This is a genomic window from Enterococcus sp. S53 (assembly GCF_016516865.1).
GTDB lineage: Bacteria > Bacillota > Bacilli > Lactobacillales > Enterococcaceae > Enterococcus_D > Enterococcus_D innesii.
Genome location: NZ_JACVUH010000001.1, coordinates 1 through 115,343 on the forward strand (window position 1 = coordinate 1; position 115,343 = coordinate 115,343).

At 42.0% G+C, this 115,343-nt stretch carries 112 protein-coding genes, 1 other RNA gene and 1 riboswitch (1 of these 114 running past the window's edge); of the genes, 88 read left to right on the plus strand and 25 right to left on the minus strand.

What is annotated here, in order from left to right; translation table 11 throughout:
• Positions 1-190: 190 nt before the first annotated feature.
• From IAE45_RS00005 to IAE45_RS00020, 4 genes are all read left to right on the plus strand, one after another.
• Positions 191-1,102: a hypothetical protein gene (locus IAE45_RS00005; protein WP_081118738.1), complete on the plus strand. Its 912-nt coding sequence runs from the start codon at positions 191-193 to the stop codon at positions 1,100-1,102.
• On the plus strand, positions 1,074-2,135 hold the full coding sequence (locus tag IAE45_RS00010; RefSeq protein ID WP_200124381.1) for a hypothetical protein: 1,062 nt from the start codon (positions 1,074-1,076) through the stop codon (positions 2,133-2,135). Before IAE45_RS00005 ends, IAE45_RS00010 begins: the two co-directional genes overlap by 29 nt.
• 71 nt (positions 2,136-2,206) lie before the next feature.
• Positions 2,207-3,214, plus strand: coding sequence for a zinc-binding alcohol dehydrogenase family protein (locus IAE45_RS00015; RefSeq protein WP_200124383.1), 1,008 nt, complete (start codon positions 2,207-2,209; stop codon positions 3,212-3,214).
• Positions 3,215-3,931, plus strand: a complete 717-nt coding sequence (locus IAE45_RS00020) for a class I SAM-dependent methyltransferase (protein ID WP_096742643.1) — start codon at positions 3,215-3,217, stop codon at positions 3,929-3,931. It abuts the gene before it with no gap.
• A 131-nt stretch (positions 3,932-4,062) separates the two neighbouring features.
• Here IAE45_RS00020 and IAE45_RS00025 read toward each other — a convergent pair whose 3' ends face one another.
• On the minus strand, positions 4,063-5,166 hold the full coding sequence (locus IAE45_RS00025) for an SLC13 family permease (protein WP_200124385.1): 1,104 nt from the start codon (positions 5,164-5,166) through the stop codon (positions 4,063-4,065).
• Between the two features lie 162 nt (positions 5,167-5,328).
• Between IAE45_RS00025 and IAE45_RS00030 the strand changes: the two genes are divergently transcribed.
• The 20 genes from IAE45_RS00030 to dat all read left to right on the plus strand — a co-directional run bounded on the left by IAE45_RS00030 (position 5,329) and on the right by dat (position 26,792).
• On the plus strand, positions 5,329-6,798 hold the full coding sequence (locus IAE45_RS00030; RefSeq protein ID WP_170920147.1) for a helix-turn-helix domain-containing protein: 1,470 nt from the start codon (positions 5,329-5,331) through the stop codon (positions 6,796-6,798).
• Complete coding sequence (locus IAE45_RS00035) at positions 6,795-8,159, plus strand: FAD-dependent oxidoreductase (RefSeq protein WP_081118732.1); 1,365 nt, start codon at positions 6,795-6,797, stop codon at positions 8,157-8,159. The genes IAE45_RS00030 and IAE45_RS00035 overlap by 4 nt, the downstream gene beginning before the upstream one ends.
• Positions 8,160-8,796: 637 nt before the next feature.
• Positions 8,797-9,747: an ABC transporter permease gene (locus IAE45_RS00040; protein ID WP_077453473.1), complete on the plus strand. Its 951-nt coding sequence runs from the start codon at positions 8,797-8,799 to the stop codon at positions 9,745-9,747.
• On the plus strand, positions 9,744-10,688 hold the full coding sequence (locus IAE45_RS00045; protein ID WP_140965567.1) for an iron chelate uptake ABC transporter family permease subunit: 945 nt from the start codon (positions 9,744-9,746) through the stop codon (positions 10,686-10,688). The genes IAE45_RS00040 and IAE45_RS00045 overlap by 4 nt, the downstream gene beginning before the upstream one ends.
• Positions 10,685-11,443, plus strand: a complete 759-nt coding sequence (locus IAE45_RS00050) for an iron ABC transporter ATP-binding protein (protein ID WP_081118730.1) — start codon at positions 10,685-10,687, stop codon at positions 11,441-11,443. Before IAE45_RS00045 ends, IAE45_RS00050 begins: the two co-directional genes overlap by 4 nt.
• 24 nt (positions 11,444-11,467) lie before the next feature.
• Positions 11,468-12,439 carry a siderophore ABC transporter substrate-binding protein gene (locus IAE45_RS00055; RefSeq protein WP_077453471.1) on the plus strand — a complete coding sequence of 324 codons (972 nt, stop codon included), beginning with the start codon at positions 11,468-11,470 and terminating at the stop codon, positions 12,437-12,439.
• 183 nt (positions 12,440-12,622) lie between these two features.
• A complete protein-coding gene (locus tag IAE45_RS00060) occupies positions 12,623-12,955 on the plus strand; it encodes a PadR family transcriptional regulator (protein ID WP_077453470.1) in 333 nt (110 codons plus the stop codon).
• Positions 12,952-13,908, plus strand: coding sequence for a permease prefix domain 1-containing protein (locus tag IAE45_RS00065; protein WP_200124387.1), 957 nt, complete (start codon positions 12,952-12,954; stop codon positions 13,906-13,908). The genes IAE45_RS00060 and IAE45_RS00065 overlap by 4 nt, the downstream gene beginning before the upstream one ends.
• A gap of 153 nt (positions 13,909-14,061) precedes the next feature.
• Complete coding sequence (locus tag IAE45_RS00070; RefSeq protein WP_034871989.1) at positions 14,062-14,265, plus strand: hypothetical protein; 204 nt, start codon at positions 14,062-14,064, stop codon at positions 14,263-14,265.
• 308 nt (positions 14,266-14,573) lie between these two features.
• Entirely contained in the window at positions 14,574-15,137 is a 564-nt protein-coding gene (gene ahpC, locus IAE45_RS00075; protein WP_005226227.1) for an alkyl hydroperoxide reductase subunit C, read from the plus strand.
• A gap of 9 nt (positions 15,138-15,146) precedes the next feature.
• Entirely contained in the window at positions 15,147-16,676 is a 1,530-nt protein-coding gene (gene ahpF, locus IAE45_RS00080) for an alkyl hydroperoxide reductase subunit F (protein WP_077453467.1), read from the plus strand.
• A gap of 356 nt (positions 16,677-17,032) precedes the next feature.
• Positions 17,033-18,928 (plus strand): endonuclease MutS2, encoded by a 1,896-nt coding sequence (locus IAE45_RS00085; RefSeq protein ID WP_200124389.1) that lies wholly within the window; start codon positions 17,033-17,035, stop codon positions 18,926-18,928.
• A gap of 288 nt (positions 18,929-19,216) precedes the next feature.
• Positions 19,217-19,392, plus strand: a riboswitch (M-box (ykoK) riboswitch).
• A gap of 125 nt (positions 19,393-19,517) precedes the next feature.
• The gene (locus IAE45_RS00090) at positions 19,518-20,672 is read left to right on the plus strand and encodes an FtsW/RodA/SpoVE family cell cycle protein (RefSeq protein WP_170920146.1); all 1,155 of its coding nucleotides are present in this window, start codon (positions 19,518-19,520) and stop codon (positions 20,670-20,672) included.
• A complete protein-coding gene (locus tag IAE45_RS00095) occupies positions 20,650-21,843 on the plus strand; it encodes an FtsW/RodA/SpoVE family cell cycle protein (protein ID WP_200124391.1) in 1,194 nt (397 codons plus the stop codon). Before IAE45_RS00090 ends, IAE45_RS00095 begins: the two co-directional genes overlap by 23 nt.
• Positions 21,840-22,493: a phosphatase PAP2 family protein gene (locus tag IAE45_RS00100; RefSeq protein WP_077453464.1), complete on the plus strand. Its 654-nt coding sequence runs from the start codon at positions 21,840-21,842 to the stop codon at positions 22,491-22,493. Before IAE45_RS00095 ends, IAE45_RS00100 begins: the two co-directional genes overlap by 4 nt.
• A gap of 1 nt (position 22,494) precedes the next feature.
• The gene (locus tag IAE45_RS00105; protein WP_081118723.1) at positions 22,495-23,418 is read left to right on the plus strand and encodes an LCP family glycopolymer transferase; all 924 of its coding nucleotides are present in this window, start codon (positions 22,495-22,497) and stop codon (positions 23,416-23,418) included.
• A 204-nt stretch (positions 23,419-23,622) separates the two neighbouring features.
• Entirely contained in the window at positions 23,623-24,039 is a 417-nt protein-coding gene (locus tag IAE45_RS00110) for a GNAT family N-acetyltransferase (RefSeq protein WP_077453463.1), read from the plus strand.
• A gap of 77 nt (positions 24,040-24,116) precedes the next feature.
• Positions 24,117-24,545 carry a hypothetical protein gene (locus IAE45_RS00115; RefSeq protein ID WP_200124393.1) on the plus strand — a complete coding sequence of 143 codons (429 nt, stop codon included), beginning with the start codon at positions 24,117-24,119 and terminating at the stop codon, positions 24,543-24,545.
• 162 nt (positions 24,546-24,707) lie between these two features.
• Complete coding sequence (locus tag IAE45_RS00120) at positions 24,708-25,808, plus strand: AI-2E family transporter (RefSeq protein ID WP_081118721.1); 1,101 nt, start codon at positions 24,708-24,710, stop codon at positions 25,806-25,808.
• A 129-nt stretch (positions 25,809-25,937) separates the two neighbouring features.
• On the plus strand, positions 25,938-26,792 hold the full coding sequence (gene dat, locus IAE45_RS00125) for a D-amino-acid transaminase (protein ID WP_077453462.1): 855 nt from the start codon (positions 25,938-25,940) through the stop codon (positions 26,790-26,792).
• Between the two features lie 98 nt (positions 26,793-26,890).
• Here the strand turns inward: dat and IAE45_RS00130 are convergent, their stop codons facing one another.
• Together IAE45_RS00130 and IAE45_RS00135 are read right to left on the minus strand one after the other, a co-directional pair.
• Positions 26,891-27,064 (minus strand): hypothetical protein, encoded by a 174-nt coding sequence (locus IAE45_RS00130; protein ID WP_175632036.1) that lies wholly within the window; start codon positions 27,062-27,064, stop codon positions 26,891-26,893.
• Positions 27,064-27,729, minus strand: coding sequence for an NAD(P)H-dependent oxidoreductase (locus IAE45_RS00135; protein WP_200124395.1), 666 nt, complete (start codon positions 27,727-27,729; stop codon positions 27,064-27,066). The genes IAE45_RS00130 and IAE45_RS00135 overlap by 1 nt, the downstream gene beginning before the upstream one ends.
• 163 nt (positions 27,730-27,892) lie before the next feature.
• Between IAE45_RS00135 and IAE45_RS00140 the strand changes: the two genes are divergently transcribed.
• The 4 genes from IAE45_RS00140 to IAE45_RS00155 all read left to right on the plus strand — a co-directional run bounded on the left by IAE45_RS00140 (position 27,893) and on the right by IAE45_RS00155 (position 31,885).
• Positions 27,893-28,075 carry a hypothetical protein gene (locus IAE45_RS00140; protein ID WP_077453460.1) on the plus strand — a complete coding sequence of 61 codons (183 nt, stop codon included), beginning with the start codon at positions 27,893-27,895 and terminating at the stop codon, positions 28,073-28,075.
• A 170-nt stretch (positions 28,076-28,245) separates the two neighbouring features.
• A complete protein-coding gene (locus IAE45_RS00145; protein ID WP_200124397.1) occupies positions 28,246-29,028 on the plus strand; it encodes a MurR/RpiR family transcriptional regulator in 783 nt (260 codons plus the stop codon).
• Positions 29,029-29,131: 103 nt separating this feature from the next.
• A complete protein-coding gene (gene malX, locus IAE45_RS00150) occupies positions 29,132-30,694 on the plus strand; it encodes a maltose/glucose-specific PTS transporter subunit IIBC (RefSeq protein WP_200124399.1) in 1,563 nt (520 codons plus the stop codon).
• Between the two features lie 30 nt (positions 30,695-30,724).
• Positions 30,725-31,885, plus strand: coding sequence for a MalY/PatB family protein (locus tag IAE45_RS00155; RefSeq protein ID WP_081118718.1), 1,161 nt, complete (start codon positions 30,725-30,727; stop codon positions 31,883-31,885).
• 62 nt (positions 31,886-31,947) lie between these two features.
• Here the strand turns inward: IAE45_RS00155 and IAE45_RS00160 are convergent, their stop codons facing one another.
• Both IAE45_RS00160 and IAE45_RS00165 read right to left on the minus strand, forming a co-directional pair.
• Positions 31,948-32,118, minus strand: coding sequence for an aldo/keto reductase (locus IAE45_RS00160; RefSeq protein ID WP_081118717.1), 171 nt, complete (start codon positions 32,116-32,118; stop codon positions 31,948-31,950).
• 185 nt (positions 32,119-32,303) lie between these two features.
• On the minus strand, positions 32,304-33,704 hold the full coding sequence (locus IAE45_RS00165) for a C69 family dipeptidase (RefSeq protein WP_086292436.1): 1,401 nt from the start codon (positions 33,702-33,704) through the stop codon (positions 32,304-32,306).
• A 165-nt stretch (positions 33,705-33,869) separates the two neighbouring features.
• Between IAE45_RS00165 and IAE45_RS00170 the strand changes: the two genes are divergently transcribed.
• The 3 genes from IAE45_RS00170 to IAE45_RS00180 all read left to right on the plus strand — a co-directional run bounded on the left by IAE45_RS00170 (position 33,870) and on the right by IAE45_RS00180 (position 35,358).
• Positions 33,870-34,289, plus strand: a complete 420-nt coding sequence (locus tag IAE45_RS00170; protein WP_086292435.1) for a DUF4430 domain-containing protein — start codon at positions 33,870-33,872, stop codon at positions 34,287-34,289.
• On the plus strand, positions 34,273-34,818 hold the full coding sequence (locus tag IAE45_RS00175; RefSeq protein ID WP_096742655.1) for an ECF transporter S component: 546 nt from the start codon (positions 34,273-34,275) through the stop codon (positions 34,816-34,818). Before IAE45_RS00170 ends, IAE45_RS00175 begins: the two co-directional genes overlap by 17 nt.
• Before the next feature lie 168 nt (positions 34,819-34,986).
• Positions 34,987-35,358, plus strand: a complete 372-nt coding sequence (locus IAE45_RS00180; RefSeq protein ID WP_200124401.1) for a hypothetical protein — start codon at positions 34,987-34,989, stop codon at positions 35,356-35,358.
• A gap of 89 nt (positions 35,359-35,447) precedes the next feature.
• Here the strand turns inward: IAE45_RS00180 and IAE45_RS00185 are convergent, their stop codons facing one another.
• On the minus strand, positions 35,448-35,720 hold the full coding sequence (locus IAE45_RS00185) for a hypothetical protein (RefSeq protein ID WP_005226206.1): 273 nt from the start codon (positions 35,718-35,720) through the stop codon (positions 35,448-35,450).
• Between the two features lie 135 nt (positions 35,721-35,855).
• Between IAE45_RS00185 and IAE45_RS00190 the strand changes: the two genes are divergently transcribed.
• On the plus strand, positions 35,856-36,053 hold the full coding sequence (locus tag IAE45_RS00190) for a hypothetical protein (protein ID WP_005236143.1): 198 nt from the start codon (positions 35,856-35,858) through the stop codon (positions 36,051-36,053).
• Between the two features lie 36 nt (positions 36,054-36,089).
• Here IAE45_RS00190 and IAE45_RS00195 read toward each other — a convergent pair whose 3' ends face one another.
• Genes IAE45_RS00195 through rsxC form a run of 3 tightly spaced genes read right to left on the minus strand, consistent with a single transcriptional unit; the run spans position 36,090 to position 39,086 of the window.
• Entirely contained in the window at positions 36,090-36,662 is a 573-nt protein-coding gene (locus IAE45_RS00195) for a hypothetical protein (RefSeq protein WP_081118713.1), read from the minus strand.
• Positions 36,663-36,685: 23 nt separating this feature from the next.
• On the minus strand, positions 36,686-37,756 hold the full coding sequence (locus IAE45_RS00200) for an RnfABCDGE type electron transport complex subunit D (RefSeq protein WP_200124403.1): 1,071 nt from the start codon (positions 37,754-37,756) through the stop codon (positions 36,686-36,688).
• Positions 37,749-39,086, minus strand: coding sequence for an electron transport complex subunit RsxC (rsxC, locus tag IAE45_RS00205; protein WP_081118711.1), 1,338 nt, complete (start codon positions 39,084-39,086; stop codon positions 37,749-37,751). The genes IAE45_RS00200 and rsxC overlap by 8 nt, the downstream gene beginning before the upstream one ends.
• A 184-nt stretch (positions 39,087-39,270) precedes the next feature.
• Here rsxC and IAE45_RS00210 point away from each other — a divergent pair, with 184 nt between their 5' ends.
• The gene (locus tag IAE45_RS00210; protein ID WP_081118710.1) at positions 39,271-41,205 is read left to right on the plus strand and encodes a heavy metal translocating P-type ATPase; all 1,935 of its coding nucleotides are present in this window, start codon (positions 39,271-39,273) and stop codon (positions 41,203-41,205) included.
• Between the two features lie 32 nt (positions 41,206-41,237).
• On the opposite strand, the gene IAE45_RS00215 is transcribed toward IAE45_RS00210, so the two are convergent.
• Both IAE45_RS00215 and IAE45_RS00220 read right to left on the minus strand, forming a co-directional pair.
• The gene (locus tag IAE45_RS00215) at positions 41,238-41,681 is read right to left on the minus strand and encodes a hypothetical protein (RefSeq protein WP_077453448.1); all 444 of its coding nucleotides are present in this window, start codon (positions 41,679-41,681) and stop codon (positions 41,238-41,240) included.
• 120 nt (positions 41,682-41,801) lie between these two features.
• A complete protein-coding gene (locus tag IAE45_RS00220; RefSeq protein WP_200124405.1) occupies positions 41,802-42,329 on the minus strand; it encodes an HdeD family acid-resistance protein in 528 nt (175 codons plus the stop codon).
• Positions 42,330-42,466: 137 nt separating this feature from the next.
• Here IAE45_RS00220 and IAE45_RS00225 point away from each other — a divergent pair, with 137 nt between their 5' ends.
• Positions 42,467-42,961, plus strand: a complete 495-nt coding sequence (locus IAE45_RS00225) for a hypothetical protein (RefSeq protein ID WP_077453446.1) — start codon at positions 42,467-42,469, stop codon at positions 42,959-42,961.
• A gap of 63 nt (positions 42,962-43,024) precedes the next feature.
• Here IAE45_RS00225 and IAE45_RS00230 read toward each other — a convergent pair whose 3' ends face one another.
• Together IAE45_RS00230 and IAE45_RS00235 are read right to left on the minus strand one after the other, a co-directional pair.
• A complete protein-coding gene (locus IAE45_RS00230) occupies positions 43,025-43,621 on the minus strand; it encodes a nitroreductase family protein (RefSeq protein ID WP_081118709.1) in 597 nt (198 codons plus the stop codon).
• A 113-nt stretch (positions 43,622-43,734) separates the two neighbouring features.
• A complete protein-coding gene (locus IAE45_RS00235; protein WP_081118708.1) occupies positions 43,735-45,186 on the minus strand; it encodes an NAD-dependent succinate-semialdehyde dehydrogenase in 1,452 nt (483 codons plus the stop codon).
• A gap of 215 nt (positions 45,187-45,401) precedes the next feature.
• On the opposite strand from IAE45_RS00235, the gene lepB reads away from it, so the two are divergent.
• The 6 genes from lepB (at position 45,402) to pheT (ending at position 57,578) form a co-directional block, all read left to right on the plus strand.
• A complete protein-coding gene (lepB, locus tag IAE45_RS00240; protein ID WP_077453443.1) occupies positions 45,402-45,950 on the plus strand; it encodes a signal peptidase I in 549 nt (182 codons plus the stop codon).
• Between the two features lie 127 nt (positions 45,951-46,077).
• Entirely contained in the window at positions 46,078-49,695 is a 3,618-nt protein-coding gene (locus IAE45_RS00245) for a PD-(D/E)XK nuclease family protein (RefSeq protein WP_200124407.1), read from the plus strand.
• Positions 49,688-53,365 (plus strand): helicase-exonuclease AddAB subunit AddA, encoded by a 3,678-nt coding sequence (gene addA / locus IAE45_RS00250; RefSeq protein WP_200124409.1) that lies wholly within the window; start codon positions 49,688-49,690, stop codon positions 53,363-53,365. Before IAE45_RS00245 ends, addA begins: the two co-directional genes overlap by 8 nt.
• Before the next feature lie 67 nt (positions 53,366-53,432).
• The gene (locus IAE45_RS00255) at positions 53,433-53,753 is read left to right on the plus strand and encodes a winged helix-turn-helix transcriptional regulator (RefSeq protein WP_005226192.1); all 321 of its coding nucleotides are present in this window, start codon (positions 53,433-53,435) and stop codon (positions 53,751-53,753) included.
• Positions 53,754-54,110: 357 nt separating this feature from the next.
• Complete coding sequence (pheS, locus tag IAE45_RS00260) at positions 54,111-55,157, plus strand: phenylalanine--tRNA ligase subunit alpha (protein WP_005236117.1); 1,047 nt, start codon at positions 54,111-54,113, stop codon at positions 55,155-55,157.
• Positions 55,158-57,578, plus strand: coding sequence for a phenylalanine--tRNA ligase subunit beta (gene pheT, locus IAE45_RS00265; RefSeq protein WP_081118704.1), 2,421 nt, complete (start codon positions 55,158-55,160; stop codon positions 57,576-57,578).
• A gap of 397 nt (positions 57,579-57,975) precedes the next feature.
• Here the strand turns inward: pheT and trpS are convergent, their stop codons facing one another.
• Positions 57,976-58,983, minus strand: a complete 1,008-nt coding sequence (gene trpS / locus IAE45_RS00270; RefSeq protein WP_081118703.1) for a tryptophan--tRNA ligase — start codon at positions 58,981-58,983, stop codon at positions 57,976-57,978.
• Between the two features lie 267 nt (positions 58,984-59,250).
• Between trpS and IAE45_RS00275 the strand changes: the two genes are divergently transcribed.
• The 8 genes from IAE45_RS00275 to cbpB all read left to right on the plus strand — a co-directional run bounded on the left by IAE45_RS00275 (position 59,251) and on the right by cbpB (position 65,667).
• Entirely contained in the window at positions 59,251-59,988 is a 738-nt protein-coding gene (locus tag IAE45_RS00275) for an amino acid ABC transporter ATP-binding protein (protein ID WP_077453439.1), read from the plus strand.
• Between the two features lie 18 nt (positions 59,989-60,006).
• Positions 60,007-60,816 (plus strand): transporter substrate-binding domain-containing protein, encoded by an 810-nt coding sequence (locus IAE45_RS00280; protein WP_077453438.1) that lies wholly within the window; start codon positions 60,007-60,009, stop codon positions 60,814-60,816.
• Between the two features lie 11 nt (positions 60,817-60,827).
• Positions 60,828-61,475 (plus strand): amino acid ABC transporter permease, encoded by a 648-nt coding sequence (locus tag IAE45_RS00285; RefSeq protein ID WP_077453437.1) that lies wholly within the window; start codon positions 60,828-60,830, stop codon positions 61,473-61,475.
• Between the two features lie 17 nt (positions 61,476-61,492).
• Positions 61,493-62,149, plus strand: coding sequence for an amino acid ABC transporter permease (locus tag IAE45_RS00290; RefSeq protein WP_005226185.1), 657 nt, complete (start codon positions 61,493-61,495; stop codon positions 62,147-62,149).
• A gap of 227 nt (positions 62,150-62,376) precedes the next feature.
• On the plus strand, positions 62,377-63,192 hold the full coding sequence (racE, locus tag IAE45_RS00295; RefSeq protein ID WP_081118702.1) for a glutamate racemase: 816 nt from the start codon (positions 62,377-62,379) through the stop codon (positions 63,190-63,192).
• On the plus strand, positions 63,193-64,545 hold the full coding sequence (gene rph / locus IAE45_RS00300; RefSeq protein WP_081118701.1) for a ribonuclease PH: 1,353 nt from the start codon (positions 63,193-63,195) through the stop codon (positions 64,543-64,545).
• On the plus strand, positions 64,542-65,054 hold the full coding sequence (locus tag IAE45_RS00305) for a metallophosphoesterase (RefSeq protein ID WP_081118700.1): 513 nt from the start codon (positions 64,542-64,544) through the stop codon (positions 65,052-65,054). The genes rph and IAE45_RS00305 overlap by 4 nt, the downstream gene beginning before the upstream one ends.
• Before the next feature lie 109 nt (positions 65,055-65,163).
• Entirely contained in the window at positions 65,164-65,667 is a 504-nt protein-coding gene (cbpB, locus tag IAE45_RS00310; RefSeq protein ID WP_005226181.1) for a cyclic-di-AMP-binding protein CbpB, read from the plus strand.
• A 34-nt stretch (positions 65,668-65,701) separates the two neighbouring features.
• On the opposite strand, the gene IAE45_RS00315 is transcribed toward cbpB, so the two are convergent.
• Both IAE45_RS00315 and fabI read right to left on the minus strand, forming a co-directional pair.
• A complete protein-coding gene (locus IAE45_RS00315; protein ID WP_005236101.1) occupies positions 65,702-66,619 on the minus strand; it encodes a mechanosensitive ion channel family protein in 918 nt (305 codons plus the stop codon).
• A gap of 147 nt (positions 66,620-66,766) precedes the next feature.
• A complete protein-coding gene (gene fabI, locus IAE45_RS00320; RefSeq protein WP_077453431.1) occupies positions 66,767-67,522 on the minus strand; it encodes an enoyl-ACP reductase FabI in 756 nt (251 codons plus the stop codon).
• A gap of 203 nt (positions 67,523-67,725) precedes the next feature.
• Here fabI and fabZ point away from each other — a divergent pair, with 203 nt between their 5' ends.
• Positions 67,726-68,166, plus strand: a complete 441-nt coding sequence (fabZ, locus tag IAE45_RS00325) for a 3-hydroxyacyl-ACP dehydratase FabZ (RefSeq protein ID WP_005226178.1) — start codon at positions 67,726-67,728, stop codon at positions 68,164-68,166.
• A gap of 50 nt (positions 68,167-68,216) precedes the next feature.
• Here fabZ and IAE45_RS00330 read toward each other — a convergent pair whose 3' ends face one another.
• Entirely contained in the window at positions 68,217-68,966 is a 750-nt protein-coding gene (locus tag IAE45_RS00330; RefSeq protein WP_200124410.1) for a peptidylprolyl isomerase, read from the minus strand.
• A gap of 182 nt (positions 68,967-69,148) precedes the next feature.
• Between IAE45_RS00330 and IAE45_RS00335 the strand changes: the two genes are divergently transcribed.
• The gene (locus IAE45_RS00335; protein WP_081118698.1) at positions 69,149-70,240 is read left to right on the plus strand and encodes a DUF871 domain-containing protein; all 1,092 of its coding nucleotides are present in this window, start codon (positions 69,149-69,151) and stop codon (positions 70,238-70,240) included.
• 180 nt (positions 70,241-70,420) lie between these two features.
• On the plus strand, positions 70,421-71,371 hold the full coding sequence (locus tag IAE45_RS00340) for an alpha/beta hydrolase (protein WP_200124883.1): 951 nt from the start codon (positions 70,421-70,423) through the stop codon (positions 71,369-71,371).
• A gap of 52 nt (positions 71,372-71,423) precedes the next feature.
• On the opposite strand, the gene gap is transcribed toward IAE45_RS00340, so the two are convergent.
• Positions 71,424-72,434 (minus strand): type I glyceraldehyde-3-phosphate dehydrogenase, encoded by a 1,011-nt coding sequence (gap, locus tag IAE45_RS00345; RefSeq protein ID WP_081118696.1) that lies wholly within the window; start codon positions 72,432-72,434, stop codon positions 71,424-71,426.
• A gap of 248 nt (positions 72,435-72,682) precedes the next feature.
• On the opposite strand from gap, the gene obgE reads away from it, so the two are divergent.
• From obgE to IAE45_RS00380, 7 genes are all read left to right on the plus strand, one after another.
• Positions 72,683-73,996, plus strand: a complete 1,314-nt coding sequence (gene obgE, locus IAE45_RS00350) for a GTPase ObgE (protein ID WP_077453427.1) — start codon at positions 72,683-72,685, stop codon at positions 73,994-73,996.
• 180 nt (positions 73,997-74,176) lie between these two features.
• Entirely contained in the window at positions 74,177-74,752 is a 576-nt protein-coding gene (locus IAE45_RS00355) for a DUF456 domain-containing protein (protein ID WP_010748409.1), read from the plus strand.
• Positions 74,753-74,824: 72 nt separating this feature from the next.
• A complete protein-coding gene (gene rnz / locus IAE45_RS00360) occupies positions 74,825-75,781 on the plus strand; it encodes a ribonuclease Z (RefSeq protein ID WP_081118695.1) in 957 nt (318 codons plus the stop codon).
• A complete protein-coding gene (locus tag IAE45_RS00365) occupies positions 75,765-76,553 on the plus strand; it encodes an SDR family NAD(P)-dependent oxidoreductase (RefSeq protein WP_081118694.1) in 789 nt (262 codons plus the stop codon). Before rnz ends, IAE45_RS00365 begins: the two co-directional genes overlap by 17 nt.
• Before the next feature lie 12 nt (positions 76,554-76,565).
• The gene (locus tag IAE45_RS00370) at positions 76,566-77,003 is read left to right on the plus strand and encodes a lipopolysaccharide assembly protein LapA domain-containing protein (RefSeq protein ID WP_005226169.1); all 438 of its coding nucleotides are present in this window, start codon (positions 76,566-76,568) and stop codon (positions 77,001-77,003) included.
• A gap of 147 nt (positions 77,004-77,150) precedes the next feature.
• Positions 77,151-79,451 (plus strand): single-stranded-DNA-specific exonuclease RecJ, encoded by a 2,301-nt coding sequence (recJ, locus tag IAE45_RS00375; RefSeq protein WP_081118693.1) that lies wholly within the window; start codon positions 77,151-77,153, stop codon positions 79,449-79,451.
• A gap of 11 nt (positions 79,452-79,462) precedes the next feature.
• Entirely contained in the window at positions 79,463-79,975 is a 513-nt protein-coding gene (locus tag IAE45_RS00380) for an adenine phosphoribosyltransferase (RefSeq protein WP_005226167.1), read from the plus strand.
• A 64-nt stretch (positions 79,976-80,039) separates the two neighbouring features.
• On the opposite strand, the gene IAE45_RS00385 is transcribed toward IAE45_RS00380, so the two are convergent.
• A complete protein-coding gene (locus tag IAE45_RS00385; protein WP_005236082.1) occupies positions 80,040-80,252 on the minus strand; it encodes a hypothetical protein in 213 nt (70 codons plus the stop codon).
• Between the two features lie 129 nt (positions 80,253-80,381).
• The gene (lexA, locus tag IAE45_RS00390) at positions 80,382-81,002 is read right to left on the minus strand and encodes a transcriptional repressor LexA (protein WP_005226165.1); all 621 of its coding nucleotides are present in this window, start codon (positions 81,000-81,002) and stop codon (positions 80,382-80,384) included.
• A 136-nt stretch (positions 81,003-81,138) separates the two neighbouring features.
• Between lexA and IAE45_RS00395 the strand changes: the two genes are divergently transcribed.
• From IAE45_RS00395 to nth, 8 genes are all read left to right on the plus strand, one after another.
• Positions 81,139-81,378 (plus strand): DUF896 family protein, encoded by a 240-nt coding sequence (locus IAE45_RS00395; protein ID WP_081118692.1) that lies wholly within the window; start codon positions 81,139-81,141, stop codon positions 81,376-81,378.
• 100 nt (positions 81,379-81,478) lie between these two features.
• A complete protein-coding gene (gene tkt, locus IAE45_RS00400; protein ID WP_081118691.1) occupies positions 81,479-83,476 on the plus strand; it encodes a transketolase in 1,998 nt (665 codons plus the stop codon).
• Between the two features lie 370 nt (positions 83,477-83,846).
• A complete protein-coding gene (locus tag IAE45_RS00405) occupies positions 83,847-84,716 on the plus strand; it encodes a glucosaminidase domain-containing protein (RefSeq protein WP_081118690.1) in 870 nt (289 codons plus the stop codon).
• Between the two features lie 200 nt (positions 84,717-84,916).
• Positions 84,917-85,846, plus strand: coding sequence for a cysteine synthase A (gene cysK / locus IAE45_RS00410; protein WP_081118689.1), 930 nt, complete (start codon positions 84,917-84,919; stop codon positions 85,844-85,846).
• Positions 85,847-86,012: 166 nt separating this feature from the next.
• On the plus strand, positions 86,013-86,453 hold the full coding sequence (locus tag IAE45_RS00415) for a Fur family transcriptional regulator (protein WP_077453419.1): 441 nt from the start codon (positions 86,013-86,015) through the stop codon (positions 86,451-86,453).
• A complete protein-coding gene (locus tag IAE45_RS00420; RefSeq protein WP_077453418.1) occupies positions 86,450-86,836 on the plus strand; it encodes a RidA family protein in 387 nt (128 codons plus the stop codon). The genes IAE45_RS00415 and IAE45_RS00420 overlap by 4 nt, the downstream gene beginning before the upstream one ends.
• Positions 86,837-86,947: 111 nt before the next feature.
• A complete protein-coding gene (locus IAE45_RS00425; RefSeq protein WP_077453417.1) occupies positions 86,948-87,649 on the plus strand; it encodes a DnaD domain protein in 702 nt (233 codons plus the stop codon).
• Positions 87,650-87,673: 24 nt separating this feature from the next.
• Complete coding sequence (gene nth, locus IAE45_RS00430) at positions 87,674-88,330, plus strand: endonuclease III (RefSeq protein ID WP_200124412.1); 657 nt, start codon at positions 87,674-87,676, stop codon at positions 88,328-88,330.
• A 409-nt stretch (positions 88,331-88,739) separates the two neighbouring features.
• Here the strand turns inward: nth and IAE45_RS00435 are convergent, their stop codons facing one another.
• The gene (locus IAE45_RS00435; protein WP_321205994.1) at positions 88,740-91,061 is read right to left on the minus strand and encodes a PBP1A family penicillin-binding protein; all 2,322 of its coding nucleotides are present in this window, start codon (positions 91,059-91,061) and stop codon (positions 88,740-88,742) included.
• Positions 91,051-91,689, minus strand: coding sequence for a Holliday junction resolvase RecU (recU, locus tag IAE45_RS00440; protein ID WP_077453414.1), 639 nt, complete (start codon positions 91,687-91,689; stop codon positions 91,051-91,053). Before recU ends, IAE45_RS00435 begins: the two co-directional genes overlap by 11 nt.
• Positions 91,690-91,759: 70 nt before the next feature.
• Between recU and IAE45_RS00445 the strand changes: the two genes are divergently transcribed.
• From IAE45_RS00445 to IAE45_RS00480, 8 genes are all read left to right on the plus strand, one after another.
• Complete coding sequence (locus tag IAE45_RS00445) at positions 91,760-92,305, plus strand: DUF1273 domain-containing protein (RefSeq protein ID WP_077453483.1); 546 nt, start codon at positions 91,760-91,762, stop codon at positions 92,303-92,305.
• A gap of 71 nt (positions 92,306-92,376) precedes the next feature.
• Entirely contained in the window at positions 92,377-92,787 is a 411-nt protein-coding gene (gene gpsB / locus IAE45_RS00450; protein WP_005226142.1) for a cell division regulator GpsB, read from the plus strand.
• 19 nt (positions 92,788-92,806) lie between these two features.
• Positions 92,807-93,172: RNase P RNA component class B (rnpB, locus tag IAE45_RS00455), an RNA gene on the plus strand.
• Positions 93,173-93,238: 66 nt separating this feature from the next.
• The gene (locus IAE45_RS00460) at positions 93,239-94,402 is read left to right on the plus strand and encodes a THUMP domain-containing class I SAM-dependent RNA methyltransferase (RefSeq protein WP_081118687.1); all 1,164 of its coding nucleotides are present in this window, start codon (positions 93,239-93,241) and stop codon (positions 94,400-94,402) included.
• Positions 94,399-95,913, plus strand: coding sequence for a carboxypeptidase M32 (locus tag IAE45_RS00465; RefSeq protein ID WP_081118686.1), 1,515 nt, complete (start codon positions 94,399-94,401; stop codon positions 95,911-95,913). The genes IAE45_RS00460 and IAE45_RS00465 overlap by 4 nt, the downstream gene beginning before the upstream one ends.
• Before the next feature lie 147 nt (positions 95,914-96,060).
• Entirely contained in the window at positions 96,061-96,720 is a 660-nt protein-coding gene (locus IAE45_RS00470) for an HD domain-containing protein (protein ID WP_081118685.1), read from the plus strand.
• An 83-nt stretch (positions 96,721-96,803) separates the two neighbouring features.
• Positions 96,804-97,184, plus strand: a complete 381-nt coding sequence (locus tag IAE45_RS00475) for a hypothetical protein (RefSeq protein WP_081118684.1) — start codon at positions 96,804-96,806, stop codon at positions 97,182-97,184.
• Positions 97,181-97,414, plus strand: coding sequence for a hypothetical protein (locus IAE45_RS00480; RefSeq protein ID WP_081118683.1), 234 nt, complete (start codon positions 97,181-97,183; stop codon positions 97,412-97,414). Before IAE45_RS00475 ends, IAE45_RS00480 begins: the two co-directional genes overlap by 4 nt.
• 157 nt (positions 97,415-97,571) lie before the next feature.
• On the opposite strand, the gene IAE45_RS00485 is transcribed toward IAE45_RS00480, so the two are convergent.
• Positions 97,572-97,898, minus strand: a complete 327-nt coding sequence (locus IAE45_RS00485; protein ID WP_081118682.1) for a hypothetical protein — start codon at positions 97,896-97,898, stop codon at positions 97,572-97,574.
• Positions 97,899-97,991: 93 nt separating this feature from the next.
• Between IAE45_RS00485 and IAE45_RS00490 the strand changes: the two genes are divergently transcribed.
• Positions 97,992-99,155, plus strand: coding sequence for a VanZ family protein (locus IAE45_RS00490; RefSeq protein ID WP_081118681.1), 1,164 nt, complete (start codon positions 97,992-97,994; stop codon positions 99,153-99,155).
• Between the two features lie 58 nt (positions 99,156-99,213).
• On the plus strand, positions 99,214-100,560 hold the full coding sequence (locus tag IAE45_RS00495; protein WP_005226134.1) for a DEAD/DEAH box helicase: 1,347 nt from the start codon (positions 99,214-99,216) through the stop codon (positions 100,558-100,560).
• 37 nt (positions 100,561-100,597) lie between these two features.
• Here the strand turns inward: IAE45_RS00495 and IAE45_RS00500 are convergent, their stop codons facing one another.
• Complete coding sequence (locus IAE45_RS00500) at positions 100,598-101,035, minus strand: GNAT family N-acetyltransferase (RefSeq protein WP_200124414.1); 438 nt, start codon at positions 101,033-101,035, stop codon at positions 100,598-100,600.
• A 70-nt stretch (positions 101,036-101,105) separates the two neighbouring features.
• On the opposite strand from IAE45_RS00500, the gene IAE45_RS00505 reads away from it, so the two are divergent.
• The 4 genes from IAE45_RS00505 to cls all read left to right on the plus strand — a co-directional run bounded on the left by IAE45_RS00505 (position 101,106) and on the right by cls (position 108,063).
• A complete protein-coding gene (locus tag IAE45_RS00505) occupies positions 101,106-102,158 on the plus strand; it encodes a DUF7278 family profilin-like fold-containing protein (protein ID WP_200124416.1) in 1,053 nt (350 codons plus the stop codon).
• Between the two features lie 351 nt (positions 102,159-102,509).
• Positions 102,510-105,152 carry an alanine--tRNA ligase gene (alaS, locus tag IAE45_RS00510; RefSeq protein WP_200124418.1) on the plus strand — a complete coding sequence of 881 codons (2,643 nt, stop codon included), beginning with the start codon at positions 102,510-102,512 and terminating at the stop codon, positions 105,150-105,152.
• A 277-nt stretch (positions 105,153-105,429) separates the two neighbouring features.
• Positions 105,430-106,572, plus strand: coding sequence for a cation diffusion facilitator family transporter (locus IAE45_RS00515; protein ID WP_200124420.1), 1,143 nt, complete (start codon positions 105,430-105,432; stop codon positions 106,570-106,572).
• A 24-nt stretch (positions 106,573-106,596) separates the two neighbouring features.
• Positions 106,597-108,063 carry a cardiolipin synthase gene (gene cls / locus IAE45_RS00520; protein ID WP_081118676.1) on the plus strand — a complete coding sequence of 489 codons (1,467 nt, stop codon included), beginning with the start codon at positions 106,597-106,599 and terminating at the stop codon, positions 108,061-108,063.
• Here cls and IAE45_RS00525 read toward each other — a convergent pair.
• Positions 108,043-108,459 (minus strand): ribonuclease HI family protein, encoded by a 417-nt coding sequence (locus IAE45_RS00525; protein ID WP_086292405.1) that lies wholly within the window; start codon positions 108,457-108,459, stop codon positions 108,043-108,045. The two genes, cls and IAE45_RS00525, sit on opposite strands and share 21 nt — an antisense overlap.
• 65 nt (positions 108,460-108,524) lie before the next feature.
• Between IAE45_RS00525 and IAE45_RS00530 the strand changes: the two genes are divergently transcribed.
• The 8 genes from IAE45_RS00530 to IAE45_RS00565 form a co-directional block, all read left to right on the plus strand.
• Complete coding sequence (locus tag IAE45_RS00530; protein ID WP_077453400.1) at positions 108,525-108,935, plus strand: EbsA family protein; 411 nt, start codon at positions 108,525-108,527, stop codon at positions 108,933-108,935.
• Positions 108,936-109,143: 208 nt separating this feature from the next.
• The gene (locus tag IAE45_RS00535; protein ID WP_200124422.1) at positions 109,144-110,814 is read left to right on the plus strand and encodes a formate--tetrahydrofolate ligase; all 1,671 of its coding nucleotides are present in this window, start codon (positions 109,144-109,146) and stop codon (positions 110,812-110,814) included.
• A 228-nt stretch (positions 110,815-111,042) separates the two neighbouring features.
• Positions 111,043-111,450, plus strand: coding sequence for a hypothetical protein (locus tag IAE45_RS00540; RefSeq protein ID WP_142424861.1), 408 nt, complete (start codon positions 111,043-111,045; stop codon positions 111,448-111,450).
• Positions 111,443-112,150, plus strand: coding sequence for a CBS domain-containing protein (locus IAE45_RS00545; protein ID WP_077453397.1), 708 nt, complete (start codon positions 111,443-111,445; stop codon positions 112,148-112,150). Before IAE45_RS00540 ends, IAE45_RS00545 begins: the two co-directional genes overlap by 8 nt.
• Positions 112,147-112,632 (plus strand): signal peptidase II, encoded by a 486-nt coding sequence (gene lspA / locus IAE45_RS00550; RefSeq protein ID WP_200124424.1) that lies wholly within the window; start codon positions 112,147-112,149, stop codon positions 112,630-112,632. The genes IAE45_RS00545 and lspA overlap by 4 nt, the downstream gene beginning before the upstream one ends.
• Positions 112,616-113,524, plus strand: coding sequence for an RluA family pseudouridine synthase (locus tag IAE45_RS00555; RefSeq protein WP_077453395.1), 909 nt, complete (start codon positions 112,616-112,618; stop codon positions 113,522-113,524). Before lspA ends, IAE45_RS00555 begins: the two co-directional genes overlap by 17 nt.
• Positions 113,525-113,767: 243 nt before the next feature.
• Positions 113,768-114,304 (plus strand): bifunctional pyr operon transcriptional regulator/uracil phosphoribosyltransferase PyrR, encoded by a 537-nt coding sequence (gene pyrR, locus IAE45_RS00560; protein WP_077453394.1) that lies wholly within the window; start codon positions 113,768-113,770, stop codon positions 114,302-114,304.
• Between the two features lie 19 nt (positions 114,305-114,323).
• Positions 114,324-115,343 carry the 5' portion of a solute carrier family 23 protein gene (locus tag IAE45_RS00565; protein ID WP_081118672.1) on the plus strand. 261 nt of this gene lie beyond the right edge of the window, so the window shows 1,020 of its 1,281 coding nt (coding positions 1-1,020); the start codon lies at positions 114,324-114,326; the stop codon falls past the right edge of the window.

Genomic DNA, 115,343 nt, shown 5'->3' on the forward strand with positions numbered 1-115,343 from the left:
CGCCGATTGTAGTGAAGGGTTTCCCTTTGTGAGAGTAGGACGTCGCCACGCAGCCAAACACATGTCTTAATTGACATGTGTTTTTTTGTTATTACAACGATGTATCATTTTTCTAAAAACAATCACTTAAAATAACTTTTTATGGAAAAAAATGATACACTAGTAGTGAAGTATTTTTAGGAGGGATCATATGACTGACGATGCCAAAAAAGAACAAAATGTTGTTCAAGATCAAGACGTTGTTTCAGTTTCAGCGAATGAAGAAATATCCTTTGGCGATATCAAACAAGTAGCCTCAAAAAATATCGGTCAAATGCTGCAAGACCTGCAAGATTTTGAAGTAGCGATCGAAAAAGAGGATATTCCTGAAATTTATCGTATATATAATGGTCGATTGCACAAACAGTTAAAAGAAACATCAAATCAAAATCATGAGATTGATGAATTGTTATCAAGGAAGTTCCACGATAACTTCACCCAAGCTTTCCCATTTATGATGCATTGTGCCAAAATATCTCCTACGGTGCATTACTATAAGTTAGGAACCTATTATCATGAGCGAGCGACGATTGGTATCGATGCGAGTATTCCCGAAATTTTTGTTATCCCTGAGATAGATGAAGAGTGGGAAAAGTTCCAACGAGGTAATCGTGAGATGCTGACAGCAATCGAACAGCAGATGGACAAACTAGAAGCCAAACGGATCACAGCGTTATCTGAGGTAAAGGAAATCCAAAATCAGATCGATCAACTTACGGAAGCCGAAAATGAATTAACTGAATCAAAGGGTTTTTTCAATCGGACAAAAATCGATGAAGAACTAGAACATTTAACTTCTGAGCGAAAAGCATTAGAAGCCAAACGTAGAGAATGGGAAAGATATTCAAATAATAATGAAGAGGTTTTTGCTGAAAAAGAACGCCTACAGCAGCAATATCAAACATTGCGCTTAAAGAAAGCGATCGTAGAAAAAGAATTTCGTCAAATTGATACTTTTTTTGGTTCTTTTGATGAATTTACGACAAAAATAATGGCTTTCTTAGCTCACTATACGGGAAAGGAGCTGACTGATATTGACGAAAGAAACGCAGACAAATCCTGATGAATCACAGCTGCTGGAGCAGGAACCGACGCTAGAGATTCAAACAGAAGGCGCTAATGAAGTTGAGGTAAACGTACCAACAAATGCGACGGACTTAGTGAATGACGGTCCTTTAGTAGAAGATAGTAGAAATGTAGCGGATGATTCGTTTGATTCAGCGGAAGAAGAATCTGACTACGAAGATGATTATTACGCTGTAAAAGCGCAAGATCACCAACGAATCGAATCGCTTATTGAGCAAGCCGAAAACGAACTAGCTGATTTAAAATTGCGAAAATCAATCATGGAAGCTGATTTTTCTGGATTGCTTGCTCATTACCGTCAGTTGATTTTAACAGATCAAGATATTTCGGTGATCGCCAAAAAGACATTGCTTGAATACTATGCCTATGAATTCTTGAAACCATTAAAAACGATTCATTTAACTGCTACCGATAACTATGATACATGGAAGACAAAGCATTTCAATGTCCGTTTTCGTTTAACAGAAACAAAGGAGCTCGAGTTTAGTTTTAAACTAAATCCAGTCAATTCTACGTATCAATCCAGTTATTTGCCATTGTTGACTATCAATTCAAACTCCCAGTCGGTGGTTGTCAATGATGAACAGATTTTGCATTTAATCAGTCAATGGCATGCGGAGAATATTTTCTCGGTCAATCAGCTTTCGCTTTTTAATTATGATGTCAACTTGGTATTGGCGCATTTAAAAGAATTAGGCTTTACGGTTTCACCAAGCTTGATCGACAATACCCAAACCTTAGCTGTCGATATGGAAACAGATTTTCCTGTTGCAGCAGAAGTTCTCGATCAAATTTTTATTATCACGATGGAGAATCAGCAATATGATTTTATCACAGAAAACAAAGGCGAAATTCTTATTTTACTTGATAAAAATCAACGATTGACGATCCATTTGTATACAGAGTCCACTTTACTAACGATTGACTCAGATCAATGGAAGCGATCCTTATTAGATTTCTTCACAAGCTATCCGTTTTTAGTTCCACTTGTGGTAAAAGGTGAAGAATAAATGTTCTAAATTGGTTAAGAGTGCTAGAATGGTTTTTATAACTATTCAGCACTTTTTTTGGAAGGAGCAGTATGATGAAAAATAAAGCACTAGGTTTTTATGAAGGACGATCTTTAGATGATCTAGAAGTATTTACTGAAAAGGAAATTCCTATACCGATTTGCCAAACACATGATTTACTGGTGGAAGTACAAGCAGTTTCGGTCAATCCAATCGATACGAAACGTCGGCAAATGACTGTTTTAAGTGAAGATTTCCAGATCCAAGGGTATGATGCCGTTGGGATCGTTAAAGAAATCGGCTCAGCAGTTAGTGGCTTTGCCGTTGGTGATCGGGTATTCTATGCCGGAACCACACAACGACCTGGTGCGAATCAAAGGTTTCAAGCTGTTGATTCTCGAATCGCAGCAAAGGCACCAGCCGGCTTTTCTGACGGTGATCTTGCAGCTTTACCATTAACGAGTTTAACCGCATGGGAATTGCTATTTGAAAAATTTGGATATATTCCTGAAGAAAACGCCAATCAAGGATCGATTTTGTTGATCAATGCCAGCGGCGGTGTGGGTTCGATCGCTGCACAATTAGCAAAATGGGCAGGTTTAACCGTTTATGGCACTGCTAGTCCTAGAAACAACGAGTGGCTAAAAAACAATCAAGTGGATCATGTTCTTAATCACCGTTTACCTTTAGCCGAACAAATAAACAAACCTTTTTCAGCCATTGCCATTTTTTATGATGCCTCCACCTATTTGCCACAATTAACGAAAGCAATCGTCCCATTTGGTAAAGTCGGAATGATCGTCAATACGAAAGAAGCGCTCGATTTAAACCCATTTAAAAACCTTAGCATCGATTTTTATTGGGAGTACATGTTTGCCAAAACAGATGCTCAACTGATGTTTGAAACCCAAGGAGCGATCTTAAAACGAATCGCTTCGCTGTTAGTTAATGGCAAAATTCACACCACTGCGGTCCAAACGATTGATGGAGGAATCACGATCGAAAACTTAAAACTCGGTACCGAAGCGGTTGAGCGGGGAAATAAAGGCAAGACTGTGATTACAGGGGGCGTCTTATAGATGGAAGAAGAGGAAGCAATCCTGTTTTGGGATGAGTTTGCTCAAGATTATGCACAAATCCAGCAGGAGTCTTCATTGCAGATTGCGAAAGAGGTAGTTGCTTACTTATTGGAGCAGCAAGTGTTCCCGATATCTATTTTTGTTGACTTTGCTGCTGGTGCGGGTCGCTATATCCCCGCATTTTATCCTTATGTAAATGAGTATTATGCGATTGATTTTTCAAAGGAAATGCTTAGAATAATTGAAGAAACGATTGATGATCCACAGAATAAACTACACCTGATCCAACAGAGCCAAAGCGACTTTTTAACGACGGACCAGCACTGGCCCTGTATTTTCATGGCCATGAATCCAGCACTAAGAGACAAAAAGACATTGCTGCAGTTGCGAAAGAAAACCGATCAATTGATTATTCTTAGAACAATCGCTGAAGTCGAAAATGTGTTTCAGCCCTTTGAAGAAGACCCCGTAGCTGAAAAAGAGTTACAGCTTAATACCTACTACAAGAAGTGGTTATCAGAAGAGGCAATTGAATGGCGGAGCTGCCAGTTTGAGTATATGGTGAAAGAAGAGATCGATCGGGATCTCTTTCATCTTTATTTTGAGGATGAGTATTCATTGGAACAGCGGAAACAAATGGTTCAACGTATCTTTGGTGAATCGCTGACTGTTGAAAGCCATACGAAAATAACCTTTGAACTTCTTTTATCTCGATAGTAATCCCTCAAAGAGATCAAAAAAAAACGAGATTCTGACATAAGAGCGAAAAACAGAAACAGTAGTTATGCCTCTTTTGACTACTGGCTGCAAATGTCCTTATGCTGGAATCTCGTTTTGCATCGCTTTTGTTATAAGAAAAGATAGACAGTCGTTCCTAAGATCAGTAAGAAAAGAAGATTGACGATTAAGAACCATTTTTGAAATGCTTTGGCTTCTTTGGCTCGAGCTTGTTTCAGTAACTTATAGCCAATCAAATTGGCTAGTGAAGCAATCAATGTACCCAATCCGCCGACATTGACCCCTAAAAGAACGGCTTTTTCCAAGTCGGTGAAGGGAGCGATCAAAATCGCTGCTGGAACGTTAGAGATTCCTTGAGAGAGTAAAATACTGCCTAAAAAAGCGCGATGTGTTTCTTGAAAATACGGTCGAATGCGATTGGTGATCCACGTTTGGTCTTGAATATTGCCAACGATCAAGAAGAAGCAAATGAAGGTAAGCAATAAACGATAATCAACTTTGGAAAATAACCGTTTATTGCTGAACCAAACCACGGCTACGACGATAAGAACGGCTATGGAGATGGGTAGAACACTAAAAATACCCAAAATCATGATAACAAACAAGCCTGCATGGCGCATCGCTGTTTTTTTTTCATAGGCGTCTTCTTGAATAGTGATTTCTAGAGGCGATTTTGAAATAAGCTGAACCGAAACAAGCAGTAATAGTAAGGAAAACCCCACGAAAGTACCGGTTGTCCACATGAACTGTCCTAGTGAGATGTGATAATAAGAAAATAAAAATAAGTTTTGCGGGTTTCCAAAGGGAAAAAGGCTACTTCCTAAATTGGCTGCTACGATTAAATAGACGGCGCCTAATATGACACTAGTTCGCTGTTGTTCTTGTCTCGTTAAAAGCAGATAGATGGGCAATAAGGTTAAAATAGCTACATCGTTCGTTAAGAACATCGAACTAAAAAAGCTTAGAAGAACGACTGCACGAATCAAATCCCGCAAACTGCGGCTCTTTTCCACCAATTTTTGCCCAAATACCCGTAATAAGCCAGCTTCTTCCAACCCATTGATCACTAGCATTAATCCAAACAGCGACAAGATCACTTTGAAGTCAATAAACGACCAACGGAAGGTGCCAAAACAACAAGCAATGAGTGCTAGTAGCAGGGAAATCGAAAATAATCGATCGGCTCGAAAAAATGCTAACATTCGTTTTCCCATAGTTCACCACCTTTCTTCTCAAGAATTTTACCATTCCCGCGCTTTAGGAACAATAAATAACGCTTTATCCGTCTAATTCAAAGTCATTCAGGCAAATTTTATAGTTGACAAATGAGTCATTAATTGGGAAATTAGTATGTGAAAGGTGAAGGAGGTTCAAAAATGAATGTTATGCAGCTGCTTGAAAAAAATCAGCAGGTTCATTTTCAGATTTTAGCTGTTTTTTTTCAGAATGGCTCAGAGATCTCTTATAAGAAACTTGCAAAAACATTATCCATTTCCGCCCCCACTTTGCAAAAAGAGCTTCAAAATCTTCATCAGAATTTAGTCGCTTTCCATGAGGATGCGACATTGACTTATTTAGAAAATGATCAAGTACAGTTAACACTTCCGCTTGATTTCTCACTAAAAAAATTCTTTTATTCGTATCTGTCAGAGGCGATCGATTTTCAGATTTTGTCTTATTTGTTTTTTCATCGAGATGAGTCAACGACGAAAATGATGTTAGAACTCATGTTGAGTGAAGCATCTTTGTTTCGTCGATTCAAAGCCATCAATCAATTATTGAAAGAGTTCGATATCCAATTAAAAAATAAAAAATTAATTGGGGATGAAAAGCAAATTCGTTTTTTCTATTATCAATTTTTTTCACAAAGTTATCCCAATGAAGAATTGATTACCCGCTTGAATGCTCCAGCCATCAATAATTTGATTCGAGTTATTGAAAAACAGTTACAGACAACGTTTAGTCAAGCTGAGCGTTGGAAAGTTGGGTTATGGCTAGGCATTATGGAAGCTCGTTTTGATTATCGTGGCTCACAGCAGCATGAAGCCTCGTATCACCTATTAAAGTCTCTAGAAAATGAAGCCATGTTCCAGATTCTGCGGAATATCTTAGGACGCTACCTCAGTCGTTTTGCGGTTTCCTGGAGCGATTATGAAACGGTTTATTTCTATTTGTTTTTACTAGCAGAAGGCTTGATTGGTCCTTCAGAGGAGGGATTAAGCCAGAAGTCACTTTTCTTCCGAGAAATCGAAGCATTAAATGAAGAGTTGTTGCAGGCGATCGGTGATAGTGAAAGAAAGTCCGCAGAAACTTCAGTGGAGTTGGGTGTCTTCTTAACCAGCGTAACGATCCAAGCGCTATACATTCATGGCGGCATTATTGCTTTTGCTGAATTTCAGCCGCAAAGTGTTGCGAATGAAAGCTTGATTGTAGTGGCACAACAAGCAATCGAACAGTTGGAGAAAAACGTAAACCAGTCTTTTTCTCTTGAGAAAAAGCAGCATTTAACCAATGAATTGCTTTTGATCCGTCAATGGATTCAAGTAAAACAGGAAAAAGCATTTACCGTAGGCATTTTGTTGACTCAATCACGATTACGCAGTGGCTTTTTGCGGCGTTTTTTGATCAAAGAATTGGCTGGCTATCCGAATATTCACTTCGATGGGACGAAGGAGAAGGACTATGATTTATTGATTGTTGATCATTCTGAGATCTCGGAAGGCTATCGTTATAAGAAGCGATTGATTTTAACAGGTGGTGCAACCCCATTTGAAGAAGAGCGACTTCATCAAATCGTGGATGAAATACGCAATGAGAACCTTGAAAGTGAGTTGGAAAAGATATGAGAATAGTGATTATTGGAGGCTCTCATGCAGGAATTGCTGCTGCCCGTCATTTAAAAAAAGTTGACCCCAAAGTCGATGTGATTATTATAGAAAAATCAGGTGTCCTTGGTTACGTTGCCAGCAGCTTGAATTTAGTTTTAGAAGGATATATCTCGCGTCTGGAAGACTCACGGACCACAACTGCTAGCGAGCTTCTTTCAGAAGGAATCAATGTGATGCTGAACAGTGAAGTCATAAACATTTTTCCGCAAGAAAAACTGGTTCAATTTGTGACGTCAACGGAATCATATCGACAAGAAGATGAAGTGAGTTATGATGGCTTAATTTTAGCGATGGGATCGAGTACTTTCCGCTCGGAGTTCGCCTCAGATGTTGAAGCACATATAACGACCTACAAAACGATTGGTCAATCAAAGCAAGCACTAGAAAAAATCGAAAAGGCGCAAACCGTGGCGATCGTCGGCGCTGGCCTGATTGGGTTTGAATTGGCGGAATCGTTAAGTGGACAGCAAAAAGCGATTCACTTAATCGATCGAATGGATACGCTGTTGTTCCGGTATTTTGATCATGAAGTTGCAGAAATTTTGATGGAACGTTTTCCAGAGAACTTACAAATTTATCTTAACAGCAACGTTGCCCATACGATCAAAGACGAGAAGGGCGAATATCAAGGAATTGAGCTTTCAAATGGAACCCAGATTCAAGCTGATGTAGTCGTTTATGCTGTAAATCCGCGACCGAATGTCGCCTTAGTAGAAGACTTTTTAAAACTAAATCTCGATGGCACGGTATTTACAAATGAATACTTGCAAACGTCTGATCCATCCATCTATGCGATCGGCGATCTCGTCTCGATTCCTTTCAATCATTCGGATAGCTCTTTGTATATCCCTTTAGTGACTAATGCTTATCGGACGGGGATCGTAGCTGCTACCAATGTATTGGCTAATGAGCAGGGAACGACGAAAATTCCTTTTCCCAAAATGCAGCGCACGGTTGTTAGTAAATTGTTTGGCTATTTTGTCAGCAGTTCAGGTATCAATGAGACTGAGGCACCGTATTACGGCTTTGAAGTAGATTCAGTGACGCAGACATTTCATTCTCGGACATTTTTCGCGACAGATGAGGATTTTGAAGTAACCTTAAAACTGATTTTTGATCAGCAAACGAAAATAATCATGGGAGGGCAAATCATCACGAGTGATCGTGGAAGTTTAGAGATCATCAACACGATTTCAACGTTAATCAATAGCAAAACGTCCTTGCACCAATTAGCAACAATGGATTACTTTTTTAATCCTACCATTTCTTTTCCGTTGCATTTTTTGAATCAATTGGCCCTGGATGGCTTGTTAAAGTAAAGTATGTAACCTTGGTAAACCTACGATCATCGTAGGTTTATTTTTTTTGCACGTAACGATAATCAAGGAAGACTATCGCTTTCCATCAGTGACTGGTTTCGGTAATTAAAAATCAGGTGGGCTGCTGTTGGAGGTCGATGTCAACTACTATCATGATTTTTTTTGATGAAGAATCTCGAAACGAAAACGATAAAGCTTGTTCGATGACTGAACTGCTTTTGCTTATAGATTTTTATTGATAGACGATGATTGTTTAGGTGGAGGGGACACACGTCATTTGCTTTTAACTGATAAAATACATCATCTTGGGTAAGTGGTGATTTTACATGGTTTTCAATAGATGAAAACAAGTGCAAATCTAAGTGATCTGTTATTGAATGATACTCAGAAAGTGAATGTATCATTCGTAAGTATTTTTATAATCCAAAGGATAAAATAGACATCCTTGAGATAAGAATACGCTTATCGGCAGGTTTATAAGAGAAAAACATCACATAATTTCCTTTCCTCGCATACTCATTTTCCAAAAATTGCGATGGGAAAGGGATTTTTTTAAAAAACTTCTTGTGATTTTAAGTGAAATACGTTACCCTATTAAAGAGAGTGAGAATCATTCTCAATAACGAGGGGGCGGGGCATGTTGAAAAAAATCGGATTACTGCTGATCTTTATTCTTCTAGTGGGTTGCTCTTTGTTGGCAGGTACCCATGAATTGTCTTTAACAGGTTTACAGCAGGGTGATCCGAATCATTGGCTTGTTTTGGTAAAAGTTAGACTTCCACGGACGATCAGTTTGATCATTGCAGGTGGGATCATTAGTATCTGTGGAAAAATCATGCAGCACATGATGCAAAATAAATTTGTGGCCTCTGAGTCGATTGGGCTGACGGATAGCGCTCGCTTAGGAATTTTGCTGGTTATGCTCTTTCTGCCAAATGCCTCAAATTTGATTCGTACGACTGCAGCATTTGTGTTTGCTTATGCAGGGGTGTTGTTCTTTTTATTTTTAAGCCAATTTCTACCAAAGAAAGATCCAATGATGCTGCCTTTAACAGGGGTGATGTTCGGTAATATCATCGGTGCTATTAGTAGCTTCTTAGCCTATCGTTTCCAATTGGTTCAAAACGTTTCTTCTTGGCTACAAGGAAATTTTGCCACCATTATGGTTGGACAGTATGAACTTTTGTATTTGACGATTCCGGTTTTCGGTTTGCTGTATTTCTTAGCTTATGAGATCACGATCGCCGGTTTAGGTGAAAGTGCGGCTAAGAGTCTGGGGATCAATTACTTGTTCCTGCGTTTTGCTGTATTTGCTCTGGTGGCGTTTGCCAGCAGTGTCGTTTTACTGACCGTTGGACAAATCCCTTTTTTAGGGATCGTTATCCCAAATATGATCGGCATGGTCTTCGGGGATCATTTGAAAAATAATCTGGTCTTGATCAGCTTTGCCGGAAGCGCGTTCTTGTTATTGTGTGATGTATTGGCGAGAGTCGTCATCGCGCCGTATGAAATGCCGGTCAGTGTTGTCGCCGGCGTACTGGGTGGGTGCTGTTTCTTGATTTTGCTTCTGGGGAGGAAATTTCGATGAAGAAAAAACTCTTTCTCTTGTTGTTTCTAATCCTTTGTGCATGTATGGCCTATCTAACCTATAACACCTATGGTAACTGGTCCTTTGCCTTTGCATTACGAGGGCGTCGTATCATGGCTTTTGCTTTAGTTGCCATTGCAATCTCCTTTAGTACAATCACGCTACAGACACTGACGAGCAATCGCTATCTAACCCCTGGGATTTTAGGCTTAGATCAATTGTATGTCCTTGTTCAAACCCTTTGTTTCTTTTTTATCGGTGGGATTCAGATGTTAAGCCAAGAAACAGCAGCGATGTTTTTGTTCTCTGTCGGTTTAACTGCCGTTCTAGGAAGTTTCTTGATTGGCTTTTTCTATCAAAAAGCAGTCGCCGGACTATTTTTGTTATTGATGGCAGGTATGGTCTGTGGCACGATGTTCGGTAGTCTCAGCACCTTTTTACAAGTATTGATGGATCCAAATGAATATGATTTGCTGCAAGGCCGCTTATTCGCCAGTTTTGGCAATATAAACACCCAACATCTTTTGATTGCTGCCGCGATCATTTTGGTAGGGAGTATCTGTCTGGTTCTGCTGATTCCAGAATTAAATTTGCTCCATTTAGGAAGCGGACAGGCCAAAAGTTTAGGCGTTTCTGTTCAATGGCTTCATAGAGGTGTTTTATTTTTGATTGCTTTACTGACAGGCACTGCCACTGCTTTAGTTGGTCCAGCAGTTTTTCTAGGATTTGTGGTGGCAACGATCACCTATCAGCTTTTCCCAACTTATCGTCACGGTTGGCTCTTTGCCGGTGGTAGTTTGATTGGCTTTCTCCTGTTGGTAGGAGGTCAATTCCTAGTGGAACAGGTCTTTCAATGGCAAACGACCATCGGCACCGTGATCCAATTATTAGGTGGTATCTTTTTTATAAGCAAATTGCTGCTGGAAAGGAAAAAATCATGATCGAAACCAAAAATGTATCCAAGAATTATGCAAAAACACAAGTTTTGACGAAATGTTCCTTAGCGTTGCCGGAGCAGAAAATGATTGCTTTCATTGGGCCCAATGGTGCCGGAAAAAGTACCTTGCTTTCTTTAGTCAGTCGGATGTTGGATCAGCGCACCGGTGATATTTATCTGGATGGAACGGAGATTCGTCAATGGAAATCCAAAGAGCTAGCAAAAAAAATGGCTTTTTTGCAGCAAAGCAATCGCTATGCTGTCAATCTGACCGTAAGAGAACTAGTGGCATTTGGTCGTTATCCATATAACCGGGGACGACAATCGGCAGCAGATGATGTGATCATTGATGATTCTTTGTCTAAGTTATCTCTCACCGAATATGCTGGTCAATCGATCCATGAACTTTCAGGTGGGCAACTGCAAAGAGTTTACTTGGCGATGATCTTAGCCCAAGATACCGATTATTTATTATTGGACGAACCGTTAAACAATCTAGATTTGAAACATGCCAACCAGCTGATGAAATTATTGACTACATTGGTGGAAGAGTATCAGAAAACCGTTGTGATCGTTTTGCACGACATTAATTTTGCAGCACGATATGCCGATCACATCGTCGCTATGAAAGATGGTCAGATTTTTAAAGCAGCTGGCACAGAGGCAGTGATTCGAGAAGAGGTATTAGAAGCACTATATGAGATTCCAATCAAACTGGTACAAGTGGATGGGCGGCAATTTTGCTACACCTTCCAATAAAATTTTGTTTCTAAGGAGGAAAAAATGAAAAAAATAGTAGTAAGTTTTATGAGTATTTTCGTACTAGCGGGGTTGACCGCTTGCGGATCAAATAATACAGGGACAACAGATTCAACGGGGACAGCCCAAACCCAAGTAGAAGAAAGTGCACAAACGCCGACAGAAGTCGAGATTACGGACAGCAATGGGACTGTCACTGTTCCTTATGCGCCGGAAAAAGTTGTTGTCTTTGACAACAGTGCATTAGACACAATGGATGCCCTTGGTCTTGGAGACCGAGTCGTTGCTGCAGCAACCAGCAATCTGCCAGATTATTTATCAGCGTATGCAGATGTTGAATCAGCAGGGGGAATCAAAGAACCGGATCTAGAGAAAATCAATCAATTACAGCCGGATCTAATCATTATTTCAGGTCGGCAACGTGATTTTCAAGAAGAATTATCTGCCATTGCGCCAACCGTTTTCTTAAGCGTCGACAATAGTAATACGTGGGGATCGATCGAAGCTAATATTACGGCTATCGGACAAATCTTCGGTGTGGAAGAAGAAGCGAAAGAACAGCTGAATTCGTTGCAAACACAGATCAACACCTTGAAAGAGCAAGCACAAAGCGCTGACGAAAAAGCTTTGGTAGTTATGGTGAATGAAGGCAATCTTTCCGCTTTCGGTCCAGGATCTCGTTACAGTATCCTATATGATACGTTTGGTTTTCCGGCAGTTGATGAAGAGCTAGAGGCGTCAACTCATGGACAAAGTATTTCTTATGAGTACTTGCTTGAAAAAAATCCTGACGTCATCTTCGTGATTGATCGGACAAAAGCGATCGGTGGTAATGAAAGCGAAAGTGAATTTGTTGCAAACGAAATCGTACAAGAAACAAATGCTGGGCAAAACGATCAAGTGATTGAATTGGATGCTGCAGTTTGGTATTTAGCTGGTTCCGGATTGGAGTCGATCCAATTAATGATGGATGATGTCAAACCAGCCGTTGAATAAGTATGTGAGAACAAGAATCAAGTAACAAGGGGCACGCGTATCAGTTTACTGAGAATGCGTGTCTTTTTTTCATTTTCTAGGACCTACGACTGATTTTTGAGAACTTTACCAGCTTTACTTTACCTGTCGTAGTAATTGTTTTATAATTAGTACGACAGATGAAGTAATTTAGGAGGCGATTGCGTGATCTCGAGTGACGGAATTCGCGGCTATAACGACGCAATCATTTTATCCATTCTTTCAAAAGAAGATTCTTATGGATATGAAATATCCAAGCGTATTCGCGAAGGAACGGATGCCGTATATGTGATCAAAGAAACGACGTTGTATTCCGCTTTTACTCGGCTAGAAAAACAAGGATTGATTCGTTCCTATCCTGGAGAAGTGACGCATGGCAAAAAGCGGACGTATTACCAGATAACTGCAGACGGAAAAGCGAGCCTTACACAGAAACGATTGGAGTGGCAACAGACAAAGATCGTCGTTGACCAGTTCTTACAAGGAGGAGAAAAATGAAAACCATTCATGACTATTTAGACAGCTTATTTTTATCAGTACCCATCACACCGGAAATGAAGAGGGCAAAAGAAGACCTCTTAGCCATTATGGAAGACCACTACTTGGAATTAATCCATCAAGGGAAAAGTGAACACGAAGCCATCGGTGCGGTGATCAGTGAGTTTGGTTCGGTGGATGAATTGCTGCAAGAATTAAATGTTTCTAAAGAAGAACCAATTGATGATTGGTCCGATGCTATCACAGAAGATGATGCATTTGATTATTGGGGAACTGTGCGCCACTTTGCTTTCTCGTTGTCTTTGGGAATCGGCTTTTGTATCGCAGCTTTTGCAGCTTTGATGCTTTTTGTTAGTTTCTATGCGGAATTATTTGGTGTAATGGTGATGATCCTTTTTATCGCCATCGGGGTTGGTTTTATCATCTCTAGCAGTTTGCACTTTTCCGGTGCTCGTAAACAGTTGGATGATCGTCCGATCAAAAGGGATGCTAAACGAGAAGCCGCTCAGCAACTCGCAAATTATGAAAAAAGTTTTCGAATTGGTCTCGTTTTAGGAATTGGCGCCTGCATTTTTTCGATTGCGCCTGTACTGTTAAGTGAGCTGATTTATTACTCTGTCGAATTCGGTATAGCGCTATTTTTCTTGACGGTTGCAGTAGGTGTGTTCTTTATTATTTATGTAAGTATTATTCGGGCAGGGTTTGCGAAATTGGCTTCGGAAACGTATTTTATTCGCGACGAAGATCATCCTGGTGATCGAGCAACACGTCATAAATATGGCGAATCCGCTGGTAGAGTTACCTTTTTTCGAACAGTCTATTGGCCAGTGATTTTGGTCGTTTACATGCTTTGGTCCTTCATGTTTCATGCATGGGCTTACTCTTGGGTCATTTTTGTTATCGGTGGGGTCTTAGAGGACTACTTTATTGGTCAGACAAAAGCCAAAAAATAAGAGACGTTTCAACCGAGAGTGCTTTCTTTACTTTTAAAAAAAGGAAGACTATAATACGCCTTGTAACTGAATTAAGTAAAAAAGAACGGCGAGAAGTGAGATGTTCTCATTGCTTTTTTAAAAGTTCAGAATACAAGAAAAGAGGCAATGGATATGTTAGAAATTCATTATCTGAAAAATGGCAGCAAAGAAGTAACAACAGTTGAATCCCCGGAGCGCTTTCTTGCGAGCCAATACTTGGAAGTCCCACCTTTTCAAGACCATTACCCAGTCGAAGAAGTTTTTCTAGACGGCAAGCGGATCACGTTGAGGGAGCGAACGATCGGTGGATTGTTCAATTATTTCAATACTAAATAAAAAAATTGTCTTTTTCTATGACTTACTTTACTTTGTGAGGAATCATAGGAAGAGGCAATCTTTTTTTGTTTAATTGAGAATAGGAGATGTAATTGAGAATCTAACAGGTAGGAACTTTGCTTAGATATGATTAACCAAACTTATTACTATACTCCATTTGCTTTGAATAGAAAATAAATATGCTCATTTCTGAGGAGGATAACATTTTTTTTGACTATTTCTGAATATACTATTGCTTTTTATAGTTAGATATACTAATAATTAATAGAGATTATTCTCAAATAATTATTCTAATTGGAGGAAATGATATGTCATTAATTGGAAAAGAGATTGGTTCATTCGAAGCGAAAGCTTACCACAATGGAAAATTTATCGATGTTTCATCAGAAGATTTTAAAGGAAAATGGAACGTTGTTTGTTTTTATCCTGCAGATTTCTCATTTGTTTGTCCGACAGAACTTGAAGATTTGCAAGACCAATATGCATCATTAAAAGAATTAGGCGCAGAAGTTTATTCTGTATCAACGGATACCCACTACACACATAAAGCGTGGCATGATCATTCTGATGCCATCAATAAAATCGAATATATCATGATTGCAGATCCTTCTCATGTGATCTCAGAAATCTTTGATGTCTTAGACGAAGCATCAGGTTTGTCTCAACGTGGTACATTTATCATCGATCCAGATGGTGTGGTACAAACGGTTGAAATCAATGCGGATGGTATCGGTCGTGATGCTAGTGGCTTGATTGATAAAATCCGTGCAGCACAATATGTTCGTACTCATCCAGGTGAAGTATGTCCTGCAAAATGGAAAGAAGGCGAAGAAACATTAACGCCAAGCTTAGACCTTGTAGGCAAGATTTAGGAGGCTCTCATGGCATTAGATAAGGCAATCAAAGACCAACTGACCCAGTATTTAGCGATGCTGGAATCAGAGGTTGTTTTTGCAGCAAGTTTAGGTGAGGATGATTCTTCCACAAAAGTACGTGAATTCTTAGAAGAAATCGCAGAAATGTCGCCAAAAATCACGATTCAAGCTGTAGCAAGTAAACGAACACCAAGCTTTTCGATCAATCGTCCCGGTGAAGAAAGCGGCATCGCTTTTGCTGGTTTACCGTTAGGACATGAGTTCACTTCATTTATTTTAGCATTGCTTCAAGTAAGCGGTCGTCCGCCGAAAATTGATGAAGCACTACAAAAGCGCATCAAAGCGATCGATAAGCCATTACATTTTGAAACCTATGTCAGTTTGACCTGCCATAACTGTCCGGATGTTGTTCAAGCGTTAAACATTATGGCAGTGCTAAATCCTTCCATCAGTCACACCATGATTGAAGGTGGGATGTTCAAAGAAGAAATTGACAAGAAAAAAATTATGGCTGTGCCAACAGTCTTTCTAGATGGCGAAGAATTTGCAAGCGGCCGTCAAACGATCGAACAATTATTGGAAAAAGCAGCTGGTCCAACGAGTAAAGATGACTTTGCTGAAAAAGAGCTTTTCGATGTTTTGGTCGTCGGTGGCGGACCTGCAGGTGGAAGTGCAGCGATTTATGCGGCGCGTAAAGGTATCAATACCGGGATGGTCGTAGAAACGATGGGTGGCCAAGTGATGGAAACCCTTGGTATCGAAAACATGATCGGTACTCCTTATACCGAAGGACCAAAATTAATGCGTCAGGTAGAAGAGCACATCAACGAATACAAAGTCGATGTCATGAAAGGGCAGCGTGCCAAGGATATTCGTCGCAATGATGTCATCGAAGTTGAATTAGAAAATGGCGCAGTATTAAAAACCAAAACGGCTATTTTAGCAACCGGTGCTCGCTGGCGCAACATCAATGTTCCGGGAGAAAAAGAATTCAAAAATAAAGGTGTTGCCTATTGTCCACATTGTGACGGCCCGTTATTTGCTGGGAAAGAGGTTGCTGTCATTGGCGGCGGAAACTCTGGGATCGAAGCAGCGATCGATTTAGCTGGCATGGCAAAACATGTCTACGTTCTTGAATTTTTACCAGAACTAAAAGCGGACCTTGTGCTACAAAACCGTTTGAACACGTTAGAAAATGTGACTGTTATTACGAATGCCGCAACGAAGGAAATTGCTGGATCCGATCATGTCGAACAATTGACCTACGTTGATCGCGAAACGAATGGCGAATTCACATTAGCTGTGGAGGGTGTCTTCATTTTGATTGGCTTAATGCCGAATACTGAATGGTTAAAAGACCGCATCGTTTTAAACGAGCGTAATGAGATCGTGGTAGACAAACATGGCGCAACCAACATTGAAGGCGTCTTTGCAGCGGGAGATTGTACCGATAGTGTATACAAACAGATCATCACTTCAATGGGTTCAGGTGCTACTGCTGCGTTAGGTGCGTTTGATCATCTGATTCGCTCGTAAGCAGTCAACAGCTACTCATATATGATTTAAATCAGAAACGTCTCAGGAACTTCTAGGAGCTCCTGAACGTTTTTTTGTGGATGAGGGAATTTTAAGGCTGTTGACAGCAGGACAGTTTCTATATTACAATGAAAAAAACTCGTTCAAAAAAGAAAGAGGTATATTGATGAGTGTCATAGGTATCTAACCAGCCAATTAAAACAAATAAGCAAAAACAGACTGTTTATTTGTTGTGCCTGTAGATACCGATAAAAATCGTTATTGATGAATCAGGTGATGGGAGACTGTCGCTTTTTTTGTACACTTTTTTGGACGGGGATATTATCGGGATCCTCAGGCACAAGAAAGGATCACACATGAATATACCAAAAGCAACTGAATTTGAACAAATCAAAGAACAAGTAAGTAAAAAAATAATCAGCGATTACGGCAAAGCGCGCTTTGCGAATGAAAAACCAGCAGCTACGATCCACTCTGCACAAAAACGAGTGACAGAGACCACTGAAGCGATGGCGCTATTAGCCGCCGGTCGTCAAGTGCCTTTTATGGGGCTGCAGCATGTCTTACACCATACGGAGAAAATTGAAAAAGGGTTTGTTTTAGAACCACAGGAGCTTATCGAATATGGAGACTTTTTACGGTCTTTTCGAATCATCCGTCAATTGTTCGAAAAGAATCAATCGATCGCCCCAAAATTGCATCAATATGCGCAAGGTTTAGAAGACTTTTCTGAAATCGCCGAAATGATTTTCCAAAAGATTCGCAATGGTCAGGTTGATAGTAATGCCAGCCGAGAATTGCGGAAAATTCGCGGTACGATCGAAAAATATGAAGCTGATCTGAAAAAAGTTTTTGCAAAGTTTTTTAAAGAAAGTCGTTATTTACAAGAAAATCGTGTCATCAAAAAGAATGATCGATACACGTTACCCGTGCGCGCTGAATTCCAACAGCAATTTAAAGGAACGATCATCGAACGTTCCAATAAGCGTGCGACTGTCTTTATTGAACCGGAAGCAGCTGCCCGTCTGAATGATCGATTGATCTTGGCACAGGCGGAAGAAACGGCCGCTCAATACCAAGTTTTATCAGAATTGACCGGGGCGATCGCCGAACAAATGAATGCAGTATTTGCCTGTCTTGATATTTTAGTGGTACTAGATATTATTTTTGCTCGCGGAAAGTATTGTCGGGAAATCAATGGGCAACCGATAGCGATCACTGAAGAAGAAGTTTTGCTTCTTGATCAAGTCCGGCATCCTTTACTGGGCACTGATGCTGTTCCTCTATCTTTAAAACTAGGAGAAGAGAACCGATGTATGGTCATCACAGGGCCGAATGCTGGTGGTAAAACGGTTGTCTTAAAAACCGTCGGACTCGTTTGTGCGATGGCACATTACGGCTTATTTCCAGCGCATAATGGCAACAGCAGTGTACCGTTTTTAAAAAGTCTTTGGATGGATATTGGGGATCAGCAAAGTCTAGAAAATTCTTTAAGTACCTTTTCTGGACACATGTCGAATATTGCACAGATCATGACGAATGCCGGCCGGAACAGTATCGTTTTGTTGGATGAAATTGGCAGCGGGACTGAACCAAATGAAGGGGCGGCTTTAGCAATCGCCATTATGGAATCGATCTATCGTTCAGGGGCATTAATGATCGCCACGACTCATTATGGTGAAATCAAGCAATTTGCCCTTGACCATCAAGACTTTGAAACGGCAGCGATGGCGTTTGATGCCAAAACACTGACGCCCAAATACCGCTTGTTGACCAATGCGGTCGGTGAAAGTAATGCGTTTTGGATCGCCGAAAAAATGGCGATTCCAGCTGAGGTCGTACAAACGGCTAAGGAGTATTTAAAGGATAAATCCTATTCTTTTGAAAAGCAGCCTTTTGTGTCGACCAGAAAACGAACCGATCCGCAGGAAGTAAAGCCTGAGCACATTTTCCAAAAGGGAGACCAAGTCTTTTCAGCAGAACATGAAAAACGGGGACTCTTTTATGAATATTTAGAACAGGGGCAAGCGAAAATTTCGATTGAGAAACAATTTTTCGTTGTTGCTGCTCGACGATTGCAACTTCTCACAAAACGAGAAGCACTCTATCCAGACGGCTATGATCTAGATCAATTATTTTTCGATTTTGCTCAACGTAAATTTACCCGAGATATTGAACGTGGGTCTAAAAAAGCGCAAAAGCAGTTAAGAAAAGCAGCACAAGAGCGTCAAGCCAAACGATCATTTGATTGATCGGCACGGATATATTTATTCAGACAGTGCAAATCAAGAAAGCAGTTCTTTTTCAATCTTTAGAAAAAGAACTGTCTTTTTTTTGGAATGACCGTTTTTTAATAACGTATATTATTGAAGGGGATCCGGTGTTGATTGAATGATTTTCATTGTTTTTTCTTTAAAGGTCGGAAAATATTCGAAATATCTAATTTCTTTAAGAAAAGTTAAAGAAAAATAAAAATAACAAAGAATAGGTTGTATCTTTATTCGAGGAAGGGTACCATTCATATTGGATTGAAAAATAACATATAACCTTGTTAGGTGAGGCTCCTATACAAACATAAGCTATTGCGCAGAAACGTCGAAAGACGCCAATGTGTAGAACAGGAATTGTCGGATTAAGGCTTTTCATAAAATAGCTAAGAAAGGAAAGAACTTTCTTTACGTTGTATAGTGCTAAAACTCGGACGATGAGATTGCTGCGAAAGTCTGACGTCCTAAGAGAAGTGAGACTTTTTTGCTTTTCTTTTGATGGATGAATCAGCTCAAAAGGCAAAATAACTGGTACCGTCTGAACACCTACTCCAAGGCAAGAGGAGTGGAAGCAATGATAGAAAAAAAGAAGATCGATTGGCTGCTGATCATAGCTTATTTGCTATTGAGCCTTATCGGTCTTTTAATGATTTATAGTGCAAGTTCTTACCGTTTGTTAACGAGGGATCAGCCACCAGCGAGTTTATTCTTGCGTCAGCTTGTTTTTCTACTACTTAGCTGGGTGCTCCTTTTCATTATTCAAAGAACACGTCGAGAGATACTGCTTAGTAAGTACTTAGCGATCGGTTTGCTGGCATTTGGGATCTTTACATTGCTCTTAGCACGTGTGCCTTTTTTCGGCGTCTCTGTTAATGGTGCCCAACGCTGGGTCTCAATCGTAGGGATTCAATTTCAACCTTCAGAAATCGTGAATGTCGGTATGGTTTTGTATCTGGCTCATTACTTTCAAACAGCAAAAACCACCCTGCAGGAAATGAAGCGTCCCCTTTTGGTTTTGTTTTTGTGCTGTGTGTTGATCTTGATTCAACCAAAAGTAGCTGGGGTAATGATTTTACTTTTTTTAGCATTTGTCATGATTACTACGGTACAAGTGCCCGTGAAACTAACAGCTCTTTTATTTGGTGGCTTATTGATCAGTCTGTTCTTGATTGCCATGCTGATTATTTTTTTAGGAAACAATGATTTACTGCCCCACATGTTTATGCACGTTTATAACCGCATACGGTTAGTGGGGGATCCATTTTCCGATCCGTATAATCAGGGGTTTCAAATGATCCATTCCTACTACGCTTTGTTTAATGGTGGTCTTACTGGTCTTGGCTTAGGAAACAGCATCACTAAAAAAGGCTTTTTACCAGTAGCAGAAACAGATTTTATTTTCTCAGTTTTAGTAGAAGAACTAGGCTTGATTTTTGGTATTTTTGTTATCGGCTTATTATTCGTGATCATCTTGCGTTTATTTATGCGATCTGCTGCAATTGAAAACCCTCAAATAGGCTTGATTTTATTAGGGACGAGTACGTTGCTTTTGTTGCAAACAAGTATTAATATTGCCAGTATTTTAGGTTTGATGCCGATGACGGGGGTGCCGCTACCATTCATTAGTTATGGTGGTTCTAGTTACTTTATTCTTTCATTTGCCTTTAGTTTATGCCTGAAACTAGAACGAGAGGAGGGCATCCTTAATGAAGTTCCTCAAACGTCATGAAGCAAACTATGCTTTACTGCTGCCGGTTTTCCTGCTGTTTTTGTTAAGTATCTGGGTACAACATCAAGCATCTGTGATGGATGGCAATGATCCTTCAAGGATTGTTTTGCGGCAGATCCTCTTTTGTATTCTTTCGGCGATTGCTCTTTTTGTGACGAGTTTGATTCCTACGAATTTACTCCTCCGCTTTTCTGGTCTTTTGTACTTACTATCCCTTAGTTTGATGGCTTCTCTTCATTGGTTTTATGATCAAACGATGTTCGAACAAACGAACACCAAACGGTGGATCAGATTTGGTGCGTTCACGATTCAGCCTTCCGAGTTTATGAAAGTGGCCTTTATGCTCTTTATGGTCTATCTCACCTTAGTTTATGAAAAACGAAAAGCCGAACGAACGATCAAATCCGATTTGATCTATGTCACTAAGATCCTGCTATACAGCTTACCCACGTTTTTATTGATGTTTATGCAGCGGGACTTTGGAACGAGCTTGGTGTTTATCGTGATGTTAGGTGCCTTATTCATCATTTCTGGTGTTCATTGGAAAATACTGACTGTCGTGATCGGGTTGATTGCCGCTCTTGGTGCTATTTTGTTGCTGCTCGTATTCACGGAATGGGGCAATCGTGTGTTGTTTCGACTGCACTTCTCACAATACCAATTGGATCGTGTGAGAGCTTGGGCAGATCCTTTCGCTTATCAAGATTCCATCGCTTTTCAACAAGTCCGCAGTATGTGGGCGATCGGTTCCGGAGGCTTATTGGGAGCGCCAGCTACCCATACAACGGTGTATGTTCCGGTTCGTGAGTCAGATATGATCTTTACAGTCATTGGAGAAACGTATGGTTTTTTAGGAAGTACTTTAGTCATCTTCCTTTATTTTTATCTGATCTATCAAATCATTTTTGCTGCTTTAAAAACAAATAACAAAGCATCGGTCTATATTGCGATCACTTATGTGTTTGGTTTAGTTTTTCAAATTTTTGAAAACATCGGAGCGGCGATCGGTTTGCTGCCTTTAACCGGCATTCCTTTACCATTCTTAAGTCAAGGAGGCACCTCACTGATTGCGATCAGCATTGCTATGGGAATTATCTTTGGGTTAGATAAATTTCCGGCAAAAGCCAAAAATAGGTCGTATACATTAAAAGAAAGTAGGAGCTTAACATGAGTAAAACAGCAAAAAAAGGAGTGATAGGTGGAGTACTCTGCAGCTGTTTTGCATGGCTGTTTTTCCTCGTTGCATTAGAACCACACTGGTTCCAAAGCATCGACAACCTGTTTTCCCAATTGCCTCAAGGGCGGACACCTGCTGTGGAATCGATTTTTCTTCCGCTTGCCAGTACGGCCACGATCATTCCCATAGCGGCCATTCATTTTCTGTTAGCAAGTATTTTATTTATGCGCAAGCAGTATTTAGAAAGTTTATGGTTGATGGCGAACATGATTGTGATCAGTGGGGTCGGTCAAGTGATCAAGAAAGTAGTTGATCGCCCGAGACCGGATTTTGCTGACAGCATGGAGCGGGCATCAGCAAGTTTTCCAAGTGGACATACATTATTAGCGACCACTTTGATTATTTCTCTCCTCTTTTTCTTAGGGCAAACAGTTCCCGCTAAAAGAGGCAAGCGTCACTTTATCCAAAACCTGGCACTATTTCTTGGAATGATCTATTTGTTGCTGATCATGATGAGTCGGTTGCTATTCGGGGTTCATTATCCCAGTGACTTGCTAGCAAGTATTTTATTGGCAAGTGGGATCAGTTATATCACCTATGCTTTCGTCTTTTCAATCAAAAAACGTGTACTTAGGGGGAAATAAAATGAGTACAGCAAAAAAACTAATAATCATTTTCCTAGTATTGCTGACGGGAATTATTTCAGCAGGAACCGTCTATGCCATTAGGGTGTATTTTCAAGTAGAGGATGTTGCTCACTCGATCCATCGTCCGATCGAAGGACGAGAAGAGGCGGAGGTCATCGAAAATGCTGAACCTTTGAGCCTTCTTTTGTTGGGGATCGCCAATGATTCCCGGCGCAAAACCGATTTTCGTGCAAACACCATCATGGTGGCAACGTTGAATCCTGCCACGCGAAAAACCACCCTCACGAGTATTCCTAGAGATGCCTATGTGGAGATCGTGGGACAAGGATACCATGATAAAATCAATCATGCTCATTCTTTCGGTGGAGCAAAAATGATGATTGAAACCGTTGAACAATACCTTGATATACCGATCCATCATTATTTCTCCTTAAACATGGATGGGATGGCAGATCTTGTCGATGCAATTGGTGGCATCACGGTTGAAAATGAATTTGCTTTTACTGCCGAGAAGATCGATTACCCAGAGGGTACCCTTGAGTTAGATGGCTGGGAGGCACTCCAGTATACCCGTATGCGAAAAGATGATCCAGAAGGCGACTATGGACGTCAGCGTCGTCAAAGAGAAGTGACTGAAATTTTGGCCAATGAGTTAGTTTCACTTTCAAGCGTGATGCGGATTCAGGATCTGCTAACGATTATTGGAGATAATGGCGAAACGGATTTAACTTTTTCACAAATGAGTCGCCTATTCACTCAATATCAATCCGCATTAGGGACCGTCGAGTCTTACCAAATGGCTGGCAGTGGGTTCACGGGTGATGGCTTTAGAGGAGAATATGGGATTTCTTATCAAGAAGTAACGCCTGAAGAACAACAGACGACGAGCCAACGTTTAAAAAATGAGTTGTTGATTGATTAAGCTTTTGGTTTAGAAACAGAGCTAGTATATTTTTGTTCATCCAGTAAGTTAGTAATTAGAGTTGACAGCCGCTTTTCCTCAGGATACTCTTTAGTCAAGCAAGCATTACGGCTTGACGGATAGCAAGAGTTTGTCTGGAAAAGAGCTGTCAGCTCTATTTCTATTGTGCCACTTTTTCGCTATGCTGTCACAAGGAGGAGAAGTATGAAAATCGTCTTTCAAGACCACTTACCATCTGATTCAAATCAAGTACTCGCCTTGTACGAGGGGGTTGGTTGGAGCGCCTACACCAAAGAACCTGAGCGTCTTCTAAAAGGGCTAGCTCAATCACAGGTGATAACGGCCTATGTTGAAGAGCAACTAGTGGGGCTCATCCGTTGTATAACCGATGGACAAACCATTCTTTATATTCAAGATCTATTAGTTGCACCCGAGTTCCAACGTCAAAAAATCGGTCAGCGATTACTCAAAAAAATGCTGGCGAATCATCCATCGATACGGCAAAAGGTTCTGATTACGGACAACACAGAAAAAACGCGTCGTTTTTATGAAACGTGTGGCTTTTCTTCTGTGGAAGAGCAACAAATTGCCGCATTTATCTATTTACCAAAAAGCGAATAAGGGACAAGAAAATCAATGTGTCACTGAGAATGGCTTTATTTTTAGTTGGTTTGGGTTTGAAGAAGGAGTGGAGAAAAATGAAGATGCGCTTTGCGTTGCTTTTTTTGTGCCTCTTTATCGGTGTTGGCGCCTGTGGGGGAAGTCTGTTGGCGTTTAAAAGCATTGAGCCGTTAAGTCAAGGACAGACATATGCTGGTTTGGAGGCGGCCATGCTGCAAGGAACCCCCTTCACGACCTTCTTAATTCCCGGCTTGTTTTTGTTCGTTATCTTAGGCTTGGGGAATCTGGTTGTCGCTATCCTGTTGTGGCATAACAAAGGATACTACGGGGCAATGCTTTTAGGCATGAGTTTAGTAGTCTGGATCATCGTGCAAGTCATCTTATTGCGAGGATGGCATGTCTTGCATCTGATTTTCTTTTTATTAGGTTTATTCCAGTTTGCTTCAGCAGTCTACTTTGTCAGAAGCATGCATCTCCCGTTGCCGTTTTCAGCTCATCAAAATTGATTAGACTTGAGAAATAAAGATGAAAAAAATTAAATTAATTGAAAGTTTGCTATGGAAAACGTGGATTTTTGAAAAAAATCTTCTTGAAATCATCCTTCGTTTTTAAAATTATGCTAAACTGAAAGAAGTTGAATTATTTTCTAGAATCAGGAGGATTTATTATTGGAGTTTCTTAAAAAATCAAAAATTTTTGCAGGTCTAGTGATTGTCTGTCTCTTAGGGATCGCGGTCTGGATCTATTCAAATATACTGTTTGTCTTTCGACCACTGGAAGCCATCTTTTCTAGTGTCTTTTTACCAGTATTGATTTCGATTTTTATTTTTTACATCTTTTTACCTTTCTTTAATTGGGTAAAAAAAAGAACGAAAAAGAAAAGCATTGCGCTATATTCGACATTGCTGCTGATCGTTTTTGCAGCGTATTTGATCGTTCAGGTGATTGGACCAGCATTAGCCTATGAGATGGGGCGTTTTATCAATCAAATTCCCATCATTATCAATTTGGTGATCGATACTATTGATCATTCTTATTTAGAAGAATTATTTGGTCCTTTTATTGATTCGATTGATATTTCCCAAGCTAGCAACTTTGCCTTACAGTTTATTACCGGGGCAACCAATAGTCTGACGAGTTTGATCTCCATCGTTTCTCATTCAGCGATCGTCTTGTTTACGATCCCACTGTTATTAGTGTATATGTTTAAAGACGGTGAGAAAGTTCCTGATTTTTTGGCAAGTAAGACACCGAAAAACTATCAAGGCTTAATGCGACAACTTTGCAGTGATTTCCATCAAGCAGCGTCAGCGTACATTGGTGGGAAATTGTTGGTTTGTTCTTACGTTGCAGTTTCTAGCTATTTGATTTTTTCTTTGCTAGGTTTGCAGAATGCGTTGCTTTTAGGCCTGATTTGTGGTGTTCTGGACATTATTCCTTATTTTGGTCCCTTTATCGGAGCGGCACCAGCCTTTTTATTTGCGTTAAGTCAAGACATTCGAACAGCTATTTTTCTGATTGTCGGAATCACGATCATTCAGTTAGGTGAATCGTATCTTGTTTCACCATTAGTAATGAAAAAAGTATTGCATATCCATCCAATCATTGCGGTGTTTTTATTATTGATCGCTGGCAACTTGCTTGGATTTGTGGGCATGATCGTGGCACTGCCAGTGTATTCGATCGTGATGGCGATGTCTGGTACATTGTTGCGCTTTTTTCAAGAGCGAAAATTAGAACGATCTGTAATTGATAAGGATTCATTATAACGAAAATGTTCTACCTTGCTGTTGGAGTGATCTCCATCAGCAGGTTTTTTTGTTTTTAAGCACTACGTAGCATGGCTTCAAGACAAATGCTATACTTATTGAAACGAGAAGGACGATAGGAGTGAGAAAATGAAGGTTTTATGGAATGATCAAATCGTTGATCGAGAAGCGGTGAAAATTGACATTGAAGATCGCGGTTATCAGTATGGTGACGGAATCTATGAAGTGATTCGAATCTATAATGGTCGCTGCTTTATGTTAGGGGAACATATGATTCGCTTAGAAAGTAGTGCGCAAAAAATTAAGCTGACGTTGCCTTATACGATTTCCCAATTAACTGAAAACCTTAAGTTACTGGTTAAAACCGAAGGAATCACAGAAGGAGAGATCTATCTTCAAATCACCAGAGGAATCGCCTCTCCCCGCAATCACGAGTTTCCGTCTGCTGGAGCAGTCAAAGGAGTCGTAACCGCAAATGTGATCCCCTTTGAACGACCTTTGGAAATGCAGCATGCAGGGCTATCTGCGACTGTTCTTCCAGATGAGCGGTGGTTGCATTGTGATATCAAATCATTGAGCTTGTTAGGGAATCTGTTAGCGTTAGATCAAGCGATCGAAGCGGGGTTCGATGATGCACTCCTTCAACGAGATGGCTTTTTCACGGAAGCTTCGGCATCAAATCTCTGGTTTGTCATTGATGGTATCGTCTATACGCATCCCGATGGACGCTTAGTACTACCAGGTATCACGAAAATGAAGGTGCTACAGTTGTGTCAGCAATTAGAAATTGCTTATCGAGAAGAACCTGTCCCTGTTGAGGCACTAAGCAACGTGCAAGAGTGTTTTTTGACCAATTCTGTCTGGGAAATTGTTCCTATCGTCAATGTAGATGGGAAATCAGTTGGCAATGGCACTTTGGGTTCGATCACGAAACGTTTGCAAGCCGCCTATATCGCTGCTACAAAGAGTACGTGCGAATCCTAGTTAACAAGCAAAAGAAACGATGCAAAAAACTTTGGCCCACCCAGCATGTTTTATGGCTAGGTGGACCAAAGTTTTTTTCTTGGATACAAGTGCAGATTTTACCATTCACTAGGATTCCACAATTTTCCATCAAGTTCTCCTTGTGTCAATTCGATTCGAATTTCTTGCTGATGAAGCAACTTCTCTAGTTCTTGCAAAAATGCTTTTTCGTGATAGTCAGCTGTTTCTTTTATTGACTGCTCTATCAGTGGCTTTAGCCATTCGTGATCCATCACAGCACCTCCAATTCAGTTAAAGCGTCTTCTAATTCGGTCAACGTTTCATGGTTTTCCTGCAGCAGTGATAGCAAAGGAGCAAGCTGCGGTTTTTCAGAAACCAAATGCGCCAGTTTCTCGCTAAACCATTGTTGCTTTTGATCAAATGTAAAGGGAGCCGGCATTGATAACAATTGTTGATAGGCAATGACAAAGGCTCGTTTCTCTTGCTCTGTTTTATACATCAGTTGATCGAGGACAATGATGGGGAGTACCGTCATTTGGTGTTTTTTTGCCATAAGTACCAGTGGGTGTAAAATTTCATTGAAGGTCGTATTTTCGCGACCACCTAGCTGAAATTCTTTGGCGGCAACGCCAGTAGAAACGGCGAAACTGATTTCCTTGCCCGCCAATGCAGGGGCACATTTTTCCCAAACCGTATCAATCCAATCTTTCATTTTTGCTGGAACGCTGTACCAATATAAGGGGAATTGTAAAACCAAACGATCGCATGTTTGCAACAGCATCCGTTCATCGGCAAGAGAAAAATCAGAAAGACCATCAAGAAAATGCATGGTGACGTTAGGAAGCTTGGCACTTTCACTAAAGAATCGTTGGGAAAGCGAATTGTGGAAATCCGGATGGCTGGGTACCACTAAAGTTTTTATCATGAGACTGATCATCCTTTCCTATTACATGTACCATATTTTACCAAAAAGAGAAACTAGTCTGCTTTTCTTTTTGTCGAAGTTCTTCACTTTTAGTTTCGTTTAAGGTACTTCTTTTATACTGGTGTATAAGAAAAGTCAGTACCGGCTTAAGCGTGATAGAAATGGGGGAATAGAGATGGAATCAAATGATCCCTTGATGAAAGGTCTAGCAACTATAATAAGGATCGTTGCAAATACAGTGAACTATGTCGAAAATGGACTTGCCAGTTGCAAACAACGAATTGATGGAAAGCGTCATACGCAAGAAAATGATTACGGCAACGGGCAAGAGTTTACTGAAGTGACTGTCTACAGATGACCGATGCAGAGACAATAACAAAGATGGCTCACTCATCAAAGGGTGAGTCCTTTTTTTTATTTCAAGCCATTCATCATCAGTTTGTACTTTTGTTGAGGGAAGGTATAATGAGTAAATGAAGCATAGTGGAGACGGAAGAATGAAGCAATAGTAGAGAGGAGAAGCAGGTGATGAATCATTTATATAAACGAATCCAATACAAAATTCCAGAGCTGAACCGAGTAGAAAGAACGGTCCTTAACTATTGTTTAAGGGCACCCGAGAAAGTTTCAGAAATGACGGCCGATGAGTTAGCTTCCCAAACGTACACCAGTCAAGCGACGATCAGCCGAATGGCAAAAAAGCTTGGCTTTACCGGTTTTCAAGAATTCAAATTTTCACTGAAGAATTATCAAACTCTTGAAAGAAAATCATCTACTCAAGCTTCTCTTGGTTTATCCCCACTGATCAAGCAAATGATTGACCAGCTGACGACATCCTTATCAATGATCGAAGAAGCCGACTTTCAGCGTGCCCTGGAAATGCTTCAGCAAGCACAACGAATCGAATTTTTTGCTTTAGGGCAAAGTGCGCCGGTTGCATTATCTGCGAGTCGAAAGTTGCGGTTTTTAGGAAAAACGGTTGGCGCTTCAACGGATTGGGATGAATTGACAACCATCGCTAATCAACTATCAAAAAAAGATATCGCTATTTTTATTAGTCATAGTGGGGAAACGATCGGGATGCTAAATTATGCTAACCGGTTGAAACAAAGAGGTGTGCCAATTTTAGCCTGTATTGGTCAACCAAAAAGCACGTTGGAGAAGCTTGCCACCTTCTCTTTTCCTGTTGAAATGACAGCGATTTATCATCATGAAGTCGATTTGAGCCCACGGATCTCTTTAGCAGCGTTACTGGATATTTTAATTATTCAATACGCCAATCAAATCGAAGAAGTACTTGATCCTGAATGACCATTCCATTTTGTGAATGGTCATTCTTGTTTTGGTAACTGTATTGTAAGCCTTCTTGATATCGTTTACATTTTAAGAGACAAAAGTGTTAGGAGGAAATGATATGCAAAAAGGGAAGAAAGCAAGCTGGATGGAAATTTTTCAAGGACTTGGGAAAACATTTATGTTGCCAGTCGCTTTACTCGCATTCATGGGTTTATTTTTAGGGATTGGTAGTTCATTTTCATCTTCTTCAACGATCGATGTTTTCCCGTTTTTAGGTGCCCCTTGGCTCCAAGTGGTTTTTCGTTTCATGTCAACGATCGGTGGGTTTGCCTTTAGTTACTTACCCGTCATGTTTGCGATGGCGATTCCTTTAGGTCTAGCAAGAAAAGAGAAGGGAGTTGCGGCATTTTCAGGCTTTGTGGGCTATGTCGTGATGCATTTATCCATCAATTTTTATTTACAAGAAACGAATCAATTAGCTACTGCAGATCAACTACGAGAAGCAGGACAAGAGATCGTTTTTGGCATTCAAACATTATCAATGGGAGTTCTAGGTGGTATTATCGCAGGATTGATCGTTTATAAATTGCATATGCGCTTTTACCATTTTCAATTGCCAGATAGTTTTGCATTCTTTTCAGGAGCACGTTTTGTTCCAATCATCACCTCGCTTACTTTAGCTGTGGTTGGGGTGATCATTCCGATGATTTGGCCGTTGTTTGCTATGATCATCACAGGAATCGGACATTTAATTCAACAAGCTGGTCCATTCGGTCCGTTCTTATTTGGTTCAGGTGAACGCTTATTACTGCCATTTGGGTTACACCATATTTTGGTTTCCATGATTCGTTTTACCGAAGCAGGGGGAAGTCAGCTGATCGATAGTCAGCAAGTCTTTGGGGCGTTGAATATTTTTTATGCGGAATTACAAAACGGCTTAAGTATCTCACCAAGTGCAACGGCGTTCTTGTCTCAAGGGAAGATGCCAACCTTTATGTTTGGTTTGCCGGCAGCAGCATTAGCTATGTACCAGACGGCAAAACCTGAGAATCGTTCAAAAATAAAAGGCTTATTGATTTCAGGCGTCATTGCAACTTTTGTGACAGGAATTACTGAACCAATCGAATTTTTATTCTTATTCATCAGCCCTTTATTATGGATTTTTCATGTCATCATGACAGGTGCTGGATTTATGGTAATGAGTCTATTAGGTGTCACGATTGGAAATACCGATGGGGGCGTGCTTGATTTTCTTATCTTTGGCGTGATGCAAGGCGCATATACAAAATGGTGGCTCGTTCTGATTGTAGGAGCTTGCTGGTTTGCCCTTTATTACTTTGTTTTTAAAACAGTAATCCTTCGCAAGAACTTGAAGACACCTGGTAGAGAAGAGAACAGTGATCAAACGAATGAGTTGGAAGAGGAAATGACCTATTCTGGAAAGAGTGGCTATGATGCCCATGGTATTTTGGCAGCTTTAGGGGGAGCAAGCAATATTGATTCTTTGGACAATTGCATTACACGGCTACGCCTGGTGTTAACTGATGGTTCACTGGTTGATGATGAACGGTTAAAAAAACTAGGTGCGCTTGGAGTCGTTCACTTAGATGATACTAACGTTCAAGTAATCATTGGAACGAAAGTAACAACAGTCAGAAATCAACTTGATGCGATTCTTTAGCAAAATTGTCAAGTAGTAGGAGTGAAGAAAATGTTTTTTGATGAACCAATCAATCGTAAAGGAACCCAGTGTACTCAGTGGGATTATGTTGAAGACCGTTTTGGTGAAAAAAACTTGTTGCCATTTACGATTTCCGATACGGATTTCAAGGTGCCAGCTGCAGTTGAAGCGGCACTTATCAAGCGAATGCAACACCCGGTTTTTGGGTATACACGTTGGAATCATAATGAATTCAAGCAAGCGGTCTGCAAATGGTATTCTGAACGTTTTAACAGCATGATCAAAAGCGATTGGCTGGTCTATAGTCCTTCCGTTATGTATAGTGTTAAACAGCTCGTCACCCTACTCAGTGAACCAGGAGATGGGATCATTATTCAGACGCCAGCGTATGATGCGTTTTATAAAATGATCAAAGAGAACAAAAGAAAAATCGTACCTAATGCACTCATCTATGATGCTAACTCGTATCGCATTGATTTTGAAGAGCTAACAAGATTGATGGCACAGCCTGAAAACAAAGTTCTTCTCTTATGTAGTCCTCATAACCCAACTGGGAGAGTCTGGCAAAAAGATGAGTTGCAACGAATGATCGAATTGGCGAGAACCCATGAAGTATTTATCATCTCTGATGAGATCCATATGGACATTGTAAGAAAAGGACAAAGGCATCAACCAATCATTGATTTGTTGCAAAAAAATGTAGCCCTTGTTACTTCGGGAAGCAAAACGTTTAATTTTCCAGGGTTGATTTATTCTTATGGAATCATTCCTGATTCCAAGTTGCGTGATCGCTTCTTAACTCAGTTAAAAGAAGCCGATGGGTTGAGCTCCACCAGTATTTTTGGCATGACCGCAACGATTGCTGCCTACGATAATGAAAGTAAGTGGGTGGATCAGCTCAATGACTATCTGGATGGTAACATTGCTTATGTGATCGCTTATTTACAGGAACATCACCCAGAACTCGTGGTCACGAAAAGTGAAGCCACGTATCTTATGTGGATTGATTGTACAGCAATGGGTTTAACGATGGCAGAATTGCAGCAACGAATGATTCGTAAGGGAAAAGTTGCGATTATGTCAGGGGAAATCTATGGGAAAGAGGGGAGAAATTTTTTGCGCCTAAACATTGGCTGTTCGCGAGAAAAACTCATTGATGGCTTGAAACGATTCACATTGAGTTTGACCTAACAAAAAGAACCCACTGAGCAATCAGAAAGATCCTGTATTCTTTCTGATCGCCAGTGGTTTTTTTAGTCTTTCGTCGTGCGGGGAGTCATTGCAGTAGTAACGGGGAGTGGTTCAACGACATGGAAATAACCTTCTTTGTCTTGAATGATCAGCATATCTTGCTGACTCTTGCTCTTGATGATCTCACCTTTAACAATTTCGTTGGTGACAGTCCGATAAATGCTTGTAGTCATGTTCATTCCTCCCAACGGTTTTTACCAATTGGTCTTCCATAGGGGGACCAGTACAAATCAATTGCTTGATTTGTACCAGCAAGGAAAAAGAAAACGAATTGGTATCTTTAGTATAGGAGAGCAATGTTTAGATTGCTGCAATTCCATGTAAAGTTTTTGTTAATCCTTTTATTTTCAGCGATTGACTAATCGGCTAAAGAAAAACGCAAGGCCATTTTATTACTGCCAGACTCCACCATTTTTCCTAGTAACGTTGTTGCATTTTTTAAATACAGTTCAGCCATCTCAGCGTTGGCTTCTTCAAGCAGACGAGTAGGCTCCTTTTCAGCGGAAGCTTTACAATCAGTTTCTTGTTGGATGCGGCGACAAGCCGCCATCGTTTCCATTTCAAAACGGTTGGCAAGATCACTATAGCGATCGTAGTCGCTGTCCCCAATCAACGCCAAGGTGCGTCCTAACCAATAGCTATTTGTTGGATCGTAGGTCTTTGTCGTATCGCAATAGCCAAGTGGGGTCTTAGTGATAGCTGCATAAAATGGCACAACGCCGTTGAAGGTATTGGGACCAAAGGCGAGCCAATGAATGCCAGCGATTGCTGCAGGCACGTGGTTGCGGATCTGCAAAATGTGGACTTGCTGGTTGCGATTGAGAGCAATCGATCGGAATTGTGTTTTTTGTGTCTCGGTTCCTGTACCGTAAGGGTCAAAAGGCGTATTTTGGAAGTGGGAGCTCAATGCCCATTTTACATCTTCCACGGATAGCTTTTGTTTTGGGTAGCATACAAACGGGAGCTCTTGATTGATCGGTTCAGCAGCTGTTCCGCTAAAGTGTTTTTGAATGTACCATGCCCGCGGGTTATTGTAACGGGTATCTTTTTCTGATGAGCTGCCAAAAATATGGCGTAGATTGATACCTTCAAAATCAGGATTTAATTGATAGTCTTCAATCAACTGTTCGAGATCCTGCGAACACAACGTCATTTCTGAGGCGAAATCGAAGTGATCAATGTTTAAGCGATTGGGTGCCACGACATAGGCATCATCGGGTAGGCGAACAGCTGCCCAGTGATGTCCACCGATGGTTTCCATATACCAAATTTCCTCGGCATCAGAAAACGCGATCCCGTTGGCTTCATAGGTACCATAGGTTTCTAAGAGTTCCCCTAAGCGCAAAACACCTTCTTTAGCGGAATGGATGTAAGGCAGTACGATGCTGACGAAATCAGCTTCCCCGATACCATCTTCCACATATGGATCAATAGCCAAAACGCGTGAATTGGTTGTGATCGTTTCTGTCGCAGTCATGGCGATATTTTCTTCATTGATTCCTGAAGCTGCCCAGACTCCTTGGGATTCATCTGCTTCAGGTGTCGAAGTATAACGTAAGGGATCCTTAGGTAAACGAATTCGACAGCCGCTTAAAACGGCGTAAAATTCATTTCCTTGCTGTTCTGGAGTGATAACGACGAATTTTTGCGGTTCCGAACCGCTTCCAGAATCTTCATTACGGGCAATCATGGTCGAGCCGTCGATCGATGCTTTTTTTCCTACTAGTAAAGTGGTACAGGACGCTTTTTTTCTATCCATCTTTCCAACACTCCTTCATTTCTTCTTACGAATGATTGAAGCTAGTATACCCATAGTCTCATGGTTTTACAATGCTTTCTATAGAGAGGAACAAAAATATTTCGCCTTTTTTATTTATTTTTAGTACAATAAGGTGTTGTAAAAATAATCAAAGGAGCCATTATTATGAAGAAAACAGTTATCTTTAGTTATATTTTTTTACTTAGTCTGGTTTTTGCCGGCTGTGCCAAACCATCGATGGATGCGGGAAACTCCTCCAGTGACTCTTCGTCAGTTCAACAAAATGCCGAAGAGCGCACTGCCCAAATCAGCTTCAATAATAAAAGTGAAGAGCAAGACCGGGAGATTGATACCAAAACGGTCACTTTTAAAGAAGGGGTTTCTTTGATGACCATCATGAAAGACAACTTTGACTTGGAAGAAAATCAAGGGATGATCACCAGCATCGACGGTTTAGCGCAAGATGAAAAAGCTGGCTATTATTGGACGTATACAATCAATGATGAAATGATTACAACTGGGGCGGATGATACCTTTTTAGGAAACAACGATAAAGTGGTTTTCACCTATGAAAAATTCGAATAAACTACTTTCATTTGCTGGAAAAGAAATTGCTTATTTAGGGCTGCTTGTGGCAGCGGCCGTCGTCGGCAGGACACTTTTTCAACCCTTACCCAATGTTCAACCAATGACGGTGATCTTTTTATTAGTAACCATCCATTTAGGTCTTCGTCGTGGATTGATCGTTTGTCTGCTCTCGATGCTGATTACAAATTTTTACATGGGAATGGGAATATGGACGATCGCTCAATTAGTTAGTTATGCAATCATTATTTTGGGGATGTATCTGTTGTCAAAAAGCAAGCTGTTTATGAAACGGTTGCTTTTACAAGTCAGCTACAGTGTGTTTGCAGGGTTTGCTTATGGCTTTGTGATATCTTGGATCAGTGTCAAACTTTACGGGTTTCCTAGTTTTTGGGCTTACTATTTTCAAGGATTGAGCTTTGATGCCCTGCACGCAGTAGGCAATGGCATTTTTTATTTGTTACTAGCACCGATCTTTCTACGGCTTTTCCAACACTACTATCCAAAGAAAAAAAGCGAAGGGCACTAAGCGCTTCGCTTTTTTGTTGCGTTTGCTAGTGTCAGGCAAAAACGTCCATGACTAGAGGAAAAGTCTTTGACGATCAAATGAGATAAAAGGGGCTATGTGAGGAAACAAGCAGGCATATTGTTGTGCAAAAGCGGTTTCTGCAGGTATCCTTAAGGTATCTAAGGAAGGATGTGGCTTTTGATGAAATGGATCGTGAAAAAAGATGATTTAGAAAGCTACCGCGCGAAGTTCCATGGAAAACTGGCTGGTTATGCCGAGGAAGCCAAAGTGATTGCCCTGCCAACCCCAAAGTATTTTATCGTGGTGGTTGAAGAAGAAAAAATCCACTTGATTCAGTTAGATCTGCAATTTCATGAAAAAGGGATGCAGACAATTATGATCCATGAGATCACAAAATTACAACTAGGCGGTGTGGTAAATAAAAAAGTCCAGATTCAGACACCTTCGACCACTGTCAAATTAATGATCAAACCGTTGGCGATCGGTATCAAAGAGGAGCAAAAAGCCTTGATCGATCGGTTTACCAGAATGTCGCGATAGACTTCGGAGGAATAGTGAGGAAAATCAGCTGGATTTTTTTCAGAAAAAAAGCAAGGGCAGTTGCCTGCACTTGCTTTTCGTGAGTCCTCTTATTCTGGCGTACCGACGATTTTAATAAACTCATCGATATTCTTGATTTTCATATGCTTGATCACTAACTGTTCCCGCTTGTTCCATTTCCCTTCGACTTCTAATTGGTATTTATTTAATGGAAGGCGTAAGACATAGCTGGCTAAGTAGCGATCCTTAATAATACAATTTACGATTTTGTGGTCTTCTAAAAGTTGGATACCTGTCAGCATCATTGGCGTTTCTTGAAAAACACGGCTATTGACTAACAATCCAGTGTGGGTTTCGTTCATGGAATCTTCCTTTCTGACAAACCTAGGGTAAATCATCTTTCTGTCTGTTATGTTACCTGATTTGCATCAGAAAGGCAATTCCTATAGTAAATCCTCGTTATTAAGTACCATGTAAAAAGAAAGGGGGCAAAAGGAATGGTTGGGTATAATCGTTTCTCAAATGAGTTTCAAAAGGCTTCGAAAGAACTCCGTGAAGGGAAGAAGTCCAAAAATGCCAATAAAGGGCTGCGAACCCGACAAAAAATCGCTGCTGAAAAAGAACAAAAAGCACAAAATGCTTTTTCAACTGGTTTTTTGATCGGTTCCTTCAGAGAGTTATTCCGCAAAAAATAAGCAAGTTCCGCTGCCAAGGCGGGACTTGCTTTTTGTTTAGAATAAATAGTTGAAGAAGACACCGTTGAGAAAGGAAAAGCTCAGATAAAATAGAAAAAGTGTTACGATATCCAGTGGGAGACCTTTTAGAATTGGCGGAATTGCGGCAATTTGATTCCGTGTATGAACCCCTGACAAAGCACAAGAAAAGAGGAAATACATGCCTACAGCAACAAATAAATTGGTTAAATAATCGGTATAGGGAAATTGGGTCACAGTGGCGACCGTCAGCAAGAGCACACTGACTAGGATCGTTTTTTTTAGATCAGTCGTCAAGAAATGCTTTTTTGCAGGAACGATCAGTAAACACAAGCCCGCCGCGATCAAGGCGATGATGGCAGCACTTACCAAGTTGGTGACCACTTGATTGCCATAGACGAAACGATTTTGAAGTAAAAGATAAAAGCTTAACCCACTGAACAAGTAAGCGACCGCAATGATCCCTGAGAGGAAAACCACCCGTGTCGTCACGTTCGGTTTTTTCTCTTTGACGGTCGGCGCCAAATTTTGACAGGCGTAATTTGTGAGTAGAATGACTAGAAAGACCACTAGCCGATTGGCGATCATCATAAGGAACCCTCCTTTTTTGCGATTTAGCTCATAATTTTAAGGTTGAACGGGGTCTTTTTTTCTTCCCCTAATATGCGAAGGCGTAAGAAGCGATCAATAAGTGGGGTGAAACAATTCATGATCAAGATGGCATAGCTCATGCCTTCATTCGTAAAACCAAAGAAACGGAAGAGCACAACGAGGAGGCCAACGCCTAAGGCAAAAAGATTTTCTCCTGCTTTTGTTACTGGGGTCGAAGAATAATCAGTCGCCATATAGATGGCACCCAACATGGCACCACCACTGATGATATGACCGATGATCGTTTGCCAACTGCCAGTAAAAAGTCCTTCTGGACCAAGGATAAAAGCAAAGAGCCCGATCGTCGCAAAGATAATCAATGGGATACGAGGGGAGATGATTTTCTTGTAAACCAGAAAAATTCCACCCAACAGTAAAAGTAAGGCACTGGTTTCACCGATTCGCCCCCCGGTAAATCCTAAAAAGGCATCCACTAGTTCAGAACCGCTTAAGGTGTCCCCGGCCTTCATGACAGCTAACGGTGTAGCACCGGAAACAACATCGTTCGCTGTAGCCTGCGAAACGACATCTGGTGCGATGCTACCGAATGGTGGATCAGGCCAACTGATTAGAAACATTTGGTTATAAAACAAGCCAATCAACAGGGCTCGACCGCCGAGGGCTGGATTTAGGAAATTATAACCGATTCCGCCAAAAAATTCTTTGACGATGATTACGGCAAACGCCACCCCGATCACTGGGAAATACCAAGGTGCGGTCGGTGGAAGATTCATCGTTAAAAGCAAGGCCGTCACGACGATGCTTAAATCGAAGCGAAACGGCCGTTTGACAAGATAGGACCAAAGACCGTCGGCAGCAAACGCCGTAGCTAGCGCAATGAAAAACAAACCGTATACCTTGAGCCCAAAAAGATAGCCAGAGAATAAAACTGCTGGTAATAGGGCTAGTACCACACACCCCATGATCTTAATGGTCTCGTCATTGCTACGAATATGGGGGCTGGGGGGCGTTTCTTGACTTTTCCGCTGTTGAAAGAGGCGCTCACTATCAGAATCCTTGTAGTAATCAGGCACTTTCCTTCGCCTCCTTTTGCAGCTGGGCAACTTTGCCTTTTGCGGCAGTGATATTGGCAGCTAAGGAACGTTTGGCTGGGCAGACGAAGGTACAGGCACCACAATTGATACATGCTTCTGCCAACAGTTCTTCACATTTTTGATAATCCCCCGCTCGATAAAACTGATCGATCTCCATCGGCATCAGGCGCATCGGACAAGCTTCGACACATTTATTGCAACGAATGCAGGGGTTTTCGGCATAGAGCCAATCGGTTTCTTCATTAAAAACAACGATGCCGTTGCTGCCTTTGGTGACCGGAACTTTCAAGGTTTTGACGGATTTTCCCATCATTGGTCCACCAAGAATCAATTTGCTGGGGGCGCCTTGAAAGCCGCCGGCAAAGTCGATCAATTCTCCTGCGAGTGTTCCTAACGGATTTTTGACGATGCAGGGATTTTGAACATCGCCGGTAACGGTTGTATAGCGTTCAATCAACGGTTTGTCATAACAGACCGCTTCGGCGATGGCAAAGCTGGTGGCAACATTGATCAAGACGATGCCAATATCGGCAGTCAAACCACCTAATGGCACCTCTTGATCGGTCAATAACTCTACTAACTGCTTTTCACCACCGGTTGGATAAACAGTTGGGACAGTAACGACTTCTATCGTGTCATCCTCTGCACTTGCGGCTTGCATGGCTGAAATGGCTCTTGGTTTGTCATCTTCGATGCCTATTATAATTTTTGGACCAGCTAATAATTTTTGGGCGATCTTTGCGCCGTGAATGATTTTTTTGGCTTCTTTTTGCATTAAGAAAGCATCACTGCGTAGGAACGGTTCACATTCAGATCCATTTAAGATCAAAGTATGGATTTTTTTTGTTTCATCAATACTGAATTTGACATGGGTGGGAAACGTTGCACCGCCTTTGCCGGCGATGCCGCCTTGACGGATTTTGTTGAGGATGGTTTCGTTAGCAGCAGATTGCCAGTCGAAGGGGACAGACAAAAAATCATTTTGGTAAGCATAATCGTTTTCAATGATGATGGTTTTTCCTTCTTCATTGTTTTGATTCGGCCAATCGACCATGTCGACGATTTTACCCGAAACAGATGCATGAATTTTGGCAGATACAAACGCATCAGTCTCAGCGATCACTTCCCCTTGTTTGACATAATCGCCAACGGAAACGATCGGTTCCACCGGGGCACCGATATGTTGTGCTAAAGGGATAAAAACCATCGTGGGTGAAAAGGTAAGAATTTCATCTTGTTCGATCATTAATTTTTCTTTTAACATTTTTAATGGGGGACTTAGTGAAATACCGCCAGTAAATGTTCTCATAACCAACACTCCTTTCTCTCCTAAGTTTATTCTAGCATGCCGTAAAGAATCACAAAACCCAAAACGCTTACATTTCACAAGAAAAACTTCTTTCGGTTGACATATGATTGTTTATTCATATATAATAAGTGTATAAATATGATTGATTGTTCATATGTTAGATGGACTAGAGGAGGTTTTGATGATGGCTGAACATACTTGTCAACATAATCACACAAAAACGGAGGGACATTCTCATACTCACGATCATGGGACTCTTCCGCGTAACGTTTATTTTGCAGGCTTACTGCTCTTTATACTGGCACTTTTTGTTCCGAACCAATGGGTAAAAGATGGTTTTTATTTTGCAGCGGTTTTATTAGCGGGCTATCACATTTCTTGGGAAGGGATCGAAGATACCATAAAAAGTACCAGAGCCAATCGGCGCTTCACACCGAATGTACATCTTTTGATGTTGTTGGCAGCGATTGGTTCCATGGTCATAGGAAATTTTAATGAAGCCGCTTTGTTGATTTTGATTTTTGCAGGCGCTCACTTCTTAGAAGAATACGCCGAGGGACAAAGTCGAAGAGAAATCACCAATCTTCTCAAACTGAATCCCACGGAAGCCCGTTTGATGGGTCCAGATGGAAAAACCAAAAAAATTGCCGCTTCAGAGATAAAAAAAGGAGATATTTTGCAAGTGCTGCCTGGTGATCAGTTAGCAACAGATGGCGTAATTCTTTCTGGAACGAGTGCCATCAATGAAGCCTCGATCAATGGGGAAAGTATTCCTCGAGAAAAGACTACAGGAGACGAAGTCTATGGGAGTACGATTAATGGAAACGGCACATTTTTGATGGAAGTCACGAAAGACAGCTCTGAAACAGTCTTCGCAAAAATTCTTTCAGTGGTGGAAGCGGCGCAATCAAATCAATCACCGACCGAAACACGAATCAAAAAAATCGAACCAATCTATGTAACAGTTGTTTTCATTGCAGTCCCTTTGTTCATTTTGACTGCACCGTTTCTATTTGGTTGGGATTGGTATACAAGTTTTTATCGTGGGATCGTAATGATGATTGCCGCTTCTCCTTGTGCTTTAGCGGCAAGCGCTGTCCCTGCTAGTTTGTCGGCGATCTCAAATTTAGCAAAAAAAGGGATTCTTTTTAAAGGGAGCAATTACTTGACTAATTTTGCTCAGATCAAAGCGGTGGCTTTTGACAAAACGGGAACATTGACTGTCGGAAAACCTACAGTCACGGAAGCCGTTTTCGCTGATACGATCGATCGAGCAGAGGCAGCAGCAGTCATCGTTTCGATGGAAAAGCAAGCCAACCACCCATTAGCAGATGCGATCGTTACTTATTTCGAGAAAACAGAGAAAATACGAGAAATCGAACAGTTGACTGTCACAAACGAGATTGGTTCCGGGTTAGGTGCCGTCGCAGGAACAAAAACCTATCGATTAGGAAAAAGAACCGAAAACACCCAGTTTACAGGTTTGATGGAGCAACAGTACCGTCAATTGGAAGTGCAAGGAAAAACAATGGTCGTGTTTTCCATCAACGAAGAGGTTACGGCGATCATCGCATTGATGGATGAGCCGAACGAACAGGCAGCTTCTGTGATTCATTATTTGAAAAATGAAGGTATCCATACTGTTATGATCACCGGAGACAGTGCCTCTGCTGGTGAAGCAATCGGTCAGCGCTTAAAGGTTGACCAAGTGGCTGCCAATGTTTTGCCTGAGAACAAAGCGGAAGCGGTACGAGCACTCCAAGAAGCATACGGACAAACCGCCATGGTGGGTGATGGTATCAATGATGCTCCTGCACTCGTTCAAGCAGACATCGGCTTTGCGATGGGGGAAGGGTCAGATGTTGCGATTGAAGTAGGAGACGCAGTGATCATGAAGAATGACCTTTCACGTTTTGCATATGCCTATCGCTTAGCGAAGAAGATGGATCGGATCATTTGGCAAAATATTTTCTTCTCCATGTTTATCGTCGCGTTATTAGTCGGCTTGAATCTATTCGGCATGATGAACATTGGTTTGGGGGTATTTGCCCATGAAGGCAGTACATTGATTGTATTGTTCAACGGGTTGCGCCTTTTGCGTAAACTGCCAGAAGCATAAAAAAAGCGGCTATCGAAAGATAGCTGCTTTTTTTAATGACTGAATTGTGTCGAAGTTGGAAAATCAAAGGCATCGATTTTTTGTAATCGATTTTCGATCCTTCTTAGAATTCCTTCAGAGGATTCTAACGGTTTGATTGCATGATAAGCAGTCAGCAATAGGACTTTTTCTTTAGCAGGACGATTTTCGATGCGATAGATATTTGCTAACCGCTCAACATATTCGTAATGACTATAGTCCGTTTTATTGATCAAGAAATGCAAGAGATCTTTTGCTTTCGCATAGTCTTCTTGAAGATAGAAACTGATCGCTTCACGATACAATTTGATATCAAGTTCTTCGATTTGGTCTGGATTCGCTTTTAACGCACGCCACTCATTGATCGAGATTTTTCGTACGACTTTGCCAGTTGCATCGGTCAAAAAAATTACCGGCACATCATTTGGATGTTTTGCTTCTTGCTTGATTTTCTTCATGTCGCACCTCCCGCCTCTCAATGGACTGACTGTTTGATATCTCCTATTTTAAAAGGAATAGCGGGAAAAGTCTACATGTAGATGTTAGATTCAAAGGAAATTTTAAAACATTCTCATTTATTAAGCTCTTTTTCGTTGAAAATGGTTAACAGCGTCGGATGCCCCCATGAAAATCAAGATACCACCAAAAATTTGGAAGAACAGGAGCCAAGTCGCAAATGGATTTAATACAAGAACGAGTCCAGCAGCAATAATCAAGAGACTGATGATTAAGCTCGTGATGTAAGGTAAGCCAATGCGTTTTTGGTTAAAGCTTGCCATTAAGCGGGTGCACCCGCTGAGGGTGATCATGATTCCCAAGAAAAATGGTACGATAGCAAGTAACCCTTTAGCAAAAACTAAAATCGCAGCTGCAGCGATCAATAGTAAGATACCAGAGACCGATTGCACATTGTAATAGCCCTTTTGTTTTTCTTTGTAGCTCGTATACAAGCTGATGATCCCTAGACATGCGATGTATCCGGCAACAAGATAAACGATCGTGTTAAAGACAGATCGTGGTGCGATCAAGATAATGAAGCCGAAGACGATATATACGACGGCACGAAGCAAGTCATAGCGTTGTAATTTATCAAAAAATGCATTCATGATAATTCCTCCTTTTTTTCTTATTGTACCGAATTCTGGTGAAAATAGATATCAAAAAACCTAGGAAATAGGCTAAGCCTTTTGTAACAGATCATTTTTTGGTAAAATAGGGAAAAGAAAACAGAACGGAGAGTATTATGAGTGGGTTAACGCTAATGATGTGTGCCTTTACGATTGTTTTGTACCTCTATTTATTGGTGGTACGCAAAGAGATTCACTTTCTTGCTGTTGAGCGCAAACTAAGCAAAATCGCTATTACGATCTTTTCAGTAATGATCATCGGGTCCATGTTGATGATGGATGACCAATTGGATAATCAGGTGCGAGGAATCGTTTCAGGTTTTGTCTTTTTAAGCTTTGTGCTAGACAGCCGCGGGTTAGCCCTTGATCGAATTATTGTCCATCCAATGAGTATTAAAGGGGTACTGTACCAAGAGATCGATCGGGTCGTTTTATTTCAAGAAAAGGAAGGGCAGCCTATTAAGATGAACTATTTTCGAAAAGGGATGCGGGGACCATTAATGAAATTCAAACAGCCGTTAGCTGAATTAGTGGTTTTTTTGTCGGAGCACTTGAATGAAGGAACGCCGATCGATATTCTGGTCGACCATGATCAAGGAACCAACGACTAAAAGACCCTTGATTGCTGCCGTATGTGGCCGTAATCAAGGGTCTTTTTTAGGTCGCGCGTTGGATTAATGGAACACGCGGAAGCGCTCATCATCACTTAGAAATTCTTTTTCGTTCGGTTCGCTTTCTTTTGAACCAAAGACTAGTTGCGCCCGCAATTGCCAATTTTCAGGAATTGACCATTCAGCTGCAACAGCGTCATCGATGACAGGGTTGTAATGCTGTAAGTTGGCACCTAATCCAGCTTCTTCTAAAGCGGTCCAAGCGTTCGCTTGAGCGATCCCATTCGATTGTTCCGCCCAAACCGGGAAGTTTTCTGCATAAAGGGCAAATTGGTCCTGCAAGTTTTTAACGGTATCTGTGTGAATAAAGAATAAAACGGTTCCGTAACCTGCTTTAAAGCCAGCAAGTTTTTGTTTTGTCGCTTCAAAAGCCTCGGGTGGTGTCAATGGTTCTAACGCAGCCTCTGTTAATGTCCACAGTTTTTCGTGGGCTTCGCCAAATAAAATTACAGCTCTTGGCGATTGTGCGTTAAACGCAGTTGGACTATTTTTCACTGCTTCTTTCACAATGTCTTCGATTTCTGTGTCGGAAAGAGCAACATTTTTACCTAACCCATAGATTGAACGGCGTTGTTTGATCGTATCAAGAAATTTTGTCATCGTATTCCCACCTTTTCTATTGTCATAGAGTGAAGTATACATTCTTACTTAATGTTAGTAAAACAAAATGCTTTGTAAGAAAAAAAGTCAGGCAAACGCGCCTGACTTTTTTTTTACTGGGCATCAATGGCGATAAATTTGACAGTCACATATTCTTCGGGACCATATTTGCCATTTTCACGACCAAAGCCAGAATGCTTGACGCCGCCGAATGGAGCCGCCGGGTTTGAGATCGCGATGTCATTGACTCCAACCATCCCATATTGGAGGTTTTGGGCTACATCCGAGATTGTTTGCAGATTCGTTGAAAAGAAGTAGGAGGCTAGTCCAAATTCCGTATCATTTGCCGCAGCGATGACTGCTTGTCGATCGGTAAATGAGATCAATGGAATCACGGGTCCAAAGGTTTCTTCATAGTAAATAGTCATGTCAGGAGTGATGCCATCAATGACTGTCGGTGCAAAGAAATTGCCTTTCTCATATTCGCCTTCAGTAAGTTTTGTACCGCCACATAAGACTTCAGCCCCTTTGTTTACCGCATCTTCCAGCTGTTCGATAACTTTTTCAACGCCAGCTTGATTGATCAAAGGACCAACGGTGGGGTTATCAAGACCATTACCGACCGTTACGGTTTCCATTTTCGCTAATAGTTTTTTAGTAAAAGCGTCTTTGACGGATTCTTCGACAAAAATACGATTTGGTGACGTACAAACTTGACCGTTGTTGCGGAATTTAGCTGTAACTAATTTTTCAGCAGCTAAATCTAAATCAGCATCGGCAAAAACGAGAAACGGGGCATGGCCGCCTAACTCCAATGAAACTTTTTTCAGAGTTGGTGCAGCTTGTTCATATAATTTCATCCCAACTTTCGTGGAGCCGGTAAAGGTGATTTTTTTGACTTGTTCATTTTCGGTCAATTCTTTCCCGATTTCAGAAGAATCTCCTAAGACGATATTGACGACCCCGTCAGGAAGTCCTGCTTGTTGAAAAAGCTCGCCTAGAGCTAGTGCGGATAGTGGGGTTTCTTTTGATGGTTTCATAACCAGGGTACAGCCAACTGCCATAGCAGGCGCAATTTTTCTAGCAATCATATTGGACGGAAAGTTCCAAGGTGTGATCGCACCAACAACGCCGATGGCTTCTTTGCGTACCAGCCAATGATTGTGTGCAGGAGCTGGAATCACTTCACCATAGACTCGTTGTGCTTCAGCAGCATTCCAACGGAAATTATCCACGTTGGATTGGATTTCTGCCTCCGCTTCCTTTAATGGTTTTCCTTGTTCCATACTCATAATCTTTGCCAGTCGGTCGCTTTCTTGCTCCATTAAATCTGCAATCTTGTTCATCAAATCGGCTCGTTCTCGAGGCGAACGTTTTGACCAGTCTGTGAAGGCTTTCGCGGCGGCATTGATCGCTTGCTTCGTTTCTTCGATCCCTCCTTGGCTGACTTTTACCAGTTCTTCATTCGTGGCAGGATTGGTAACTGAAACCGACTCTTTTGTTCCTTCAAGCCATTTTCCGTCAATCAATAACTTCGTGGGCACTTGTGGTAACTGTGGGTTCATTTTGGCACTTCCTTTCATCAATGGGTGCTATTTCAACCGTAGCACGGATCAGAATAGATGACAATTCATATGCAAGTCTAATGATTCCCCAAATTTTCATAAAGAACCAGAGAGGAGATGTTCTGCTTCTATCATTTTATGGTAGAATAGAAAATAAGAATGTTTGTTCGATTCTTTTAAAAAAATAGTAAAAACATTCAAGGAGTGAAGGACACGTGCAACAGATAAAAGAGCTTTTAAAAACAGTGGGATTTGTCGTGATCTTCGCCTTATTCCTTTTGTTATTAAGACAATATGTCTTTACCCCCGTTATTGTAAAAGGAGATTCGATGGATCCAACCTTACATGATGGTGAGCGAGTGATTGCTTTAAAGAACACGGAAATCGAGCGTTTTGATATCATTACATTCGAAGCGCCGGATGAAGAGGGGAAAAATTATATCAAACGAGTGATCGGTTTGCCGGGGGATCGGGTTGCTTATCAAAACGATACCCTTTACATTAATGGACAAGCGTATGATGAACCCTATTTGGATGAATTCAAAGCGGCTGTCACCGATGGCTTTCCCTTGACCAGTGACTTTGACATGAGTCTATTTGGTGTGGAAGTCATTCCTGAAGGCCAAGTATTGGTTTTAGGTGATAATCGCCGAATCTCTAAAGATAGCCGTCAATTAGGCTTGATCGATGAATCAACGATTTTGGGGGATGTAAAATTTGTTTTTTGGCCCATTGCCGATTTTGGCATGTTAGGAAAAGATTGAACGAGTATTACCGATTTTGTAACGTGTTTCTGAAAATGACCACTAGACAAAAACGTCGCTTTCGAAGAAAAGCTGCTCATTGTTTTTTGGGGATTTTTTTAAAACTATGTAGAGAAGGAGTCCTTTCATGAGTTTACGATTTATCCTTGGTGATGGCCGTTGTCGTCATGATCAAGCTGTGATAGAGCAGGCAAAAAGCTGGTTAGAAAAAGACCATCAAGAAGTGTTTTTCCTCGTTCCTAACTACAATAAATTTGAACGAGAGCGTGAGATCCTTCAATTACTTAAAAATGATCAATCAGGGGATTTCGCTTCCATTCGGGCCCAAGTGTATAGTTTTCACCGTTTGGCTTGGTTTTATTTGCAGCAAACAGGATTGCTTTCGCAAAATGCCATCACTGAAAATGGTGCCTCCATGATCATGCGCAAGCTGCTTTTGGATTTAGAAGAAGAACTTGTCTTGTATCGCGGCGAAATTAATAAAGCGGGTTTTATCCAACAATTGTTGGCTTTTTATCAAGAAATGCATACAAGTCGATTGGGGATCGAAGATTTATTAGCTGGTGGTGCTGCCCCCAGTGCAACCCAAGATGAAGAGAAGAAATACAGTGAATTGGCGATAATTTTTCAACGATTTGAACAAGAACTTCTAGAGCGTGCTTTGCTAGTCGAACAACCGCTCACCTTATTGACACGCTTTCTGGAAGGTTCCTTGCTGGGAGACTCCCGGGTGGATCAAACGATACCAACTGCTTTGTCTTTGAACAAAGCGCCAGATCTTTCCCACGCCTTATTTATTATCAGCGGTTTCTCCGCTTTTTCAACCCAAGAGCAACAGTTGATACAAGTACTGATGAAGAGAAGTCATGTAGTGATTGATCTTATTATGGATCGCGGGTACCCACAAGAGATGCCCACGCCATTGAATTTATTTTATGAAGCAGGACGGACCTATTATCAGTTGATCAGTTTTGCTCGTGACAATCAAGTGAACATTTACTTAGATCAGAAACTTTCCGTCAACCAAGAGGTGGACAAAGAAGACGAGGGATCGATCCCGCAGGCATACAAGGAAGTAGAAACTTTTTGGCGGCAGACCCAATCACAAGCCAATTATCATCAGCAGACCTCCGTCAAAGACTTTCTGGCAGTCTGGAAAGTTGGGAATCCTGAAGAAGAGATCCGTCAAATCGCAGCGTCGATCCGCGGGATGATGAGTGATAAGAAACGGTACCCAACATTACGGTATCGTGATATCCAATTATTGATCGCCGAACCAGAAGTCTATCATCAGTATATTCCTAAAATTTTTACTGAGTTTGAGATTCCTTTTTATATCGATGAAGAGCAGATGATGGCACAACATCCATTGGTTGAGTTTTTGAATGCTTTTTTTTCTTGTCAATCCTATGGTTTCCGCTTAAATGATATTTTGCGATTATTAAGAACGGAACTTTATTTACCGGCAGCCTATCGCTCCGAAGCAGATTGGCTCGTTGGGCGTGACCAGTTTCGTAAGTTAGTGGATATTACTGAAAATAAAGCATTAGCCCATGACTTTCAAGGAGCGAGTTGGACAAGAAACGAAGATTGGGAACTGATCGAGTATTTACAATTGGAAGAAGAAGCAGTGGACAAAGTGGATTTGACGGCGTATACCAACCAGTTGCGTAGGGCCTTTAAGCAAGATGTTGCTGATACTCTTGACTGGCTGACGGCTGCTAGAACAAATCGAGATGCCGTAGAACTGCTGTATCGCTTTTTACTGAATGCCGGTGTCGAGCAACAACTACGGCATTGGCGAGACCAGGCAATCCAACAAGGAAAATTGGATCAAGCTCGCAACCATGAACAAGCATGGCAAGCTTTAATGGATTTGCTAGATGAATATGCCACGATCTATGGAGAAGAGCCCTTTGATTTTGCGCTCTTTGAAGATGTTTTATTGACTGGCTTAGAAAATGTCACATTCGGGAAGATCCCAACAGCGATCGACCAGGTTAACGTCAACCGCCTTGATTTGGCTCGTCCAAAACAAGCGAAGATCACATTTGCACCGGGATTGAATGAAACGGCGTTGCCAAGAAAAATAGAGAACAAAACATTGTTGACGAATGAAGAACGTCAGCATTTCAATCAGTTGTTCAACGGTGAAAAATACCTTAGGGATACAGTGGTGGAAGGCAGTGTCAAAGAGCCATTTGCCTTTTATTCGGTCTTGCTTTCAGCAACGGAACACTTATCACTGTCCTATGCCGTTAATTTTGATACCCAGCAAAACATCAAAATGTCGCCTTATTTAGACCGCGTGATCAAACATTTGGATGTACCACTGCAAGAGCGGGGGATCTTGACGCTAGTCAGTGACCCGAGAGACTATGTCGGCAGTTACCGTGGCCTGATTTACCAAATCAATAACCTCAGTCAGCAAGCGCAAAAAAACAAAGAGACCTTGCCTCGAGTCTGGGAGCAGCTGAAACAAGCACTGCTGCGTTCGGAATGGACAGATTTAGCTGCCCAAGTATTTGAAAGCCAAACTCATCAGAATATTCCGATTCCTTTGTCTCAAGCACAAGCTGCGGCACTATATGGGCCGTCGATCTACAGCTCCATTTCTCAGATGGAGACGTTCTATCAGTGTGAATACAAGTATTTCGTCAGCTACGGATTACGGTTAAAAGAACGGGAAGTTTATGGCTTAAATCCAGCAATGACCGGTGAGTTTTTCCATGATGCGTTGGACCGCTTTGTCAAAGTCCTGATTGCTGAAAATATTTCCTTGACCCAGTTAACTGCTGACCAACGCGTGCAATTTGTGGAAGTCGTTTTGCAGGAGATTTTTGGCGAAAGCCGTTACCGTTTGCTGACAAGTTCTGCACGGATGAATTTTATTCGGTATCAATTAGGTAAGACGATTCAGCGAGTAGCGTGGGCTTTAGCGAAACAAGGTCAAAAAATGCATTTTAGTCCGGAAAAGACGGAGGTACTGTTCGGCCAGATCGCTGGCTCAAATGGGATTAACGGGATCGAATTGCCTTTAAGCTCTGGTGGGAAACTACATGTACGGGGGAAAATCGATCGAGTCGACACGGCGAAAACGGAAGAAGAACAATGGCTTTCTGTTGTTGACTATAAATCTAGCAGCCGAGATTTTGACCTTTCTGAAGCCTACTACGGACTTGCGATGCAGTTGATCACCTATCTCGATGTCGCATTGACGGATGCTGTCCAACTGGTTGGTTCGCCAAATGTGCGACCAGCGGGGGCATATTATCTGCATGTGCATAATCCGCTTTTGGACGGACAAGAAGCCAGTGAAGAAGAACGTTTAAAACGTTTCAAGTATGATGGGTTGTTTATTGACGAACCGGCTGTTTTCCCATTACTCGATGAGGAAGTTGAAGCTAGCAAAAATTCACCGATATTTCCTGTTCGAAAAGACAAAAACGGCGATTATCAAAAAACGACGCAGGCGAAAAACAAGTTTTATACAGAAGAAGAGCTTGAGCTGTTAAGAAAACACAATCGTAAAAACATGCAACAAAGCGGTGAGAAGCTATTAAGCGGTGAAATCGCCTTAAACCCGTCTTATAAATTAAAAGACAAAAAACGGGCGTGTGAGTTTTGTCCGTTTCGCAGCATCTGTGATTTTGATGTATTGTTGAAAGAAAATGAGTACCACCGTTTAGAAAACTTATCTAAAGATGAGATTATCCATCGCTTAAGGGAGGAAGAAGATGAGTAAGATCCCTTTAAAACCGCAAAATGAAACCTTTACGGATACCCAATGGCAAGCCATTTTTGATAAAGGGGATAATATCCTCGTTTCCGCTTCAGCGGGTTCAGGAAAAACAACCGTTTTGGTTCGGCGAGTGATCGAAAAGTTAAAAGCAGGAACGACGATCGATTCTTTACTGATCGTGACCTTTACCGAAGCAGCTGCTCGAGAAATGAAAGAACGGATTCAAGCGGCATTGCAACAAGCCATCAACCAAGAAAGTGATGAGCAAAAACGCCAGCACTTCGTCCGTCAGCTGCAGCTATTGCCGACAGCTAACATTTCTACTTTGCATGCGTTTTGTTTAACGGTGATTCGGCGTTTTTATTATTTGATCGATTTAGATCCAAATTTCCGCATGATGACCGATGAAACCGAAATTTTATTGATGAAAGAAGAAATCTGGACACAGCTGAGAGATCAACAATATGAAGCCAATGATGAAGCCTTCTTTCGTTTGACAGAAAATTTTTCTAGTGATCGTTCTGATGAAGGCGTCGGGGATCTGATCCTGTCTCTTTATGACTTTGCCCGAGCAAATCCGGATCCAGTCAACTGGCTAGCTCATCTAAGTGATCACTATATCGGTAAAGAAACCTTTGCTGAAAATATCCTGTACCAATCGCAAATCAAACCGACTTTGCAAGAAAATTTGAAGACAGCGGCGCATTTGCTGCAGGCGGCGCAAGACTATGCTCGTTCTGATGAAGCGATGGAAAAAGCAGCACTATTGATCGATACCGAATTGGGAATGGTGGAAACCTTAAAGGCTCTGCTTGATGCAGACGATGTTGATGGCTTCTATGAGCAGATCCAAGTGTTGCGTTTTGGTCGCTACCCAGCTTTTCGCAAACCAGAACAAAAGGAACTCTCCCAAGAAATCAAGCCTTTGCGAGATGATGCGAAAAAATTGGTCGAGCAATTGAAAGTGGCCTTTCCATACCCGCCGGCTGAAATGATGGAACTGCTTCATCGATCAGCACCTGTCGTTGAGAAAATGGCGGCCATGACCGAAGCGTTTATGAAAGCATTTCAAGAAAGAAAGCTTTCAAAAGGCCGTTTAGACTTTAATGATTTGGAACATTTCACCTTGCAGATTTTACAAGGTGACGGCAGTGGAAGTGAGGCGTCGGTCTATTATCGTGATCGCTTTGAAGAAGTTTTAGTCGATGAATACCAAGACGTCAATCGGCTGCAAGAGGCAATTTTATATTGGGTGAGACAAGTTGATCATAACCCTGGCAACATGTTTATGGTGGGGGATGTGAAGCAGTCGATCTATTCGTTTCGACTAGCAGATCCGACGCTGTTTATCGAAAAATACTTGGCATTTGAAACGGAGAATGGTGGGCGGAGAATCGTCTTAGCAGAAAATTTCCGTTCTCGCTCCGACGTATTGGATTTTACGAATCTAGTATTTCAACAGCTGATGGATGAACGGGTTGGCCAAATCCCTTACGATGAGGCGGCAACCTTGATTACCGGTTTTCCTCATTTTCCAGAAAGCGATGCCTTTGCCACAGAGCTCTTGTTATATGAAAAAGAGCATGAATCTGAAGAACAATTGATTGATGACAAAACAGAAGGTGAGATGCAGATTACTGCATTGAAGATTCGAGAGTTGATTGAATCAAAATTCATGATCTATGACAAAAAAGCCAAAACAAATCGACCAATCACTTACAATGATATCGTCTTGTTGACCCCCACACGTAAAAACAATCTTGTTATCCTAGATGTCTTTAAGCAGTTTGGAATTCCGATGGCGGTCAATGATGCTCAAAACTATTTTCAGGCAACGGAGATCCAAACCGTCGTATCTTTGCTGCAAATCATTGACAATCCGTACCAAGACATCCCGCTTGTGGCTGTCTTGCGCTCGCCAATCGTCGGCTTAACAGAAGATCAATTAGCTGAAATCCGTTTAGCCAATCGTTCCGGCGACTACTACGATGCAGTATTGGATTATCATGGTCAACATGAAGCGTCAAACTTGTGGCAAACGGTGGATGGGTTTTTAGCTAAACTAAATCAATGGCGAGAAGAAGCACGCAGACTGCCGATCCCGACCTTGCTTTGGCAAATCTATGAAGATACTGCTTACTTGGATTATGTTGTGGGACTTCCTGCAGGACAGCAGCGTTATGCAAATTTAGTGGCATTGATCCACAGAGCCGAAAAATACGAAAAGAGCAGTTTCCGTGGTTTGTACCAATTCATTCGCTTCATCGAAAAAATGCAAGAAAAAAACAAGGATTTGGCGGAGCCTGTGGCTACTCCTGAAGAAGATGCCGTTCGAGTGATGACCGTTCATGCAAGTAAAGGCTTGGAATTCCCTGTTGTGTTCTTATTGGATACAACAAAATTCTTTAACTACCAAGATTTTCAAAAACGCTATATCTTTGAAGAACAGCTCGGGGCTGGAATCCAATATGTGGAACCCGCAGAAAATCTTAAATTTGAGACACTGCCGTTTCAAGCCATCAAGCAAGTTCGTTTGAAAAAAGCCTTATCAGAAGAAATGCGAAAATTGTACGTAGCATTGACTCGAGCAGAGCAGAAGCTTTTCTTAGTGGGCTCCTATAAAAATCAAGCGGATGCCTTTAAGACGTGGCAATCTGGCTTGACGCAAGCCGAAATGGTTCTTGACCCTGCATTGCGCCTTGTTGCCCGGGGGAGTTTGATGGATTGGGTCGGACGGACCCTGATGCGCCATCCAGATATGGAAGCAGTATTCTCTGAAGCGTCAGAGCGCAAGCGGACGATCGATCATCCTGCTCATTTTCGTCTGTCATGGTGGAATCAAGAAACGATCACGCAACAAGTCCAAGAGACCCTTGCGCCAGTCGAGGAGCCTAAACGATTGCTTGCGCCAGATAGCAATATCGATGATCTTTTGAAACGCCTAGCCTATCGCTATCCTTATCAAAAAGCGACCCAAACGACTAGTTATCAATCTGTATCAGAATTGAAAAGACTCTATAACGATCCTGATGATCAACAGACCACTTTGTTGGAATGGCGGTCGGTTTCCGAGAAGACGAATCCTCAGCAATATCGCTACGTACAGGATGAATTGGCGAAACCAAAATTTCTGCAAGAAACGAAGCCTCTCGCTAGCAGTATCGGGACAGCAACCCATACGGTTTTGCAAATGATCCCATTAGGAATGACGCCAAATCAAGATACTTTGGAGCTCCTGATTGCTGAACTCGTGAAAAAGCAATTTTTTTCTGAAGAAATCGCCAAAAAAATTGACCGATCGAGCATTTTGTGGTTTTATCAAACTGAACTAGGTGAATTGCTGAACCGATCCTCTGATTTGGTGAAGCGGGAACAACCGTTTTCGATGCTAAAAGAGGCTGATACGATCTTTGAAGAGTTTGACGAACCAGATGCGCCGCTTTTGATCCACGGAATTATCGATGGCTATATTGAATTGGCGGATGAAATCATTTTGTATGACTTTAAAACAGATGATGTTTTCGGTAGTCAGGCTCAGATTGAAAAGAAAATGCGCGAACGATACTATGGTCAATTGAAACTCTATTGCCAAGCATTGGAGAAAGCGTTGAACAAACCAGTGAAACAGACCTATTTAGTGCTGTTAAAACCTAAGATGATCGTGTCATTCTAACTGATCGATCCTAGTTTCTTACAATTCGTAAGTCATATGCTATAATAGGTAAAAGAGGTGATGGAGAATGATAAAAGTAGAATCGGATTATGCCCTTTGTCCTAAATTTGAAAAAGCTTTTTCTATTTTAGGCAAAAAGTGGAACGGCTTGATCATTGATGTCCTTCTTGAAGACGGCAAACAAAGATTTGTTGAGTTAGCAAACAAGATTCCTCAAGTGAGTGATCGGGTGTTAGTCGAACGCTTGAAAGAATTAGAGCGGGAAGAAATTGTCTGCAAAGAAAACAATCTTTACTGCTTGACGCCAAGAGGTATTGCTCTTGAAAAGAGTATGATGAGTGTGAAGCGTTGGGCAGAAACATGGGTACGTGAGGAAGAATGCAGTTGATTTCTCACCAGAAATTAGGTAAACTAACCTTAAATGAATAGTTAAAAAGCGTTGATAGAAACTAGTAATTTGGCTGAATCAGAAAAAGGGAGACTTGTCACAGACTGAAAGCAAGTCCTGCATTCGAAAAATGAATTTCACTTCTGGAGCTTGCTGATTACAGTCAGTCGGCAGTTTTGCTGTCGTTAGCCGAAGTGAGTGCGCGGTTTTTTCGCGAATGAGGATGGTAACACGAGACGTCGTTCCTTTTTTAAGGGATGATGTCTTTTTTTGTCTTTAAATGAATGATATTCCCTTTATTCAGTCAATCCAGTCTTGTTATTCTTACACTATTCACAGTATAGAAGGAGGAAACACATGTCTTTACAAGAAAAATTAGAAGCATTGAAGGAAACGACATTGCTTAAAATCAAAGAAAGTCCAACCATGAACGACTTGAATCAAATTCGAGTGGAAGTGCTTGGAAAAAAAGGACCCATCACTGAAGTTCTACGGGGGATGAAAGATCTTTCTGCGGAAGAACGGCCGAAGGTGGGGAGCTATGCCAACGAGATTCGTGATATTTTGACAGAAGCGATCGAAGAAGCCAAGACGTCTATCGAAGCAGCAAACTTGGAAAAAGCCCTCGCTGAAGAATCCATCGACGTGACGTTGCCTGGTAAAAAGATGGACCGAGGAACTCGCCATGTGCTGACACAAATCATGGAAGAAATCGAAGACATCTTTGTTGGTATGGGCTACCAAGTCGTTGAAGGCTATGAAGTGGAAAAAGATCATTACAACTTCGAGCGGATGAATCTGCCAAAAGATCATCCTGCCAGAGACATGCAGGACACCTTTTATATTTCAGAGGAAGTGTTGATTCGAACCCATACATCACCCGTTCAAGCGAGAACAATGGAGACCCATGATTTTTCAAAAGGGCCGTTACGGATGATCTCTCCCGGGAAAGTTTTCCGTCGTGATACAGATGATGCGACCCATAGCCACCAATTCCATCAAATTGAAGGATTGGTAATCGATAAAAATATTACGATGGGTGACTTAAAAGGAACCTTAGAAGTCATGATGCAAAAAATGTTTGGGGAAGATCGCCAAATTCGCTTGCGACCAAGCTATTTCCCTTTCACAGAACCATCGGTCGAAGTCGATGTCAGTTGCTTCAAGTGCGGTGGTGCCGGATGTAATGTTTGTAAACAAACTGGCTGGATCGAGATCCTTGGTGCCGGAATGGTCCATCCTAACGTCTTAGAAATGTCAGGGATTGATCCAACCCAATATTCGGGATTTGCTTTTGGTTTAGGTCCTGACCGAGTGGCAATGCTGCGCTACGGCGTGAACGACATTCGCCAATTCTATCAAAATGATGTGCGTTTTATTCGCCAGTTCAAGGGGGAACAATAAATGTTAGTATCATATAAATGGTTAAATGAATACCTTGATCTGTCTGAGATCACACCCAAAGAGCTGGCGGATAAAATGTCAGTGACGGGGATCGAAGTCGAAGGTATTGACGTGCCTGAAGAAGGCTTAAAAAAAATCGTTGTCGGAGAAGTGACCGACTGCCGACCGCATCCGGACTCTGACCATCTATCGATTTGCCAAGTAAATATTGGCGAGGATGAAGATTCACAGATCGTTTGCGGTGCGCCGAATGTCAAAAGCGGCATCAAAGTCATCGTGGCATTACCAGGCTCTCGAATCGCGGGCAATGTAAAAATAAAAAAGGGCAAGATGCGGGGAGAAGTTTCCAACGGCATGATTTGTTCGTTGCAAGAGTTGGGATATGCCGATAGCGTGATTCCCAAAGAATACGCGGAAGGAATCTATTATTTACCAGCAGAAGCAGAACCAGGATCACCGGTTTTTCCTTATCTGGATATGGATGATCACATTATCGAATTGTCGATCACTCCGAATCGTGCGGATGCGTTGAGCATGCGGGGGGTTGCTTATGAAGTCGGTGCGATCTATCGCCAAACACCGAAGTTTCCTGAAATTTCGCTTACTGAAAGTGAAGTAGCTGCTGCCGATAAAATTCAGGTGAAGGTCACTGAAGCAACAGATGCACCCGCCTACCAAATTCGAATCATTGATGGTGTAACGATCGCCCCAAGTCCACAATGGTTGCAAAATCGCTTGATGAATGAAGGTATTCGTCCAATCAACAATGTCGTGGACGTGACGAATTATATCTTACTATTATTTGGCCAACCATTGCATGCCTTTGATTATCAAAAGCTCGACAGCAAAGAAATACTTGTCCGTCGTGGTAAAGAAAATGAAAGTTTGGTGACTTTAGATGGAGAAACACGTCAGCTTTCCCCAGAAGACATCGTTATCACCAACGGAACCACGCCCGTTGCGCTCGCAGGCGTCATGGGAGGGCTTGATTCAGAAATCACGGAAAAAACGACTACAGTCGCTTTAGAAGCGGCCTTGTTCGATCCGTTAGCGATTCGTTTGACCTCAAAGAAATTCAATTTAAGAAGCGAATCCTCCGCTCGTTTTGAAAAAGGGATCAACCAAGCCACGGTTGCAAAAGCTTGTGATGCAGCAGCAGCACTGATTGCGGAACTTGCTGGTGGAACGGTCTTAAAAGGGGCAGTAATAGGTTCCCAAGTAGCAGTAGAACCTGTTGAGGTTACAATCACTTTAGCTCGAATCAATAGCTATTTAGGCACAGAAATCACTGATGAAGAAGTGCAAGAAATCTTTGATGCATTAGGCTTTGGTCATCGTCAAGAAGCAGACAGCTATATTGTTTCTGTCCCACCTCGTCGTTGGGATATTACGATCGAAGCAGATATCATTGAAGAAGTGGCGCGTATTTACGGTTATGATCGTTTGCCATCGACTTTACCGCAAGGAGAAACGGTTGCCGGTCATCTAACCAAAGCGCAACGTCTGACTAGAGAAGTTCGGACGCTATTGGAAGGCAACGGGGTCAGTGAAGCCATCAGCTATGCTTTGACAACGGAAGAGAAGGCACAACAATTTACGGATAAATCGAGCCAAGTGACTCGATTGGATTGGCCAATGACCGAAGAGCGTGCCGTCTTGCGCTTGAATCTGATTTCAGGTTTGTTAGACGACGTTGCGTACAACTTGGCACGTAAAAACAATCGTGTTGCTTTGTATGAAATTGGTCGCGTCTTTTATCAGACAGGCGACAGTAAACACGAGCTGCCAACAGAAGTCAATCACTTGGGGCTAGCTTTGACAGGAAATATCTATGAGAAAGACTGGCAAACCCAAGCTCAAAAAGTTGATTTCTTCCATTTAAAAGGCATTTTAGAAAATCTATTTGATTCGTTGGCATTAACCGACCGTATTCGTTATCAAAAAACGGCAGCTATCAAAGAGATGCATCCTGGCCGTACGGCAATGATCCTGCTAGATGACCAAGAAATCGGCTTCTTGGGACAAGTCCACCCATCGATCGCCAAAGATTATGAAGTGAGTGAAACCTATGTTGCTGAATTGAACTTAGATCAACTGTTAGCAGCGAAAACAGAACAATTGGTCTATCAACCAGTTTCTAAGTTCCCATCAGTAACGCGGGATATGGCACTCTTACTTGATGAAACGATCGATAACCAGTCCGTGATGGAGATCATTCGCGAAAGTGCCGGTCGCTTCTTAAGTGCGATTCGTTTATTCGATGTTTATCAAGGGAAAAACATCGAAGCAGGCAAAAAATCATTAGGGTACAGCCTGACCTTTAGCAATCCAGAAGCTACCCTGACGGATGAAGAGATCAATCAAGCAATAGCGAAAATTACTCGTAACTTAGAAGAAAAAGTTCAAGCAGAAATCCGCTAATCAAATAAGTAGAAAAACGTTCTCCACCATACAAAGAAGTTGGGTGGGGAACGTTTTCTACTATTATAATAGATGCTCAGATGACACAAAAATGTTAGGAGTTGGGTTGGAGCTGTAAAGTATCTCACTATCAAAGGCAATCCAGCTTTTTTGAACTGTTCTTTTTTAGCGCTGTCAAGGTTGAGAAAATGATTCTCTAATCAGCATTTTCGAAGTTATTTTTAGGGCAATTTTCTAGGTTTTTTCGCAAGAAATCGCATCAAATCAAGTTGCCTAATGGATCGGTCTGTGGATGAAGTTTGCTCGTGAAACCTAACACAGAGTGTGCTCGTAGGTCTAGCATTAAATTGTATTCTCGATTTGTGAACAAAAAAATAAGCCGCTAAGGCTTATTTTTTTAAGCAAAGTAATTGATGCCCATTGCATTTTTGACTTCAGCTAACGTTTGGGCGGCAACTTGTTCTGCTTTTTCGCTACCAAGTTTTAATAAGTTCATCACTTCACCGGGATCTTTCGCAAAAGCTTCACGTCGTTCCCGAATCGGTGCAAATTCGGCTTCCAGAACATCGATCAAATAGCGTTTGATTTTGACATCTCCTAATCCGCCACGGGTGTAATGTTCTTTTAATTCAGTAATTTTTTCTTTTTCGGTACCAAATACATCAAGATACGTAAAGACCATATTGCCTTCGACTTGTCCGGGGTCTTCGACATGGATGTGATTTGGATCAGTGTACATGCTCATCACTTTCTTTTGTAACACATCAGCTGGATCTGCTAAATAGATACCGTTATTTAGTGACTTACTCATTTTTCCATTGCCGTCGATCCCAGCCAAACGTCCCATACCTTTTGGCGGTAAAACAGCTTTTGGTTCGACTAATACTTCACTATACGTAGAATTAAAACTATGCACGATTTCTTGTGTTTGTTCCAGCATTGGTTTTTGATCTTCACCAACGGGGACTAAGTTTGCTTTAAAAGCAGTGATATCCGCTGCTTGAGAGACTGGATAGATGAAGAAACCAGAAGGAACGCCTTCGCCAAATTTCTTTTGTTCAATTTCTGCTTTGACCGTCGGGTTGCGTCGCACGCGTGCTACACTGACTAAATTTAGGTAGTACATCGTCAATTCAGAGAGTTGAGGGATTTGCGATTGAATAAACATCGTTGTTTTTGATGGATCCAATCCAACGGCTAAATAATCCAAAGCGACTTCTAAAATATTCGCTGAGACCTTCTCAGGTGTTTTCGCATTATCTGTTAGTGCCTGCATATCAGCGACCATGATATAAAGCTGATTTTCAGGGTCAGCTTGCATTTCGACCCGTTTTTTTAAAGACCCCACATAATGGCCAAGATGCAGTTTGCCAGTTGGGCGGTCGCCAGTTAAAATCGTATTCACTTTTTTTCCACCTTTACCTTTGTTATATGGTTTATCTTACCTTTTTTTAGCAAAAGAAACAACAGGTTCTCCTTGTGATCTGTCGAGGTTAGAAAAATTTTCATGGACAAAAACCTCACATCAAAGTAAAATAGCACTTGTCTTTTCAGAAATAAGGGGGGAACATTGGAAAAGCACCTTTACAAATGAAAAAAGATTGGGCTATAATATGAATCAAATCTTTCCATTTACTCATTTAATTTTAAAAATAGCTAGGAGTGTGAATCAATGGCAATGATCGAATTTAAGAACGTAGAGAAATATTACGGAAAGTTCCATGCATTAAAAAACATCAACCTTGAATTTGAAAAAGGTGAGGTCGTTGTTGTAATCGGACCTTCAGGTTCTGGTAAAAGTACAATGCTCCGTACAATTAATGGACTAGAAACCATTTCAGGTGGTCAATTGTTAGTCAACGGCAAGAACTTATTTGATAAAGATGTCAAAATGACAGAAGTTAGAAAAAACATTGGTATGGTGTTTCAACATTTTAACTTGTATCCAAACAAAACCGTGTTAGAAAACATTACGTTAGCGCCGATTAAAGTATTAAAACAAAATGAGCAAGAAGCCATCAATTTGGCGGAAAAACTACTTGATCGAGTTGGGATGTTGGATAAAAAAGATTCTTATCCGTCTATGTTATCCGGTGGACAACAGCAGCGGGTCGCAATTGCCCGAGGCCTTGCGATGAAACCAGAGATGCTGCTTTTTGATGAGCCAACTTCAGCATTGGACCCAGAAATGATTGGCGATGTACTAGATGTCATGAAAAAAATCGCCAGTGAAGGAATGTCCATGATCGTCGTTACCCATGAAATGAGCTTTGCTCGTGAAGTAGCAGATCGAATCGTCTTTATGGCAGAAGGCCAAGTGCTAGAAGATCGACGGGATGTCGATGGATTCTTTGACGCACCAAGGGACGAGCGTGCAAAACAATTCTTGAGCAAAGTCACAAATCATTAAGCGACAGGAGGAACCTATATGAAAAAGAAAATTTTTTCTTTTCTAGTTTTAGCCTTTGCCCTTGTGACTTTCTCAGGTTGTAAAGGACAAAGTGCCGCAGATATTGATATTTTAGAAAACAGCAAAGAGACGAATCAGATCGTTTGGGGCGTAAAAAACGATACCCGTCTATTTGGGTTGATGGATATCGCGACTAGAGAAGTACGTGGCTTTGATATTGATATCGCTCGTGCGATCACTGAAAAAATCTTAGGGCGTGATGGCAATGCGATTTTTGTTGAAGTTACCTCAAAAACTCGGATTCCGCTTTTGAAAAACGGCAATATCGATGCGATCATCGCAACGATGACCATCACGGAAGAGCGTAAAAAGCAAGTTGACTTTTCGGATGTCTATTTTGATGCAGGACAATCTTTATTGGTCGCAAAAGATAGTCCGATCCAAGGGATTGAAGATTTGACCGCAGACACCACTGTATTGGTCGTGAAAGGCTCTACGTCAGCTGTAAACATTCGTGAGGCTGCACCAGAAGCGCAAATCCTAGAACTTGAAAATTATGCAGAAGCCTTTACTGCTTTGCAATCAGGACAAGGGGATGCTATGACTACGGATAACGCAATCCTATTAGGGATGGCGAGTGAAAATCCTAATTATCATTTAGTTGGCGAAACATTTACCGAAGAGCCTTATGGGATTGCCATCAACAAAGGTCAAAAACCATTTCTAGATGCTGTCAATCAAGCCTTGCGGGAAATGCGTGAAGATGGAACCTATGATGAGATTTACAACAAATGGTTCCCTGAAGACGAATCAGGAAAAGTAGATTAGGAGGAAACTGAATGGTTGAATTATTTCAAACCTATACCGGTCAGTTTATTGAAGGCTTTAAATATACAGTCATGGCGAGTTTGATCGCACTGTTTTTTAGCCTTTTGATCGGAACTTTAATGGCAATTTTTCAGTTGTCAGACAATCGCTTCATCAAAGGGATCGCCAAAGCATATGTCGAGTTTTTTAGGAATATTCCCTTATTGATCATCGTGATGTTCTTTTATGTTGTTGTGCCAATGTATTGGGTCTCTTTTGACGGATTTCAAGCGGGAACGATTGGTTTAACGATCTATACATCGGCATTTATCGCCGAGACGATCCGTTCAGGGATCCAAACGGTTCCTAAAGGACAGATGGAAGCTTCCTTGTCTTCTGGCTTTACTTATAGTCAAGCGATGCGCTACATTATTTTGCCTCAAGCATTTAAAATCGTTGTGCCGCCACTAGGCAATCAATTTATTAACCTCGTCAAAAACTCCTCAATTTTAGCGATGGTCGCAGGATTAGATATCATGTATCAAGGGGATTTGATCGCAAGCGAGACCTTCAATACATTTGATACCTATATCATTGTTGGTCTTTTCTATTTGATTATCACCCTGCCATTGTCTTATTTGATGGTTTACTTGGAACGGCGTTGGGCTGTCCGCTCATAGAAAGGAGCTAAAGAACTATGGATTTTTTTGAAGCTTTTTCGGCGATTAACATTCGCTTTTTGATCGATGGCTTACGTGTTACGGTTGAAGTGTCGATCCTCTCGATCTTATTTAGCTTTATTATTGGAGGAATCGCCGGTATTTTACGCTTCAGCTCGATTCCGGTCTTTTCTAAAGTACTAGGTGTCGTGATTGATGTTATTCGTAACTTGCCTTTGCTTTTGATCATTTTCTTCACTTACTTTGCCTTGCCACAGATTGGCATCCGCTTTAACATTTTTTGGTCAGCGGTGGTGGCGTTGACGATTTTTGAATCAGCGATGCTTTCTGAGATCTTTCGAGCGGGCTTGAATTCTGTGCCAAAAGGTCAGATGGAAGCTGGTTTATCAACGGGATTAAGTTATGTTGAAGTATTGCGCAGTATCGTCGTGCCACAAGCATTTAAAGCGATGTTGCCAGCGATCGTCAGTCAGTTGATCTCTTTGATCAAGGATACATCACTAGCCGTGATCATTTCTTTACCAGAGTTGACCCATCATGCCCGGATCATTTATGGTCAAAATACAAACTATGTTTTGCCAATGTTTTTGGCAATGACTGTTTTATACTTTTTGGTTTGTTATGCACTGTCATTGCTTTCAGGTTTTTTGGAAAAACGTCAGTACGATTACTAAAAATGAACAATCGACAAAAATCCCCGCGATCGGTCTTTCAACCATGCAAGTGCAACTTGCTGGTTGTGAGCCAATGGTTGGGGCTTTTTTTGTACCGATTGGTATTTTTTTGGGAAAGCTTTCTTTAGCAAACGAAAGGAATACTTGAAAAATAGACAAAAAAAGTCCAAAATGAATAAGAGAGAAAAATGCATCAAACTCTTTCTTTCATGTAAAGGATGGAAACTATGACAAACAACAGACCAATTGGCTTTATCGATTCTGGTGTTGGTGGGTTGACGGTCGTCAAAGAGGCAATCAAACAACTGCCCAACGAATCGATTCTTTATCTAGGCGATACTGCCAGATGCCCTTATGGCCCAAGACCTGCTGAGCAAGTCATCGAGTATACGTGGCAAATGACCCGTTTTTTATTGGAAAAAAACATTAAAATGTTGGTGATCGCCTGTAACACAGCAACAGCGGTCGCTCTTGAAGAAATCAAAGAACAACTGGATATTCCAGTGATCGGCGTGATACTGCCTGGCAGTCGAGCAGCGGTCAAAGCAAGCAAAAATCAACGAATCGGTGTTATCGGGACAAACGGAACGATTAAAAGCGACTCGTACAAGCGCGCCCTTCATGGGAAAGCCCCCCATGCGTCAGTCGTCAGTTTGGCTTGCCCAAAGTTTGTACCGATCGTAGAAAGCAAACAATACCATAGCTCGGTTGCCAAGAAAATTGTGGCAGAAACGTTACGCCCCTTGAAAAACAAGCGGTTAGATACGGTGATTCTGGGCTGTACCCATTATCCTTTATTGCGCCCTTTGATCCAAAATGAATTGGGGGCCCATATCCAGCTCATTGATTCAGGGGCAGAAACGGTGGGGGAAGTCAGTACCTTGTTGGACTATTTCGCCATTGCAGCAACGAGCCAGGACGATCCGCACCCGCAGCATGCATTTTTTACTACTGGTTCACCGAAAATATTTGATGAGATCGCCAATGATTGGCTTGATTTAGACACGATCTCATCGGTTCACACTGATTTAGGAGGCTTTTAAATGCGACATGATGGCAGAAAAGAAACAATGTTAAGACCAGTTGAAATTCAAACCAACGTCTACAAACACCCCGAAGGATCGGTTGTGATCTCTTTTGGTGACACAACCGTGATCTGTTCGGCAACGATTGAAGATCGGGTCCCTCCGTTTTTACGAGATACGGGAAAAGGCTGGGTCACAGCCGAATACAGTATGCTCCCACGAGCGACCAACACTCGTAACCGTCGAGAAAGTGCCAAAGGTAAGCTTTCTGGTCGTACAATGGAAATCCAACGGCTGATCGCTCGTTCCTTGCGAGCTGTGGTCGATTTAGAAAAGCTAGGGGAACGCAGTATTGTGGTCGATTGTGATGTCGTTCAAGCAGATGGTGGTACCCGAACAGCTAGTATTACCGGCGCATTTGTTGCGTTGCGTTTAGCTATCGATACATTGTTGCGTGACAAAGCATTGACGGAAGACCCGATCAAGGAGCATTTGGCAGCCATCAGCGTTGGAATCTTACCAGATGGCACCTGTGTGACTGATCTCGATTATCAAGAAGATTCTTCAGCTGCTGTCGACATGAATTTGGTGATGACAGAATCCGGTCGATTTGTCGAATTGCAAGGAACTGGGGAAGAAGCGACCTTTGATGGTCAGCAGTTGAATGAGATGCTGATCTACGGAAAAACAGCTATCGAAGAATTGATTGCCTATCAAAAAGAGGCACTGTTTTTACCAGATGAACCCCCTTATGAGATTCCCGAAAAAACGATCGTCATTGCCACAGGCAATCCAGGAAAAGCCAAGGAATTTAAAGCTGTATTTGGGGCAGCAGGGTACGATGTCCGCACCTTGAAAGATTATCCTTCCTTGCCGGATGTTGAAGAAACCGGCACCACCTTCGAAGAAAATGCCCGCCTTAAAGCAGAAACTATCGCCAGAATTTTGGGAAGACCGGTGTTGGCTGATGACTCAGGACTGAAAGTCGATGCATTAGGGGGACGCCCAGGCGTGTACTCTGCTCGATTTGCCGGTGAGCAAAAAAGTGATGCTGCCAATAATGCAAAATTGCTTTATGAATTGACGGATGTCGAAGATGACAAACGCAGTGCTCAATTTCACTGTACGTTAGTTTTCGCAGCACCAGGAAAAGATAGCTTGGTGGTTGAAGCCCAATGGCCTGGGAGAATCGGCCGTATCCCTCGTGGAGAAAATGGGTTCGGTTACGATCCATTGTTTATTCCTGATGGTTCAGAGCGAAGCGCAGCCCAAATGAGTCAAGAAGAAAAGAACCGAGTGAGCCACCGTGGTCAAGCAATCAAAAAACTCCAAGAACAGTGGCAGGAGTGGCTAGAAGGAGAAAATGTATGAAATATTTAGTTGTCAGTGACAATCATTCAGATCGTGAGATTCTTGTTGATCTTAAAAATGAATTCGAAAATCAAGTCGATTTATTCCTGCATTGTGGAGACTCTGAACTGCCTGATACAGATTCTTTATGGGAAACATTCCAAGTCGTTTGCGGCAATTGCGATTACGGTGGTGGTTTTCCCAATGAGCGTATCGTTAAAACGCCGCTGGATACCATCTATATGACCCATGGCCATTTGGCGGATGTTCGTTTTGGCGTAACCAAATTAGGATTAAAAGCGCAACAAGCAGATGCCTCGATCGCTTTGTTTGGTCACACGCATCAAATTGCTTGTGAGAAAGTCGGGAATCGACTTTTCTTGAATCCTGGCAGTATTTCCCAACCGCGAGGGCAAATTCAAATCAAAAGTTTTGCGATTATTGAAAGTACGCCAGAACAATGGGCAATCCAATACTATGATCGTTCCTTTCATAAAGTCCCAGAGCTAGCTTTCGTTTTTACACGTTAAGTAAGCGGAATCAAAAAGTAAAAATTTCATTATAATTTTGCAGGTTTCTACTTTCTATTCTCATTTTCAAGTAAAATAGAAGAGTAGCTGTGAAATGGAGGCAATTAGATTGATAGGACAGACCGTAGAAAAAATATTACTCGAGAATCAAGAAAATTTCTTGGTGCCGGCAGAGAATGTGGCATCGGTATTTTATAACCACCCTTTGAGTCACGCATTGCTTGTTTTATCAAAAGTGGGCTATTCAAAGATCCCAGTACTAGATAGTGAGGACCATTTAGTCGGCTTAATCAGCCTCTCAAACATCGTAGAACGAATGATGGATCTCACTGGCTTCAGTATGGAAAATATTGAAGGGCTGACTGTGGCAGATGTCATGGAAGTCAATGTGAATTGCATCAAAGAAAACGATGAGTTGGAAAGTATGCTGCATCTGTTAGTGGATCAAGCATTCTTGCCGATCGTTGATGATGACAATGTCTTTGTAGGGATCATCACCCGCAAAGAGATTTTAAAATCCGTCAATCATTTGGCACATGAAATTGAAAGACGCTATTTGCTGATTTCGAAAGAAGATGCCCCAAAGATGACAGATGAACTGCATGTGGTATAGAAAAAAGGTTATCCCAGTTTTGGGATAACCTTTTTTAAATACCGACGATGGGCGCATTAGGAATCGTATAGCCTTTGGCAGTTAATGCATCAATCGATGCGGCCAAAAATTCCTCTTTGATTTTCCATTGCGTACCGTTGGTCACATACATGGTGGTTCGAATCGCAAAGTTGTTGTTCCCTAGATCCACCAGACCGAAGACCGTAGGGGCCGTTTGAATCTCTTCTTCATGCTGCTGAGCGATCTGTTCATTGACTTCTTCAATGATGGCACGTATTTCATCTAGGCCTTCAGATGGTAAGATACGTACGTCGACAACGACTTGCATATTGGCTCTTGATGTATTACTGATGGTCGTGATGTTACGATTTGGGATATAATGAACGGTTCCATCAACGGATTTTAATTGGACCGTTCGAATCCCGACTGCTGTCACCGTACCTTCAAGCGTCAGATTGGTCAAGCGGACGTAATCACCAACATTGATTTGTTGCTCGGTAATAATGAAGAAGCCAGTAATCAAGTCATTCATAAAGCCTTGGGCACCTAAACCAAGTGCGACCCCGACGACTCCGGCACCGGCTAGTAACGAGCCTACAGGTACGCCGATGGTGGAAAGGAGTGCATAGACAAAAAAGAAGCCTAATGTGTAATGAACCGTATTGCGGATCAGGGTATGGATCGTGTTGATTCGACTCACATTGAAACTGGCTTTTTTTTCATAGGAACGATAGATTCGATCGATGATCATATTGCTTATTTTCAATAAAATACCAAATAGGATACATAAAAAAAGCAACATCAATGCTTTTTGGATCAGTAAGCCAATGATCGATTCCCAGTCGATGGACGCCCACCATTTTTGTAATGCATTGAGTTGAGCAGCTGCTGGTTCGGTAATGCTGGAACCACTTGAATCGGTCGTACTAGCTGCAAGTAGCAGTTGTTTCATAAAATCCCTCCAAGTCTTACTGCATCTATTTTAACCAAGATAAAATAGAAATGCAAAGGAGGTTTTCTGAAATACCTGTTTTTTTCAGAAAAAGCCTGCTCAGCCAACGGAGAGGCAAATAGCAGACTTTTCTATGACAATTATTGATTAAGATAAATGAACGCCTTTATCAACAAAAATCACTTCGCCGATAATGCCGCTTGATAATGGACTGATCAAGAAGGCACAAGTATTACCTACTTCTTCAATCGTCACACCAATATGATCAGGTGTTCGATCCTCTGACAATTGGATCAGTTTTTGATAGTCTTTTACACCAGTTACTGCCAGCGTCTTGATGGCACCAGCTGAAATCGCATTAACACGGATTTTTTGCGGTGAAAGTTCGGCAGCTAAATAGCGAACACTTGATTCCAAAGCAGCTTTCGCAATACCCATCATGTTGTAGTTTGGCACTGCCCGTTCGGCACCTAAGTAAGAAAGAGTGACGATACCAGCGTTTTCAGCTAAGATTGGTTTGGCATATTTGGTGACTGCAATCAATGAGTAACTGCTGATATCTTGCGCTAAAGCATAACCGTCACGAGAAATATTTAAAATATCGCCCGATAGATCTTCTTTATTAGCATAAGCAACGGCATGGACCACACCGTGGATCTCTCCAGCATATTCTTTGATCGTTTCAAAGGCGGCAGCAATGCTTTCGTCGTTGGCGACGTCACATTCCACTACAAATTCATCAGATTCCAATAAGCGTTCTAAAGGCTTTTTCATGCGGTCGTTTTGATACGTGTAGATCACTTCGGCTCCTTGGGATTTTAGTGCTTGTGCACAGCCCCAAGCAATACTGCGTTTGTTAGCAACGCCCATGACGACAACTTTTTTACCGGTTAAAAAACTCATAATTCCACTCCTTAATAAATTCAACAATAAAATACGTATAATGACAAATAGTAAATCAAACTATCTTGATTTCTAATTATTAAGCATAATTGTTTGATTGTCAAACTATTTTTTTCTTAATAAATATTTAGTTGCGAATTTCCTTGAACTATGATACTTTGATAATCAAACTATAATAAATTCTTAAGCAAGGAAGGGACACCATGAAAAAACTATTGACTGAAACGGAAGTCATGGATTTGATTCCAAATCGCTACCCAATTATTTATATTGATTATGTTGATGAAATCGAATCTGGTAAAAAAATTATCGCAACGAAGAATGTCACCATCAACGAAGATTTTTTTCAAGGACATTTTCCGGGAAATCCAGTGATGCCAGGTGCCTTGATTTTAGAAACATTGGCACAAGCAGGATCGATCTTAATATTGAAATCTGAGGAATTCCAAGGGAGAACGGCGTATATCGGCGGCATCAATAAAGCAAAATTCCGTCAAAAAGTTGTTCCGGGAGATACCATGAAACTTGTTTTTGAAATCACCAAAATCAAAGGCTCTGTAGGAACTGCAGATGCAGTAGCGACAGTGGATGGCAAAAAAGCTGCGGAGTGCGAATTTACCTTTATCGTAGGCGACCAAAAATAAAAGAAAACCGCTGGAGCATCCGATAATCGGGGCTTTCAGCGGTTTTTTATTTATTCTTTGGCTTCTTGTAAGACCTTGATCGTTTCGATCTTCACTGGCTCAACCGGTTGAGAATTCTCACCATTGCCAGAGTCTTGGGTTTCTGCTTGCGCAATTTTATCGACGACATCCATGCCTTCGATCACTTGACCAAAGACGGTATATTTACCGTCCAAAGCCGGCGTGCCACCATTTTTATAGGCTTCGATGATTTTTTCGGGATAGTGTTGGATCGCTAGACCGTCGGATACATCTTGATCATTTTGAACGATGTAGAATTGACTGCCTTGGCTATTTGGTGCACTTGATTTTGCCATTGCCAATGCGCCTCGCAAGTGGTAGAGCTGGTTTGAGTATTCTTCGCCGAATCCTTCACCCCAGATACTTTCTCCACCAGTGCCATCACCATTAGGGTCGCCCCCTTGGATCATAAACTCTTCTACGACACGATGAAAAGTCAAGCCGTCATAATAACCATCTTTGGCATGGGTCAAAAAGTTTTCGACGGCTTTGGGCGCAATCTCTGGGAAAAGTTTGATTTTGATCGAGCCTTCTTCCGTCACCATTTCAACTAAAGCTTCATTCTCTTGCACATCCGTTGATAATTGCGGCAATTCTAGGGCATTCAAGTCAACGGATTCTGAGGTCGACGTGCTTTCTGCCGAATTGCTTGATGAGGGATCGGTGGTACTTGAACCTGTACAAGCAGCTAATAATAAAAGGCTAGCAGCTGCTGTCAGTGTGAATAGGATTTTTTTCATTCTTTCATTCCTTCCAGTTTTCTTAATGCTAATCATAACAAAAAAGAGACATAGAAGAAAGCGCAGATTTTGTGGAATGAGAAAGAAACAGGTGGAAAGGTGTAGACCACTTTTTAGATGTTTGCTATAATGAAAGAGGATTCATTATAATAAACGGATAGAATGTACAGGAGGTTTTTTTGATGGGAAAATTAGGGATATCGATTTATCCAGAGCGCTCAACGTTTGAAAAGGACAAAGCGTATCTAGACTTGGCACACAAATACGGCTTTAAACGGGTATTTACCAGTTTGCTGCAAATCAACGATGACAAAGAAAAAGTCTTGGCAGACTTTAAACAAGTCGTGGATTATGCCAATCAGTTAGGAATGGAAGTCATGGTAGATATCAATCCTGGTTTATTCGAACAGCTAGGTATTTCTTATGATGATTTATCCTTCTTTGATGAGATGGGGGCTTACGGTGTTCGGTTAGATATTGGTTTTACTGGTTCAGAAGAAGCCAAAATGACCCGCAATCCTTACGGGATCAAAATTGAGATCAATATGAGCAGTGGTACGAGCTACGTGGATAACATCATGAGTTATTCGCCTAATACTGAAAATTTACTAGGCTCGCATAATTTCTATCCTCATCGCTATTCAGGGTTAGGCTACGACCATTTCGTTTTTTGTTCGGAAAAATTCCGCAAATACAATTTAAATACGATGGCTTTCGTGAATTCTCACGAAGCTGACTTCGGTCCATGGCCAACACAAGATGGTTTATGCTCTTTAGAAGATCATCGTGATCTGCCACTAGCTACGCAAGTCAAACATTTAGTGTTGACTGGCTTGATCGATGATATCTCTGTTGGCAATGCCTATGCTTCAGAAGCAGAATTGGCAGCAATGGCTGAAGCATTTCACGCGGATTATCCGACATTAAGAGTTGATGTGGTTGATGGAATCACTGAAGATGAACGCATCTGTTTGTTTGATAATCTGCATAGTTACCGAGGAGATCGTTCAGAATACATCTTGCGTTCAACGATGACCCGGATCTATTATAAAGACAAAGAATTTCCACCCCATGATACCCATGATATGGTAAGAGGAGATGTCTTGATCGATAATGCTGGCTATGGACAATACAAAGGGGAGACGCAAATCGCCTTGAAAGAAATGAAAAATGACGGCCGGGTCAATGTCGTTGGGAAAATCGCTGAAGAAGAGCTTTTCTTATTAGAATTTTTGAAACCTTGGTCAAGTTTTAAATTGGTCGAAAACAACTAGCCATTACGAGGAATCAACCATTGTCAACACCTATTGTTGGCAATGGTTTTTCTTTTTGGGCGCTTGCGATTGACAAACACGAGTAAAAAACGGTAATTTATGTAGTGGGTTCTTACCATGAGGAATGTTGAGACCATAATAATATTATGTAAACTATATACTTAAGAGGACGTGACAAGTGTGAAATTGCGCTGGAAAATTGCCATCGGAGTAGCTGTATTAGCGATTGCGGGATTAGGATATGCTGGAAACTATTTTTACGACTATGCGGTAGTTCCTTCAGAAAAAGATTTCTTGGAAGGAGATACCCCGGGTACTGATGAAAATCAGACGGGAAGCGAAGCGCAAAATTGGTTTACAGATGCAGCAAATCGTGAGATGTGGCAGCTGACTTCTGAAGATGATTTAAAATTATCCGCCATTTATCTACCGGCGGAGGAGAAGAATCAAGGAAAAACGGCGATCATCGCGCATGGCTACATGGGGAATGCAGAAACGATGGCGGACTACGCCAAGATGTATCATGATTTAGGTTATAATGTGTTGGTTCCAGACGCTCGAGGGCATGGTCAAAGCGAAGGGGATTATATTGGTTTTGGTTGGCACGAACGTAAAGACTACGTGCAATGGATCGATGAAATACTTGCAAAAAATGGTTCTGAAGAGACGATCACTTTGTATGGCATCAGTATGGGTGCGGCCACAGTGATGATGACTAGCGGAGAAGACTTACCAAAAAATGTCACTTCTATCATTGAAGATTGTGGGTATACCAACGTCAATGAAGAACTAGGCTATCAACTCGATCAATTGTTTGGGTTGCCCGCATTTCCATTGATGAATGTCACTAGCCTTGTCACAAAAATCCGAGCGGGGTATTTCTTTGGTGAAGCAGATGCAGTCAAACAACTGCAAAAAAATACGCGTCCAATCTTTTTTATTCATGGCGATGCGGATACATTTGTTCCTTATGCGATGCTGGATATTTTGTATAACGCGACCGATGCGCCTAAAGAAAAATGGGTCGTTTCAGGAGCCGAGCATGCGAAAAGCTACAAAACTGATCCAGCGCTTTACAAAGAAAAAATCGCGGCTTTCTTGGAAAAATACGATCATCCAGCAAGTGAATAAAAAAAGTGTCGGTTCTTTTTTCAGAACCGGCACTTTTTGCCTACTCATTGACTTACAAACGAGCAAATTCTTCGAGTAAACGAATCATCTGGCAAGTAAAGCCATATTCATTATCATACCAAGCGACGGTTTTCACCAATTGGAAATCGCCGGCAGTAGTCACTTCTGTTTGCGTCGGGTCAAAGATAGAACCTTGAGTGGTACCAATGACATCACCCGAGACGATCTCACGGTCATCGTAACCGAATGACGGATTATCGACGGTGTGTTTTCTGATGGCTTCATTGACTTCATCGGCGGTTACTTTGGTTTTCAAAATTGAGACTAATTCTGTTAAAGAACCATCGACGACCGGAACCCGTTGGGCGTGGCCTTGTAATTTGCCATTTAATTCTGGGATAACCAAACCGATTGCTTTGGCGGCACCCGTTGAGTGAGGGATCGTGTTGTCTGCAGCGGACCGAGCGGCTCTTAAGTTTCCGCCTTTTACAGGACCATCCAATAGCATTTGAGTAGAAGTATACGCATGAACTGTCGTCATCGTACCAACTTCGATCCCAAATTCTTCATTCAAAAAGTAGGCCATCGGAGCTAGACAGTTGGTCGTACAAGAGCCTGCGGATATGATAGTATCATCTGGTGTTAACGTGTCGGAGTTAACATTGTATACGATCGTTTTCATATTGCCGGCGGGAGCGGAAATGACCACTCGTTTGACACCTGCATCAAGATGGGCCTGGGCTTTTTCTGCGGAAGTGTAAAAACCCGTACATTCTAAAACGATATCGACGTCATTTTCTTTTGCCCAAGGAATTTTACTTGCGTCTGGTTCGGCATACACTCTGGTTTCTTTGCCATCGACAACGATAGCATTATCCGTTGCAGTTACAGTGCCAGGGTAAGTGCCATGGGTCGAGTCAAATTGCAACAAGTGTGCTAACATGACGGGGCTTGTTAAATCATTGATTGCCACAACTTCAATATCGGCAGAAACTTCTTTGATCCTACGAAAAGCCAAACGTCCAATTCGTCCAAAACCATTGATTCCAACTTTTACTGTCATTTCTTGTTTCCTCCTTTAATTGTGTCTAGTACACTTAAAAGTTTGCTACGATTTGATGTGACTGTCAAAGAATAACCCTTAAGAATTCACGATTTCTTATGGAAACCCATGAGAAAAGATAGACAAAAGGCGTTTCGGTCGTTACAATAAAATAGACTTTCTTATTAGAGAAATAGTAACCACTTAAGGTGAGATAACTGATAATCAAAAAGTATAGAAGGTAGTAAAAAAAGAATGGAGGACAAATAATGTCCATGTTTTTAGATCAAGTGACAATCGATGTCAAAGCAGGAAAAGGCGGCGACGGAATGGTTGCTTTTCGCCGAGAGAAGTATGTCCCAGACGGCGGACCCGCAGGTGGTGACGGCGGACGTGGTGGTGACGTCATTTTAGTCGTAGACGAAGGTTTGCGTACATTAATGGATTTCCGCTTTAATCGTCATTTTAAAGCACAACCCGGGGAAAACGGCATGAGTAAAGGAATGCACGGCCGTGGCTCAGATGATACTTACATCAAAGTGCCCCAAGGCACCACCGTTCGTGATGCTGAAACAGGAGCCTTATTAGGGGATTTGATTGAGCAAGGTCAAACATTAGTGATCGCAAAAGGCGGGCGGGGCGGCCGCGGGAACATTCGGTTTGCCTCTCCGAAAAACCCAGCACCAGAGTTAGCTGAGAACGGAGAACCCGGTCAAGAAAGAAAAATCGAGCTCGAATTAAAAGTCTTAGCAGATGTTGGTTTAGTTGGTTTCCCTTCGGTTGGGAAGTCCACATTACTCTCTGTGATTTCCTCTGCTCGGCCAAAAATCGGCGCGTATCATTTTACAACACTGGTGCCAAATTTAGGCATGGTAACGACCACTGATGGTCGTAGTTTTGCAGTAGCCGATCTGCCAGGCTTGATCGAAGGTGCTTCGCAAGGTGTTGGTTTAGGGACTCAGTTTTTACGTCATATCGAACGGACGCGGGTCATCTTACATGTGATCGATATGAGTGGCATGGAAGGGCGCGATCCATACGAGGACTATTTGTCCATTAACAATGAATTGTCGACCCACAACTTGCGCTTACTAGAGCGCCCACAGATCATCGTTGCCAATAAGATGGATATGCCGGATGCTGAAGAAAACTTAGCCCTTTTCAAAGAGCAGTTGGCAAAAGAAAAAACGGATGAGTTCGCGGATGAACCAATGATTTTCCCAATCTCTGGTGTCACTCGTAAGGGAATCGATGCCTTGCTGAATGCGACAGCGGATTTATTGGAAGTCACTCCTGAGTTCCTCTTGTACGATGAAGAAATAGAAGAAGATGTGGTTCATTACGGCTTCCAATCGGATGAGCCGGAGTTTTCAATCGATCGCGATCCTGATGCAACTTGGATCTTGAGCGGTGAGAAAATCGAAAAACTATTCCAAATGACGAACTTTGATCACGATGAGACCGTGATGCGCTTTGCACGTCAATTGCGTGGATTGGGTGTTGATGAAGCATTGCGTGCGCGAGGTGCCAAAGACGGCGACATCGTGCGTATCGGTAATTTTGAATTCGAGTTTGTCGAATAAGCGTTTAAAAGAACATCATTTGTAAAAAAAAATCCTTCATAGTTGAAGTGGTTATGGCTGTTGATCATTGATTTTCTCTAAGAAATCAATGATCAGCAGTCTTTTTGGTTTCTTTTTTCATTTAAATGATTTACTGTTAAAATAAAGAAAAGAACAAATAAACCAAAGGGAGCGATTTTTATGTCAAAACGAGTCATTGTAATGAACTTTGATGCTAGTGCCAAAGCGTATCAAGCCTTTTCTGAAGTGAAACGGATGCATATGGAACGAAAGATTAAAGGAGAACAAATGGCGGTCCTTACCCACACCAATGAAGGTGTGCATCAATTTAAAGTCGAGGACTTTCTTGATTTTACTGGGAACAATAAGACATCAACGGGTGGTTTGATCGGGATGCTCGTTGGTGTGTTAGGCGGACCTTTAGGAATCATGCTGGGCTGGTTTGGCGGCAGTATGATCGGTGCTACTCGTGATGCAAAAGAGATCCAAAATGCGCAAATGCTTTTTGAACACGTCGGAAATCAAATTGGTGTAGGTGATACCGGGTTATTATTGATCGCCGATGAAGAAGACAATCGTCCTTTGAATCAATTGATCATGAATGAATTGGGCGGCGATATCACGCGCTTTGACTACGATGAAGTGGAAGCAGAGATTGAAACAGCTAAGAAAGTCGAAGAATCCACCAAAGCACGGGTTCAAGAGGACTGGAAAAACTCTCATAATGACGCAGAAGATCGCCAATCTGAGAAATAAAAACCGCAAGCTTCAATTGCAACTTGATTTCTTTTCCGCTAAAATTGGGAAGAGATGAAAGGAAAGAAGCTTATGGAATTAGAATTTTTAGGAACAGGTGCGGGAGTGCCTGCAAAACATCGAAACGTGACCAGCATTGCGTTACGACTCTTAGATGAACGGAATGCCGTTTGGCTTTTTGATTGTGGCGAAGGAACCCAAATGCAGATTTTGCATTCTACAATTCGACCACGAAAGATTGAAAAAATCTTTATCACTCATCTTCATGGTGACCATATCTATGGGTTGCCGGGATTGATCAGCAGCCGCTCCTTTCAAGGGGGCGACACGCCTCTAGAGATTTATGGACCAAAGGGAATCAAAGCATACATTCAAACCGTTTTGCGGATTTCCCAGACGAAAGTCAGCTATCCATTGCATTTTTTCGAGATTGAAGAAGAAGGGATTCTTTTTAAAGATCAGCAATTTGAGGTATCTTGTCTGCCCCTTGATCACGGCATTGATAGTTTTGGCTATCGTATTGTTGAAGCAAGCCATCAAGGGGAATTGCAAGTGCAAGCATTGCTTGAACTTGGTCTGAAACCTGGTCCCGTCTTCGGACGTTTAAAAAAAGGTGAAGTAGTTACCCTCGACGATGGACGTCAAATCAATGGGGCTGATTTCTTAGGTCAAGCGAAAAAGGGTCGGATTTTGGCAATATTAGGTGATACGCGTAAATGTCAAAACGCCGTGCTTTTAGCGAAAGATGCGGATGTATTAGTGCATGAAAGTACCTTCAACAAAGAAGAAGCCAAGCTGGCTCGCGCTTATTTTCATTCGACGACACGCCAAGCTGCTGAAGTGGCCCAAGAAGCTCACGCCAAGCGTTTGCTATTGACCCATATCAGCGCGCGCTATGTTGGCAAAGATATTACAAATTTAGTAAATGAAGCAAAAGAAGTATTTCCGAATACGTTGATCGTCAAAGATTTTGATGTTGTCGAGATCCCTTTTGCCGGAGAGGAAGAATCAGATGAACTTGGAGAATAAAGTTGTCGTTGTAACAGGTGGTTCTGCCGGACTTGGCGAACAAATCTGTTATGAAGCCGCAAAACGCGGTGCGATCGTTGTGACTTGTGCTCGCAGAACAAATTTGATTGGGAAAGTCAAAGAACAATGCATGGAATTAAGCGGCAAAGAAGCGTATGCGTTTCAATTGGACGTAGCAAACCCTGAAAGCGTGGCGCGCTTATTAGAAAAAATCAGTGAGAAAGTCGGAAAGATCGATGTCTTTGTCAATAATGCCGGCTACGGGATCTTTCAAGAATTTACCGAGATGGATCCTGCGGTCATCCGTAATATGTTTGAAGTCAATGTGCTTGGGATGATGGTTTTGACTCAGCAAGTTGCGATTCAAATGGCTGAACAAAAGCATGGTCATATCATAAATGTTGCTTCAATCGCGGGTAAGATCGCTACGCCGAAGACGGCAGTCTACTCTGCCACGAAGTTTGCTGTACTTGGTTTTTCTAACGCATTACGTTTAGAACTAAAACCACTGGGAATCAACGTAACAACAGTCAATCCAGGGCCGATCGAAACGGCATTCTTTGACCAAGCAGATCCTAGCGGTAGTTACTTATCATCGGTGGGTAGCCTTGTCCTTGAACCAAACAAATTGGCACAAACGATCGTCAAAGCCATGATTCATTCAAAACGAGAAATCAATCGCCCACATATTTTAGGGGCGGCTGCAAAACTTTATACACTGTTCCCTGCAATTGGGGATTATATGGCAGGAACGATGTTCAACAAAAAATAGGAGTTGAATCCCATGAAAAATCAATGGCGTGTTATTGTTGGTATTTTACTGATTTTAGTGATCGTTTTATTTGCGGTTGCAAACAATATGACTGTTCCGATCAATTTTGGCTTCACAACGATTCAATCGCCACTGATCTTAGTCATTATTGGTTCTGCTTTGTTAGGCGCATTGATTTTGTTGCTGGTTTCCACAAGCGCAATGTTCCGTCAAAAAAAAGAACTAAAACAATTGAGAAAAGAGCTCTCGGATTATCGCTCGAATAACGAGAAAGTTCTGCAAGAACAACGAGAAGCCTTGGAACGAGAATATACCAACAAGCAGGCGGAGTTAGCAGCTAGGCAGCAGCAACTCGACGATCAAGAAGCGCAACTTTCATCCCGTGCAGCAGGTGCCTCAACGCCGCCAACGATCGATGAAGAAATGAAGTCTTTTGAATCACAAGCCTAGAATACATGAGCGTAGTGAAGAAAAGAGTTTGCAGGTGCATCATTCGCTGCAAGCTCTTTTTTGTGATATGAAAAAATAAATTGTTTCTTTCGTTGTTTTTCCTTTTTGCATAAACTTTGCTATAATATCCTAGTTAGGAGTGATTTGGTGAAACGTGCAAATTTTCATTGGGTGCGTCCGCAAGATAGCGAAGCTACCCCTGAATTTAAAGAATTGATCCAAGCAAGAAAGATTCCTGAGCGGATCGGCGCATTGCTATGGCAAAGAAATATTCGAACAGCAGAAGCGCTAGACGCTTTTTTATCCACTGATTTGCAATACCTTCATGATCCGTTTCTCTTTCATGATATGGATAAAGCCGTGGAACGAATCCATGAAGCCATTTTAAATGGTGAGCAGATCTTGATTTATGGCGACTATGATGCAGATGGGATTACGAGCACCACCGTATTAAAAGAAACGCTGGAGCTGCTGGGGGCTGAGGCTGAGTATTATCTGCCCAACCGTTTTACAGATGGCTATGGTCCCAATATAACTGTCTATCAAGAAAAAATTGCCGCAGGGACACAATTGATCATCACTGTTGACAACGGAGTGTCTGGACATGAGGCGATTGCTTATGCTCAAGGACAAGGCGTCGATGTGATCGTGACGGATCACCACGAACTTCCTGCAGAACTCCCAGAAGCCTTTGCTATCGTTCATCCTCGTCATCCTGAAGGAAATTATCCGTTTGGTGATTTGGCAGGAGTCGGTGTCGCATTTAAAGTGGCGTGCGCCTTATTAGAAGAAGTGCCCGTCGAACTGCTTGATCTTGTTGCAATTGGGACGATTGCTGATATGGTTTCTTTGACAGATGAGAATCGACTACTAGTCAGCAATGGCCTGAAAATGATCCAACAAACTGATCGGCTTGGTTTAAATGAGTTGCTGACGGTCAGTGGATTGAAAAAACGAACAGTCAATGAAACCGACATTGGTTTTGCTATTGGCCCGCGCCTTAATGCGATCGGCCGCTTGGAAGACCCAAATCCTGCTGTTCGTTTGTTAACCACATTTGACGAAGAAGAAGCAGTAACCTTAGCCAAGACATTAGATACGATCAATCAGCAGCGAAAAACTTTCGTTGAAGAAATCATGAAAGAAGCGCAAGAAAAAATCGACCCTGCCAATCATGTTCATCTAGTCGTAGGTGATGACTGGCACGAAGGGGTTTTAGGAATCGTAGCCGGACGAATCATGCAAAGTACCGGACAACCTGTGATCGTTTTGACCAAAAAAGAAAATGGCTTAGCAAAAGGATCAGGAAGAAGTATTGCTGCGTTGAATCTGTTTGAAATGTTGACCACGATGAAAGACATGTTTACTAGTTTTGGCGGCCATCATGCAGCAGTTGGCTTAAGTATCCCCATCGATCATTTAGATATGCTACAAGCCCAAATGAATCGCTATGTGGAAGAAAATGGAATTGATCTTAGCCAAGGGATCCCCTTGACAATTGATGAAGAACTGCCATTGACAGAAGTATCGATCAATTTTATTGAATCTTTAAACGTTTTAGCGCCTTTTGGCACGGATAATCCGTTACCGAAATTTCTGTTTTCCAATCTATCGACTCAAAATGCTCGCCAGATTGGTACTGAAAACCAACACTTGAAGTTAGTGATGACAGATGAGTCCAATACACAGCTAGATGTGATTGGGTTTGGTTTTGGAAAAGACTTAGTAGAGTTTGAAAATGATCGACTGTCGATCGTCGGTCAGCTTTCAATCAATGAATGGAATGGCAACAAAAAACCGCAGTTGATGTTGGATGATTTTGCTGTGGAAGGTCTGCAGTTGTTTGATTATCGTTCGAAAAGGAGTCGGCAAGGTGTCTCTCTGGGAAATCAAACAGTAGGGGTCGTTTTCAATAAGAAAATTCCTCGAGAGCTGCAAGGGTTCTGTGGACAAACGATCTTATTCGACTCAGTGGCTAACTTGAGAGACACGTTTCATGAAGCTCAATTTCAAGAAATCGCCTTTTTAGATTGTCCTACTGACCCTGCAGTGATCAAAGAAATCATCCAAACGCTTCATGCTTCAAGAATTGCGTTTGTGTTTTACTCGACCGAAGATGCCTATTTAGATGGGGTAGGCACCAGAGAGCAATATGGTCGGCTTTTTCAATTGATCAAGCAACAACCTCGTTTGGATATTCGCTACAAATTAAGGATGGTTGCTGACTATCTAAAAATTCCAGAAAAATTACTTATTTTCATGATTCAGGTGTTTTCTGAGCTGGAATTTGTTACAATACAAGATGGTGTTTTGAATAAAACGGCTGATCCTGTTTCTCGTCCGCTGACAGAGAGTCATTTGTATCAGCAACGACAAAAAATGATCAAAACAGAAGAATTTTTATTAATGAGTGATTTATCAACCCTACGTCAGTGGTTGACAGTCTAGGAGGAAAAAAAATGGATTTAAAAGAGTATATTGCTAGTATTCCGGATTATCCCCAAGAGGGAATTATTTTTCGGGACATCTCGCCGTTAATGGCTGATGGAGAAGCGTATCGTTATGCGACACAGCAGATCGTTGAGTATGCACAAGAAAAAGGCATCGATATGGTGGTAGGACCAGAAGCCCGCGGATTTATCGTTGGTTGTCCAGTTGCGTACCAGTTAGGTGTCGGCTTTGCTCCAGTACGTAAAAAAGGCAAATTGCCACGGGAAACCATTGAAGCAGAGTATGAAAAAGAGTATGGTGTGGATGTTTTGACGTTGCATGCCGATGCTATCAAACCAGGACAACGTGTCTTGATCTGTGACGATCTACTAGCAACTGGCGGAACGATCAAAGCAACAATTGAACTCGTAGAAAAATTAGGCGGTATCGTTGTTGGCTGCGCCTTTTTGATCGAACTAATGGATTTACATGGAAGAGATAAAATCCAAGGTGTCGAAATCAAAACCTTGATGGAATATTAAAGCAGAAAAAAAGGACTCTTGCGAGTCCTTTTTTTTCTGCTTTGAGGCTTATGTAGAGAAAGGATCATGGTTCATACCGATAAAAATCATGATCATGATAATAATGACGATTACGTTTGCGCTCTGCTTGCCGGAATTTCTTTTCATCCCATAGCATGAACCAAAGCATCATTAGAGGACAAAAAATCAGAACAGCACTTAGAACGCCAAAATAGCCAATAACGATACCCATCAATAATACCCACAACATAAAACCAAATCGACGAACTGCTTTCATCTCATTCACTCCTTAAATAATACGAACTTATGTTTGTATACCTATTATACGAATGTTTGTTCGGTTTGTAAAGAGGAAAGAAAAAAAATCTTCGCAGGTACGAAGATTTCCTAGGTAGGACGATTAGAATCAAAGCAGATGGCGATACAAACCAACAACTAATCCTAAAATCGTTACGTCAGGCAAAATGATGGGCTCTAAATAATCATTTTCTGGCTGTAATCGAATGTAATTCTTTTCTTTATAGAATCGTTTGCAAGTAGCTTCATCTTCATCTGTCATAGCGATCACGATATCACCATTTTGCGCACTTTGTTGTTTGCGAACGATCACTTGATCGCCGTCAAGGATGCCAGCATTAATCATACTTTCTCCTCGGATCGTCAACATAAACAAACTGCCGGTACTATTTGCTAAATCTGGCGGAATCGGAAAGAAATCGGATGCATCTTCCACTGCTAAAATCGGTTCTCCCGCAGTTACGACACCAAGCATCGGAATGGATGCTGGTTGAACATCGATTTTTTCAAGACCGGAAGCAGTTAATTCAATGGCTCTGGGTTTTGTAGGATCTCGTAAGATCAACCCTTTTTTTTCAAGTCGGGACAAATGGCCATGAACAGTTGAGGTAGAAGATAACTGAACGGCTTCGCCAATTTCGCGAACAGTCGGCGGATAGCCTTTTTCAGTGACACGGGTATGAATGAACTTAAGAATTTCGATTTGTCGATTTTCTGTTCGTTTTGCCAAAACTGACACCTTCTTTCATTTGATAACATTAGTGTACCATAGGTATATCGAATATTCAAACAAATGTTCGCTTTTTGCGCTATTGTTTTTATTCGCTAGTTTGTAGTAAAATCAAGAGGGAAAAGGAGGAACGAATATGCTATCTCAAGAAAAATTAGCTCGAATCAATGAACTTGCCAACAAGAAAAAAACAGAAGGATTGACCGAGGCAGAAACGAACGAACAAAAAGTTCTACGTGAAGAGTATTTAACCGCCTTTCGTGGAGGAATGCGTCACCATATTGAAGGAATGAAAATCGTTGATCCTGAAGGTTCTGATGTGACACCAGAAAAATTGAAAGAGATTCAGAAGAAAAAAGGTCTCCACGGCAGATAATTGTGAATTCCTTTTCATTGCTATTGAAATAAGCATCTGAATCACGTATAATAAGAGATGTAATAAAGGTAAAAAAAACCTAAATTAGGAGGAACTACCATTGTTTGATAAAATCGATCAATTAGGAGTGAACACCCTTCGTACATTAAGTATCGAAGCCGTACAAAAAGCCAATTCAGGACATCCAGGATTACCGATGGGGGCAGCACCCATGGCCTATGCCTTGTGGACGAAACACTTGAAAGTCAATCCAACGACTTCTCGCAACTGGGTGGATCGTGACCGCTTTGTTTTGTCTGCTGGACACGGTTCGGCGTTATTGTACAGCTTGTTGCACGTGTCTGGTTACGATGTGACCATTGAGGATCTAAAAAACTTCCGTCAATGGGATAGCCGCACGCCAGGGCATCCAGAAGTCGATCACACAGACGGCGTGGAAGCAACCACTGGACCTTTAGGACAAGGGATCGCTATGGCAGTCGGTATGGCGATGGCCGAAGCCCACTTGGCGGCAACCTACAATCGCGACAAGTATCAAGTCATTGATCACTATACCTACGCCTTATGTGGCGATGGGGACTTGATGGAAGGCGTTTCGCAAGAAGCTGCATCCATGGCGGGTCACATGAAATTAGATAAACTGATCGTCTTGTACGATTCAAATGACATCTCCCTGGATGGTCCGACCTCAAAAGCCTTTACAGAAAATGTCGGTGCGCGTTTTGAAGCGTATGGCTGGCAACATATTCTCGTTGAAGACGGCAATGATTTAGAAGCGATCTCAAAAGCAATCGACGAAGCAAAAGCTGAAAGCGACAAACCAACCTTGATCGAAATCAAGACTGTGATCGGATACGGTGCGCCAAATCAAGGCACCTCTGCCGTCCATGGTGCGCCGATCGGTGCCGAAGGCATTTCTGCAGCAAAAGCGATTTATGGCTGGGAATACCCAGAATTTACTGTACCTGACGAAGTTGCTGCGCGCTTCAAAGAAACCATGATCGATGAAGGGCAAAAAGCTGAAGCAGCTTGGAACGAAACTTTCCATGCCTATGAAGCAGCCTATCCAGAACTTGCGGCGCAATTCAAACAAGCCTTTGCAGGTGAATTGCCAGCAGATTGGGATGCAGCATTACCAAGCTACGAAGTTGGCAGCTCACAAGCTAGCCGGGTATCCAGCAAAGAGATGATCCAAGCGTTGTCCAAAGCCGTACCTAGCTTATGGGGCGGATCGGCTGACCTTTCTGGTTCCAACAACACGATGGTGGCAGCAGAAAAAGACTTTGAGCCTGGCCAATACGAAGGCCGCAACATTTGGTTTGGTGTCCGAGAATTTGCGATGGCGGCAGCGATGAACGGGATCCAATTGCATGGCGGTACGCGAATCTATGGTGGAACCTTCTTCGTCTTCGTTGATTACTTGCGTCCAGCGGTGCGCTTGTCTGCGATCCAGCATGCGCCTGTGATCTATGTCTTGACGCATGACTCCGTGGCGGTTGGAGAAGATGGACCGACCCACGAGCCGATCGAGCAATTAGCTAGCGTCCGTTGCATGCCAAATGTCCAAGTGATTCGTCCAGCAGACGGCAATGAAACCCGTGCTGCTTGGAAACTGGCCATGACGACAACCGATAAGCCAACGGTCTTAGTCTTAAGTCGACAAAACCTACCAGTGATCGAAGGCACGCAAACCGGTGCGGATGAAAATGTCGCAAAAGGTGGCTATGTGATTTCAAAACAAGCCGGTGAAACACCAGCGGGTATTTTGATCGCCACAGGTTCTGAAGTGAATCTTGCGGTCCAAGCACAAGCTAAATTGGCAGAAGAAGGCATCGATGTATCGGTGGTCTCCTTACCAAGCTTTGATCTGTTTGAAGCCCAAAGCTCAGAATACAAAGAAAGTGTCTTGCCAAAAGCAGTGAAGAAACGGGTAGCGATCGAAGCGGCTTCCCCATTTGGTTGGGAACGTTACACTGGCTGCCATGGAAAAGTGATCGCGATCGATCATTTCGGTGCATCCGCACCTGGTGACAAGGTATTAGCAGAATTCGGCTTCAGTGTTGAAAATGTGGTGAATACCTTCAAATCAATCAACTAATTGGTCGATACAAAGAAAAAGCTGCACGTTCGAGAATCTTTTCGATTTTCGAACGTGTTTTTTTTCGAGTTATTATCACTCTGAAAGTGCCAGAGTGATGGATGTAGATTAGCAGTGGCTAAGATTTTGAAAAAAAGGTTTCATAGCAAGATACAAAGTTTTTGAATACGAAGAGGAAAGCAACAGGATGAAAGCAAATAGTTTTTTAAAAAACTCGGCGATGGATCGGAAAATGAGGAGGGGGACTGAAAAGTTTTTTTAAAGTTTTTTTAGCGATCGAAAAGGAGACATTGTTTGCATAGCTGAAAGTTTTTCCGTATAATAGTTTTATTGATTTATTTAAAAAAACGTACACTTAGTGGAGGGTAAAATGAAAAGCTATCAAACTAGAAGCGAAAGACATCATCAACCAAAGAAGTCGAGTAAAAAACCTAGCAAGAAGGCGGTCGTTTCACTAATGAGCGCCGGAATGATGTTAGCTCCAACGGCGATCTCTTTCGTTCCTCAACAAGTACAAGCTGCTGAGAACCAATATGCGACGCAAGACATCTCAGGTTTCATCGAGCAAATTGGCTGGTCAGCACAAGATGTTGCTGCCAACAATGATCTGTATGCTTCTGTGATGATCGCTCAAGCAATTTTAGAAAGCGGCTATGGTTCTTCCGCATTATCCAATGCACCTTATTACAATTTGTTTGGGGTCAAAGGCAGCTACAACGGTCAAAGTGTGTATATGCCTACCCAAGAGTATTTGAATGGTCAGTGGGTAGAAATGAATGAACCGTTTCGTCAATATAACTCTTATTGGGAATCGTTTCAGGATCATGCGAACGTCTTGCGAAGTACAAGTTTTGCGACAGGGACTGCCCATTACAGTGGTGTCTGGAAAAGCCAAACCACCTCATTTTATGATGCGACAAATTATTTGACGGGGCGCTATGCTACCGATCCAGGTTACGCACAAAAACTGAACTGGTTGATCGAAACCTATCAGCTTACACGGTTCGATACAGGAACGACACAAAGTACAGCATGGTCAAACACAACGAGCACAACGACCAGCGAAACAACGACGACCACGTATTCAGGTAGTACATCTTCAGCTCAGAGCTATCAAGTTGCTTCTGGGGATACGCTTTGGGATATCGCCAATCGATTTGGCACAACCGTTGATGCGTTGATGGCATCGAATGGATTATCCAGTGAGACAATCGTCATCGGACAAGAGTTGATCGTATAAGTATATTAAAAACCTTAGGATGGGTTGCTACAACTGCAGCTAATCTTAAGGTTTTTTTGTCGTGACAATCAAACTCTAGTCAGTGGAAAAAGACCAAAGTAGAAAACTATAAGAAAAAAAATTTGAAATTGCTTACTTTTTATTCGCAACTCCGAGGTATTTTAGGTAGAATGGAAGAATAAGAACGGGAGGGATTTTCAATGACAAAAATCTATCAATCGGTCAATGAATTAGTTGGTCATACGCCAATCGTCAAATTAAATCATATCGTAGAAGAAGGTTCTGCTGATGTGTATGTGAAATTAGAGTTTTTCAATCCTGGGGGTAGCGTAAAGGACAGAATTGCTTTAGCCATGATTGAAAAAGCTGAAAAAAGTGGCTTATTGAAAGCTGGCGATACGATTATCGAGCCAACCTCAGGAAATACAGGGATTGGTTTAGCCATGATCGGTACGGCAAAAGGCTATCGCGTTGTGTTGGTTATGCCAGAAACGATGAGTATCGAAAGACGCAAAATCGTACAAGCTTATGGCGCAGAGTTGATTTTGACCCCTGGATCTGAAGGGATCACAGGATCCATCAATAAAGCAAAAGAATTAGCAGAGCAAGACGGCTACTATATGCCATTACAATTTGAAAATCCGGCTAACCCAGAAATTCATGAAAAAACGACAGGTAAAGAAATTGAGGATGCGTTTGAATCAAAAGGTTTAGATGCTTTTGTCGCTGGGATCGGCACTGGTGGAACGATCACTGGAGCGGGTAAAGAACTGAAGCGCGTCTATCCCAATTTGAAAATAGTTGGTGTTGAGCCTGCCGAATCTGCGATTTTAGAAGGTGGCAAGCCAGGACCGCATAAGATTCAAGGGATCGGTACTGGATTTGTCCCTAAAGTATTAGACACCGAAATCTATGACCAAGTCATTGCAATTGCTAGTGAAGATGCGATGAAAACTGCACGCGAAGTTGGAATGAAAGAAGGAATCTTAGTAGGTATCTCTTCAGGAGCTGCGATCCAAGCTGCTTTACAAGTGGCAAAAGAACTAGGTTCCGGGAAAAAAGTCTTAGCAATCGTGCCCGACAATGGCGAACGCTATCTGTCCACAGCGCTCTATCAGTTTGAAGACTAACAAGAAGGAGAAAGCAGACATTGGATTGTCTGCTTTTCTTTCTCAAAAGGGGCATAAAGACGGGCTGAAAAAAGCGCTATACCTTAGAAAAAAACAAGGAAAGCTGTTTGAATTTTTGGGTTTTACATAGTATGATAGGAAAGATAAGAGAAATGGAGGAACTCCTGTGAGTACGATCTACGATGAAGCGATCAAACGATTAAAACATGAGAATATTCGTATTACACCGCAGCGAGTAGCGATATTAGAATTTTTGGCCAGTCACGATGCTCATCCAACTGCTGAAGAGATTTATCGGGCGATTGAAGTTCATTTTCCTGGTATTAGTGTCGCAACGGTCTACAATAATTTACGTTTATTCACAGAAATTGGCTTTGTAAAAGAAATGAATTATGGAGATGCCTCCAGTCGATTTGATTTTACAACTGAGCCTCATTATCATGCTATCTGCCAACAGTGTGGAAAGATCGCTGATTTTTACTATCCAGGGCTTGAAGATGTCGAAATGGCTGCTTCAAAACTAACTGGGTATCAAATAAATAACCATCGATTAGAAGTTTATGGTCTATGTCCAGAGTGCCAAGCGAAAGAGGAGGAAACAAAATGAAAATAATCGCTACTGATCAAGCGCCACAAGCAATCGGTCCTTACGTTCAAGCAAAAATCGCAAACGGCTTCTTGTTTGCTTCTGGTCAAGTGCCGTTAGATCCTGTTTCAGGGGAAGTTGTCGGCACGACGATTGAGGTTCAAACACAGCAAGTACTAAAAAATATTGAAGCGATTCTTGAAGCGGCAGAACTGACACCAAATGATATTGTAAAGACTACCTGTTTCTTAAAAAATATGAATGACTTCGTTCCTTTTAACAATACGTATAGTACGTTATTCAATGAAGAGTTACCGGCACGTTCTGCTGTAGAAGTTGCTCGCTTGCCAAAAGATGTTTTGGTTGAAGTTGAAATCATCGCGGCAGTGAAAGAAAAAGCGTAACCAACAAGGAATCGTGGGACGTCCGCATTTGCGTCGTCCCCTTTTTATTGGATTGATCCTGAACGAAAGGATCATAGGGTTTCAGGTGAATCAAGGAGAAGAGGATGCAGTATGGTTTCGTTAAAGGAATATTTAGCAAAAGGGCAAACAACAATTTCAAATTTGCTTTTAGAGAATTACCATCATCTGGGATTGACGAATGATGAATTTTTGTTATGGCTGCAGTTGTATCGGAGTCATGAGCAAGGAAATGATTTTCCCGATTTACGTGAGATTGCCTCTGTGATGGGCAGTGATCAAAAAGAAATTTATCATTGGTTAAATCAATTGCTAAAAAAAGATGTAGTGCGGATGGAGTCAAAAAAAGATACTGCTGGGAAAATGGTTGATTATTATGATTTTACAGGTATTTATGAGCGTCTAGAATTTCTCTTAAAACAGCAATCAAAAAATGAAAAAGCAGAATCAAATGAAGAAAAAATTCGTGGGTTATATCGTTTGTTTGAAGGAGAGTTCGGTCGGCCGTTGTCAGCGATCGAATACCAGCGGATCGGGCAGTGGTTGGATGAGGACCACTACGATCCGGAACTGATTCAGTTTGCTTTGCGAGAAGCGGTTTTGAATCAGGCTTATAGCTTGAATTACATCGATCGTATCTTACTTTCGTGGGAACGTAAGAATATTACGTCGAAAGCGCAAGTTGAGGAAGAACAAAAAAGAAGAAAAAAACAATTTCTTCAAAATGAGAATGCTTCACAGGAAGAAGGACCAATGCCCAAAATCCCTATGCATAATTGGTTAGAAGGAGAGTAACAGACAAGGAGTTCAAATAGTCCTATGATCAGTAAAGAAAAAACAATGTCCGCTATCGAAACAATGTATGAGATGTTTCCCGAAGCGCATGGCGAATTGGTATCTAAAAATGCGTTTGAATTATTGATAGCAGTCATCTTAAGTGCGCAAGCAACAGATGTCTCGGTAAATAAAGTCACCCCTTCGCTTTTTGAGGCCTATCCCACACCGCAAGCATTGAGCGAAGCACCTTTAGAAGACGTGATTGCAAAAATCAAGTCGATCGGTTTATATCGAAACAAGGCAAAAAATATCAAGGCTTGTGCTTCAGAATTGCTATTGCGTTTTGGTGGGGAAGTGCCAAAAACGAGAGAGGATTTGGTTTCGTTACCAGGTGTCGGTAGAAAAACTGCAAACGTGGTTTTAGGTGATGCCTATGGCATACCGGCAATTGCTGTTGATACTCACGTCGAACGGGTATCAAAAAGATTACGTATCTGTAAATTAGACGCCAATGTATTAGAAGTTGAACAAACGCTGATGAAAAAGATTCCCGAACCATTGTGGGTCAAAACCCACCATACAATGATTTTTTTCGGCCGCTATCATTGCACTGCAAGGGCACCAAAGTGTGAGATTTGCCCGTTGCTGGCGATGTGTCAAGAAGGGAAGCTCCGGATGAAGGGGAAAAAAACTATCTAAAAAGTACGCAAAATAAACTAGTTATGATTAAAAACGTTAGGCAATTTTGCTTAGCGTTTTTACTTGCTAAAAAAGAACAAATGAACAGAGTGCAGCGGAGTCTTAGTCTTTGCTAGAAGAAAAGCAAACCGAGTGATTCAAGAGGCAAAGATCAGACCAGAACAGATGATTCTTAAGACCAAAATGCGAATCGAGGGGATTCATGATCATTCCAAAGAGAGTTTATTAAGTCAACAAGGCGAAAGAAAATGTGATTGGTTTGTTTGATGAAATGCACAAGCAGGTCTATCAGTTATCTGATAAGAGATTATTTTTTAAGAGCTTGAAAAGTAAGCTTCTTTTTTCATGGTAGTGATTCAAAAAAAAACAGTAGATCAAACGTTGATCTACTGTTTTTCGCTATTCACAGTTATTCGGAATTGCCATCGTTTGGCTCTGGCGGATCCGGCGGTGAGGAAGGATTTTCTTCACTGCTGGAAGGTGTTGTTGAGCCAGGGTCCTGACTAGAAGCAGGAGGTGTAACGACCGATGATGAATCATCCTCATCCGGTGTCGATACTGGTGGTGTCACTTCACTTGAGGACTCGGTTGAACTAGATTCGGTTGACTCACTGCTTTCTGTAGAAGATGTCGAAGGTTCAACATAGGAACTACTGCTAGAAGAACTTGGTGCCGAATAGGTCGGCTGGGTATAAGTTCCTTCAAGATAAAGTTCATTTCCGATCCGTGTCAGACCATCTGGCATTGTCCAGTCTTTGTTTTCTACAGAAGCAGAAACATATTGCATCAATTCTCGATAAACATCAGAAGCCACATGGGTACTACTATCAGTGATAGGTGTCATTTTGTCGTTGTATCCGGTCCAAACCGCCAATGAGTAGGAGGGAGTATAGCCGGCAAAAGTAATATCAGGGTAGGCACCATTCGATGTATCAAGTTGTGCTAGCTGGTCATCGGTGTAATTGGAAGTTCCCGTTTTCCCTGCTTGGTACAAACCATCGATTTGCGCGTTGGTTCCAGTACCGACGGAGATAACATCTTTCAAGATATCTGTCACCATATAAGCAGTGGTATCATCCATTGCTTCTTGACCATCAACTTTAAAGGATTCTTCATCTTCTGTGCCATCTTGCATGACGATTTTATTGACATACTGAGGTTCATAATAGGTGCCACCATTTGAAAACGCAGCATAAGCAGCGGCCATTTTCAGGCTGGAGATTCCATATTTTGTGCCATCTAATTTATCCGTATTGCTGGAAATCGCATTAGATTGAGTGATCGTGTGGTATTCGATACCTAGACCGCTAAGAAAGTCTGCGATATTATCCGCACCAACTTCATCAAACAATTTCACTGCTGGTACATTTCTAGATTCTGCTAAAGCAGTTCGCAGCGTGATGTTGCCCATATATTGGCGATCCCAGTTGTACACAGGGATATCGGTTCCTTTGTAAGTATAAGGTTCATCTAAAATCATTCTACCGGTAGAGTCTTGTAAAAATTGGAAGGCAGGGCCGTAGTCTGTGATCGGTTTAACGGTCGATCCAAAGTCCCGAGCGACGTTGACAGCCAGATTGTTTGCGAGAACGTCATCAACGTTGCGGGCACCGATTTGAGCCGTGACTTTGCCCGTATTGACATCAACTAAGGTAGCGGCAACTTGCATCTTGTCGTCTGGATAATTAACATAGTCATCGCTGTTGACGATATCATATAACCGTTTTTGTGCATCGATATCGACATTGGTGTAAATATCTAAACCATCTGTATAAACATCTTTGCCGGTTTTTTCTTTAACTTCTGCGATCACTTCGTTGAAGTAATTATCAAAGTATTTCCACTCTTGATTTTCTCGTGGGTTTTTCTGCAAGCCTTCTTGAATATCCTCGGCAACGGCGGCATCATATTCTGCTTGCGTGATTTTCTCGTTTTCAAGCATTGCGCCTAAAACCACATCTCGACGACTTTTCGCATTATCAGGATGAGCGAAAGGGTCAAAAGCAGAAGGGGCATTTGGTAAACCAGCTATTAAGGCAGTTTGGGCAAGATCTAGTTCAGCCAAAGGTTTGCCGTAAAACTTCATGGCGGCTGTTTGCATTCCATAAACCCCGTTGGACATATACACCTTATTAATATAGTAAGTCAAAATTTCCTGCTTTGATTTCATTTGTTCAAGCCGAACCGCCATCCAAGCTTCTTGTGCTTTCCTTCGTAATGTTTGATCTTCGGCGCTGGTAGAAAAGAAGGACAGCTTGATCAATTGCTGGGTCAAGGTACTTCCGCCTTGCATACCGCCGGTTGTGGCATTGGATAATGCAGAACCAACGATCCGGATCGGATCAACCCCGATATGCTGATAGAACCGACGATCTTCGACAGAGACGATCGCGTCTTCTAGCAGTTGGGGGATCTCACTTGCCGTGATTTTTTCTCTCGTTTCACTTCCGAATTCAGTGATCAATTCACCGTTGGAGGCATAAAAACGTGAAGAAACAGTCGAATCCAAACGTGTTTCATCAAGTGCTGGCGCATCTTTGGCATACCACCAAAACAGCCCCATTCCTGATAAAATCCCGATACAGCCTAAGAAAAATAGGCCCATAAACACTTTTAAAATAATACTCCCAATACTTCGTTTGCCTTTGGCTTTAGGGGGCTTTGATGCTTTTTTAGCAGTACCTTTCTTAGAATCATGCCGAGAGGTCCTCGATTGTGATTCATTTGCCATACTCATCATTCTCCTTCATCGTTAAAAATTGATCAACTGCTTTTAAATAAGGAATACGCGGCGCAATGGTAGGGATGATTTCGATCCCATTGGTTTCGATATAGGTCAACGTCATTGATTTTTTTCCGGTTTCCTTTTGCAGGTGCCACTGAGAAACTAAGCACTTGCTATCTAAGAAAAAGCAGCGTTGTAGACTAGAAAACCATAAAAGAACAAAACATAATCCTGCTTGTTCCAAACAGTCTTCCATATGCTTGATTTGGTGTGGATGAAAATTTTTAAAGGGAAATGACGTTTTGTTTTGAGTCTCTTTCGCTTCAAAGTCGATATATTGCCCTTGATAAACACCGTTGTAATCGGTGGTAGAGGCCTCTCGAAAGTAGGCTTCCTTAATTACTGCGGCGCTTCTTCTCGGATAATCTACCTTGACGATTTGAACTGGTGTCGGTTTCTTATGAATGACCGCAAGTTTACGATTTAAATAATAAAGGTTGCTTTCATTGATCGCTTCTTCAAAACGCATCCCACGATTGGCATACGTTTTTGGCTTTATTAGTTTTTCTTGCATTTTTTGTTTTTTGCCGTCATCATAGGTAGTAGATTGTCCATTCGGGTAACGAATAACCATGTTGTTCACACTCCTAGGCAACATTATACCAAAAAGTCGTTTGGAAAGAAAAGAGATGACCAGAGAAACAATGAAAACCTTATACTTTACTGGCTATCGTAATTATGAATTAGGTGTCTTTCAAGCAAAAGATCCCAAGATTGCAGTTATTAAGAAAGTAATAATGTCGGCCTTGACTAATTATTTGGAAGAAGGCTTGGAGTGGGTCTTGATCAGCGGAAATCTTGGGGCAGAGCTATGGTGCGCAGAAGTCACAGAACAATTGAAACAAACATACCCCGAACTGAAACTAGGAATCATTTTTCCCTTTGAAGGATTTGGTGAAAATTGGAACGAAACAAATCAGCAGGCACTGCAAACAGCGAAGTCATTTGCCGATTATGTCAATGCCACCAGCCATAAGCCTTACCAAGATCCTAGTCAATTAAGAAATCACACCGCGTTTTTGCTTGAACATACCGAAGGTGCGCTCGTGTTATATGATGATGAATTTCCAGGAAAACCTAATTATTTCTTAAGAGATGCCAAAGCCTATAGTGAGCAAAATCCCTACTTTATTCATCAAATAACAATGGATGATTTACAAAACGCAACATTTGATAGTAATTTACTTTGATTTTCGTGTATTTTTTGTTAGAATGGTCTAGAAAGTGAAAACCATTTGGAATAAACAATGAGGTGTAAATAATGGCAAATTTAATTTATAGTCCAAAAGATATTCTGCAACAAGAATTCAAAACAAAAATGCGTGGATACGATCCAGTGGAAGTGGACGAGTTTTTAGATAATATCATTAAAGACTACGAAAGCTACAATAAAGAGATCTTAGCCCTGCAAGAAGAAAATGATCGTCTGACAGCGAAAATCGATCAATTGTCGAAAAACCAAGCAATCGCTTCTCGTGTTCAACAAGAAGCACCGAAAAGCCAAACAGTCACAAACTTTGATATTTTAAAACGTTTGTCGAATCTTGAAAAAGAAGTTTTTGGCAAAAAGCTTGATCGTGAATCAGAACCTGTCACTCGTTCTTCTTCATACAACAGCAATTATACAAATGCTGATTTTGAAGATGATAACGAAAAAACCCGTCAATTCTAATTTAGCAAAGATAGTTGTGGTTTTCGGGTAATTGCGGCATAACTCGATTATGCTGAGGAAAGTCCATGCTCGCACAAGCTGAGACGCTTGTAGTGTTCGTGCCTAGCGAAACCATAAGCTAGGGTACTTGAGAAAGTAACGGCAGGAAAAATGGCTAAGGTGCAAGCTATGCCAAAGTATCCTTGAAAGTGCCACAGTGACGAAGCAAGCCGGGAAACCGTCTTGGTGGAACGCGGTAAACCCCTCGAGCGAGCAACCCAAACAATGGTAGGGGCACTTTTTGCACGGAAATGAACGGAGCAAGAAGGCAAGTAATTGCAGATAGATAATTACCCAGTGTTTTCTTCTCCCTGAGGAAAATACGGACAAAACATGGCTTATAGAAAATCACAACCTATCAGGGAATCCTTCCAGCAACGGAAGGTTTTTTTATATCAAGAAGGAGAGCGTTATGACTGAAAAAACATTTAATTGTATTGCCACCGCTGCGAGCGGTTTAGAAGCACTTGTGGGCAAAGAATTACGGGATTTAGGGATCGAGTGTGAGGTTGAAAACGGCCGAGCGCGCTTTAAAGGGACAATGGAGACCATTGCTACCGCGAATTTGTGGCTCCGTACAGCAGATCGGATCAAAATCGTCGTCGGAGAATTTGACGTATTGACTTTCGATCAGTTGTTTGAAGAAGTTAAAGCGTTACCGTGGGAAGACTTTTTACCTTTAGATGCTGAATTCCCAGTAGCCGGAAAGTCAATCAAATCAAAACTGTTTAGTGTGCCTGATTGTCAAGCGATTACCAAAAAAGCAATCGTCAATCGCTTAAGAGAAGTATACCATCGTCCGGCAAGTGTGCCTCTGACTGAAACGGGCGCTTTTTTCCAATTAGAAGTCGCTTTATTGAAAGACCATGCGATGATCACATTGGATACGACTGGCCCTAGTTTGTTTAAACGCGGCTATCGTTTAGAAAAAGGGGGCGCACCTCTGAAAGAAAACATGGCTGCGGCTTTAGTGATGCTGACAAATTGGTACAAAGACAAGCCTTTTGTCGATCCTGTTTGCGGATCAGGGACCTTATGTATTGAAGCAGCTTTGATCGGCCATAATATCGCCCCTGGATTTAATCGGGAATTCGTATGTGAAACGTGGGATTGGTTCCCAGCAGAAGTCTTTGAAAAAGTAAGAAAAGAAGCAGATGAAGCGGCAGACTATGATGTCGAATTGGATATTACTGGCTCAGATATCAATGGTCGAATGATTGAGAGCGCCCGCCGAAATGCAGAAGAAATCGGTCTAGGAGACTCGATCACCTTCAAACAACAAGCCGTTAAGGACTTTAAAACAGAAAAAGAATATGGTGTCGTTGTGGCTAACCCTCCTTATGGTGAACGCTTAGGGGAAGAAGAATCTGTTCAACGATTGTATCAAGAAATGGGCCAAGTGTTTCGGCCCCTTAAAACCTGGAGCAAGTACTTTTTAACTAGTGATTTGACCTTCGAGACGCATTATGGTGAGAAAGCAACGAAAAAACGCAAATTATACAACGGTGCGATTCGTACCGATCTCTTCCAATACTGGGGACAACGTCCGCCACGCAAAAAGGAGTCTGCTGAATGAAAGAACAAGAATTTCTGAAAGAATTAAAAGAAATCGATCTATTACAACAAGCAATGGGGATCCTAGGCTGGGATAACCAAACGGGGATGCCAGAAAAAGCCAGTGATTACCGGGCGGAAGTTGACAGCTATTTATATGGTCTCTATTTTGACAAAAAAGTTGGGGAACCAATCCAAGAAGCGATCAGCTATTTTGGAAAGCACCCAGAAGAATTATCTGAAGTAGGGAAAGCGGCGTATCAATTAGTCAAAGAAGAGTATGAATTGCAAAAAGATGTGCCCAATGAGTTAGCGATGGCCGCTTCAGCAGCTACGTCAAAAGCACATACTGCTTGGTTGAAAGCCCGCAAAGAAAAAGATTTTTCTTTATTTAAAGACGCACTTTCTGAAAACATTCGCTTGACGAAAGAATTGATTCCTTATTGGAAAAAAAATGAGCGAACGAATTACGATGTGCTGTTAAACCAATACGAGCCGAATATGACGGTTGAGATCTTGGATAATGTTTTCTCGCAAGTGAGAGACGGCATCATGGATATTCGTCGTCAATTGGCTGAAAAAGGAACAGCGCCAGATACTTCGATCCTCTCACGTAAGATGACCGAAGCGCAACAACGCAAATTTATCTCAAAAGTGATTGCCGACTTAGGCTATGACTTTTCTCGTGGTCGTTTGGATAATACGGTCCACCCATTTGCCACTGGGATCAACCACAACGATGTGCGCTTGACCACCCGTTGGAGTGAAAACGACTTTTCAATGGGACTGTTCGGTGTGATTCATGAAGCCGGTCATGGAATGTATGAGCAAAACATTGACGAAAAATACGAAGGAACACCGGTCCATGAAGGGGCGTCAATGGGGATCCACGAATCCCAATCGCTGTTTAATGAGATCATTATCGGCAGCAACCGCAATTTTTGGGCAAAGCAATACCCGTTTTTCCAAGAATGTGCGGAAGGCACGTTTGATGATGTGTCTTTTGACACTTTCTATGACTCTTTAAAACACTCAAAAGCTAGCTTGATCCGTATTGAAGCTGACAGTTTGACCTACGTGATCCATATCATTATTCGTTACGAGATCGAAAAAATGATCTTTAACGAAACCGTATCGATCGATGAACTACCGAAAATCTGGAATGACAAATACGAGGAATATTTAGGGATTCGACCAGAAAATGACCTTGAAGGGATCCTACAAGACGTTCATTGGTCAGGTTCAAGCTTCGGGTATTTCCCATCCTATGCTCTAGGGTATATGTATGCAGCACAATTACTTCATGCGATGGAAAAAGAAATCAATGTCGATGAAGTCTTGGCTTCAGATGATTATTCACCGATTCGTAAATGGTTGACTGAAAATATTCATCAATATGGCGCATCAAAGAAACCAAATGAATTGATTTTAGATGCAACGGATGAATTATTGAATCCTCAATACCTATTAGACTATTTACGTAAGATCTATTTTAGTGTCTATAAAATCAGCGAGACGCAAGATTTCGCTTAAAAGTAACAAGTGGAAAGAAGCTTCGCAAGGCGTTGCCTCCTCAACTGTTTAGTGGGAGCTCGTTTTGTTGAACTTCTTTTCGTTTTCGCGCTATCATCAATTGAAAAAAGGCAGGTTAGCTGCTTTCGTATCGAAAGAAGGAGAAAGATGAACAAGGAAAACAATGCGGCAGATCTTAGCAAAGTAATTGCTTATGCCAAGAGTATACTGGGGAACGATCACACAGGACATGGGTATGATCATGTCAAACGAGTGGCGGGATTAAGTCAAGCCATCATCGATGCCGACAAATTAACGGTTGATACCTTTGTCGTTCAGGCAGCAGCCTACTTACACGATACAGTGGATGATAAAGTTGTAGCGGATGTCACAGCGGCGTATACCGAGGTGCGAGCTTGTTTGACCGCAGCGAGAGCCAGTGAAGCACAAACGAAAGAAATTTTTTCTATTATTGAGAATCTATCTTTTTCAAAAGAACTTTTACAAGGGGCACAGGTAGCTTCAGTAGAAGGACGTGTGGTCCGTGATGCAGATCGTCTCGATGCTTTAGGTGCGATCGGTATTTTACGAACGAGCTATTTTGGTGGCAGTCATCAACACCCGATCCATGACAGTAACTTAGCACCAAAGACGTTTCAAGATCATCAGGATTACCGTAAAGGAACCACGGTGATCAATCATTTTTATGAAAAACTATTTTTGCTTCCCGAAAAGATGACCACGGCGTATGGCAAAAAAGAAGCCCAGCGACGTGTGGCTTTTATGAAAGATTTCTTGCAAGAATTTTATACAGAATGGGATGTATAGCTTTGTTTAGAGTTTTTTAAACGAAAATTCGATTATTTCCTTTTTCTTCCGTTGTTCTTTATAATAGTAAGTACAAAGGAGGGATGGAAATGTACTACCAACAGGCATTACAACCGAATGAACTATTGCCAGCAATTTCCAATTCAGGGGAATGTTTTTTTGTCATTCAGGCTGAGCTACCCATCCGGCAATATCAAATCGCAGTCTATCTTTACGACGATCAATTCTTTTTGTTACAAGATGATCGCTTATTTGATCAAATCGACCAAATCTCTAGTGAGACATTAGGGGACGAGGAAGAGATTTTACCATTTATCGAAGAAGCGTTGGAAGAAAACCATTATTTATTAGTGGAAAAAGCGTTTATTCGTTTAGATTTATCTACTTTGCAAAAGATGACCGATCTTACTAGTTTCGATATCTTGTTTTATGAATTTTTTGATTCATGGGGGGAAGAAGAATGAAACGGACTGAATACGTAACGCTACAAGACCAAACATTGATTGACCTATTCCAGCAGTTAGGAGAGGATGTTTCGAATCTGGAGCTGATCGATGAAGAAAAAAATATCGATGTTGTGGTTGTATCAAATAGTGACTGGCAGTATTTGTTGGAACAAGTCAATGATGATGTAAAAGAATCTTTTGCTGATACGTCAGAGACAGACCCGGATGAAGGACTAGCCGACGAATAAACGCTTTTTGTGGTTGATAAACTGTTTTACTACGGGAGTGGCGGTTGGATCTTTAGAAGGGGTTTAACAATCTAGGCAGCTTACCAAAAAAATACGAAGCAATTTCATTCCTCAAGCAAGGGGAGCAGATTGCTTCGTATCACAAGGTAGGCTGCTTTTATTTTGACTGCAGGCGCACTTTTTTGACTTTTAGATAGCCGCGAACCAAGTTAACTATAAGTAAAAGAATCCCCACAATCAATGGAATCGCTAATAAGTAAGGTGAGTAAAGATGGGTATCTTGTACGTGCTGAAAAGATGTTTTAGCCACTTCATTGATGGCTTGTTGAATGACTTGTAAACTAAATCCAGTCAGAAAACCAGCAATGATGAATAGAACAAATCCTAAGTAGGGTATATCGGAAGACCGGCGAAAAAGAGCAAAAGCTACATATAAAACCAAAAGGAATGCCGGTACGCCAAAGGCAAAATAGGGATTTAACATGGTTTTTTAACCTCCTTTTCTTTTATGATACTCCAAAATTTACGTTTTGGGAAATAGCGTGTAAGATAAAAAGAAAACGTGAAGGAGTTCTTTATGTCCGCTTATATTACCCCAATAAAAGTTGCCCTGCTGGTTTTTCCTTTCCTAGCATTGGCGATATCAATGATTTTTTTTGTTATCCAATACCGAAAATACGGTCGTTTTATCTTGTCACGCGCACTGGTTCTGTATTCGTTTGTCTTCTATTTATTGTGCGCCTATTTCTTAGTTATCCTGCCATTGCCCTCGATCGAAGAGGTAGCGCAGATGACTGGCCCTAAGATGGAATTGCAGTTAGGGGCATCGTGGCAACATTTTGTCCAACAGACCGTCTTAAACATTCACGATCCACAAACCTATCTTCCCGCTATGAAACAAGGGGTCTTTTTAGAACCTCTCTTTAATTTATTGTTGACCTTGCCATTCGGGGTTTACTTACGTTATTACTTCAAGTGTTCTTTTTTTAAAACACTGGCGATGACCTTTTGTCTGACGTTGTTTTTTGAATTAACGCAGTTGACGGGACTGTATTTTATCTATCCTCGTCCGTATCGTTTATTCGATGTCAATGATCTCTTTGTCAATACAGTCGGAGGGCTTGTGGGCTGGACGATCGCCCCACTTTTTACGTTCTTATTGCCATCAAGAGAAGAAATGGACGCCGACTCTTACGCCAAGGGTACTCGGGTAACCGTGACACGAAGGGTGGTTGCTTGGTTGATCGACTGGGGAATACTGAATGTGATCAGTTTCCTTGTGGTGATCGCTGTTCGTTTGCTCACTCAACAGACGGTACGAGACTTTAGTGGGGACTATTGGTACTTTGCTCTTGAAGTGTTGCTGTACTTTGTGTTGTTGGCTTATCTTGCTAAAGGACAAACGATTGGAAAAAAACTCGTACGGATCAAAATCATGCAAGAAGGTCGTGAGCGTGTTAGCTTGGGGGCTTTATTGAAACGCTATGGCTTGTTTTATCTGATTTATGCCAGCATCAGTCGGGTCAATATCTTTTTCGCACCGTTTCTTGAGTCGGATAATATGCTGCTTTTAGTCGTTAGTTTGTTGATGGTAGTTATTTTTGGGTTGATCCAGTTTGGCTTTTACTTGAATCTCTTGTGGGCAGCAATAAAAAAAGAAAGCCGCTTTTTCTATGAACGCCGCAGTGCAACGTATACTATCAGTACGATCGATCCTCAATCGATTACAAAAGAAAGTTAGGAAAACAAGGCAACATATGCTATAATCCAAAGGATGCTAAAAGAAAGAAGGTGTTTGAATGTCTTTTGAGTCATTTAAATTTCAACCATTTATTTATGAAGCACTTGCTGATAAAAAGTTCTCTAAACCAACAGAAGTGCAAGAAAAACTGATACCTGTTATCCAAAAAGGCCGCAGTGTTGTAGGGCAATCACAGACCGGAAGTGGTAAGACCCACACATTTTTACTGCCATTGATGGATAAAATCGATGCCGAAAAAGATGAAGTGCAAGTAGTGATCACTGCACCGAGTCGTGAATTAGCCACGCAAATCTATCACGCCGCAAAACAAATCGGCGGATTTCATGATCCTGAAATTCGAGTGTCAAATTTCGTCGGAGGAACGGATAAGCAACGTCAATTAAGCCGTCTGCAAAACCAACAGCCCCATGTCGTGATTGGGACACCTGGTCGTATCTTGGATATGATCAACGAACAAGCGTTAGGGGTTCACACTGCCAATGTATTTGTCGTGGATGAAGCAGACATGACCTTGGATATGGGCTTTTTAGAAGAAGTCGATCAAATTGCGGGGCGTTTGCCTGAGAAACTACAAATGCTGGTTTTCTCCGCAACGATTCCAGAGAAATTGCGCCCATTCTTGAAAAAATACATGGCCAATCCATTGATCGAAGAAATCAAATCGAAAGCAGTCATCTCTGATACGATCGAGAATTGGTTGATTTCTACCAAAGGGAAAAATACCAATAAATTGATCTACCAATTATTGACTACAGGCCATCCCTATCTTGCCATCGTTTTTGCCAACACGAAGAGCCGTGTGGATGAAATTACGGATTACTTAAAGGAGCAAGGTTTAAAAGTGGCGAAGATCCACGGCGACATCAGCCCTCGTGAAAGAAAACGGATCATGCGCCAAGTGCAAAATTTGGACTACCAATATGTGGTCGCAACAGATTTAGCGGCGCGAGGGATTGATATTGAAGGGGTGTCTCATGTCATCAATGCTGAGATTCCAGCTGATTTGGATTTCTTTATCCATCGTGTTGGTCGGACAGGTCGAAACCAAATGGATGGGACCGCGATTACGTTATATGATCCAAGTGATGAAGGGGCAATCCAAGCCATCGAAGATCTAGGGGTTGTTTTCCAACCGAAGGAAATCAAAAATGGCGAGATCGTTGCGACTTACGATCGGAATCGTCGACAAAAGCGGGAAAAATCTCGTGATGAATTAGACCCAACCTTGATTGGCCTAGTCAAGAAGAAGAAGAAAAAAATCAAGCCTGGCTACAAGAAAAAAATTCAATGGGCTGTTGATAAGAAGAACAAAGAAAAACGGAAGATCGAACGCCGTCAAACGACTCGGACGGCCCGCAAAAACAAGAAAAATTCGAATAGTTAATGGTTACCAAAACAGCAGTCATGTAAGGGGTGTTCTCTTACTTGACTGCTGTTTTTAATTGTTTGGTCATTTCTACACACAATACACCATCTTCAGTATAGGGCTCGGACGTTTTTTGATACCCACAGGATTCATAAAACGCACAAGCGTCGATCTCTGCGGATAACACTGATTGGAGGGCACCCTCTTGGATACCACGCATTTCGAGATAATGCAATAATTTGGTGCCGTATCCTTGGTGCCGATAGGCCTTGGCTACGCAAAAGCGATCAGGTTGCAGAGTGTTCGGTGAAGAGAATTGATAGCGAATGGTCGCGATCGGGATGCGTCCATCTAGCCAAAGAAAGTATGGGCAGGTTTGGTCTTTTTCATCAAATTCCCATTCTATAGGGATGTGCTGTTCTTCCACAAAAACGGCTTGCCGCAGGGCAAAAACCGCTTGTAGCATCCACGGACTGCGTCCAAAATAAAGCATCAGTCGTTTTCCTCCTTTTTCGTGGTATACTCGTTATATAGTAATTGTAGCAGATGAGAGGAGAAATGACGTGGATTTTTTTGAGGCGTTACAATGGTCAAATTGGAAGACACTGTCCTTTGAAATCAAAGAACAGCTGATCCAGCAAATTTTAATGTATTTTGTCAGTCCTTTAAAGGAGATCACCGATGTCCATTTTAGTCAATTGACGTATGCAGGGTTGAAATGTGCTACCTTTGAATTAACGATCGATGGCGAAGACTTTGTCTTTATACCAGGGAACTCTGAGGCGATCTTAGGTTGGGATCTCGGTGTGCAAGGGTTACCGGCTACTTGCTGGAGTAAAAATTGGCAGTCAGCACCCAACGAGATCATTCACCAGCTGGAAACCATCTATGAATTAGAAACCAGCCAAGATTGGGGGATTTTTGTCAATGAGTCTACGAGCCCTTTGCGCAAAGCTGTGATTGATCCCATGCTAGTCCAAAAAAGTGCGCTGCCTGCTGGCGCAAGGTATATCGGGCAGCTGAATACGATCACTGGGGAGTTTCACGGGTTAGTCGATCAATTCAGTGTTTTCGAAAAAGAGCTAAAGGCACAATTCACAGCACCAGCGTCCTTTGAGGAAAGCTTGCGTTGGGAATTACCCGCTTTTTATCACGAAGAGAATCGCTATTTTGCTGCACTCGAGCCGTTAACGGAAACCTATCAGTTATTTACCCACGAATCCGTCAGTCAAACAGAATTGAAACAGCAGTTAGATAAACAAGGCTTTCAGTTGCTATCAGAGGATCAATGGGAATACGTTTGCGGTGCTGCGACTCGGCGACTTTTTCGCTGGGGCAATGAAAAGCCCTGCGATGATGGCGTCTCTTTGTCAACCGCTGAATTGCTTGAACCGAATTTATTTGGCTGCACCTATGGGCTTGCGGATGCGTGGGAGCTGACAGATGGCTTGTCTTTAAAAATGGAGAATTGGCAAATTTGTGGTCATCCCTTATTCGATGCATTGCCGTATGCCAGTTATTACCGTTCACGGAAAATGTTGCAGCCCGATCAAAAGCTTTCTCCCCAGAACTATCGTTACCGCAAAGGGATCCTAATCAATAAAGACCGGATTTGAGGATTGACTTTTTCAAAACATTTCCTTATACTTTGAATGACGAAGGATATGGTCGGTTTGATGATTCATTACAGAAAGTTTTTCATTGCTGAGAGAAAAACATGAATTCGGACGGATTGCTCCCTTTGGTGCTCAACTGTAGCAGAAATGTTGCCGTCCACTCCGCGTTAACGAGTCTAAGAGGTAATGAGTCACATCATTGCAAGCAAGGTGGTACCGCGTATCGACGTCCTTGCTCTGCAATGGTGTTTTTTTATCGTCAAAATGTCTCGACAGGCATAAGAGCGCCTTACCAGCAATTTTGTCAGCCCCTGTATCTTAAGCGAACACAGAAGAAAGTAGGAGAATAACGTGAAACAATTATCCAGTGCAGAAGTACGCCAAATGTTTTTGGACTTCTTTCAATCAAAAAGTCATTCAATTGAACCAAGTGCGTCCCTTGTCCCAGTCAACGATCCAACCCTATTATGGATCAATTCAGGGGTGGCAACGCTAAAAAAATATTTTGATGGCAGTGTTGTTCCTGAAAACCCAAGAATTACCAATGCGCAAAAATCGATTCGGACCAACGACATCGAAAACGTTGGGAAAACAGCAAGACATCATACGATGTTTGAAATGTTAGGCAACTTTTCGATCGGCGATTACTTTAAGAATGAAGCGATTCATTGGGCCTGGGAGTTTTTGACCTCCCCAGAATGGATGGCTTTTGATCCAGAGAAATTATATGTCACGGTTTATCCAAAAGACACGGAAGCAAAACGGATCTGGGCAGAAGAAGTCGGCTTAACACCAGAGCATATCGTTGAGATTGAAGACAACTTTTGGGACATCGGTGCAGGCCCCTGTGGACCGGATTCAGAGATTTTCTATGACCGTGGTCCTGAGTTTAATGACGTAGCGGAAGATGATCCCGAAAACTATCCTGGTGGCGAAAATGAACGCTATTTGGAAATCTGGAATCTGGTCTTTTCAGAATTCAATCATCAACCAGATGGCTCCTATGAACCACTACCACATAAAAACATTGATACAGGGATGGGGCTGGAACGAATGGTTTCCATCGTTCAAAATGCACCAACCAATTTTGAAACAGACTTGTTTCTGCCGATCATCAATGCAGTGGCAGATTTAAGCGGTCGTGTGAACTACGGCGACAGCAAAACGACAGATATCTCCTTTAAAGTGATTGCAGACCATATCCGCGCGCTTTCTTTTGCGATCGGTGATGGGGCACTGCCTTCAAATGAAGGCCGTGGCTATGTTTTACGTCGTTTATTACGTCGTGCAGTCATGCATGGGAAAAAATTAGGGATCGATGCTGCCTTCTTATACAAATTAGTACCGATCGTTGGCGAGATCATGGAAAGCTACTATCCTGAAGTATTAGAGCAGCAAGAATTTATTGAAAAAGTGATCCGCAACGAGGAAGAACGTTTCCATGAAACCATCAATGAAGGGTTAGATATTTTAAATCAAGTGATCACCCAAGTAAAAGCAGACGGTCAAGATACGTTAGCTGGTCAAGATATTTTCAAATTGTATGATACTTACGGCTTCCCAGTTGAATTGACAGAAGAAGTGGCGGAAGACGAAGGGTTGAAAGTGGACCACCAAGGGTTTGAACAAGAAATGGATGCACAACGTGCCCGTGCTCGTGCGGCTCGACAAACGGAGCTTTCAATGGGCGTACAATCCGCTTTATTGACAGATATCAAAGTAGACAGCCGTTTCGTTGGCTATGATTCACTTGAAGCAAACAGCGAATTATTAGTGATCATCCAAGACGAAGCGTTACATGATTCTGTTTCGACAGGTGAAGCAAAACTGATTTTTGCCGAAACACCATTTTACGCAGAAATGGGTGGACAAGTTGCGGATACAGGCACGATCGTAGCAGAAGATGGTACGATTGTAGCGGAAGTGACGGATGTCAAAAAAGCACCGAACGGTCAGTTCTTGCATACTGCTACAATCAAAGCGCCACTAAAAGAAGGCGTGAACTATTTCTTACAAGTGGATCAGCATCGTCGCAATAAGATCATCAAAAATCATACGGCGACTCACTTATTGCATAAAGCGTTAAAAGAAGTATTAGGTAGCCATGCGAACCAAGCAGGTTCATTAGTTGCTCCAGGACATTTGCGCTTTGACTTTAGTCATTTCGGGCAAGTGACCAGCGAAGAGCTGAGCCAAATGGAACAAATCGTTAACCAAAAAATTTGGGAAGCCCTCCCTGTTGTGACGATCGAAACGGATATCGATACCGCAAAAGGCATGGGAGCGATGGCACTCTTTGGTGAAAAATATGGGCATGACGTTCGCGTCGTCAATGTTGCCGATTGGTCGATCGAATTATGTGGGGGAACCCATGTAGCAAATACGGAGGATATCGGTATTTTCAAAATCGTTTCTGAATCAGGGATCGGTGCTGGTGTTCGTCGGATCGAAGCAGTGACTAGTCAAGAGGCCTATACGCTATTGCATGAAGAAGAGACGCAATTGAAAGCAATCGCAGGGATCGTTAAATCCGCTCAATTAAAAGAAGTCGTTGCCAAAACAGAACAACTGCAAGCGCAGCTGCGTGAACTGCAAAAAGAAAACGAAGCTCTTGCCAGCAAGTTAGCAAACCAGCAAGCAGGGGATGTTTTCAAAGATGTCAAAGAAGTAAATGGTCTGCGTCTGATCACAGCAAAAGTGACTGTAAAGGACATGAACCAATTACGTCAACTAGCTGACCAATGGAAACAAAAAGACCATTCTGATATTTTAGTGTTAGCTACCGCGAATGATGGCAAAGTGAATCTTTTAGCTGCCATGAACAAAGCAGCCAATGAAAAAGGATTGAAAGCGGGCGATTTGATCAAAGAGATTGCACCTAAAGTTGGTGGCGGCGGTGGCGGTCGTCCTGATATGGCGCAAGCCGGCGGGAAGAATCCTGAAGGAATCGCAGCAGCACTTGAGTCAGCAGCAACGTGGTTAGCTGCCAAGTAATCACACTCACTGGTTGAATCTGTGCAGCAAGTTTCTTTCGTTTGAGAAGATAGATGAAAGAGGAGCGCAGGTCTTTAACACATTCCTTTTTTGAACGAAGATGACGGAGGGGGAGACCCTTCCGTTATCTTTTTCCTTTTTTCCTACGTGTTATCTGAAAATGCGTTTGATAATTGAAGGGAATTCGCTTTTTTTTCGAAAAAACGATACGAATAGTTGTTTAATTGAATTCCTTCGGGGTAAAATAAGAAAGATGGTTTTTTGAGAGGGTGATGATTTGCTAAACTTTTTTTTAGATCGTAGCAAAAAAAATGGTGTCTACGAACGTACAGCCATCGGGAAGTTAGCGGGTAGCCTCGGGTTGCTTTCCAACCTCCTATTATTCGCAGGGAAATTTATCATTGGCTTATCTGCACAATCTGTTTCGATTATGGCCGATGCCATCAACAGTCTTTCAGATACCGCCTCGTCTATTTTAACATTGATCGGTTTTCGGATCTCGGCGAAACCAGCCGACAGTGAACATCCATATGGTCATGAGCGTTTTGAAGCCATCAGTGGGTTTGTGGTATCTTTGATCATCACATTTGTTGGTGGCCAATTTCTCATCAGTTCTGTGCAACGCGTCATGGAACCGACGAGTATCCGTCTTTCCCCACTATTGTTTATCGTTTTGGTTTTATCGATTTTGATCAAAGTCTGGCAGGGAGCAATGTACCGCAGATTGGCTAAGTTGATCGGCTCTCAAACACTAAGTGCCAGTGGTCAAGACAGTCTCAACGATGTGTATACAACAGGGGCGGTTTTGTTTTCAGCGACGATCGAGTGGCTGACTGGCCTACGTATCGATGGCTTTGTCGGCTGTCTGATTGCCTTGTATATTTTGATTAGCGGAATCAAAATGATTCGTTCCTTTATCAACGAATTATTAGGGGCACGCCCAACCCAAGAAGAAGTAGCAGCCATGGAGCAACGCTTGGATCACTATCCGACGATTCTCGGTTACCATGATTTACTGGTTCATAATTATGGACCGAAAAATCGCTTTGCCAGTGTGCATATCGAAGTGGATGAAACGTGGTCTTTACGAGAAGCGCATGAGGTGATTGATGCGATTGAACAAGATTTTCGCCAATCTTTAAAGGTCGACCTGGTCTGTCATCTTGATCCAGTACCAATTCAAGATCAGCAGTATCGGCATTTAAAAAAAGAAGTGTCAAAGATCATTCGCTTCGTTGACCCACAGTTACGGATGCATGATTTTCAGGTCAAAGGAGATCTGTTGGCTTTTGATTTAGTGATTCCCGCAAAATCGGCGTATAATGATCAAGAAATCGAAGAAATGCTGAAACAAAAAATCAAAGAAACACTAGGGGACTATGAATTGAAGCTTGCTTTCGATCACAGTTACCTATTATAGGGTTACAGGATATAGGAGGAAACTATGATAAAAATGGATATGAGCATGATTTCCACGGTCTTATTGGCACTTTTGTTTATTAATACGATTGCTGCTTTTATTACTGTTTTTCGGAAACCACGCTCGATTGCAAGTGTCTTTGCTTGGATGATGACGTTGGTATTCATCCCCGGCATTGGGTTCTTGTTGTACTTGTTTTGCGGACGGGGAATCGATGGAGAAATTATTTATAAATTCAGTGAGCATCATCAGAGTAGGATCAATGAGTTGAATCGAATCATCAAAGTGCACAATTATTCTTTTCCAGAACATCCTTACTCAGATGATAATCATTTATTGGAGCGCTATTTTAAGAACCTAGATGAATCGCCCTTGACTAAAGGAAACAAGGTGAAATTTTACACAGATGGCAAAGAAAAGTTTGCAGCATTATTCGAAGATATGAAGCAAGCTGAAGACAACCTGCATGTGGAGTATTATTCATTTTTTAATGATGAGATCGGTGGCCAATTCTTGTCTATCTTGATCGATAAAGCCCGTGAAGGCGTGGAAGTCCGTTTGGTCTATGATCCATGGGGTTCACCGAAAGCCAATCGCAAGTTCTTCCAACCGCTGATCGATGCTGGAGGAAAAGTCGTGCCATTTATCACCTCGAAAAATCTGATTCGTAACACACGGCTAAATTACCACCTTCATCGGAAAATCGTTGTGATCGATGGACAAATTGGCTGGACTGGCGGGTTTAATGTTGGTGATCAATATCTTGGCAAAAAGGCCAAGTTCGGCTATTGGCGAGATACCCACGCAAGAATCGTCGGAACCGCTAGCTTTACGCTACAAGAGATTTTTATTCGTGATTGGAATGCATCGGTGCAAAAGGAAGAGGATCAGCTAGAATACGAAGATCGTTATTTTATTTTGCCACCGAAAGAGCTTGCTGGAAATGTTGATCTGCAAATTGTCGCCGACGGTCCAGAAACAGAGACCCAAATCCTTAAAGGCGGTTTTGTGAAAATGATTTTGGCTGCGAAAGAATCGATTTGGATCCAAACGCCTTATTTGATTCCTGATGACAGTATGATGAATGCATTGGAAATTGCCATCCACTCAGGTGTAGACGTCCGAATCATGATTCCATGTATGCCGGATCATCCATTCATTTATCGGGCAACACAGCATTATGCCAATTACTTGCATCGCCGTGGTGCAAAAATCTACATCTATAACAACGGTTTCCTCCATGCGAAGACGGTCATGATGGATGATACCATTAGTTCCTTTGGGACGACGAATCAAGACATTCGGAGTTATGCCTTGAATTTTGAAGTCAATGCCTTCGCCTACGATCACGATGTCACGCAAACGTTGAAAGGCTTCTTTGAAGAGGATATGGCACAATCAACATTACTGACGGATGAAATTTTGGCTAAGCAATCTTACTGGTTGCGCTTCAAACAAAACTTCTCTCGGTTATTGTCTCCGATCCTTTAATTTCATCGCTTTTGCTAATCCTTGGCGGGCCAAATGGTCGGCACCTTTGTTTTGACTCTCAGGGACCCATTGGATGATCGCTAAAGAGAACTGTTTCAACAAGTATTGAATTTCTGTTAAATAATCAGAAAAAGCAGGGTTTTTGGTATAATTCTTGTCGATGGTCTGCGCAACGACTTTGCTGTCGGTATAAAGCATAATTGTCTGTTCCTGTAACCCTTTGTTAATCAACAGCTGCAGCGCGTTGACCATCACAGCGAACTCTGCTTGGTGGTTGGTGGAATCAGGTAGCGGAAACGCAATTTGTTCATGCAGATCAGTACCGACAATGACGATTCCACCGCCACTAGGGCCGGGGTTGCCTTTCGTGGAAGCATCAAGATAAACTTTTAACATTGTCTCACCCTTTTTTGATATGATAAAGATAGTATACTAGAAATTTTATGTTGTGAGGAACTTTTATGAAGCGTAAATTGTATTGGCAACCGGAAGCTGCTACAGCGATCATTTATTGGTCGTTCACTATGATGATATTATTTATCAGTTTGATTCTTTCGTTAGAAAATACCAGACCTTATTGGAAAAGCAACCTCGTTTTAGCCGTCTTCTTCTTTTTTGTATGGCTGGGGCTCCACCGGAGTCTGCTCATTAGAAATGATGTGTTACTGATTCGCTACGCACGTATATGGAAGAAAAGGATCGTCTCTCTGTCTGAGATAGAAAAATGGCAAATTGAAAACCGTTTAATAAGCATTACCGATCATCAAAGAACGTATACCTTCACGTTACGTAAAAAAGATGTGGTATGGTTAGAAACTTTTTTTCAAGAAAAAATCCCTGAAAAAAGGGTGCAGGTCGAAACCCACGACTAATTCATAGGAATCTAGAAAACAGCGATCACTCCTTTTGGCGGTACAGCCTTAGGAGAGACGCTGTTTTTGTTTACATAAAGGATCCGTGAAACTTCTTGTAAAAGTGTGAAAAATCTCTCTTTCTTTCTGAATAAAATCAAGTATAATAAGACCATAGCAAACAAAACCTTTTTTAAAGTGCTAAATAGTTCGTGAATTGAGGGTAAAAATGAAATCAGATATCGAAATTGCACAAGAATCAAAGCCTAAACCGATTATTGAAATTGCTGAACCACTTGGTTTAACAGGGGATGACCTGGAACTTTATGGCAAATATAAAGCAAAAATCGAATGGTCGGCAATCAACGAAAAAGCAAACAATCCACTGGGTAAGCTGATTTTAGTCACAGCGATCAGTCCGACACCAGCAGGAGAAGGCAAGTCAACCGTGACCATTGGACTTGCAGATGCGTTAAATCAAATCGGCAAGCAAACCGTCATCGCCTTACGTGAGCCATCTTTAGGACCAGTAATGGGCATCAAAGGCGGCGCCACTGGCGGTGGCAAAGCACAAGTACTACCGATGGAAGACATCAACTTACATTTCACAGGTGATATGCATGCGATCACGGCTGCTAATAACGCCTTGTCTGCGTTGATCGACAATCATATCCAACAAGGCAACGAATTAGGGATCGACGGACGTCGGGTTACATGGAAACGCGTTGTCGATTTGAATGATCGTGCGTTACGCCAAGTGATCGTTGGCTTAGGCGGTCCATTACAAGGTGTTCCTCGTGAAGATGGTTTTGATATTACTGTCGCAAGTGAAATCATGGCGATTTTGTGTTTGGCAACGAGCATTGATAACTTAAAAGAACGATTAGGAAAGATCTTAATTGGCTATTCTTATGAAAAACAACCGATTTACGCAAAAGATTTGGCGGTTCAAGGAGCCTTAGCTTTACTACTGAAGGACGCTCTGAAACCGAATCTGGTCCAAACAATCGAAGGAACTCCTGCGCTGATCCATGGCGGGCCTTTTGCGAATATCGCCCATGGGTGTAATAGTGTGATCGCAACCGAGACAGCTTTGCACTTAGGCGAATACACGGTGACCGAAGCTGGTTTTGGTGCCGATTTAGGTGCAGAGAAATTTTTAGATATCAAAACACCAAATCTATCAAAAGCACCGGATGCGATCGTGGTTGTGGCAACGATCAGAGCATTGAAGATGCATGGCGGTGTCGCTGTCGCTGATCTAGGGACTGAGAATACAGAAGCATTAGAGCGGGGCTTCAGTAATTTGAAACGGCATGTTGAAAATATGCGCAAATATCAGATTCCAGTGGTAGTCGCCCTCAATGAATTTTCACAAGACACCGAAGCGGAGCGTGAATTAGTTGAAGCCTTGTGCCAGCGAATCGATGTCACCGTCGCTCGGACAGCTGTTTGGTCAGATGGTGGAGCGGGTGGAACGGATCTCGCAAAAGCGGTAGTCCAAGTGATCGAGGAAAAACCGGCTAACTACCAACGCTTGTATACGAACGATTTGCCTTTAGCGGATAAAGCTTCTTTGATCGTGCGGGAAATCTATGGCGGGGCTGAGGTTGAGTTTGCACCAAAAGCCAAGGCGCAGTTGCAAAACTTTAAAGAGCAAGGCTGGGATCATTTGCCGATCTGTATGGCAAAAACCCAGTATTCCTTTAGTGATGATCCAAAGCAACTGGGTGCACCAGAAGGCTTTTCTGTGACCATTCGTGAGTTCGTACCAAAGCTAGGTGCTGGCTTCATTGTAGCCTTGACTGGTGCCGTGATGACGATGCCGGGATTACCGAAGAAACCTGCCGCCATCAATATGGACGTGACTTCTGATGGCCAAGCGATCGGTCTTTTCTAAAAGAGCGGTCACAAACAAAGAAGGCATTCGCGGCATTTGAAACGAAAGAACGTAAAGAGATGATTTGATAGGACGGATGCACGCTGCATTCGTCTTTTTCTTGTTCATTTGACGTGATGGAAGATAAAAGTAGGGATTCTTGTTATAATAATCAAGGAAGCAAGCAAAAGTCTATTTTCTTTCTTTTGATAATCAAGTATACTTAACCAATTGAGGTGATCTTTGTCAATGGAGCTACAACTAACTAGGAGGACTGGTTTTTATGGAATGGGCAGTCCCTTAGAGATCATGCAAGGGAAAAAAAGAATCGCTGCCATCAATCATCAGCAAACGATTTTTTTGGCGCTGGCTGAGCAGACGCCGATTCGTGTGCGCATGTTTTTTTTAGAAAGTCAGCCCTTTCAGCTACCACAAGGCCAATCAGCGCTCAAGCTGGAGGTCGTGATGAATCCTGCGCTTAAAAGAATATATATCGGCTTTTATATAAGCCTTTTTCTCATGATAGGGGGTTTGGGCTTATTATCCATCTCCCTCTACTCGTTGCTTTTTGTTGGTGTGTATTTGGTGGCTTATTTTGTCTTTGTTTTGATTTATTTAAAAAAAGCATATCTTATCAAGGAGGTTCCTCATGGCTAGTGGTGCAGATCAATTTTTGAGCAGTTTTAATCGAATCGAAAAGCGTCTTCGTGACGAATTGGATAATCCGCGGAATATGGGGTTTTCTGAAATGGTTCGTCGCTTATCAAAAAGTAAAAATATCAATGTTAGAAGAGCAGAAGATGATCTATTACAGATGGCTCAGCTGCGCAATGCCATCGTTCATGAAAAAATTGGTGAGAACTTTGTCATTGCAGAGCCAAATGAATGGGTCGTCAATCGCATTCAAGAAATTGAACGATCTCTACTGGCGCCTGAAAAAGTCATGCCGCGTTTTGCGAAACGAGTGACTGGTTTTGAAAAGCACCTGCCATTACCAGAGTTATTGAAAATCGTTGCCCAAAAGCGCTACTCACAATTTCCAATCTATGATAATGGTCGATTTTTGGGCTTGATCACTTTGCGAATGCTGGGGTACTGGTTAGCGAAAGAAAGCCTCCATGGTGAAATCAAGTTAGCAGGCAGAACGGCCGATGAATTATTAGCAGGAGATGGGAAACGGTCGAATTTTTGTTTCGTGTCGGCTGAAACGACCATCGTAGAAGTGGAAGAATTGTTTCAAAAAAATGCCCTGCTTGAGGCGGTATTGATCACCAAAGATAAAAATCCGAATGGAAATCTCTTGGGCATCATCCGTCCACGAGATATTTTTAAAGAAGAAAGAGTGGAAAATTTATGATCGCGTTGTTTTTTTTGTTAAGTGCTGTTGTCATTGGCTTGGATCAATGGCTAAAAATTTGGATCGTTGCCAATTATCAACTAGGTGAAACACATTCTCTGATCGACAATGTGTTGTCACTGACCTATCTTCAGAATACGGGTGCAGCTTGGAGTATTCTAGAAGGAAAAATCACCTTTTTTGCGATCATCACCGTTATCGCGGTTGCCGTCGTTGTTTATCTATTGTTTCGCTACCAAAACAGCAGCCTATGGTTTCGTTTCGGACTGGCGTTTGTTCTAGGTGGCGCTATCGGGAACTTCATCGATCGCTTGCAGCATGGCTTTGTAGTGGACATGTTCCAGCTTGATTTTATCAATTTCCCAATTTTCAATATCGCTGATATGTCATTAGTGTTTGGGGTAATCTTGATTTTTATTTATGCACTAGTAGATGATGTAGCAAAAGGGAAACAAGGAGAATCAAATGGAAAAGCAAATTGAAGTAATCATTAAAGAAGAAAAAGGGCGGGTCGACAAAGTGTTGGCCGAACGCTTGCCTGACCATAGCCGTTCACAAGTCCAACAATGGCTGAAAGAAGATGCCGTTACTTTGGCAGGTGAGACGGTCCGGGCTAATTATAAAGTAAAAGCAGGCGATCACTTGGTCATCCAAGTGCCAGAGCCGGAAGTAGTAGATTTAGAGCCAGAAAATATTCCTTTAACGATCGTCTATCAAGATGCTGATGTGGCAGTCATCAACAAGCCGCAAGGGATGGTGGTTCATCCATCCGCTGGTCATCCGAGTGGCACCTTAGTCAACGCATTGTTGTACCATATGGAGGATCTATCGACGATCAACGATGTTGTTCGGCCGGGTATCGTTCATCGAATCGACAAAGATACGTCGGGTCTGTTAATGATTGCCAAAAATGATCAGGCGCATGAGTCGTTAGCGAAACAATTGAAAGACAAAACCTCGTTACGCAAGTATGTGGCTTTGGTCCATGGCAATATCAGCCACGAAAAAGGCACCATCAATGCACCGATCGGCCGCTCGAAAGTCAATCGTAAAATGCAGGCGGTGATTGAGAACGGCAAACCCGCAGTGACTCATTTCACCGTGTTGGAACGCTTTGATCAATTTACCTTGGTGGAATTGCAATTGGAAACTGGAAGAACCCACCAAATTAGAGTGCATATGCAATATATCGGGTTTCCGTTAGCTGGTGACCCAATCTACGGGCCAAAGCGTACCTTAAAAGGCAACGGCCAGTTTTTACATGCCAAGCTTTTAGGCTTCACACATCCCACAACGGGTGAGTCAATGGTCTTTGAAGCCCCATTACCAGAACTATTTGAGGACACCCTAAAAAAATTACGAAAAAATGATTGATTTTTTTGTGGTGGAACTGTATATTAATTGTAACAACTAAATAGCTCCTTTAAATGTAGTCCCGTGAGGCTAAGAAGGAATGAGTAAGTAGACGACTCCCGCGTTGGAGATTCGAACCCTTACTGGATGATAACGTGTACCCAAAATCCACAGATTGGGATTTTAGGCAACGATCGGAAAACATGACTCCTACCTCAAGCAGGTAGGAGTTTTTTTATGTTCAAAATTAGGAGGGAACAACATATGGCAGCGAAAGAAGTAGTAGATGCAGTAACAATGAAACGAGCGTTAACACGGATCACCTACGAAATTATTGAAAGAAATCGCGGCATTGATAATTTGGTGCTAGTAGGAATCAAGACCAGAGGCATCTATATCGCCCAACGGATTGCGGAACGTTTAAAACAATTGGAAGGCGTAGAAGTACCTGTCGGTGAATTGGACATCACCTTGTACCGAGATGATAAAAAGAGCGAAGATGATCCAGAGATCCATTCATCAGACATTCCGACGGCCATTGACGGCAAAGAAGTGATCTTGATCGATGATGTCTTGTTTACCGGACGGACGATTCGGGCAGCTTTGGATGCCATCATGGATATTGGTCGACCAAAACGAATCTCACTAGCCGTTCTAGTTGATCGCGGCCATCGGGAACTGCCGATTCGGGCAGATTTTGTCGGGAAGAATATTCCAACTGCTTTAAGTGAAGAAATTATCGTTGAGATGGAAGAATCAGACGGTTCTGACCGGATCATGATCAATAAAGAAAACGACTAGGAAGAAGAGTGACAGCAACATGCAGAAGCAAGAATTTCGTAATCCAGACGCAGTTTTAGACATCAAAGATCGGCCCAAAGCATTGCCTTGGTTAGGTCTTAGTTTACAACATCTTTTCACGATGTTCGGTGCGACAGTTTTAGTACCGATCTTGGTAGGGATCAACCCCAGTATCGCTTTGGTAAGTTCCGGTATTGGGACATTGGTTTACTTGGTCACAACGAAAGGGAAAATCCCAGCGTATCTAGGCAGCAGCTTTGCGTTTATCGCGGCGATGCAAATGCTGATGGAATCAGACGGCTACCCAGCCATCGCCCAAGGCGCCATCACGACTGGGTTGGTCTACGTGATCGTTTCGCTGATCATCAAACGTGCTGGCGCTGCTTGGTTGGATAAGATCTTACCACCGATCATTGTCGGTCCTGTGATTATGGTGATTGGTCTAGGATTAGCCGCCAACGCCGCCCAAAATGCGATGTACAATGACTCAGTTTACGATTTCAAGTACATTCTAGTAGCTTTGGCTACCTTGGGATTAACGATTTTCTTCAACATGTTTTTGCGAGGGTTCTTAGGGCTGATCCCGATCCTGCTAGGGATCGTTGGCGGATACTTGATCGCCTTAGCGGCAGGGATCGTCGACGTACAACCAATCATTGACGCCAACTGGTTTGGGCTGCCAAGTTTCGAAATTCCTTTCATTAATTATGAACCCAAACTGTATCTAAATGCGATCACTACGATGGCACCGATCGCTTTCGTCACCATGACAGAACATATCGGACATCTGATGGTCTTAAACAAATTAACGAAGCGGAACTTCTTTGAAGAGCCGGGCTTGAACCGAACACTCTTAGGCGATGGTTTTGCTCAAATCGCAGCCGGTCTCGTTGGGGGACCGCCAGTGACAAGTTACGGAGAAAACATCGGGGTTTTAGCAATTACACGGGTCCATAGCGTGTTCGTCATCGGTGGTGCAGCAGTTCTAGCCATCGTACTAGGCTTCGTTGGAAAACTAAGCGCATTGATTTTAAGTATT

Bases quoted from the DNA above. Each gene is read 5' to 3' on its own strand.
- IAE45_RS00005 (WP_081118738.1), top strand. From the start codon at position 191: ATGACTGACGATGCCAAAAAAGAACAAAATGTTGTTCAAGATCAAGAC.
- IAE45_RS00015 (WP_200124383.1), top strand. From the start codon at position 2,207: ATGATGAAAAATAAAGCACTAGGTTTTTATGAAGGACGATCTTTAGAT.
- IAE45_RS00020 (WP_096742643.1), top strand. From the start codon at position 3,215: ATGGAAGAAGAGGAAGCAATCCTGTTTTGGGATGAGTTTGCTCAAGAT.
- IAE45_RS00025 (WP_200124385.1), bottom strand. From the start codon at position 5,166: ATGGGAAAACGAATGTTAGCATTTTTTCGAGCCGATCGATTATTTTCG.
- IAE45_RS00030 (WP_170920147.1), top strand. From the start codon at position 5,329: ATGAATGTTATGCAGCTGCTTGAAAAAAATCAGCAGGTTCATTTTCAG.
- IAE45_RS00035 (WP_081118732.1), top strand. From the start codon at position 6,795: ATGAGAATAGTGATTATTGGAGGCTCTCATGCAGGAATTGCTGCTGCC.
- IAE45_RS00040 (WP_077453473.1), top strand. From the start codon at position 8,797: ATGTTGAAAAAAATCGGATTACTGCTGATCTTTATTCTTCTAGTGGGT.
- IAE45_RS00045 (WP_140965567.1), top strand. From the start codon at position 9,744: ATGAAGAAAAAACTCTTTCTCTTGTTGTTTCTAATCCTTTGTGCATGT.
- IAE45_RS00050 (WP_081118730.1), top strand. From the start codon at position 10,685: ATGATCGAAACCAAAAATGTATCCAAGAATTATGCAAAAACACAAGTT.
- IAE45_RS00055 (WP_077453471.1), top strand. From the start codon at position 11,468: ATGAAAAAAATAGTAGTAAGTTTTATGAGTATTTTCGTACTAGCGGGG.
- IAE45_RS00065 (WP_200124387.1), top strand. From the start codon at position 12,952: ATGAAAACCATTCATGACTATTTAGACAGCTTATTTTTATCAGTACCC.
- IAE45_RS00070 (WP_034871989.1), top strand. From the start codon at position 14,062: ATGTTAGAAATTCATTATCTGAAAAATGGCAGCAAAGAAGTAACAACA.
- ahpC (WP_005226227.1), top strand. From the start codon at position 14,574: ATGTCATTAATTGGAAAAGAGATTGGTTCATTCGAAGCGAAAGCTTAC.
- ahpF (WP_077453467.1), top strand. From the start codon at position 15,147: ATGGCATTAGATAAGGCAATCAAAGACCAACTGACCCAGTATTTAGCG.
- IAE45_RS00085 (WP_200124389.1), top strand. From the start codon at position 17,033: ATGAATATACCAAAAGCAACTGAATTTGAACAAATCAAAGAACAAGTA.
- IAE45_RS00090 (WP_170920146.1), top strand. From the start codon at position 19,518: ATGATAGAAAAAAAGAAGATCGATTGGCTGCTGATCATAGCTTATTTG.
- IAE45_RS00095 (WP_200124391.1), top strand. From the start codon at position 20,650: ATGAAGTTCCTCAAACGTCATGAAGCAAACTATGCTTTACTGCTGCCG.
- IAE45_RS00100 (WP_077453464.1), top strand. From the start codon at position 21,840: ATGAGTAAAACAGCAAAAAAAGGAGTGATAGGTGGAGTACTCTGCAGC.
- IAE45_RS00105 (WP_081118723.1), top strand. From the start codon at position 22,495: ATGAGTACAGCAAAAAAACTAATAATCATTTTCCTAGTATTGCTGACG.
- IAE45_RS00110 (WP_077453463.1), top strand. From the start codon at position 23,623: ATGAAAATCGTCTTTCAAGACCACTTACCATCTGATTCAAATCAAGTA.
- IAE45_RS00115 (WP_200124393.1), top strand. From the start codon at position 24,117: ATGAAGATGCGCTTTGCGTTGCTTTTTTTGTGCCTCTTTATCGGTGTT.
- dat (WP_077453462.1), top strand. From the start codon at position 25,938: ATGAAGGTTTTATGGAATGATCAAATCGTTGATCGAGAAGCGGTGAAA.
- IAE45_RS00130 (WP_175632036.1), bottom strand. From the start codon at position 27,064: ATGGATCACGAATGGCTAAAGCCACTGATAGAGCAGTCAATAAAAGAA.
- IAE45_RS00135 (WP_200124395.1), bottom strand. From the start codon at position 27,729: ATGATCAGTCTCATGATAAAAACTTTAGTGGTACCCAGCCATCCGGAT.
- IAE45_RS00140 (WP_077453460.1), top strand. From the start codon at position 27,893: ATGGAATCAAATGATCCCTTGATGAAAGGTCTAGCAACTATAATAAGG.
- IAE45_RS00145 (WP_200124397.1), top strand. From the start codon at position 28,246: ATGAATCATTTATATAAACGAATCCAATACAAAATTCCAGAGCTGAAC.
- malX (WP_200124399.1), top strand. From the start codon at position 29,132: ATGCAAAAAGGGAAGAAAGCAAGCTGGATGGAAATTTTTCAAGGACTT.
- IAE45_RS00155 (WP_081118718.1), top strand. From the start codon at position 30,725: ATGTTTTTTGATGAACCAATCAATCGTAAAGGAACCCAGTGTACTCAG.
- IAE45_RS00160 (WP_081118717.1), bottom strand. From the start codon at position 32,118: ATGACTACAAGCATTTATCGGACTGTCACCAACGAAATTGTTAAAGGT.
- IAE45_RS00165 (WP_086292436.1), bottom strand. From the start codon at position 33,704: ATGGATAGAAAAAAAGCGTCCTGTACCACTTTACTAGTAGGAAAAAAA.
- IAE45_RS00170 (WP_086292435.1), top strand. From the start codon at position 33,870: ATGAAGAAAACAGTTATCTTTAGTTATATTTTTTTACTTAGTCTGGTT.
- IAE45_RS00175 (WP_096742655.1), top strand. From the start codon at position 34,273: ATGAAAAATTCGAATAAACTACTTTCATTTGCTGGAAAAGAAATTGCT.
- IAE45_RS00180 (WP_200124401.1), top strand. From the start codon at position 34,987: ATGTGGCTTTTGATGAAATGGATCGTGAAAAAAGATGATTTAGAAAGC.
- IAE45_RS00185 (WP_005226206.1), bottom strand. From the start codon at position 35,720: ATGAACGAAACCCACACTGGATTGTTAGTCAATAGCCGTGTTTTTCAA.
- IAE45_RS00190 (WP_005236143.1), top strand. From the start codon at position 35,856: ATGGTTGGGTATAATCGTTTCTCAAATGAGTTTCAAAAGGCTTCGAAA.
- IAE45_RS00195 (WP_081118713.1), bottom strand. From the start codon at position 36,662: ATGATGATCGCCAATCGGCTAGTGGTCTTTCTAGTCATTCTACTCACA.
- rsxC (WP_081118711.1), bottom strand. From the start codon at position 39,086: ATGAGAACATTTACTGGCGGTATTTCACTAAGTCCCCCATTAAAAATG.
- IAE45_RS00210 (WP_081118710.1), top strand. From the start codon at position 39,271: ATGGCTGAACATACTTGTCAACATAATCACACAAAAACGGAGGGACAT.
- IAE45_RS00215 (WP_077453448.1), bottom strand. From the start codon at position 41,681: ATGAAGAAAATCAAGCAAGAAGCAAAACATCCAAATGATGTGCCGGTA.
- IAE45_RS00220 (WP_200124405.1), bottom strand. From the start codon at position 42,329: ATGAATGCATTTTTTGATAAATTACAACGCTATGACTTGCTTCGTGCC.
- IAE45_RS00225 (WP_077453446.1), top strand. From the start codon at position 42,467: ATGAGTGGGTTAACGCTAATGATGTGTGCCTTTACGATTGTTTTGTAC.
- IAE45_RS00230 (WP_081118709.1), bottom strand. From the start codon at position 43,621: ATGACAAAATTTCTTGATACGATCAAACAACGCCGTTCAATCTATGGG.
- IAE45_RS00235 (WP_081118708.1), bottom strand. From the start codon at position 45,186: ATGAACCCACAGTTACCACAAGTGCCCACGAAGTTATTGATTGACGGA.
- IAE45_RS00245 (WP_200124407.1), top strand. From the start codon at position 46,078: ATGAGTTTACGATTTATCCTTGGTGATGGCCGTTGTCGTCATGATCAA.
- addA (WP_200124409.1), top strand. From the start codon at position 49,688: ATGAGTAAGATCCCTTTAAAACCGCAAAATGAAACCTTTACGGATACC.
- IAE45_RS00255 (WP_005226192.1), top strand. From the start codon at position 53,433: ATGATAAAAGTAGAATCGGATTATGCCCTTTGTCCTAAATTTGAAAAA.
- pheS (WP_005236117.1), top strand. From the start codon at position 54,111: ATGTCTTTACAAGAAAAATTAGAAGCATTGAAGGAAACGACATTGCTT.
- pheT (WP_081118704.1), top strand. From the start codon at position 55,158: ATGTTAGTATCATATAAATGGTTAAATGAATACCTTGATCTGTCTGAG.
- IAE45_RS00275 (WP_077453439.1), top strand. From the start codon at position 59,251: ATGGCAATGATCGAATTTAAGAACGTAGAGAAATATTACGGAAAGTTC.
- IAE45_RS00280 (WP_077453438.1), top strand. From the start codon at position 60,007: ATGAAAAAGAAAATTTTTTCTTTTCTAGTTTTAGCCTTTGCCCTTGTG.
- IAE45_RS00285 (WP_077453437.1), top strand. From the start codon at position 60,828: ATGGTTGAATTATTTCAAACCTATACCGGTCAGTTTATTGAAGGCTTT.
- IAE45_RS00290 (WP_005226185.1), top strand. From the start codon at position 61,493: ATGGATTTTTTTGAAGCTTTTTCGGCGATTAACATTCGCTTTTTGATC.
- racE (WP_081118702.1), top strand. From the start codon at position 62,377: ATGACAAACAACAGACCAATTGGCTTTATCGATTCTGGTGTTGGTGGG.
- rph (WP_081118701.1), top strand. From the start codon at position 63,193: ATGCGACATGATGGCAGAAAAGAAACAATGTTAAGACCAGTTGAAATT.
- IAE45_RS00305 (WP_081118700.1), top strand. From the start codon at position 64,542: ATGAAATATTTAGTTGTCAGTGACAATCATTCAGATCGTGAGATTCTT.
- IAE45_RS00315 (WP_005236101.1), bottom strand. From the start codon at position 66,619: ATGAAACAACTGCTACTTGCAGCTAGTACGACCGATTCAAGTGGTTCC.
- fabI (WP_077453431.1), bottom strand. From the start codon at position 67,522: ATGAGTTTTTTAACCGGTAAAAAAGTTGTCGTCATGGGCGTTGCTAAC.
- fabZ (WP_005226178.1), top strand. From the start codon at position 67,726: ATGAAAAAACTATTGACTGAAACGGAAGTCATGGATTTGATTCCAAAT.
- IAE45_RS00330 (WP_200124410.1), bottom strand. From the start codon at position 68,966: ATGAAAAAAATCCTATTCACACTGACAGCAGCTGCTAGCCTTTTATTA.
- IAE45_RS00335 (WP_081118698.1), top strand. From the start codon at position 69,149: ATGGGAAAATTAGGGATATCGATTTATCCAGAGCGCTCAACGTTTGAA.
- gap (WP_081118696.1), bottom strand. From the start codon at position 72,434: ATGACAGTAAAAGTTGGAATCAATGGTTTTGGACGAATTGGACGTTTG.
- obgE (WP_077453427.1), top strand. From the start codon at position 72,683: ATGTCCATGTTTTTAGATCAAGTGACAATCGATGTCAAAGCAGGAAAA.
- IAE45_RS00355 (WP_010748409.1), top strand. From the start codon at position 74,177: ATGTCAAAACGAGTCATTGTAATGAACTTTGATGCTAGTGCCAAAGCG.
- rnz (WP_081118695.1), top strand. From the start codon at position 74,825: ATGGAATTAGAATTTTTAGGAACAGGTGCGGGAGTGCCTGCAAAACAT.
- IAE45_RS00365 (WP_081118694.1), top strand. From the start codon at position 75,765: ATGAACTTGGAGAATAAAGTTGTCGTTGTAACAGGTGGTTCTGCCGGA.
- IAE45_RS00370 (WP_005226169.1), top strand. From the start codon at position 76,566: ATGAAAAATCAATGGCGTGTTATTGTTGGTATTTTACTGATTTTAGTG.
- IAE45_RS00380 (WP_005226167.1), top strand. From the start codon at position 79,463: ATGGATTTAAAAGAGTATATTGCTAGTATTCCGGATTATCCCCAAGAG.
- IAE45_RS00385 (WP_005236082.1), bottom strand. From the start codon at position 80,252: ATGAAAGCAGTTCGTCGATTTGGTTTTATGTTGTGGGTATTATTGATG.
- IAE45_RS00395 (WP_081118692.1), top strand. From the start codon at position 81,139: ATGCTATCTCAAGAAAAATTAGCTCGAATCAATGAACTTGCCAACAAG.
- IAE45_RS00405 (WP_081118690.1), top strand. From the start codon at position 83,847: ATGAAAAGCTATCAAACTAGAAGCGAAAGACATCATCAACCAAAGAAG.
- cysK (WP_081118689.1), top strand. From the start codon at position 84,917: ATGACAAAAATCTATCAATCGGTCAATGAATTAGTTGGTCATACGCCA.
- IAE45_RS00420 (WP_077453418.1), top strand. From the start codon at position 86,450: ATGAAAATAATCGCTACTGATCAAGCGCCACAAGCAATCGGTCCTTAC.
- IAE45_RS00425 (WP_077453417.1), top strand. From the start codon at position 86,948: ATGGTTTCGTTAAAGGAATATTTAGCAAAAGGGCAAACAACAATTTCA.
- nth (WP_200124412.1), top strand. From the start codon at position 87,674: ATGATCAGTAAAGAAAAAACAATGTCCGCTATCGAAACAATGTATGAG.
- IAE45_RS00435 (WP_321205994.1), bottom strand. From the start codon at position 91,061: ATGGCAAATGAATCACAATCGAGGACCTCTCGGCATGATTCTAAGAAA.
- recU (WP_077453414.1), bottom strand. From the start codon at position 91,689: ATGGTTATTCGTTACCCGAATGGACAATCTACTACCTATGATGACGGC.
- IAE45_RS00445 (WP_077453483.1), top strand. From the start codon at position 91,760: ATGAAAACCTTATACTTTACTGGCTATCGTAATTATGAATTAGGTGTC.
- gpsB (WP_005226142.1), top strand. From the start codon at position 92,377: ATGGCAAATTTAATTTATAGTCCAAAAGATATTCTGCAACAAGAATTC.
- IAE45_RS00460 (WP_081118687.1), top strand. From the start codon at position 93,239: ATGACTGAAAAAACATTTAATTGTATTGCCACCGCTGCGAGCGGTTTA.
- IAE45_RS00465 (WP_081118686.1), top strand. From the start codon at position 94,399: ATGAAAGAACAAGAATTTCTGAAAGAATTAAAAGAAATCGATCTATTA.
- IAE45_RS00470 (WP_081118685.1), top strand. From the start codon at position 96,061: ATGAACAAGGAAAACAATGCGGCAGATCTTAGCAAAGTAATTGCTTAT.
- IAE45_RS00475 (WP_081118684.1), top strand. From the start codon at position 96,804: ATGGAAATGTACTACCAACAGGCATTACAACCGAATGAACTATTGCCA.
- IAE45_RS00480 (WP_081118683.1), top strand. From the start codon at position 97,181: ATGAAACGGACTGAATACGTAACGCTACAAGACCAAACATTGATTGAC.
- IAE45_RS00485 (WP_081118682.1), bottom strand. From the start codon at position 97,898: ATGTTAAATCCCTATTTTGCCTTTGGCGTACCGGCATTCCTTTTGGTT.
- IAE45_RS00490 (WP_081118681.1), top strand. From the start codon at position 97,992: ATGTCCGCTTATATTACCCCAATAAAAGTTGCCCTGCTGGTTTTTCCT.
- IAE45_RS00495 (WP_005226134.1), top strand. From the start codon at position 99,214: ATGTCTTTTGAGTCATTTAAATTTCAACCATTTATTTATGAAGCACTT.
- IAE45_RS00500 (WP_200124414.1), bottom strand. From the start codon at position 101,035: ATGCTTTATTTTGGACGCAGTCCGTGGATGCTACAAGCGGTTTTTGCC.
- cls (WP_081118676.1), top strand. From the start codon at position 106,597: ATGATAAAAATGGATATGAGCATGATTTCCACGGTCTTATTGGCACTT.
- IAE45_RS00525 (WP_086292405.1), bottom strand. From the start codon at position 108,459: ATGTTAAAAGTTTATCTTGATGCTTCCACGAAAGGCAACCCCGGCCCT.
- IAE45_RS00530 (WP_077453400.1), top strand. From the start codon at position 108,525: ATGAAGCGTAAATTGTATTGGCAACCGGAAGCTGCTACAGCGATCATT.
- IAE45_RS00535 (WP_200124422.1), top strand. From the start codon at position 109,144: ATGAAATCAGATATCGAAATTGCACAAGAATCAAAGCCTAAACCGATT.
- IAE45_RS00540 (WP_142424861.1), top strand. From the start codon at position 111,043: ATGGAGCTACAACTAACTAGGAGGACTGGTTTTTATGGAATGGGCAGT.
- IAE45_RS00545 (WP_077453397.1), top strand. From the start codon at position 111,443: ATGGCTAGTGGTGCAGATCAATTTTTGAGCAGTTTTAATCGAATCGAA.
- lspA (WP_200124424.1), top strand. From the start codon at position 112,147: ATGATCGCGTTGTTTTTTTTGTTAAGTGCTGTTGTCATTGGCTTGGAT.
- IAE45_RS00555 (WP_077453395.1), top strand. From the start codon at position 112,616: ATGGAAAAGCAAATTGAAGTAATCATTAAAGAAGAAAAAGGGCGGGTC.
- pyrR (WP_077453394.1), top strand. From the start codon at position 113,768: ATGGCAGCGAAAGAAGTAGTAGATGCAGTAACAATGAAACGAGCGTTA.